Annotated in this window: 81 protein-coding genes, 1 tRNA gene and 2 pseudogenes; 36 read left to right on the forward strand and 48 right to left on the reverse strand. The window is 60.3% G+C overall.

Going from position 1 to position 85,456, the window contains the following annotated elements; all coding sequences use genetic code 11:
• A partial coding sequence (locus OA90_RS28155) for a DUF4372 domain-containing protein (RefSeq protein ID WP_156510457.1) occupies positions 1-194 on the reverse strand: 194 nt, incomplete at its 3' end.
• 160 nt (positions 195-354) lie between these two features.
• Between OA90_RS28155 and OA90_RS22920 the strand changes: the two genes are divergently transcribed.
• Positions 355-1,068, forward strand: a complete 714-nt coding sequence (locus OA90_RS22920; protein WP_068418154.1) for an FCD domain-containing protein — start codon at positions 355-357, stop codon at positions 1,066-1,068.
• Between the two features lie 218 nt (positions 1,069-1,286).
• Positions 1,287-1,829 carry an AAA family ATPase gene (locus OA90_RS22925; protein WP_068418155.1) on the forward strand — a complete coding sequence of 181 codons (543 nt, stop codon included), beginning with the start codon at positions 1,287-1,289 and terminating at the stop codon, positions 1,827-1,829.
• Positions 1,830-2,114: 285 nt separating this feature from the next.
• Here the strand turns inward: OA90_RS22925 and OA90_RS22930 are convergent, their stop codons facing one another.
• The gene (locus OA90_RS22930) at positions 2,115-2,972 is read right to left on the reverse strand and encodes an NAD-dependent epimerase/dehydratase family protein (protein ID WP_068418157.1); all 858 of its coding nucleotides are present in this window, start codon (positions 2,970-2,972) and stop codon (positions 2,115-2,117) included.
• Between the two features lie 91 nt (positions 2,973-3,063).
• On the opposite strand from OA90_RS22930, the pseudogene OA90_RS29620 reads away from it, so the two are divergent.
• A pseudogene (locus OA90_RS29620) lies at positions 3,064-3,255 on the forward strand (LysR family transcriptional regulator); the annotation flags it as partial.
• A 12-nt stretch (positions 3,256-3,267) separates the two neighbouring features.
• Complete coding sequence (locus tag OA90_RS22935; protein ID WP_244274702.1) at positions 3,268-3,954, forward strand: substrate-binding domain-containing protein; 687 nt, start codon at positions 3,268-3,270, stop codon at positions 3,952-3,954.
• A 285-nt stretch (positions 3,955-4,239) separates the two neighbouring features.
• On the opposite strand, the gene OA90_RS22940 is transcribed toward OA90_RS22935, so the two are convergent.
• Together OA90_RS22940 and OA90_RS22945 are read right to left on the reverse strand one after the other, a co-directional pair.
• Positions 4,240-6,165, reverse strand: coding sequence for a PhoX family phosphatase (locus tag OA90_RS22940; protein WP_068418164.1), 1,926 nt, complete (start codon positions 6,163-6,165; stop codon positions 4,240-4,242).
• A gap of 346 nt (positions 6,166-6,511) precedes the next feature.
• On the reverse strand, positions 6,512-7,357 hold the full coding sequence (locus OA90_RS22945; protein WP_068418167.1) for an MBL fold metallo-hydrolase: 846 nt from the start codon (positions 7,355-7,357) through the stop codon (positions 6,512-6,514).
• 428 nt (positions 7,358-7,785) lie between these two features.
• Between OA90_RS22945 and OA90_RS22950 the strand changes: the two genes are divergently transcribed.
• The 3 genes from OA90_RS22950 (at position 7,786) to OA90_RS22960 (ending at position 9,751) form a co-directional block, all read left to right on the forward strand.
• On the forward strand, positions 7,786-8,655 hold the full coding sequence (locus tag OA90_RS22950; protein WP_068418168.1) for a delta-class carbonic anhydrase: 870 nt from the start codon (positions 7,786-7,788) through the stop codon (positions 8,653-8,655).
• A 273-nt stretch (positions 8,656-8,928) separates the two neighbouring features.
• Positions 8,929-9,312 (forward strand): VOC family protein, encoded by a 384-nt coding sequence (locus OA90_RS22955; protein ID WP_068418171.1) that lies wholly within the window; start codon positions 8,929-8,931, stop codon positions 9,310-9,312.
• Positions 9,313-9,343: 31 nt separating this feature from the next.
• A complete protein-coding gene (locus tag OA90_RS22960; protein ID WP_068418173.1) occupies positions 9,344-9,751 on the forward strand; it encodes an MAPEG family protein in 408 nt (135 codons plus the stop codon).
• Between the two features lie 137 nt (positions 9,752-9,888).
• Here OA90_RS22960 and OA90_RS22965 read toward each other — a convergent pair whose 3' ends face one another.
• The 5 genes from OA90_RS22965 to cysG form a co-directional block, all read right to left on the reverse strand.
• On the reverse strand, positions 9,889-10,422 hold the full coding sequence (locus tag OA90_RS22965) for a DUF934 domain-containing protein (protein WP_068418175.1): 534 nt from the start codon (positions 10,420-10,422) through the stop codon (positions 9,889-9,891).
• A gap of 89 nt (positions 10,423-10,511) precedes the next feature.
• The gene (locus tag OA90_RS22970; RefSeq protein ID WP_068418179.1) at positions 10,512-11,273 is read right to left on the reverse strand and encodes a phosphoadenylyl-sulfate reductase; all 762 of its coding nucleotides are present in this window, start codon (positions 11,271-11,273) and stop codon (positions 10,512-10,514) included.
• A complete protein-coding gene (locus OA90_RS22975; protein WP_068418184.1) occupies positions 11,260-12,918 on the reverse strand; it encodes a nitrite/sulfite reductase in 1,659 nt (552 codons plus the stop codon). Before OA90_RS22975 ends, OA90_RS22970 begins: the two co-directional genes overlap by 14 nt.
• A gap of 75 nt (positions 12,919-12,993) precedes the next feature.
• Complete coding sequence (locus tag OA90_RS22980; RefSeq protein ID WP_068418187.1) at positions 12,994-13,293, reverse strand: DUF2849 domain-containing protein; 300 nt, start codon at positions 13,291-13,293, stop codon at positions 12,994-12,996.
• 19 nt (positions 13,294-13,312) lie between these two features.
• Complete coding sequence (cysG, locus tag OA90_RS22985) at positions 13,313-14,776, reverse strand: siroheme synthase CysG (protein ID WP_068418360.1); 1,464 nt, start codon at positions 14,774-14,776, stop codon at positions 13,313-13,315.
• 273 nt (positions 14,777-15,049) lie between these two features.
• On the opposite strand from cysG, the gene OA90_RS22990 reads away from it, so the two are divergent.
• Entirely contained in the window at positions 15,050-15,550 is a 501-nt protein-coding gene (locus OA90_RS22990) for an invasion associated locus B family protein (protein WP_068418189.1), read from the forward strand.
• A gap of 163 nt (positions 15,551-15,713) precedes the next feature.
• Here the strand turns inward: OA90_RS22990 and OA90_RS22995 are convergent, their stop codons facing one another.
• Positions 15,714-16,880 carry an acetyl-CoA acetyltransferase gene (locus tag OA90_RS22995; RefSeq protein WP_068418193.1) on the reverse strand — a complete coding sequence of 389 codons (1,167 nt, stop codon included), beginning with the start codon at positions 16,878-16,880 and terminating at the stop codon, positions 15,714-15,716.
• Between the two features lie 592 nt (positions 16,881-17,472).
• Here OA90_RS22995 and OA90_RS23000 point away from each other — a divergent pair.
• Both OA90_RS23000 and OA90_RS23005 read left to right on the forward strand, forming a co-directional pair.
• A complete protein-coding gene (locus OA90_RS23000; RefSeq protein WP_082837226.1) occupies positions 17,473-19,143 on the forward strand; it encodes an alpha-glucosidase in 1,671 nt (556 codons plus the stop codon).
• A gap of 289 nt (positions 19,144-19,432) precedes the next feature.
• Positions 19,433-20,221 carry a glycosyltransferase family 2 protein gene (locus OA90_RS23005; protein ID WP_068418196.1) on the forward strand — a complete coding sequence of 263 codons (789 nt, stop codon included), beginning with the start codon at positions 19,433-19,435 and terminating at the stop codon, positions 20,219-20,221.
• 33 nt (positions 20,222-20,254) lie between these two features.
• Here OA90_RS23005 and OA90_RS23010 read toward each other — a convergent pair whose 3' ends face one another.
• Complete coding sequence (locus OA90_RS23010) at positions 20,255-21,448, reverse strand: HD domain-containing phosphohydrolase (protein ID WP_068418199.1); 1,194 nt, start codon at positions 21,446-21,448, stop codon at positions 20,255-20,257.
• Between the two features lie 210 nt (positions 21,449-21,658).
• Here OA90_RS23010 and OA90_RS23015 point away from each other — a divergent pair, with 210 nt between their 5' ends.
• Positions 21,659-22,882, forward strand: a complete 1,224-nt coding sequence (locus OA90_RS23015) for a TIGR03862 family flavoprotein (RefSeq protein WP_068418200.1) — start codon at positions 21,659-21,661, stop codon at positions 22,880-22,882.
• Positions 22,879-23,340, forward strand: a complete 462-nt coding sequence (locus tag OA90_RS23020) for a YaiI/YqxD family protein (protein ID WP_068418203.1) — start codon at positions 22,879-22,881, stop codon at positions 23,338-23,340. Before OA90_RS23015 ends, OA90_RS23020 begins: the two co-directional genes overlap by 4 nt.
• Before the next feature lie 147 nt (positions 23,341-23,487).
• On the opposite strand, the gene OA90_RS23025 is transcribed toward OA90_RS23020, so the two are convergent.
• Positions 23,488-23,847 carry a BA14K family protein gene (locus OA90_RS23025; RefSeq protein WP_068418206.1) on the reverse strand — a complete coding sequence of 120 codons (360 nt, stop codon included), beginning with the start codon at positions 23,845-23,847 and terminating at the stop codon, positions 23,488-23,490.
• 497 nt (positions 23,848-24,344) lie between these two features.
• Between OA90_RS23025 and OA90_RS23030 the strand changes: the two genes are divergently transcribed.
• On the forward strand, positions 24,345-24,557 hold the full coding sequence (locus tag OA90_RS23030; protein ID WP_068418209.1) for a cold-shock protein: 213 nt from the start codon (positions 24,345-24,347) through the stop codon (positions 24,555-24,557).
• Between the two features lie 123 nt (positions 24,558-24,680).
• On the opposite strand, the gene choV is transcribed toward OA90_RS23030, so the two are convergent.
• The 3 genes from choV to OA90_RS23045 all read right to left on the reverse strand — a co-directional run bounded on the left by choV (position 24,681) and on the right by OA90_RS23045 (position 27,628).
• Positions 24,681-25,724: a choline ABC transporter ATP-binding protein gene (choV, locus tag OA90_RS23035; RefSeq protein ID WP_068418212.1), complete on the reverse strand. Its 1,044-nt coding sequence runs from the start codon at positions 25,722-25,724 to the stop codon at positions 24,681-24,683.
• Positions 25,724-26,563, reverse strand: a complete 840-nt coding sequence (gene choW / locus OA90_RS23040) for a choline ABC transporter permease subunit (RefSeq protein ID WP_068418215.1) — start codon at positions 26,561-26,563, stop codon at positions 25,724-25,726. The genes choV and choW overlap by 1 nt, the downstream gene beginning before the upstream one ends.
• Positions 26,564-26,683: 120 nt before the next feature.
• Positions 26,684-27,628, reverse strand: coding sequence for a choline ABC transporter substrate-binding protein (locus OA90_RS23045; protein WP_068418217.1), 945 nt, complete (start codon positions 27,626-27,628; stop codon positions 26,684-26,686).
• A 207-nt stretch (positions 27,629-27,835) separates the two neighbouring features.
• Here OA90_RS23045 and betI point away from each other — a divergent pair, with 207 nt between their 5' ends.
• The 3 genes from betI to betB are packed head-to-tail and all read left to right on the forward strand — an operon-like array spanning position 27,836 to position 31,627.
• Positions 27,836-28,438, forward strand: a complete 603-nt coding sequence (gene betI, locus OA90_RS23050) for a transcriptional regulator BetI (protein WP_068418366.1) — start codon at positions 27,836-27,838, stop codon at positions 28,436-28,438.
• A gap of 16 nt (positions 28,439-28,454) precedes the next feature.
• On the forward strand, positions 28,455-30,113 hold the full coding sequence (gene betA / locus OA90_RS23055; RefSeq protein WP_068418221.1) for a choline dehydrogenase: 1,659 nt from the start codon (positions 28,455-28,457) through the stop codon (positions 30,111-30,113).
• A 50-nt stretch (positions 30,114-30,163) separates the two neighbouring features.
• Positions 30,164-31,627, forward strand: coding sequence for a betaine-aldehyde dehydrogenase (betB, locus tag OA90_RS23060; RefSeq protein WP_068418224.1), 1,464 nt, complete (start codon positions 30,164-30,166; stop codon positions 31,625-31,627).
• A gap of 91 nt (positions 31,628-31,718) precedes the next feature.
• Here the strand turns inward: betB and OA90_RS23065 are convergent, their stop codons facing one another.
• The 10 genes from OA90_RS23065 to OA90_RS29815 form a co-directional block, all read right to left on the reverse strand.
• On the reverse strand, positions 31,719-31,934 hold the full coding sequence (locus OA90_RS23065; protein WP_068418226.1) for a hemin uptake protein HemP: 216 nt from the start codon (positions 31,932-31,934) through the stop codon (positions 31,719-31,721).
• 394 nt (positions 31,935-32,328) lie between these two features.
• Positions 32,329-32,793 (reverse strand): Rrf2 family transcriptional regulator, encoded by a 465-nt coding sequence (locus OA90_RS23070; protein WP_082837227.1) that lies wholly within the window; start codon positions 32,791-32,793, stop codon positions 32,329-32,331.
• A gap of 136 nt (positions 32,794-32,929) precedes the next feature.
• Positions 32,930-33,988, reverse strand: coding sequence for a substrate-binding domain-containing protein (locus OA90_RS23075; protein WP_068418228.1), 1,059 nt, complete (start codon positions 33,986-33,988; stop codon positions 32,930-32,932).
• A gap of 91 nt (positions 33,989-34,079) precedes the next feature.
• Entirely contained in the window at positions 34,080-35,258 is a 1,179-nt protein-coding gene (locus OA90_RS23080) for an NAD(P)/FAD-dependent oxidoreductase (RefSeq protein ID WP_068418231.1), read from the reverse strand.
• A 208-nt stretch (positions 35,259-35,466) separates the two neighbouring features.
• A complete protein-coding gene (locus tag OA90_RS23085; RefSeq protein WP_068418234.1) occupies positions 35,467-36,672 on the reverse strand; it encodes an ABC transporter substrate-binding protein in 1,206 nt (401 codons plus the stop codon).
• Positions 36,673-36,765: 93 nt separating this feature from the next.
• The gene (locus OA90_RS23090; protein WP_068418237.1) at positions 36,766-37,743 is read right to left on the reverse strand and encodes a branched-chain amino acid ABC transporter permease; all 978 of its coding nucleotides are present in this window, start codon (positions 37,741-37,743) and stop codon (positions 36,766-36,768) included.
• A 12-nt stretch (positions 37,744-37,755) separates the two neighbouring features.
• Positions 37,756-38,628: a branched-chain amino acid ABC transporter permease gene (locus tag OA90_RS23095; RefSeq protein WP_068418240.1), complete on the reverse strand. Its 873-nt coding sequence runs from the start codon at positions 38,626-38,628 to the stop codon at positions 37,756-37,758.
• A gap of 5 nt (positions 38,629-38,633) precedes the next feature.
• Complete coding sequence (locus OA90_RS23100) at positions 38,634-39,341, reverse strand: ABC transporter ATP-binding protein (protein WP_068418248.1); 708 nt, start codon at positions 39,339-39,341, stop codon at positions 38,634-38,636.
• Positions 39,338-40,108: an ABC transporter ATP-binding protein gene (locus tag OA90_RS23105; protein WP_068418255.1), complete on the reverse strand. Its 771-nt coding sequence runs from the start codon at positions 40,106-40,108 to the stop codon at positions 39,338-39,340. The genes OA90_RS23100 and OA90_RS23105 overlap by 4 nt, the downstream gene beginning before the upstream one ends.
• 65 nt (positions 40,109-40,173) lie before the next feature.
• Positions 40,174-40,299: a hypothetical protein gene (locus tag OA90_RS29815; protein WP_279625829.1), complete on the reverse strand. Its 126-nt coding sequence runs from the start codon at positions 40,297-40,299 to the stop codon at positions 40,174-40,176.
• A 515-nt stretch (positions 40,300-40,814) separates the two neighbouring features.
• Here OA90_RS29815 and OA90_RS23110 point away from each other — a divergent pair.
• Positions 40,815-42,917 carry an EAL domain-containing protein gene (locus OA90_RS23110; protein ID WP_208986263.1) on the forward strand — a complete coding sequence of 701 codons (2,103 nt, stop codon included), beginning with the start codon at positions 40,815-40,817 and terminating at the stop codon, positions 42,915-42,917.
• Here the strand turns inward: OA90_RS23110 and kynU are convergent.
• Entirely contained in the window at positions 42,910-44,130 is a 1,221-nt protein-coding gene (gene kynU, locus OA90_RS23115; protein WP_068418258.1) for a kynureninase, read from the reverse strand. The two genes, OA90_RS23110 and kynU, sit on opposite strands and share 8 nt — an antisense overlap.
• A gap of 245 nt (positions 44,131-44,375) precedes the next feature.
• Between kynU and OA90_RS23120 the strand changes: the two genes are divergently transcribed.
• Positions 44,376-45,770, forward strand: coding sequence for an L-serine ammonia-lyase (locus OA90_RS23120; RefSeq protein WP_068418260.1), 1,395 nt, complete (start codon positions 44,376-44,378; stop codon positions 45,768-45,770).
• Between the two features lie 106 nt (positions 45,771-45,876).
• Here the strand turns inward: OA90_RS23120 and OA90_RS23125 are convergent, their stop codons facing one another.
• The 8 genes from OA90_RS23125 to OA90_RS23160 form a co-directional block, all read right to left on the reverse strand.
• Positions 45,877-46,494 (reverse strand): GntR family transcriptional regulator, encoded by a 618-nt coding sequence (locus tag OA90_RS23125; RefSeq protein ID WP_068418267.1) that lies wholly within the window; start codon positions 46,492-46,494, stop codon positions 45,877-45,879.
• Positions 46,495-46,675: 181 nt separating this feature from the next.
• Positions 46,676-48,037, reverse strand: coding sequence for an FAD-dependent oxidoreductase (locus OA90_RS23130; RefSeq protein WP_068418270.1), 1,362 nt, complete (start codon positions 48,035-48,037; stop codon positions 46,676-46,678).
• 33 nt (positions 48,038-48,070) lie between these two features.
• Complete coding sequence (locus tag OA90_RS23135) at positions 48,071-49,156, reverse strand: anhydro-N-acetylmuramic acid kinase (protein WP_068418273.1); 1,086 nt, start codon at positions 49,154-49,156, stop codon at positions 48,071-48,073.
• Positions 49,153-50,505 (reverse strand): aspartate aminotransferase family protein, encoded by a 1,353-nt coding sequence (locus OA90_RS23140; protein WP_068418275.1) that lies wholly within the window; start codon positions 50,503-50,505, stop codon positions 49,153-49,155. The genes OA90_RS23135 and OA90_RS23140 overlap by 4 nt, the downstream gene beginning before the upstream one ends.
• A 159-nt stretch (positions 50,506-50,664) precedes the next feature.
• On the reverse strand, positions 50,665-51,120 hold the full coding sequence (locus OA90_RS23145) for a hypothetical protein (protein ID WP_156510605.1): 456 nt from the start codon (positions 51,118-51,120) through the stop codon (positions 50,665-50,667).
• Positions 51,117-53,306, reverse strand: a complete 2,190-nt coding sequence (locus OA90_RS23150; RefSeq protein ID WP_068418279.1) for a glycosyltransferase — start codon at positions 53,304-53,306, stop codon at positions 51,117-51,119. The genes OA90_RS23145 and OA90_RS23150 overlap by 4 nt, the downstream gene beginning before the upstream one ends.
• 47 nt (positions 53,307-53,353) lie before the next feature.
• Complete coding sequence (locus tag OA90_RS23155) at positions 53,354-55,207, reverse strand: caspase family protein (RefSeq protein ID WP_208986264.1); 1,854 nt, start codon at positions 55,205-55,207, stop codon at positions 53,354-53,356.
• A gap of 140 nt (positions 55,208-55,347) precedes the next feature.
• Positions 55,348-56,013 (reverse strand): hypothetical protein, encoded by a 666-nt coding sequence (locus OA90_RS23160; RefSeq protein WP_156510606.1) that lies wholly within the window; start codon positions 56,011-56,013, stop codon positions 55,348-55,350.
• Positions 56,014-56,056: 43 nt separating this feature from the next.
• Here OA90_RS23160 and OA90_RS28695 point away from each other — a divergent pair, with 43 nt between their 5' ends.
• From OA90_RS28695 to OA90_RS23170, 3 genes are all read left to right on the forward strand, one after another.
• A complete protein-coding gene (locus OA90_RS28695; protein WP_156510607.1) occupies positions 56,057-56,353 on the forward strand; it encodes a hypothetical protein in 297 nt (98 codons plus the stop codon).
• 298 nt (positions 56,354-56,651) lie between these two features.
• Positions 56,652-56,861 (forward strand): cold-shock protein, encoded by a 210-nt coding sequence (locus OA90_RS23165; RefSeq protein ID WP_068418285.1) that lies wholly within the window; start codon positions 56,652-56,654, stop codon positions 56,859-56,861.
• A 119-nt stretch (positions 56,862-56,980) separates the two neighbouring features.
• The gene (locus OA90_RS23170) at positions 56,981-57,238 is read left to right on the forward strand and encodes a hypothetical protein (protein WP_068418288.1); all 258 of its coding nucleotides are present in this window, start codon (positions 56,981-56,983) and stop codon (positions 57,236-57,238) included.
• A 185-nt stretch (positions 57,239-57,423) separates the two neighbouring features.
• Here OA90_RS23170 and poxB read toward each other — a convergent pair whose 3' ends face one another.
• From poxB to OA90_RS23195, 5 genes are all read right to left on the reverse strand, one after another.
• Positions 57,424-59,163 carry a ubiquinone-dependent pyruvate dehydrogenase gene (gene poxB / locus OA90_RS23175; protein WP_068418290.1) on the reverse strand — a complete coding sequence of 580 codons (1,740 nt, stop codon included), beginning with the start codon at positions 59,161-59,163 and terminating at the stop codon, positions 57,424-57,426.
• A 486-nt stretch (positions 59,164-59,649) separates the two neighbouring features.
• Positions 59,650-59,726: transfer RNA gene (locus tag OA90_RS23180), tRNA-Arg, on the reverse strand.
• A 438-nt stretch (positions 59,727-60,164) separates the two neighbouring features.
• Positions 60,165-61,637 (reverse strand): HAMP domain-containing sensor histidine kinase, encoded by a 1,473-nt coding sequence (locus tag OA90_RS23185; protein WP_068418293.1) that lies wholly within the window; start codon positions 61,635-61,637, stop codon positions 60,165-60,167.
• Between the two features lie 65 nt (positions 61,638-61,702).
• Positions 61,703-63,133 (reverse strand): FAD-dependent oxidoreductase, encoded by a 1,431-nt coding sequence (locus OA90_RS23190; RefSeq protein ID WP_068418295.1) that lies wholly within the window; start codon positions 63,131-63,133, stop codon positions 61,703-61,705.
• A gap of 35 nt (positions 63,134-63,168) precedes the next feature.
• On the reverse strand, positions 63,169-63,978 hold the full coding sequence (locus tag OA90_RS23195; protein ID WP_082837229.1) for a TVP38/TMEM64 family protein: 810 nt from the start codon (positions 63,976-63,978) through the stop codon (positions 63,169-63,171).
• A 419-nt stretch (positions 63,979-64,397) separates the two neighbouring features.
• Between OA90_RS23195 and rpmH the strand changes: the two genes are divergently transcribed.
• From rpmH to OA90_RS23240, 10 genes are all read left to right on the forward strand, one after another.
• The gene (gene rpmH, locus OA90_RS28160; RefSeq protein ID WP_082837230.1) at positions 64,398-64,532 is read left to right on the forward strand and encodes a 50S ribosomal protein L34; all 135 of its coding nucleotides are present in this window, start codon (positions 64,398-64,400) and stop codon (positions 64,530-64,532) included.
• 60 nt (positions 64,533-64,592) lie between these two features.
• Positions 64,593-64,994 (forward strand): ribonuclease P protein component, encoded by a 402-nt coding sequence (gene rnpA / locus OA90_RS23200; RefSeq protein WP_068418384.1) that lies wholly within the window; start codon positions 64,593-64,595, stop codon positions 64,992-64,994.
• A 6-nt stretch (positions 64,995-65,000) separates the two neighbouring features.
• On the forward strand, positions 65,001-66,839 hold the full coding sequence (gene yidC / locus OA90_RS23205; RefSeq protein ID WP_199823813.1) for a membrane protein insertase YidC: 1,839 nt from the start codon (positions 65,001-65,003) through the stop codon (positions 66,837-66,839).
• 141 nt (positions 66,840-66,980) lie between these two features.
• Positions 66,981-67,643, forward strand: a complete 663-nt coding sequence (locus tag OA90_RS23210; protein WP_068418387.1) for a transglycosylase domain-containing protein — start codon at positions 66,981-66,983, stop codon at positions 67,641-67,643.
• A 226-nt stretch (positions 67,644-67,869) separates the two neighbouring features.
• Positions 67,870-68,559: a CatB-related O-acetyltransferase gene (locus OA90_RS23215; RefSeq protein WP_068418298.1), complete on the forward strand. Its 690-nt coding sequence runs from the start codon at positions 67,870-67,872 to the stop codon at positions 68,557-68,559.
• Between the two features lie 9 nt (positions 68,560-68,568).
• Positions 68,569-69,216 (forward strand): ribosome biogenesis GTP-binding protein YihA/YsxC, encoded by a 648-nt coding sequence (gene yihA / locus OA90_RS23220; protein WP_068418301.1) that lies wholly within the window; start codon positions 68,569-68,571, stop codon positions 69,214-69,216.
• 97 nt (positions 69,217-69,313) lie between these two features.
• Positions 69,314-70,201 carry an acetylglutamate kinase gene (gene argB / locus OA90_RS23225; protein WP_199823814.1) on the forward strand — a complete coding sequence of 296 codons (888 nt, stop codon included), beginning with the start codon at positions 69,314-69,316 and terminating at the stop codon, positions 70,199-70,201.
• A complete protein-coding gene (locus OA90_RS23230; RefSeq protein WP_082837231.1) occupies positions 70,198-70,941 on the forward strand; it encodes a pyrimidine 5'-nucleotidase in 744 nt (247 codons plus the stop codon). Before argB ends, OA90_RS23230 begins: the two co-directional genes overlap by 4 nt.
• Before the next feature lie 21 nt (positions 70,942-70,962).
• Positions 70,963-71,862 (forward strand): DUF817 domain-containing protein, encoded by a 900-nt coding sequence (locus OA90_RS23235; protein WP_068418305.1) that lies wholly within the window; start codon positions 70,963-70,965, stop codon positions 71,860-71,862.
• 88 nt (positions 71,863-71,950) lie between these two features.
• A complete protein-coding gene (locus OA90_RS23240) occupies positions 71,951-72,814 on the forward strand; it encodes a LysR substrate-binding domain-containing protein (RefSeq protein WP_068418308.1) in 864 nt (287 codons plus the stop codon).
• A gap of 22 nt (positions 72,815-72,836) precedes the next feature.
• Here the strand turns inward: OA90_RS23240 and OA90_RS23245 are convergent, their stop codons facing one another.
• Genes OA90_RS23245 through ltnD form a run of 4 tightly spaced genes read right to left on the reverse strand, consistent with a single transcriptional unit; the run spans position 72,837 to position 76,396 of the window.
• Entirely contained in the window at positions 72,837-73,595 is a 759-nt protein-coding gene (locus tag OA90_RS23245; protein WP_068418311.1) for a TIM barrel protein, read from the reverse strand.
• Between the two features lie 7 nt (positions 73,596-73,602).
• A complete protein-coding gene (locus OA90_RS23250; protein ID WP_068418314.1) occupies positions 73,603-74,247 on the reverse strand; it encodes an aldolase in 645 nt (214 codons plus the stop codon).
• On the reverse strand, positions 74,244-75,482 hold the full coding sequence (otnK, locus tag OA90_RS23255; RefSeq protein WP_068418317.1) for a 3-oxo-tetronate kinase: 1,239 nt from the start codon (positions 75,480-75,482) through the stop codon (positions 74,244-74,246). The genes OA90_RS23250 and otnK overlap by 4 nt, the downstream gene beginning before the upstream one ends.
• A complete protein-coding gene (gene ltnD, locus OA90_RS23260; RefSeq protein ID WP_068418319.1) occupies positions 75,482-76,396 on the reverse strand; it encodes an L-threonate dehydrogenase in 915 nt (304 codons plus the stop codon). Before ltnD ends, otnK begins: the two co-directional genes overlap by 1 nt.
• Positions 76,397-76,633: 237 nt before the next feature.
• Between ltnD and OA90_RS23265 the strand changes: the two genes are divergently transcribed.
• The 5 genes and pseudogenes from OA90_RS23265 (at position 76,634) to OA90_RS23300 (ending at position 82,203) form a co-directional block, all read left to right on the forward strand.
• Entirely contained in the window at positions 76,634-77,632 is a 999-nt protein-coding gene (locus tag OA90_RS23265) for a LacI family DNA-binding transcriptional regulator (protein ID WP_082837235.1), read from the forward strand.
• A gap of 46 nt (positions 77,633-77,678) precedes the next feature.
• Positions 77,679-78,062 (forward strand): GFA family protein, encoded by a 384-nt coding sequence (locus OA90_RS23270; RefSeq protein WP_068418322.1) that lies wholly within the window; start codon positions 77,679-77,681, stop codon positions 78,060-78,062.
• Between the two features lie 94 nt (positions 78,063-78,156).
• Positions 78,157-79,295, forward strand: a protein-coding gene (locus OA90_RS23280; protein ID WP_199823815.1) for an IS3 family transposase whose coding sequence is annotated in 2 segments (ribosomal slippage) — positions 78,157-78,424 and positions 78,424-79,295 — 1,140 coding nt in all. Because the reading frame shifts where the segments join, the coding sequence is not laid out codon by codon here.
• Positions 79,296-79,835: 540 nt separating this feature from the next.
• Positions 79,836-80,708 (forward strand): annotated as a pseudogene (locus tag OA90_RS28170) (winged helix-turn-helix domain-containing protein); the annotation flags it as partial.
• A gap of 628 nt (positions 80,709-81,336) precedes the next feature.
• Positions 81,337-82,203: a DUF932 domain-containing protein gene (locus OA90_RS23300; RefSeq protein WP_068418345.1), complete on the forward strand. Its 867-nt coding sequence runs from the start codon at positions 81,337-81,339 to the stop codon at positions 82,201-82,203.
• A 569-nt stretch (positions 82,204-82,772) separates the two neighbouring features.
• Here the strand turns inward: OA90_RS23300 and queF are convergent.
• The 5 genes from queF to OA90_RS23325 all read right to left on the reverse strand — a co-directional run.
• Positions 82,773-83,237, reverse strand: coding sequence for a preQ(1) synthase (gene queF / locus OA90_RS23305; RefSeq protein ID WP_068418348.1), 465 nt, complete (start codon positions 83,235-83,237; stop codon positions 82,773-82,775).
• Between the two features lie 16 nt (positions 83,238-83,253).
• Positions 83,254-83,961: a 7-carboxy-7-deazaguanine synthase QueE gene (gene queE / locus OA90_RS23310; RefSeq protein WP_068418351.1), complete on the reverse strand. Its 708-nt coding sequence runs from the start codon at positions 83,959-83,961 to the stop codon at positions 83,254-83,256.
• The gene (gene queD / locus OA90_RS23315; RefSeq protein ID WP_068418354.1) at positions 83,958-84,311 is read right to left on the reverse strand and encodes a 6-carboxytetrahydropterin synthase QueD; all 354 of its coding nucleotides are present in this window, start codon (positions 84,309-84,311) and stop codon (positions 83,958-83,960) included. The genes queE and queD overlap by 4 nt, the downstream gene beginning before the upstream one ends.
• The gene (gene queC / locus OA90_RS23320; protein WP_068418357.1) at positions 84,311-85,012 is read right to left on the reverse strand and encodes a 7-cyano-7-deazaguanine synthase QueC; all 702 of its coding nucleotides are present in this window, start codon (positions 85,010-85,012) and stop codon (positions 84,311-84,313) included. The genes queD and queC overlap by 1 nt, the downstream gene beginning before the upstream one ends.
• Positions 85,013-85,176: 164 nt before the next feature.
• Positions 85,177-85,456: transposase (locus OA90_RS23325; RefSeq protein ID WP_199823691.1), on the reverse strand; the 280-nt coding region annotated here is incomplete at its 5' end.

An 85,456-nucleotide genomic window follows, 5' to 3' on the forward strand; every position in this document is an offset into this window, starting at 1 on the left:
CTCATCAGACCGGTCTCAATCTCCCTGAGGCTCTGCGCGCCTGCAAGCTGGCCGAACAAAAGGGCCAGAAACTGGGTCTTCGTCGTCAAACGGCGGACGCGGTGGTCCGCTTTATGCTCATCCACAAGGCGATTGAACTCGCCCCAAGGAACATGCTTCAGCACTTGATGAAAAACGCTATTGTGATGGCGCATGACATTGATCCTCTGTTCGTGTCTCAAACGCGGCCAAACGTCTGAAACCGAGTAGAATCAATGTCATGCGCTCTGTCTAGATTTTTAAACCGGACAGCAGTGGATTTTACCAGAGCATGACAGATCGCTATATTGGTCTACAAATTGGTCCGGATTACTGATGAAACATCGGAAGACATCGCATGCGCTCGCAGAGCTTCGAAACTTGCTCGACGGCTACGCGCCGGAAATGGGCGACAGGTTGCCGCCGGAACGCGAACTGGCGCGTCGCCTGACATGCAGTCGCGAAACGCTCCGCAATGCGCTGTCGATACTTGAAGATGAAAATGAGGTCTGGCGGCATGTTGGCCAAGGTACGTTTCGCGGTCCCAGGCCGGGGGCCGCGCCTTTGCGAGAAAACCTGCTCGTTCAAGCGACATCCGTCGAAGAGTTTGTGAATGCGAGATACCTGATAGAGCCTGTGATCGCTGCTGAAGCGGCACGTCGCGCATCACCTTCAGACATCATGCGATTGAATTCCTGCGTCGCTGCAGGGCGCAACGGTCGCGACAGGTTCGAATGTCAGAAGGCGGATGACGTTTTTCACCGGACAATCGCTGAGGTCGCGAAGAACCCAATTTTGTTCTCGTTCCTGACCTTCCTGTCGGATGCAAGACGTCGCTCCGCTTGGCAATCACAATGGGATCGCACTTACAGGCATCTCGGGATTGAGGAGTTTACCGGGCAACATAGCAACCAGCACCAACGCATAGTGGCAAGTATCGAAGCTGGAAATGATTCAGCAGCAGAAACTGCGATGCGTGAGCACCTGACCACGATCATTTTGGCCCTCCAGACAGCACCAGGCTCGCCCAAATTTTCGAACTTCACTTAGGCGCAACCGGGCGTTCGCTGCACCCAGTCGAATTTACAGATTGGGCTCACTCCGGCTCTTTGCGGCCGTTCAACGGTCGAGCTCTATGCTGCGCTGCGGCCCGTCATGACGGCCATTCGCCGCGGCGGCGTGGTCTGGGTATTTGCCAAGATCGTCGGAGCGGACGAAGCTGCCGCTCAATTTCTCGCCTGTTAACACTACTACCTGAGAAAAAGCTTGTGAATAATAGTACTACCAGCCGACATGTGATCCTGTCAGGTTGTTCGGGCGGAGGAAAGTCCACGCTACTGGCGGAACTGGAACGGCGGGGCTTCGAGACAGTCGAGGAGCCTGGTCGCAGTATCGTTTCCGAGGCAATGCGCGGTGGCGATAGCGCGCTTCCTTGGGTAAACCCCGGAGCTTTCGCTCGACGCGCCATCGACATGGCCTCAAAGGACCGCGATAATGCGAAGGGCATGGAGCAATGGATCTTTTTTGACCGTGGCCTTGTCGACGCGGCTGTCGCTTTGGAACATGCGACGGGTGTCGCCATATCGGACACGCCAAGACAGACGAACCGCTATCACAGGCAAGTTTTCCTGACACCGCCCTGGCCGGAAATCTTCACCAAGGACAGCGAAAGACAGCTCGGTTTTGATGCGGCCATCGAAGAATACGGAAGGCTGCTCGCCGCCTATCGACATCCTGGATATGAAGCGATCATTTTGCCCAAGACCGATGTTCATGCCCGCGCGGACTTCCTTCTGGACCGCCTCCGCTGACAATTTGGGCGCCAAGCGGCCTTGCGGCGGCGCGGAGTGCAGATCCCGATTTGGACTGGTGCACGGTCGACACAAACGGCCCATTGTTGCCGTTCATCCGACTCAATGTCGCTGCGGTGCGAGTCGAAGGAAACGTTCGCGGCAACTGCTAAACCAGGACACCCGGCAAAGTCGGCAGTGCGGGACGAAGTGAGCTTTCGTGCAGTATCGCGAACGGCAGCTTTGCTAACCGCCATGCTTGGCCGTACAGCCGGCTTAAGGAGAGGTATGCCTGACGATCTTCCATCACTTGGGCAGCATCTTGCGAAGAACGGTGTCCAGGGGCGTAACCTCGAAACCAGTTAGCAGACGCCGGAGGCGGGTGTCGGACAACTGATGGTCGGTATTCCAAAGATAGCGCATCTCATTCAATTCACGGGCAAGCTCCCAGAAAGGGGCTGTGAGGGTAAAAAGCCACCAGGGAAACCGAACGACTTTCAGCTCGTGTTCTAGAATCTTTTCAAGGCCGTTTTTGATGTCGAGTGCGGTGAGTGTGTGCCCTTTGAAAGGAACATCTTCGAATTGACCAAGTTCGGCGCGCTTCTCGGCCAGCGCGGCTGCGGCACGGGCCCAATCAGGCAAATAACACATCGCCTGACGTGTATCCGCCGGGCCGGCAGCGGTGATTTTGTTCCGCTTGATATCGCGCAGGTAGATCTGGGACATGATGCAATCATGACTATCTGGATCGATGAAGTTGCCCGCACGCAAGACGATCGTTTGTACCCCGCTGGCCGCGTATTCTCTCTCCATTGCCAAGCGTATTTCACCCTTTCGGCTGACGGGATCGGGCACCGTTGTTTCCGACCACAGCCCCGGCTGATCACCGAAGTGATAGACATTCCCGGGTAAGACAACAGTTGCCTGCGCGTCCCGTGCGGCGGAAATCACTTCTTTGGTGATCTGGGGTATGAGCGTCTTCCAGTTGTGATAGTTCGGGGGGTTGAGCCCGTTGACGATGACGTCGCAACCTTTTGCAACCTCCGTCAACACGTCCTTGCCGCGATCATACCGCCTGACCTCCCACCCGGCGGCTTCAAAAGCGCGCGAGCTGTGTCGACCCACTTTGCCGGATGTCCCTAGGACGAGTACGCGTCTTGTCATTTTCATCTCCTAAGCGTCTTGTTGGGAGACTTATCCAAGTTGTATATGAATTATAATTGCAAAAAATTTTCTATTTGATATTCATTTTTGAATGAACTTAACCTCCCATGATCTTGACTGGGCCTACATCCGATCCTTTTTGGCTGTTGCTGAAACGGGGTCCTTGACCGCTGCGGCAAAGAAAACGGGTCAAAGCCAGCCGACGCTGGGACGGCATGTCAGGGCGGCGGAAGAAGCTCTGGGAACGCAACTTTTTGTCCGCACGACGGGCGGTCTTGAGTTGACAGAGGCCGGATTGACTTTGCTGGAACCCGCGCGCGCGATGGCCGAGGCGTCAGCCCGGCTGATGACATTGTCGGCCGGCCGCGATGCGCGGCTTTCCGGAACAGTGCGGATAACCGCGAGCAACGTCGTGTCCCACTACCTGCTGCCTGACATCATCGCAGACCTGCGCCAGAGCGAGCCGGACATCGAAGTCGAACTTGTCCCATCTGACACATCAGAGAGCCTGATTTTCCGTGAGGCCGATATCGCGGTGCGCATGTATCGCCCCACACAGCTGGATATAGTGACGCGCAAGGTGTCTGATCATCCAATCGCTCTCTACGCATCGAAGGACGCATTGATCCGGCACGGAAACCCGCAGAGTTTCGAAGAGCTGGCCGCGCTGGATTTTGTCGGCTTCGACAGGTCCGACATGATTATTCGGACAATGCGAGCCCTTGGGTTTCCGGTAGACCGGCATTTCTTTGCCGTGCGGTGTGATGATCAGGCAGTATATTGGGAACTGGTCCGAAAAGGGTGCGGCGTGGGAGCAATGCAAACCATCATCGGCGACGCTGACGCAGAGGTTGAACGGCTCGATTTTCAACCCGAGCTCCCCAGTCTACCCGTCTGGCTTGCCGCTCATTCGGCTCTGCACAAGATCCCGAGAGTGAAGCTGGTATGGGACTATTTGGCGAGCCGGCTCACGCGAAAATAACCATTCCCGAAGCAACAAAGTGCTCTACGTTCCTGGACGAGCGTTTGTTGCCCATCCCGTAAATTCGGTTTTCCTGCTGCGCGCGCTCACAGCGGGGGAAGGTATCACGAGCCGGAAATTGGGTGGTGCCTTGCACAAGAAGGATCGGCCATTCCTGCGGTCCGCGGCAGAGATCACATATCGAAGCCGTTTTTGGCTTCCTATCTGATGTTCACTCGTCGTCATGCTTCTTGCGAGGCAGCCCCGGCACAGACATGGTGCCGGGGCTTTGATTTGTCGCGGACCTTAGCCCACCAGCGCGTTGTCGTTGCGTTTCACGACCACGATGGAAGAGCGGGGAAGGGAGCCTTCGCCATCTGGAAAGGTGCCGCCGGGGTGCTGGATGCCGACGAACATGGTGCGTTTGTCAGCGGACCATGTGAGACCGGTGACCTCTGACCCGTTGGGACCGGTCAGGAAACGGCGGATTTCGCCCGTGACCGGATCGCCTGCCAGCATCTGGTTGTTGCCCATTCCGAGGAAGTCGCCCTCGTTATCATCGTCACCATCCGTCTGGATCCAAAGCAGGCCGGTCGTGTCGAATTGCATCCCGTCGGGCGAGTTGAACATATTGCCCGCGTTGATGTTCGCAGTCCCGGCGTAAGGCCCTTCGGAATGAACATCCGGGTTCCCTGCCATCACGTAGAGATCCCAATCGAAGGTTGAGGCTGCATGGTCGTCGTTGTGCGGCCGCCACCGGACGATCTGGCCATATCGGTTGACCTCGCGCGGATTGGGAGCGTTGGGAACCATAGGCTCACCCGCCGCGTTGGTGCGGACGTTGCCGTCGTCGTCCAGGGCACCCCGGCGGGAGTTGTTGGTGAGGCAGCAGTAGCCTTCGACAGCTGTTGGATTTACGGCAATCCACTCCGGCCGGTCCATGGTGGTGGCGCTCACGGCGGTGCCTGCCATGCGGGTGAAGATAGCGATTTCGGCCTCGGTCATGCCGGTATCTTCGGGCGTCAGAGCGAGCCAGACACCGGTGCCATCGTCGTTGAACTTGGCCACATGCAGTTGCCCTTCACTGAGCAGCGTCGAGGTCTGACCGCCGGGGACGTAAACGTCACGGCTGACCCACTTGTACATGTACTCGCCCCGTTCGTCGTCCCCCATATAGACAACCACCTGACCGTTCGGGGCAAGGGCATAAGCCGCATTCTCGTGTTTGAAGCGGCCAAGGGCGGTGTGTTTGACCGGGGTGCCTTCCGGATCCCAAGGGTCGATTTCCACGATGTAGCCGGCGCGGTGCGGCTCATTCGGGTTCTTCGAGATATCAAAGCGTTCGTCGAAGCCGTGATAATTGTAGCGGCCCGGGTCGACTTTGGTGGAGACACCGTAACGTTTGAACCCATTGGCGTGGACCTCGTCCAGCGACAGTTCAGCAGTTGTGCCGAAATAACCGTTGAAGTTTTCTTCGCAGGTCAGGTAGGTGCCCCAGGGCGTGCGGCCCGAACCGCAGTTGTTGAATGTCCCGAGAGACTGTGTGCCGGCTGGATCGGCGGCAGTCTTGAGCAGATCGTGACCCGCAGCGGGCCCGTCGATTTGCATCGGTGTCCGGTGGTGAATGCGGCGGTTGTAGGGGCTGTCGACAACGACGTTCCAGCCGCTGTCATCCTCGGCCACTTCCATCACGGTCACACCCTGGAAGTTCTGCAGGCGGATGACGTCATCGGCAGAGTCAGGTTTGCCTTCCTGTCCCGATGGCAGGTTGATCCCGGCGTTCACATATTCCGAGTTTACAACGAGCAGTTCGGTACCGCGCAGGTTGAAAAGCTCCATCCCATCAGTGTTTTCTCCGAAAACGCGATCAGAGCCTGCTGTCGGGATGCCGGTCGCAGAATCAAAAGCAGGCGCGTCGCTGAAGAGCGGATCGCCCCAGCGGACAAGTACATCCCACTTGTATCCATCGGGCACATGAACCGTGCCATCGGTTTGCGGGGCAAGCTGGTCAAAGGCGAAGCGAGAGGCCTGCTGGGCCATAGCGGAACTGCCGTTGAACAGGCCGGTTCCCATCACCGCAGCGCCGGAGCCGAAGGCCAGAGCACCACCCAGGAATCCACGACGAGAAACCGCGCGTTCTACAACGCGGTCAAAATCTTGGATGTCTTCGCGCGGGAATTTCATCTCGTCTTCTTCGTCGAAAGACAGCGCGTCATAATTTATTCGGATCATTTCCTCTCCCCTCGTAGCGGAATGATTCAATACGCTCGGTGGCGAGCAAGCGAATATTGTCGTTATAGGGCAGGCATGTAACGGGAAGGTGTCAGTATCCGGCATATCCGCCGCGCAGCGACAAGCATACCGCAACTGTGAACGCATGTTGCATTTGCGAGACCCCGCGAAATCAATACCGGGAAAGTCCGCTCCGCAGTCATTCGTTCAATCCGCTGCAAAAGCCCGCTTCCCGGCCTTTCTGGGCATTCGATCAGTTCGCAAGGAATGGCGGCTTTGGACGTTGGTTTTCGAGCCCCGAAGGACCGACAAGCACCCGCAAGGCAACTGTCACCCGCCCCCTCCCTCACTCCTCCCAGCGAAACGCCCCCTTGTCCGCCTTCACCCGCCCCAATGAGGGCAGTGCGAAGTGGCTGCCGAGGACGAGGCAGCCGGAGTCCGAGGCGGTTTCGAGCAGGTGCCGGCGCGAGGTGACCGCCATCTGCGCATCGGCATCGAATTTGAAGTGCCAGTCGGGATGCCAGCATTGCACGGTCGAGTGCAGGGCATCTCCGGTGATCAGGGCTTCGCTGCCGCCGCATTTGATCTTCACCGAGACGTGACCCGGCGTGTGGCCGGGAGTGGGGATCAGCGTCACATGGTCGCCCAGCATGTGCCCTGCCTCGACCAGTTCCACCTGCCCCGCCTCGACCACCGGCAGAATGCTCTCCTTGTAAAGATCGCCGTTGCGGCCGCGCTGCATCTGTTCGTCCGCGGACGGCATCAGGTAGCGGGCGTTCGGAAAGGTCGGCACCCAGCGGCCATCCTCCAGACGGGTGTTCCAGCCAACATGATCGGTGTGCAGGTGGGTGCAAAGCACATAGTCGATCTCCGCCACACCGACGCCCGCGGCGGTCAGGGCCGCCATGAAGCGCGGGGTCGAGCGCTTGTGCCAGTCCGGTGTTCCGGGAACCGTCTTGTCATTTCCCACGCAACTGTCCACGAGGATGACATGGGACGGCGTTTTCAGCAGAAACCCCTGAACCGGAAGGATCAGCCGCCCGGAGCGCGGGCACACGCCACCCCTGACGCGGGCCTCGACGATTTTTGCGACATCCGGCCCTGCGCCCGGAAACAGCTCTTCCGGCGTCTGGAAGGGGGCGTGGACTTCGAGAATTCTCCACACTTCGACATCACCGACCTTGCAAAGCATTGGCAACTTCCTTTCAAGACACCTGAACACAAGGAGAGAGCCTAGCCCTTGTGGTGCTTAGCGCAAGAGTAGACCCCGGTCGCGCTGTGCTTGCCGGGGGCGCCGCCGGGGTGAGCGCTGCGTATTGCATTTGTCTGGAAGGGCGGCTGTCGGAGCCGTGCCCAGCCTCCCCCCCCCGGGAATGCCCGAACCAGCCGGGCGCTCTCCACGGGCTTTAAGGCATTGTTGACCGCGAACACTCTTTCAGCCCTCATTGCCTTGACACCGGGCACCGCCTCGGGTTCCGTGAGCTGCGCGACTGAGTGCGTCGGCGACAGGCCTGCCGTCCTTTTTTGAGTGCCATTTACGCCACAAATTATTCAAACATTACACGTACATCCGCGTTCACGAGTGCCCCCAAGGGCACGACCAACCCATGGAGATGACCGATGTTCAAATTGAAGTGCCTGCTTGTGTCGACAACACTGGTTGCCGGCCTTTCCAGCAGTCTCGCCCTGGCGGCTTCCGGTGGTTCTGAAGCCGTTTCCGACGCGGTCATCGCCGAACAACGCGCCGCACTGGCGGCGGCAACGAAGGACGGCGGATTCGGGCCGCAATCGCCCCGGGACATCGACGCTGCGGAAGGCAACAACCATCGCGCCTTCGGCGAAGCGCCTGCCTATGAAGCAATGACCCTGTGCGACATTCACTTCCACGAGAGTGCCGAGCACAAGGGCGGCGAGTTCACGACCTATGCCGGCAATGGCGACGGACATGGCTACGGCACCGGCTTCAAGTACAACGGTGACCTGAGCACCGCCGAACTTGACCCGCTGGACAGCAAGATCGGTGGCGGTGAACACGGCGACCTGGTGCCCGGCGACACGATCGAAATCCATTTCGTCTATTCGACCGCCAAGGCGGCCCCCGGGCCGACCCTGGGCACATGTCTCAGCGATGCCATCAGCAATCCGCAATTGCGCGTGGAAGCGGTGGTCGGCGTGTTGGTCAACGATCCGGAGGCGGCCGACTTTGTCGAAATGGCAAAGGTCGCCGCGATCAACGGCCTTTATCAAGCGCCGAACCTGCCGAACGATCTTGGAACTCCGGTCGTCTATGCCGGCTCCACCACCGGCCCGGGCTACAATGAAAAAGCCTCGCCGTTTCAGGTGACCTGGAGTGTCCGGCCCAAAGTGGTGAAACTCGACATCGCCTCCGTCGGCACCTGGTTGAGCGGCAACGTGTTCGAGGAAGACCACGCCCACGGCGTGCGCAATCTTCTGCTCAATCCGGACCTTCTCTCGCAGATCTCCAGATAAGGCATTTCTCGTTCACCTTGCTCCGGCCCCCGAGAACAACGCAACACGCTGTTGGTTGATGTTTTCGGGGGCCGAACACTGATGAACGGCGCTGGCGTGTCCGGGCCGGTCGAGCGCTCCGCCTCTTGCCCTTCCGCCGCCGAGCCTGCAAACCCGCGGCTCGACTATTTTTTTTTAATTTCTCTCCCCTGTCGGTTTAACCAACACTCCCGCGTCCTCTGATCACCTGGGCCTGCCCGGGCGATTTTCCAAAGACATATGAGGACGAATGACATGAGCGATGCGATGCAAAACCACGGGAGCTTCAGCTGGATGGAGCTGCACAGCGGTGACGCGGACAAGGCGAAGGCGTTTTACAAAAGCCTGCTCGGCTGGGGCACGGAAGACATGGACATGCCCGGCATGACCTATTCCGTGATCACCAATGGAGTCGGCAAGATCGGCGGGTTTCCTCCGATGGCTGCCGACACGCCGCGCTGGCTGCCTTATGTCACCGTTGACGATGTCGATGCATGTGTCGGCACGGCAAGATCCCTCGGCGCGGACATCGCCAGCGAACCGATGACGATCCCGGGCGTCGGACGGATGGCGACCATCGTCGATCCGGTCGGCGGGGTGATCGCGATGATCACCTATGAAACGCAGGCGGACACCTAAACCGCCCCCCTATCGTTTCGGAGACTTCAAGATGGAACTGATTTCCTCACTAGCGGTAACCACAGTCTTTATCGCGCTGTTCGCGCTTCTGCAGGTTCCGATGACCATGGCCGTCGGGTTCCGGCGGGCGCAAACCGGCATCCAGTTTCTGGATGCCGGCGATGAGGTGTTGCTCAAGCGCATGCGCGCTCATGGCAACTTTACAGAAACGGTGCCAATGACCCTGCTCGCCATGGCGGCCGCCGAACTGAGCGGGGCCCCCGCGTATCTGCTTTGGGCGGGTGGCGGGGCCCTGCTGTGCGGCCGGCTGCTGCACTATCGCACGCTGATCACCTCGGGCTTCGGCAACGGCCGGGCAGTCGGAATGCTGCTGACCCTGGCGCCGTTGCTTGTCTTTCCGGTCTATGTGTTCTGGCATCTGGCCGGATTGAGGAACTAGGCCCCGGATTACCCGTGCGTAAGGGACCAGCCCCCGGCTCAACACAAGCGCCGTTCCGGACCAGATCCGGGACGGCGCGAGGAGTGCGGTTCGCGAACGGTATTGGGCGGAGGAGAGAGGGCAGACGGGGAAGCCGGCTACTCCGCCGCGACGGGAATGTCGCGCAGCGAACGGCGCGCCCAGGGACGGGTGCCTTCCGGGATCTCCTCAACAGTGCCGACCGGCTGCAGGTATTTGGTGACCTCCGGCCACTCGCCCGCCTTCAGGGCCTTCAGCACCTCCGGCTTGGAGATCTCGAAGGAAGACACACCGCAGCGCATCGCGAGCGGCACCTGGTCGAGGATGTATTTACCGGTCGCGCGAATATCGCCCTTGTAGCCGGCCTGCTCACGCAGGATACGGGCCGCGGAAAAGCCGCGCCCGTCGGCGAAGCTCGGAAAGTCCACAGCGACCAGCGCCAGACGGTCGAGAAACGGCAGAACGTCCGCGCTGTCGTCTCCGGCCTCTATGAGGACGGCCGTCCGGCCGCCGCGTGCCAGATAGGTTTCCGGCTCAACCAGGAACATCGAAAGCGGCACCAGGGCATCGCCGTCCAAGGCGGCGCCGGTCTCCGGGTCCGCACGGACCCAGTCCTCCTCGACGAACGCGCCGTCCTTGAAAATCGTTGTCATTCCTTGCGTCCTCAATTCCGCTTTGTCCGTTCCGGAGGTCGTTCGCGAGACCTCTACAGGTTCATTGTCTTGCAGCGTGCCGCTGCGCCTCAGATACCGCTGCCGTCGACTTCCTTGCCGTGCGAGGGCCAGTGAATGCCGCATTCGGTCTTGTCCTGGCCGCGCCAGCGCCCGGCGCGCGGATCCTCTCCCGGTGCGACCTTGCTGGTGCAGGGCAGGCAGCCGATGGACGGATAGCCCTGGGACACCAGCGGATGCGGCGGCAAATCGTGGGTTCTGGCATAGTCGAGAATGTCTCCGGCCGTCCAGTCCGCCAGCGGGTTGACCTTCACGCGGCCTTCGTCGATCTCGAAGTAATCGAGAGCGGCGCGCGTGGCGCTCTGGTACCGCTTGCGCCCCGATATCCAGGCCTCGAACCCCTTCAGCGCGTTTGCCAGCGGAACAACCTTGCGGATGTGGCAGCAAGCGTCGGTGTCGCTCATCCAGAGCATGCCGGCAGGATCGTTGGTGGCCAGGTCATCTGCTTCGGGCTTGTGTGTCCGCACGTTGGTGAGACCGAGTGTCTCGACAAGCTGGTCGCGGTAAAGGATCGTTGCCGGGAACAGCTTCACCGTGTCGACGAACAGCACCGGCGTGGACGGATCGACTTGAGCGACCATATGCAGCAGCACCGCGGAATCCGCGCCGAAGCTGGACACCATGGCAATGCCGCCGGCGAACTGGTGCCGGATGGCGGTCAGAAGGATTTCATGCGCGCTCGCGCCCTCGAACTGGGCGTTGAGAGCAGCAACTTCCGCCTGCAGCCCGAGCTCCGGATCGACGCCAAGGCTGAATGTCTCATGCAGCGCCATAAAGTGCCTCCTTGAAAGGCTCCTCCCCGAGACGGCGATAGGCATCCAGGAAGGTTTCCTCCTTGCCGGACCGCAGACCGAGATAGGTATCGACCAGCTTTTCGACCGCATCGACCACTTCCTCGGAAGAGAAGCCACGGCCGACGATTTCACCGATGGAGGTGTTTTCATTGGCCGACCCGCCGAGCGTCACCTGATAGAATTCCTCGCCCTTCTTCTCCAGGCCGAGAATGCCGATATGGCCGACATGGTGATGGCCGCAGGCGTTGATGCAGCCGGAGATCTTGATCTTCAGCTCGCCGATCTCCGCCTGGCGTTCCGCCGCGCCGAAGCGTTCGGAAATGCGCTGCGCCACCGGAATGGACCTTGCGGTCGCCAGGGCGCAGAAATCCATGCCCGGGCAGGCGATGATGTCGGTGATGAGCCCCGCATTGCCTTCCGCGATGCCGGCAGCCACCAGCCCGTCGTAAAGGTCAGGCAGATCGTCCAGCTTCACATGTGGCAGAATCACATTCTGCTCATGGGAAATACGGATTTCATCGTGGCCGTACTGTTCGGCAAGATCGGCCATGACCTCCATCTGCGCATCGGACGCATCGCCGGGAATGCCGCCGACCGGCTTCATCGACAATGTCACGGACGTGTAACCCGGCACCCGGTGCGGATTGAGATTATGCGCGGCAAACTGCGCGAAGGCGGTATCGCTTGCGCGGCGCGCTTCGACGGCGGCGGACGTGGCCGACCCGACTTCCAGCGGCGGCGGTGCGAAATAGGCCTCGATGCGGCGGACTTCCTCCTCCGGCAGACGCAGGACGCCGAAGCGGATCTTTTCGAATTCCTGTTCGATATCCGCCTTCAGGTCTTCCAGACCGGTCTCATGCACCAGGATCTTGATGCGCGCCTTGTATTTGTTGTCCCGTCGGCCATAGCGGTTGTACACACGCAGGATCGCTTCGGAATAGGCCAGAAGGTCCTCTTCGGGAAGGAAGTCGCGCACCTGGCGTCCGATCATCGGCGTGCGGCCGAGACCGCCGCCGACATAGACGACAAAACCGGTCTCGCCGGCATCGTTGCGGGTCAGTTGCAGGCCGATGTCATGCACCTGCACCGCGGCGCGGTCATGCGGCGCGCCGGTGATGGCTATCTTGAACTTGCGCGGCAGGAACGAGAATTCCGGATGCAGCGACGACCACTGGCGCAGGATTTCGGCGTAGGGGCGCGGATCGGCAATCTCGTCGGCGGCAGCGCCGGCGAAATGGTCCGCGGTCACATTCCGAATGCAGTTGCCCGAGGTCTGGATGGCATGCATCTCGACTTCGGCCAGCTCTTCCAGGATCTTCGGCGTGTCTTCCAGTTTCGGCCAGTTGAACTGGATGTTCTGGCGCGTGGTGAAGTGGCCATAGCCCTTGTCGTAGGTACGGGCGATATGCGCGAGCTTGCGCATCTGACGGCCGTTCAGCGTGCCATAGGGAATGGCGACCCTGAGCATATAGGCATGAAGCTGCAGATAAAGACCGTTCATCAGGCGCAGCGGCTTGAACTCGTCCTCGGAAAGTTCACCGGCCAGGCGCCGGCGGACCTGATCCTTGAACTGATCGGTGCGCTGGCTGACAAAGCTCGCGTCAAATTCGTCGTAGCGGTACATCGTTGAACTCTCCTGTCGGGCGCTGCCGTGCGTGTCTTTCAGTGACCCGGGCGCTGCCCTGCTCCCGTCTCTGGTTTAAGCGGATACGGCCTGGGCGTGCTTGCCCAGATCCGGATGGGTGGTCGGCCCGGTCGCGCGGATCTTTTCGCGCAGGCGTACAGGCACAATGACGCCGTCCTCGACCGTCACGTCCATGGCGTAGACGCTGACGACTTCCTGCCTGTCTTCCGCTGCCACGCCCTGGGCCAGCGCTTCGGCCACGGCTTCCTTGCCCTCGAAGACCTTCGCAAGCGTGATGCGCTCGACCCAATCTCCGGTCCCGGCGAGCCAGACGACATCGCCGTTCAAAAGCCGGTTGGCGGTAATGACTTTCATGGCAATCACTCTCTTACATTCAGGCAGCTGCGATCCGGGCCGCCCGCTGCGGCGCCAGAGGTTCAGCCTTGTCCAGGGCGGCATGGCCGACGGCCTCGCCGATCACGATCAGAACCGGCCTGCCGACTTCCGCGCGATCCGAAAGGACCGCGAGTTCGCGAAGGGTTCCGGCGAATTGGCGTTCGTCCGGATGGGCGGCGTTTTCAATGACGGCCACAGGGGTTTCCGGCCTCAGGCCGGCGGACATCATCCGGCCGGCAACGGCTGCAGCCACGGTGCGGCCCATATAGACCGCGACGGTCGCGCCTTTCAGCGCGAGGTCCGCCCAGTCCGGCAGAGTTTCAGATTTCGCATTGTGGCCGGTCGCAAACACGAGATTGGAGGCGACACCACGCAATGTCAGCGGGATCTGGGCCGAAGCTGCCGCAGCGAAGGCCGCGGTAACGCCGGGCACGATTTCAAAGCCGATACCGCCTGCGCGGAGCGCCTCCATTTCCTCCGCCGCGCGGCCGAAGACCATAGGATCACCGGACTTGAGGCGCACCACCTTGAGGCCTTCGCCCGCAAGTCTGACGAGGAGTTCGCAGATTTCCGATTGCGGTACGGAGTGTGCGCCCTTGCGCTTGCCGACGGCGATGCGATCCGCGTCCCGGCGGCCCATGGCCACGACATCGGCGGGCACCAGCGCGTCATGGACGATCACATCGGCTTCCTGAAGCAGCCGCTGGGCACGGAGGGTCAGAAGGTCTTCCGCGCCCGGACCGGCGCCGACCAGCCAGACGAAACCGGGCTCGCCGGCCATGCTGTTGAGCAACCGCTGCGCTTCCGAGCGCGCGGCGCCGGTCTTGCCGGCATAAAGATTGGCGGCAACGGACCCGGAAAAGAACCGCGCCCAGAAATTCCGGCGCAGGGCGCCGTCCCGGATCACTTTGGTGGCGGCGTCGCGGAAACTTTCGGCAAGCCGGGCAAGTTCGCCGGTCGCGCGCGGCAGCATCGCCTCGATGCGGGCGCGAATATGACGGGAGAGAACCGGACCGACGCCGGTGGACGTGATGGCGACGGCAATCGGAGCGCGGTTGACCAGCGCACCGGTGTAAAAATCGCAAAGCTCCGGCTTGTCGACCGCGTTCACCGGCACACCCATGATCCTTGCGGCATCGACGACGGCCTTGTCGAGTTTCCAGTCCTCACGGGCGGAAAAGACAAGCGCGGCATCGGTGAGATGCGCCGGGCGGAAGCCCTCGGCGATATGTTCGGCCTCGAAGAGCTCGATTGCTTCGCGCAGGTCCGGTTCGATCGTTTTGGAGACCACGACGATCCGCGCGTTGGTTTCGCCGAGCAGGCGCACCTTGGCCGCTGCCTCGCCGCCATTGCCGACGACAAGTACTTTTCGGCCGGCAACTTTCATGAATGCCGGAAACACATCCAGCCGGGCGTCCGGCTTTTTCAGTGCTTTCGCTTTCGTTTCAAGGCTGCCAGCCATCTTCAGGGTCTCCAATCCCAGTTTGATGGACCTAATGTAGTCGGCGGCCTCCCCGGGTGCCGGGCACCGGATTTCAAAGCTTTGCGGATTAGCGGAATAGTTTTTTCCCAACGGACGGTTTGACCAATTCCAATTCCCGCTCCTCTTGCCTCATTCCACAAACTGCGAATACAAAGCGATCAGGCGTTCGGGTCTGGCTTGGCAGCAGATGGCGAATTCTTCACGACCGATTACGGTTTCACCGGACGCATGGCACAAACAAAGCGAAGACGAATGCAATTCATCAAATCGAGTATTTTTCTGTCGGTGGCTTTCGGCGTATCGATGGCGGCACAGCCGGTTCTCGCGCAGCAGGCAAACGAGGACGCTCTCTGGCAGACACGTTGCGCCGGTCCATCGAGATCAGTGGAGGCTCTCACTTGCGAGGCGAGTGAAAGCGTTCGGATGAAGGACAGCGGTCAACTGGTTTTCAAGGTCGACCTCATCTTCCCCGCCGACAAGGCGGCACCGGTTCTTCGTATGCAGGCTCCGCTCGGTTTTTATCTGCCCGGCAAGATCAGGCTTGGCGTGGACGGAAACCCGATAAGCGAACTGGAGATCGGCTTCTGCGACAAGCGAGGCTGTTTCCTGTCCACCGAAGCGACGCCGGACATAATCGCCGCCATGACAGCAGGGGCAGTGCTGCAGATCGACTTCGCGCCCGCGGCCGACCGCAGACAGACCATCGAACTGCCGCTTGCAGGTTTCGGCCGGGCGATGAACGCCGTTCAGTGAGGATTGTGCCTGCAAGGCGCCGGGGACTGAACACGACCGCTTAACGCCCCTGTCTCCCCTGATCGTGCCGCATCATCAGAAATCCTTGCAGATCGCACGACAACAAAAAGCCGGCAGAAACTGCCGGCTTTTCAACGTCAAAGGGTTCACGTGATTTCAGAAATCACTTCATCGCCTGCAGGACGGAAACATAGTTGGCGACGGCCGCGCCGCCCATGTTGAAGATGCCGCCGATTTCAGCATTTTTGACCTGAATATCGCCCGCGGTGCCGGTCAGCTGCATCGCCGTCAGGACATGCATGGAGACGCCGGTCGCACCGATCGGGTGGCCCTTGGCCTTGAGGCCGCCGGAGGGGTTCACCGGCAACTTGCCGTCCATCCCGGTCCAGCCTTCCTGAATGGCGTGGGCGCCCTCGCCTTCCTTCGTCAGACCCATGGCTTCGTATTCGATCAGTTCGGCGATGGTGAAACAGTCGTGGGTTTCGACGAAGGAAAGGTCATCCAGAGCCAGATTGGCATCGCCCAGGGCTTCGCCCCAGGCCTTGGAACAGCCTTCGAATTTCAGGATGTCGCGTTTGGACATCGGCAGAAAGTCCTGCACATGAGCCAGTCCGCGGAAGGCAACGGCCTTCTTCATGCCGAGCGCCGTTGCCGGATCGGTCAGCACAAGAGCGGCCGCACCGTCGGAGACAAGCGAACAATCCGTGCGTTTCAGGGGCCCTGCCACGAACGGGTTCTTCTCGCTTTCCGCGCGGCAGAAATCGAATCCCAGATCCTTGCGCATCTGGGCATAGGGATTGCTGACGCCGTTCTTGTGGTTCTTTGCGGCGATCCCTGCCAGTGCGTCGGACTGATCGCCGTATTTCTGGAAATAGGCGTCCGCAATCTTGCCGAAGACCCCGGCAAAGCCTGCCGGAATATCGCCTTCTTCCTTGAGGTAGGAGGCTTTCAGGAGGTTCTTGCCGATCTCCGGTCCCGGGGTCGTCGTCATCTGCTCGACGCCGACCACGAGCACGAAGCGCGCGTCGCCCGATGCGATGGCGCGTACACCCTGGTGGACGGCGGCCGAACCGGTCGCGCAGGCATTTTCAACACGCGTCGCCGGCTTGAACCGCAGCGCTGGGTTCGCCTGAAGTACGAGAGACGCGGTGAAGTCCTGCGGCGAAAAGCCTGCATTGAAATGGCCGAGCAGAATTTCGTCCACGTCTTCCGGCGCAATGCCGGCATCGTGTATGGCTTCGCTCGCCACCTTGACGATCATGCTTTCAACGGTTTCTTCCGCGTGCTTGCCGAAGGGCAGATGCGCCCAACCCACCATGGCTGCCGTCATGACATTTCCTCCAAGTTTTCAGTCTGCAATGTGGAAGCGCGCGTCCAGGCTCACGCCTCCCGAATAGTCCCAAGGATACCCGATTACAGTTCGGCCGGTATCGTCGGCCGAAAGTATGACAGCCGATTGACCGCGCAGGATCCACCTCACCTGAGATCAGCTCGACTGGACATTTCCAGCTTCCGTACCGCTTTGCAAGATCAAAGTGACCTAAACGTAATAACTTTTTATTTTCATGATATATTCCAATTATTTATTACTTCGCTTTGCTGCGCTATTTTGCATTCCGTGGCGGCGCGCGGACAGGACAGAGCCGACAGGCGCAACCGCCAGGCTGGCATTGGCTCCACTGGACCTGGCGGCAGGACAGCTGTTTGACCGTTCTCCGTTTCCATCCCTCAAAGGAAACCCGCCTTTATCGCGGATAGCTTTTTGCCGGTTGAATTATCGGTTGAGACGCTTGACCGCGGGGAGCGCCGCGTATAGCCATTCAAAGCGCTTTGAAAGTACAATTTCCGCAACAGTATTTTCTGTGTTCAATGCCTCGCAACAAGCGCGCAGATATGAGCGTCATGCGGAACGGAGACGGGTAATGTTCGAAGAAGCCGAAACAGGCCGTGAGGCTGAAATGCCTGAGAAGACGATCAAGGATCCTGACTGGTGGCGCGGCGCCGTGATCTACCAGATTTATCCGCGTTCCTTCAACGACACCGATGGAGACGGGACCGGCGACCTCAACGGTGTGACCGAACGCCTGGATTACATCACCTCGCTTGGCGTGGACGCGATCTGGCTGTCGCCCTTTTTCACCTCACCCATGGAGGACTTCGGCTACGACGTCTCGGATTATGAAGATGTCGACCCGTTGTTCGGAACGCTGGGGGATTTCGACCGCATGCTCTCCGCCGCCCATAAGCGTGGCCTGAAGGTGATCATCGACCTTGTCATCTCGCACACGTCCGACCAGCACCCCTGGTTCCGGGAGAGCCGTGCATCGAGAGACAATCCAAAGGCCGACTGGTACGTGTGGGCCGACGCCAAGGCGGACGGCACGCCGCCCACCAACTGGCTGTCCATCTTCGGTGGACCGGCGTGGGAATGGGACAGCCGCCGCAGGCAGTATTTCATGCATAATTTCCTGGCCAGTCAGCCCGATCTGAATTTCCATAACCGGGATGTGCAGGACGCGGTGCTTTCCGCCGCCCGTTTCTGGCTTGAGCGCGGCGTCGACGGCTTCCGCCTCGATACGGTGAATTTCTATTTCCATGACACGCTGCTGCGGGACAATCCGCCGCTTGATGCCAGCGAAGCGCCTTCCACCGTGGAAGCCAGCAACCCCTATGGCCACCAGGACCATCTCTACGACAAGACCCGGCCTGAGAACCTGCTCTTCCTGGAAAGGCTGCGGGCGCTGCTCGACCGCTATCCGGGGACAACCTCGGTCGGCGAGATCGGTGCGGACGGGCAGGCCGTCGAACTGACCGCGTCCTACACGGAAGCCGACAGGCGCATTCACATGGCCTACAGTTTCGACCTGCTGACGCCGCAGCGTTCGGCCGCCTATATCCGCCGCATCGTCGAGGAGATGAATGAGGGCATCGGCTCCGGCTGGGCGAGTTGGGCACTGTCCAACCACGATGTCAAACGGGTGGCCAGCCGCTGGGGCGAGGGCCTTGACCCGAAGAAATTCGCGCCTCTGGCGATCGCACTCTGCGCTTGCCTGCGCGGCACGCCCTGCCTTTATCAGGGCGAAGAGCTGGGGCTTACGCAGGCCGAGGTGCCCTTCGAGAAACTTCAGGATCCCTACGGCATCCGCTTCTGGCCGGATTACAAGGGGCGGGACGGCTGCCGCACGCCGATGCCCTGGATCAGGGACAATGCCAATGCCGGCTTTTCCGACGCGTCCCCCTGGTTGCCTGTGGCGCCTGAGCATCTGGACCTGGCCGCCTTCGAACAGGACAAGGACGAGCAGTCCGTTCTGAACCGCAATCGATCCTTTTTCGCCTGGCGGCAGAGCCAGACGGCACTCAGGAAAGGCGACATGTCCTTCCTCGACGGTCCGGGCGAAACACTGCTCTTCATCCGGTCCTATCAGGGGGAAACCGTGCTGTGCGGGTTCAATCTGGGCACCATCGCGGAAACGTTCAGTCTGAACGGCCTCGATCTGGAAAACCTGAGCGCACCAGGATTTTCCGGAACCGTGACCGGATCCGAAATTTCCCTGAACGGCCTCGATGCGGTCTTCGCGCGGGTGAAAAGCTGATTTCCAATCGTTCAAAGATGACCCGGCACGTCTGGAGCATACGGCGCTTATCCGGACTCATTTGACCGGCGTTCTTTTGTTTGCCGACACGGCGGATCGCGTGCAGTAGCGGTGTCCCGCACAAAACGCGATCCGGCGGCGTCTGCGGGCAAAGGAACCCGGTCCGCCTGTGGTCGAAAGCTGCCGGATGAACGGCTTTCAGCCACCATGTGGTTCCAAATTTACGTCTGACGCTCTAAACAGGCTTGCCGGCAGTTTCCGGCTCAGACAAACCAATGCCGGATACAAGATGACAGACCGCCTGCCTCTTTCCGTTTTCATTATCGCCAGGGATGAAGCCGACCGGATTTCCCGGCCGATTGAAAGCGTGAAAGGCTGGGTCGACGAAATCATTGTCATCGACAGCGGCTCCAGCGACGACACCGTTGCGGTCGCCGAAGGTCTCGGAGCCCGGGTCCTTCACAACGATTGGCCGGGATACGGCCCGCAAAAGCGTTTCGGCGAGGACGAGTGCCGCAACGACTGGCTGTTGAATCTGGATGCGGATGAGGAAGTCACACCTGAACTGAAGGCCGAAATACAGGCGAAGTTCGCCGATGGAAGCTACCGGGACGCCGATGGCTGGCGCATCATGATCCGGGACATCTATGCGCACGAAAGCCTGCCTGCCCCGTGGGCCTACGGCTATCACCAGATCCGCCTCTATGATCGGCAAAAGGGCCGGTTCTCCACCTCAACCGTCCATGACACGGTTCGCCCTGGCGAAGGCGCGACTATCGACAACCTCGCCGGCATAATGGCGCACCGTTCGATCCGCTCTCTGGACTTTCAGGTCGGCAAATACAATCGCTATTCCGGCATGCAGGTGGAAGACATGCGGTCACGGGGCCGCAAACTGCCGCGCTGGCGCTTGCTGAGCGAGTTTCCGGTGAGTTTTCTCAAAGCCTATTTCGGGCGGCGATACCGGAAGTACGGCTGGTGGGGGTTCATCCTCTCGGTGAACTACGCGCATGCCCGGTTCCTGAGAGTGGCGAAGGCCTTCGAGGCGGACCTTCTGGACAAGCGCACAGCAAAATAGAGCCCCTACCAAAAATTGTGAGGGGCTCTCGTCTCATGCCTCTGCGACCACAGCCTCTTCGGCGGTCTGGCGGCGTTCGACACGGATCGGCTGGCGCACGCCCGTGGTCTGGTGGAAATGCTCCAAACGCCGGATGGTCGTCAGGGTCAGCAAGTGCCCTCGGGACAGGACGAGTTCCCGGTTGCCTTCCGTCAGAGCATCGTCGATCAGGACATCGCCCGGCTTGAGAGAACGGATGTGGCACTGGGTGACAAACTTCTTCTTCTCCTCCGGCACATCGTCCATCAGCACTTCTTTCGCAAGCGCCAGAAGTTCCGGATCGTATTTGCCCTTATTGATCGTCATGGCTTCGAACGCTGCGGCATCCGGACCATTATCCGGGCTCGCATACCAGAGATCGGTCAGAAGCTTGATGATGCGGGCGACCCTCGGGATGTCCTTTCCCTTCGGTCCGTCCTGGGGGAAACCGGACCCGTCATAGCCGCGCGCGGACAGGAACAGATATTCCGAAACTTTCTCAAGCTGCGGAATGTTGGTCAGGAGATCCCGGGTCTGGGCTGGGGATCTGTTGAGAACGTCCCGCTCCTGTTCCGTCAGGCTGCGGGCGGCACGGTAGCGCGACAGAATCTCTTTCGGCAGCAACGCCTCACCGAGAGGAGACAGCATCACCGCCATTTCCAGTTCCCAGGTCTTCTTGATTCCGAGACCCTTGGCAATTTTGAGAGCCTGCTTGCGCACGGTGGACGTGCGCCGGAAGGCTTCGGGATGGAACAGCGCCATCATGTCGATCAGCAACTTGATCGACCCGGCAAGCGTGCGTTCCAGCAACGCCCGATCCTTGGCCAGATGCCGATGATGGCCAAGCGCCGTCTCCACGGCGGTTACCAGTTCCGCTTGCTTGCAGGGCTTTTGCAGGAACAGGAATACGCGGCCCTCGTGCAAGGCGTTCGTGATCGCCTCGGCCGAATTTTCACGCGTCAGCATGACCCTGGCGGCCTGTGGAACCAGAGTTTCACAGGCACGCAGAAACGAGGGACCTCCCCGGCCGGGCAGGTTATAGCATGAGAGTATTACGGCAACTCCGGTGTTCTGCCTGATAAACAGCAGCGCTTCTTCGGATTCCGCAAAGCAGACAACTTTCAGGTGGTCGCCAAACAGACGTTTGACGCCTGCCTGAACGCCATCATCAGGGTCTACAACTACAATCAAGTCCGTGGTCTTTTCCATACCCGGGCTCCTTTAATTGGCGAAGCAAAAACAGGTGGTGCACATCACCTCGCTTCGACTTTAAGAAGATAGTCCCATACGACCGATAACAAATACTTTAAAAATAACTCTAATTTTAATTTCACCACCCTAAGTCTTGGATCCACCGCTATTTTGACTTGTTCAAATTCAACGGTAGCGTTTTGCGTTAAGCCTGATTTATAAGGCCTCATGCTTGCTGTTCTGATTATCGGTGCCGGTCCGGCGGGACTGTTCGCGGCGGACTTTCTGGCCGCGCAAGGCCTTGCCGTCACAATTGCCGACCGCATGCCCTCCCCTGCCCGCAAATTCCTGATGGCCGGGCGCGGCGGCCTCAACCTTACGCACAGTGAGGAGCTGGCGGTCCTTCGCAGCCGTTACCGGCAGGCGGAGGCTTTCCTGTCGCCGATGATCGGGGACTTTCCACCCGAGGCGCTGAAGGAATGGTGCCACGGACTGGGACAGGAGACATTCACCGGCAGCAGTGGCCGGGTGTTTCCGGCATCGATGAAAGCGTCTCCCCTGTTGCGGGCATTGCTGCGCCGGCTGGAGACGAACGGCGTGCGTCTGCTGACACGGCACACGTTCACCGGGTTTTCCGATGACGGGACCGCGATCGTCCAGCCCGAGGGTGGACAGCCGGCAAACTTTCCGGCCCGTGCAATCCTGCTGGCGCTCGGCGGTGCTAGCTGGCCGAAGCTCGGGTCCGATGCTGCCTGGGTTCCCATGCTGGAAAGCCGGGGTATCGGGATAACCCGGTTCCGGCCGGCAAATTGCGGATTCCAGGTGTCCTGGAGCCCTGTGATGAAAGAACGCTTTGCGGGCACCCCGCTGAAGCGCATCGGACTGCACCATGGTGAAACAAGCGTCACCGGCGAAGCCATGGTATCCGAGAGCGGGCTGGAAGGCGGCGCGGTCTATGCCCTGTCGGCGGAGATACGCGAGACAATTGAGGCCGAAGGCTCCGCATCCCTGCAAATCGATCTTCGGCCAGCCAAGACTGCCGCGGCGCTTGCCCGCAGGCTTTCGCGGCCAAGAGGCAAACAAACGGTGTCGACCTACCTGAAGAAGACGGTGAAACTCAATCCGGTGGAACAGGCACTCTTGAGGGAAGCAGGAGCAATTCCACAGGATCCCGAGGCGCTTGCCGCGCGCATAAAGGCGGTTCCCGTGTCGTGCGAAGCGTCCTACGCGATCGGCCGGGCGATTTCCTCCGCCGGTGGCATACGCCTGGATGAAGTCGACGACAGCCTGATGCTCAGGAAGCTTGCCGGTGTCTTTGCCGCCGGCGAGATGCTGGACTGGGAAGCACCGACCGGCGGTTACCTGCTGCAGGCGTGTTTTGCCACGGGGCACCGGGCAGCGCAGGGTGTGTCAGCCTTTCTAAAGAACAGCGAGGGAGAGCCGGGGCAATGACGGTGCTTTATGTGGATGCGGACGCCTGCCCGGTGAAGGACGAAGCCGTCCGGGTGGGGGAACGGCACGGAACACCGATCAAGTTCGTCTCCAACAGCTGGATGCGCCTGCCCGAGGGAGACCTGATCGAACGGGTCGTGGTTGCCGAAGGACCGGACGAGGCCGACAACTGGATCGCCGAGCGCGCCGGAAAAGGCGACGTGGTGATCACCGCCGACGTCCCGCTGGCCGCGCGCTGCGTCAAGACCGGCGCCCTGGTGCTGTCGCACACCGGCAAGCCGTTTCGCGAGGATGCGATCGGCATGCGCCTCGCCATGCGCGACCTCAATACGCATCTGCGTGAAACCGGAGAAATCCGAGAGAGCGGTCCGGCCTTCGGCAAGGCGGACAGGTCGCGTTTTCTCAATCAGCTTGAAACGATCATGCGGGCCGCCAAGCGGATCGCCGAAGAAGGCTGACCGGGCTTCAATCCCGAAAACAGGACAAGCCGGCCGCAGGTCGTGCCGCAAACAAAAATCCCTGCAAGGCGGGGAGGAATTCGCCTTGCAGGGAGTTGCCGAGAGCCCCCTCGGGAGCCGAATGTGCCCGGCGTGAGATAAAGCCGATCAGCGGCAGAACTTGTGCTGACCGGAGTAGGCCAGAAAGTATCCGGTGTTCGGATTGAAAGACCGATACTTGCGGCTGCAGTAGTTGTACCAGGCCGGGCTCCACGGAGCCGGACGATAGACGACGACCGGAGCCGGTGCCGGACGGTAGACCGGGCCGGGATAATAGGCCGGCGGCGGGGCGTGATAACGCGGCTGTGCCAGGGCGGACCCGATGATGGCACCGGCGGCAAGTCCGCCCGCGATGCCGACACCAACCTGCCAGCCCTTGGCAGCTTCGGCGGGTGTGCTCTGTGAGGTCAGGGTTGCTCCGGCGATAAGTGCCAGTGCGGTGGTGGTGATTGCGATCTTCTTGAACATGACGGTGTCCCTTCGTGTTTGTGAGGCCCTGCTCTCCGCCTCAGTTCATGAAGGCACATTAGCCCGGCGTCGCCCGGCACTCTGTGATTGGGGTCACAAGCTGTCACTTTGCGTTTCCCGGCGTTTTTTCAGGCTCTCCCGGCACAGAAAAACCACACCGACACAGACGAATTGCCGACTTCGGCCGTTTCATCGCTTCACGGGCGAGGCATGCTAATTCGCTGAAATGAAAGTGATTTGTTTACTTTGTCATGAGCAGTCACGCCGCTTTCATATCTTTTTCTTGCCGGAAGGCGCAAGCGGACATACAGTATCGGGCATCGGCGCGAGTTGCGCCGTACGGGACATGACGTAGACCCGGTGAGACTGAACTTCGGCGGATGCTCCATTAAGCGCCGCTCTGAATTAACAAGCTTTCCGTTTCTTATTGACTGCTCGTTTATCCGCGCCTTGCCGGACACGAGTGGGGCGCTTTCAACTGACGGAAAGGTTTCTTCATGCGTGAGAACGGCACCATTAAATTCTTCAACCATGATCGCGGCTTCGGCTTCATCACACCGGATGACGGTGGCAAGGACGTGTTCGTGCACGTGACCGCTTTCGAACAGGCTGGAATCGGAACGCCGGTTGAGGGCGCGAAGATCTCCTTCGTCGCCGAAGACGACCGTCGCGGCCGCGGCAAGCAGGCTGCCCAGCTCGAGCTGCTCTGAGTTCAAGAGGCTTTCACCCGCGGCGGCCGAACAGACCCGCCGCGCGTGCACCTGATGAAAACGGGGCCGATAGGTCCCGTTTTTTGTTGCAGGCAGAGCACCGCAGCAGTCGAGCGTGCCTGGCTACAGCATACAGTCCAGCAACTCGTTCTCGCCGATGACGCCGACAATGGCGCCGTCCTTTTGTACAACCACCGGCTCCGCACTGGATTTCTTCAGCCTGGCAACCTCACGGATCGGGGTGTTGGCATCGCAGTTGAGGCCGTTTGCCAGCGAGCCGGAGAGGCTGCCCGGCGGAACCATGATGTCCCGCGCCCTGAGAACGTTCAGCGGGTTCATGTGACCGACGAAATCGGCGACATAGTCGTTGGCCGGTTTCTTGACGATTTCCTGCGGCGTACCAAGCTGGATGACCCGTCCGCCTTCCATGATCGCGATACGCGAGCCGATCTTGGCCGCTTCGTCCAGATCGTGGCTGACGAAGATGATCGTCCGGTTGAGTTCCTTCTGCAGGTCCAGAAGCTCGTCCTGCAGCTTGTCGCGGATCAGCGGGTCAAGCGCCGAGAAAGGTTCGTCCATCAGGAGGATCGGCGCGTCGGTGGCGAAGGCGCGGGCAAGGCCGACACGCTGCTGCATGCCGCCGGAGAGTTCGTGGACATATTTGTCGCCCCAGTCGGTGAGACCGACCAGCTTCAGCTGCTCATTCACCTTCGCCGCGCGCTCCTTCACGGGCACGCCGGCCAGTTCCAGACCGAAGCCGACATTCTCGGCAACCGTGCGCCACGGCAGAAGCCCGAATTGCTGGAAGACCATGGCGACGTGGCTCCGGCGCAGCTCCCGCAAGGCATTCGGGGGACAGCTTGCAGGGTTCACATAGCCCGTGCCGTCAAAGACCTGGACTTCCCCGCGGATAACCGGATTGAGGCCGTTCACCGCACGCAGAAGCGTCGACTTGCCGGAGCCGGAAAGGCCCATCAGCACGATGACCTCTCCCTGATAAATGTCGAATGTCGCGCCGGCCACACCGAGGATCTGGCCGGTTTCGGTCTGGATCTCCTGCCGGGTCTTTCCCGTATCGATCAGCGGCAGCGCCGAGGCCGGGCTGTCGCCGAAGACGATATCGACATCCTTGAAGGTGACGACGGGGGTCTCATTGGAAGTGCTCATCACTTGCCTCCCTCATTCGCGCGGAAAAACCGGTCGAGAACGATGGCAATCAGGACGATGCAGACTCCCACTTCGAACCCTTGCGCGATGTTCATCGTGTTCAGCGCGCGCAACGTCGGGACGCCAAGACCGTCGGCTCCGACAAGCGCGGCGATCACCACCATGGAGAGAGAGAGCATGATGGTCTGCGTCAGGCTCGCCATGATCTGCGGCAGGGCATAGGGCAGTTCGATCTTCCACAGAAGCTGCGAGCGGGTCGCGCCGAAAGCCTCGCCCGCCTCAAGCAGCGCCGTCGGCGTTGAGGCAACGCCAAGCTGAGTCAAGCGGATCGGTGCGGGAATGGCGAAAATCACCGTGGCAATCAGCCCCGGCACCATGCCGAGACCGAAGAGGATCAGCGCCGGAATGAGATAGACGAAGGTCGGGATGGTCTGCATCAGGTCCAGCACCGGGCGCAGCGCCGCGTAAAAGCGCGGATTGTGCGCGCCGAGCACTCCCAGGGGCACGCCGACCGCCATGCAGACGACGGAAGCCGCAAGGACCAGCGCCAGCGTCTCCGTGGTCTCTTCCCAGTAGCCCTGATTGATGATCAGCAGGAGAGAGACCGCCACGAAGACCGCGAAGGTAATTGTCCGGTGCACCGCATACCCGAGCACAACGGCAATGGCGACGACGACCAGTGGCGGCGGGGTCTGCAAAAGCCACAGGATGCCGTCGATCAGTGTCTCCAGAAAAAGCGAAATGCCGTCAAACACCCAATCGGCGTTGTCCGTGAGCCAATCGACCAGGGACCGCACCCAGGGTCCGATCGGCAACTTGTGGTCCGTCAGCCAGTTCAACCCGCAGCCCCTTCTTCTTTGCGTTAAAGACGACGGGGCACCGGCCGTAACAATCGTGCATCGGATCCGCGTTTGCTTGAACGCGGGATGCGCGCGGCCGGCGCCCTGTCAGACTCTCTTCTAGAGGCCGAGAGCGCCCTTCACGGCTGCGAAGCTGTCGCCGCCATCGAAAGTCTTGACGCCGACGAGCCAGTTCTCGAAGGTTGCCGGATGCACTTTCAGCCAGGCCGCTGCGGCCTTGTTGGGATCTTCGCCGTCGTTCAGGATCGCGCTCATGATCTCGTTTTCCATGGACAGCGAGAACTCCAGGTTCTCCAGCAGCTTGCCGACGTTCGGGCAGTCATTCACGTAGCCTGCGCGCACGTTGGTATAGACCGTCGCACCACCGTAATTCGGTCCGAAGATGTCATCACCGCCTTCAAGATAGGCCATTTCGAAGGTGGCGTTCATCGGGTGGGGTTCCCAGCCGAGGAAGACGATATCGCTGTCGCGTTTTCCGGCACGCGCAACCTGGGCAAGCATGCCCTGCTCGGAGGATTCCACCACCTCGAAGCCTTCCAGGCCGTAAAGGTTCTCGTCGATCATGCCGATGATCAGGCGGTTGCCGTCGTTGCCCGGCTCGATGCCGTAGATCTTGCCGTCCAGATCGTCCTTGAACTTGGCGATGTCCTGAAAACTCTTCAGGCCCTTGTCGTAAGTGTACTGGGGAACGGCGAGCGTGTATTTCGCGCCTTCAAGATTGGCACGGACCGTCTCGACGGAACCGTCTTCCCTATAAGCCTTGATATCGCCTTCCATGGTCGGCATCCAGTTGCCAAGAAAAACGTCGATGTCCTTGTTCTTCATGGAGGCGTAGGTCACCGGCACGGACAGAAGCTTGACCTCGGGTTCATAGCCCAGAGCTTCCAGAACAACCGAAGTGGCCGCCGTTGTCGCCGTGATGTCTGTCCAGCCAACATCGGAGAAGCGGACGGTCTTGCAGCTTTCCGGATCATTCGCGAGCGCCGTTCCGGAAAGCATGAGCCCGAGAGCAAGTCCTCCAGCGAGTTTCGCTGCCATTTTCATTGAAATACCTCCTTTGGAAAGTCGACCTGGTTTTTGGTCGCAAGATTATTGTCGCAAGTTACAGGTTCAGCGCATGGGAAATCCACCCCGTTTCTCGACCGGTAGCCTGCCTAAAAGCAATCCAAACATCCACCGGAAAAATTTGCAAGTTTTCATTGATTGATTGATCAATTAAAAATAAGACACCGGATGTATCTGGAGATCGCTATGCCCAAGATCGGAATGGAAGCGAAACGGCGGCGCAGTCTTATCGACGCTACGGTGGATGCAATTCACGAGCGTGGCTACAGCGACGTGACCATGGCACAGATCGCCAAGCGAGCCGGTGTGTCCGGCGGCCTCGTGCATCACTATTTCGGGTCGAAGGATCAGTTGCTCGCGGCGACCATGCGCCACCTGTTGACCGAACTCGGCCGCGCCATCCGCGAAAATCTCGCCGTGGCGAAAACGCCGCGCGAGCGGATCTCCGCGATCATCGCGGGCAATTTCGCCGTCGATCAGTTCCAGCCCGCCGTGATCGCCGCGTGGCTGGCCTTTTACGTTCAGTCCCGGACAACGCAAAGCAACAGCCGGCTGCTGAAGATCTATGCCGCCCGGCTGGCGTCGAACCTCACGGTCGACCTGCGCGCCTTCATGACGCGCCCCGAGGCCCGGCTCGTCGCCGAAGGTACTGCTTCGATGATCGACGGGGTTTGGATCCGCCAGGCCCTCAGCGGTGCGCAGGCAGACCGGAAGACCGCCATTGCGCTGGTCGAGGACTATGTCGAAACCCAGATAGCGGCGCACGCACGCCGCGACGCCGACCAGTGAACCGCCCGGAGCGCTCATGACCTTACAGTTCGACTTCATCATCGTCGGCGCGGGATCCGCCGGTTGCGCCATGGCCTCCAGGCTATCGGAAGATCCCCGGAACAAGGTTCTGGTGCTGGAATTCGGCGGCACCGATGCCGGACCGTTCATCCAGATGCCGGCCGCCCTGTCCTATCCCATGAACATGCCGCTTTATGACTGGGGGTTTGAAAGCGAACCGGAACCCCACCTCGGCGGAAGGCGCCTTGCAACGCCGCGCGGCAAGGTTGTCGGCGGCTCGTCCTCGATCAACGGCATGGTCTATGTGCGCGGCCACGCCTGCGATTTCGACACCTGGGAGGAGATGGGCGCCAACGGCTGGGGCTACCGGCATGTGCTGCCCTACTACAAGCGACTGGAAACAAGCCATGGCGGCCAGAGCGGCTGGCGCGGCACGGACGGTCCCTTGCATGTGACCCGCGGCACCAAGTGGAACCCGTTGTTCCACGCCTTCAAGGATGCCGGGGAACAGGCCGGATACGGCGTGACCGCGGACTACAACGGCGAGCGCCAGGAAGGTTTCGCGGACATGGAAATGACGGTCTACAAAGGCCGTCGCTGGTCCGCCGCCAATGCCTATCTGAAGCCTGCGCTCAAGCGTGGCAATCTTGACCTGATCAAGGGCGCCCTGGTGCGCAAGGTCCTCATCGAGAACGGCCGCGCAGTGGGTGTGGAGTTCGAAACCGGAGGGGAAGTCCGCGAGGCAAGGGCCGGCCGCGAAGTGATCCTGGCGGCCTCGTCCATCAATTCGCCGAAGATCCTCATGCAGTCCGGCATCGGTCCGGCGGCTCACCTCCAGGAAATGGGGATCGACGTGATCGCCAACCGGCCCGGCGTAGGCTCCAATCTGCAGGACCATCTGGAACTCTATTTACAGCAGGCCTGCACCCAGCCCATCACGCTCTACAAGCACTGGAACCTCGTTTCCAAAGCGCTGATCGGGGCGCAATGGCTGTTCTTCAAGCAGGGTCTCGGAGCGTCGAACCAGTTCGAGAGCTGCGCCTTCATCCGCTCCAGGGCGGGCGTCAGATACCCGGACATCCAGTATCATTTCCTGCCCTTCGCCGTGCGCTATGACGGGCAGGCGGCGGCGGAAGGTCATGGCTTCCAGGCCCATGTCGGGCCGATGCGATCAAAGTCGCGAGGGCAGGTCCGGCTGACGTCCGGCGACCCGCACGGCAAACCCTCGATCCTGTTCAACTACATGTCGCACGAGGAGGACTGGGAGGATTTCCGCCGCTGCATCCGCCTGACGCGGGAGGTTTTCGGCCAGGAGGCATTCGCCCCCTATCGCGGCAAGGAAATCCAGCCGGGAGATGACGTCCAGAGCGACGATGCGCTGAACGACTTCATCCGTGAACACGTGGAAAGCGCCTATCATCCCTGCGGAACCTGCAAGATGGGTTCCACGGACGATCCGATGGCCGTTGTCGATCCGGAATGCCGGGTGATCGGCGTCGAGGCCCTGCGTGTTGCCGACAGTTCCATTTTTCCGCAAATCACCAATGGCAATCTGAATGCTCCGTCGATTATGGTCGGGGAAAAGGCATCCGACCATATTCTCGGCAAGGACCCGCTGCCGGCGTCCAACCAGGAACCCTGGATCAACCCGGCGTGGGAAACCAGCCAGCGCTGAAGCCATTCACTGATATAACGCCATTCACACCGTCAAGCAGGAGCCAACACATGCGCGCCCAACCGCAAGCCTCGCACTATATCGGCGGCTCTTACCTGGAAAGCCAGGATGGAACGCCGTTCGACTCGCTCTATCCGGCCAGCGGTGAAGTGATCGCCCGGATCATGACCGCCGACGACAGCGTGATCGAGGCAGCCATCCGCACCGCGAAGGACGGCCAGAAGATCTGGGCCGCAACATCGCCGGCGGAGCGTGGCCGCGTCCTGCGCCGGACCGCGGAAATCCTGCGCGAGAAAAACCGGGAGCTGTCGGTCCTGGAAACGCTCGATACCGGCAAGCCCCTGCAGGAAACGCTGATCGCCGACGCCGCATCCGGTGCGGATTGCCTGGAATATTACGGCGGCCTTGCCGCGACGCTGACAGGCGAGCATATCGATCTCGGCGGCTCCTTCGCCTATACGAAGCGCGAGCCGCTCGGCATCTGCTTCGGCATCGGCGCCTGGAACTATCCGATCCAGATCGCCTGCTGGAAAGCGGCTCCCGCGCTGGTCTGCGGCAATGCCATGATCTTCAAACCCTCCGAGGTCACGCCGCTCAGCGCTCTGAAGCTGGCCGAAGCCCTGAGCGAGGCCGGCCTGCCGGACGGGGTCTTCAACGTTCTTCAAGGGTTCGGCGATGTGGGAGCAAGGATGGTCGCGCATCCGGACGTCGCCAAGATATCCCTGACCGGTTCCGTGCCGACCGGCGCGAAGGTCGCGGCCCTTGCGGGCGAACATCTGAAGAAAACGACGCTGGAACTGGGCGGAAAGTCGCCCCTGATCATCTTCCAGGACGCGGACATCGAAAACGCGGTGTCGGCGGCGATCAACGCCAATTTCTATTCCACCGGCCAGATCTGTTCCAATGGAACCAGGGTCTTCGTCCACGCAGACATCAAGGAACAATTCGTTGCCCGCCTTGCCGAGCGCACCCGAGGGGCGGTGCTGGGCAATCCGCTGGACGAAGCCACCAATATCGGCCCACTCGTCTCCAGACAGCAACTGGACAAGGTTCTGCACTACATGCAGGTCGGCCGTGACGATGGCGCCCGGCTCGTGTGTGGCGGCGGCGCTGCCACAGTGGATACATTTCCTGACGGTTTTTTCGTGCAGCCGACGGTTTTCGCGGATGTGAAAGACGACATGCGCATCGCCCGCGAGGAAATCTTCGGTCCGGTGCTCAGCGTCCTCGATTTCACCGATGAGGACGATGTTGTCGCGCGGGCCAACGACACGGAATTCGGTCTCGCCGCCGGCGTCTTCACCAGCGACATCCAGCGCGCGCACCGGGTGGTCGACAAGCTTCAGGCGGGCACCTGCTGGATCAACACCTACAATCTGACCCCCATCGAAATGCCCTTCGGCGGCTACAAGAAATCGGGCATCGGCCGCGAGAACGGCCATGCGGCAATCGCCTATTACAGTCAGGTGAAAAGCGTCTACGTGGAAATGGGCGGCGTCGAGGCGGCTTTCTAGAGCTGTGTGCCGTCCCGGCCCTGAGTCGGACCTGCCTCTGCCGCTTTCCAGCCCCGGCTTTGGGCCGGGGCGACGACGGCGTAAACCGTTATCACTTCGTCAGGATCAGCTTGCCCTGTTTGGTGATCGACAACCGGTAGGTTTCGTCATTGTGATGAATGTGGATCTGCCGGACCCTGCCGAACAATTCCCGAGAATCGAAATCCGTCTTGGCTTCCATGGACTGCGTTCCGGCGAGAACTCTCCGGGAGGGGCTCGAGGTACTGAGGGACAGGCGGCGCTTCTGGCTGTTTGCGGTCGGTGTCATGCGCGCAATCGCTCCTTAGGCTTTCGGTTTGCTCACTGTTTCGCCCGGTTTTCGGGGCCGTTCCGGTGAGCGGTTCGGCGTATGGAATTTAAAGGTGAGTTAAAAACTCAACTTTATACTTGACACTCATACTCAAGTTTTTCTATCAAGGCAATGCCTGATCGAAATGGAACTGGAAATCGCGTCCTCCGGTTTTGATTGAGACAGGGCCTCTGAGTGATCAGGGGCAGCAAATGCCAGGCAAGCCAACCGCCCTCTCCTCTCCCTCAGCGGCCAGCCAGCCAGGCACTTCCCACTCCCCCGACCACAGAGACACAAACGGCCACGGCCACAAAAAAAGCGCCAACCGGATGGTGGCGCTTTGAAATGTCGTCGGTGTCTTTCGCGAAAGGTCTTAAGCGTTCGCAGCCAGCGGCGGCTTGGCCGCGTCTATCTTGAGCAGGTCGCGCATGCCGAAACGGTCTTCTGACAAATCGGCGATCGACTTGGTGTCGAGCACTTCCATGAATGCTTCCAGCGCTTCGTGAAGCAGGCCGTTGAAACCGCAGGAAACGATCAGGGGGCAGTCCTTACGGCCTGAATCAAAACATTCCGCCAGAAGGAAGCTTTCCTCCGCAGCCCGAACCACTTCGCCGACGGTGATCTCTTCGGCCGGGCGAGCCAGCATAACCCCGCCATTGCGGCCGCGGATGGTCCTGATCAGATTGGAATCGACCAGCACCTTCATGATCTTGAACAGATGTGTCTCGGACATGTCGAAGCTGGCCGCAATGTCCGCGACTTTGCTCGGCTTGTCCGGATTGACTGCGCAATACATGAGCGCGCGCACGGCATAGTTGGTCTGTTGTGTCAAACGCATCTCGTAGATATGAGGCGCGCAGTGCCAAAGGTCAATGCTAAAAATTGAATGTTGGAGACCACTTTAGAAAAGTTCAATTAATTCAGCTTCTTACTTGCCATCCCATAAAGGTACTCCCTCCCGGCTCACATTGGCATTATTGCCTATTTTCGAAAGAATCGGGAATAGCAGGCAGGTTGTCCTTCAGAAAAACATCGATGCCGATGCGCTCCTGCCCGTCAATGATTTCCGCGCCGTCGCACAGGGCCTTGAGCACGCGCATGGCGCTGCGGATCTCGTGTCCGGGGTCCTGGGCGATCACCGCATCAAGCACACCGTCCCGCAAGGCGTCGCGCGTGTAAGGGGTCAGTTCGTGCCCGACGAAAACCACCTCCTGTGCCCGGCCAGTGCCCTGAAGAGCTGCGATCGTGCCCCGGTTGCCCGCGCCTATATTGTAGAGACCGGCCAGGTCCGGGTGTTCTTCCAGCAGTCCGCGCACCAGATCCGCGTTGCGGGCGTTGTCGTCGCGGCCCTCGCGAACCTTGAGCAATTGCAGATGCGGAAAGTCCGCCTCGATCACCTCCCTGCAGCCGGCGAAACGTTCGGCGTGATCGCGCAGCCCGAGAGAGCCGGCAATCAGAGCGACCTTCGCCTTCTCCTTCTGCAGGAACCGCCCCAGCAACCTGCCTGCTGTGCGCCCTGCCGCCATGTTGTCGATGCCGACGAAATGCTGACGGGTGGAAGACGGATGATCGGAGACCAGCGTCACTACCGGCACGCCGCGATCCTGGAGACGGTCAATGGCGGCCCGCACTTCCGGAAAGGCTGGTGCGACCACCGCCACGCCATCGCAGATCGCCCGTTCGATGATCGCAAGCGTCCCGGCAACCCGGTGACCGTCGAATGCGTCAATCGGCTCGACATGAACATGCATGCGCTCGCCACTCATGGTTTCGGCATGCGACAGCGCCTCACGGGTCAGATCCTCCATGAAGGCATTCGGACCGTTGGGCAGAAGAAAATGAAACCGGTAGAGGCGTTTCTTCGCGAGGCCCGCGGCGAAGACGTCAGGCTTGTAGTTCAGCGTTTCGGCCGCCTGCTTCACCTTTTCAATGGTGTTCTGGCGCACACCCGGGCGCCCGTTCAGCACCCGGTCGACCGTCGCAAGGCTCACTCCGGCCGCCTCGGCCACATCGTGTATCGTCACTCGCCGCATTCAATCCCCCGATTTTGTCAGGAGTATAGTCCCGAATGAGGTGCGGTCATCAAAAAATGCTGCAGTGCGTGATGGCCGTTACCCAGGACGTTCAGACAACCTGTCCCGCGGCATGACCGGATGACCAGGCCCACTGGAAATTGAAGCCGCCGAGATGGCCAGTGACGTCGACGGTCTCGCCGATGAAATAGAGCCCGGGAACCTTCGAACACTCCATCGTCTTTGACGACAGTTCCCTGGTATCGACACCGCCGAGCGTGACTTCCGCCGTGCGATAGCCTTCCGTGCCGACAGGCGTGAGCTGCCAGTTGTTCACCTGGTCCGCTGTCCGGCGCAACATCTTGTCGGACTGGTCCGCCAACCGGCCCCTGAGCTGGAAAGCGTTCGCGAGTTCTTCCACAAGCCGGTTCGGCAGCAAGGCGCCGAGGGCGGTTTTCAGATCCTGTCTGGGGTTCTTCTGGCGCGCAGTGCGCAACGTTTCGAAGACGTCCGTTTGCGGAGCCAGGTTGACCGAGACCGGCTTGCCCTCCTCCCAATAGGATGAAATCTGCAGGATCGACGGTCCCGAGAGCCCCCGGTGCGTGAAGAGCAGCCCCTCGCGAAATTGCGTCTTCCGGAAAGAGACGATGGCGTCCAGCGATACACCCGAAAGACGGCTGCAGAGATCCTTGTTGGTGTCGGAGAACGTCAGCGGTACTAGCGCGGCTCGCGGCGCGATCACGTTCAGGCCGAACTGCCTTGCAAGATCATAACCGAAGCCGGTGGCGCCCATCTTCGGGATGGACGGACCGCCGGTCGCCACCACCAGCGAGGAGGCCCGAAGCGGCCCCTTCGACGTTGACACGGAGAACCGCTCGTCAGGCTTTTCGACCGCCTTGATTTCTGTCTCCAGTTGCAGGGTGCCGCCTGCGGCTTCCAGCTCGGACAGCAGCATGCGGATGATGTCCCTGGCGCTGTCGTCGCAGAAGAGCTGACCGAGGGTTTTCTCGTGCCAGGCGATGCGGTGTTTTTCCACCAACGCCAGAAAATCATGCTGGGTGTAGCGCTTCAGCGCCGAAACGCAGAAGCGCGGGTTCTGCGACAGGAAATTCGCCGGAGAACAGTTCAGGTTGGTGAAATTGCAGCGGCCGCCGCCGGAAATACGGATTTTCTCCGCCGGCTTGGAGGCATGGTCGATGACCAGCACCTTGCGGCCACGCTTCGCCGCCTCAATGGCACACATCAGCCCGGCCGCGCCGCCACCGAGAATGAGAACATCCAGATCACGCATGGCGGGCTTATACACGGGGTTGAGAGATGTGGGTAAAGGAAGTTTAGGCAATGCATAGATACCTTCCCCATCCGTCATCCCAGATCTGCGTGCAGCATTGCTGCACTTGTCCGAGATGGCGTCAGGCGGTGGGCGGTGGTTCCCAAAAACAAAACCGGCGGCTCTTTCGAACCGCCGGCTTCACAAGCACATTCTTCAGTTGAAGAAATTACTTCATTTCCATGATGACTTCGTAGCCGCTAGACCCGACTTCCCAAAGGGCGTAGGTGCCCGGAACGTCGCCGTTGGCGTCGAAGTTGTGGTCACCTGCCGCGCCCTTGTAGTCGATGGCGGTACCGGCTGCGATCAGCTCCTTGGCCTTCTTCCACTCACCCGGACGGATGGCTTCGCCAGTGCCGTTGGAAACTTCCAGCATGGCAGCTGCAACGCCTTCCTTCTTGCCACCGGCTTTTTCAAGAGCCAGCGCCATCAGGAAAGCCGCATCGTAGGAGGTGGTCGCGAAGATCGCATCCGGGTCACCGCCGACGCCCTTGAAGGCTTCGTTGAACATGTCCAGCGACTCGGACTTCTCGCCAACCGGGGAAGACGCCACGAAGCTGACGAGGTTCTCTGCGCCGAGTTCGTTGATGACCGCGTCGGATTTCATGCCGTCGCCGCCAACGAACTTTTCGAAGAAGCCGTTTTCGAGAGCCTGGCGCAGGATGGTCAGGCCGGTGCCGTCGCCATAGTCGAAGATGACCAGGGTGTCGGCGCCGCCCTTGGCGAGTTCGGCAAGGTTGGATCGGTAGGACGCCTTGCCTTCCTCATGTGCGGCGAACTGGGTGATTTCACCGCCCAGCGCATCGGCATATTCAGCCTTGAAGGCGTTGGCGAGGCCGGTGCCATAGTCATTGTTGAGGTAGGCGACGGCGACCTTGCCATAGCCCTGTTCCTTCAGCGTGCGGGCCAGGGCACGGCCCTGATAATCGTCGGAAGGAACGGTGCGGAACACGGTGCCCTTGTCATCCAGCCCGGTGATTTCCGGAGACGTACCGGACGGCGTGATCATGACAATGCCGGCCGGAATGGTCACGGAACCGGCGGCAGCCAGAACCGCGCCCGAGCAATGCGGGCCGACGATGCCGGAGACACCTTCAATGTTCACGGCCTTGGTTGCGGCATCCGTGCCGTTCTGAGGGTTGCAGGCACTGTCGCCGAGCACGCCGACAAGCTTTTCGCCATCGCCGATGCCGCCTTGTTCATTGACCTGCTGTACAGCCAGCTGTGCAGCATCGACCATGGCCGGCGCCATGGCGGCGATCGGACCGGAAACGCCGCCCAGAAGACCGATCTTCACATCGGCCTGCGCAGGGACGGACGCCAGGGCTGTTGCGGCCATCAAACCGGCAGCGAGCGCGAGAATCTTGGTTTTCATAAGTCTACCTCCTCAATAAACCCGGTCTTTGCCGGGACTTTGGATTTCGGGGCCTCACATTCATAAGCCAAATGCGCGGCCTGTGGAACGGGCCTAAGTGTGGTCCGCACCGGATTTCGTTGTCCGCCTGCTCCCTCTGAGATCCCCCCTGAGAGGTTCTGGAAGCAGTCCTTCCGGCCTGAACCGCAGGACAAGCTGCAGCATGAGGCCGATCAGGAACAGGCGGATGTATTTTGCCTGGATCGCATATTCATGCGGAAGGCGGTCCGTTGCAATCTCTGAAACGGACCAGATGATCCATACAACCGCAGCGCCGAGTATCGCACCCCGGTTGTTTCCGGACCCACCCAGGATAAGCATGATCCAGACCAGGAAGGTCGCCACCATCGGATCGATGGCCTCCGGCGTTATGGAGCGGTTGAAATGGGCAAAGAGCGCCCCGCCCAGACCCATCAGCGCCGCACCGAAGATGAAGGCTTCAAGGCGGCGGAACTCGACGTCCTTGCCCATCGCCTTGGCGGCATGCTCGTTGTCGCGGATCGCACGCATCATCCGGCCCCAGGGCGCGTTGAACTGACGCTCCACAAGAACATAGGCGACGATCAGAACAGCCAGCACGATGACGAGATAGGCGATCTGCGATTCCGTATAGCCGATATCGCCCGCCGGGCGCGGTATGCCGTTGATGCCGCGGGCGCCGTTGGTCAGCACTTCCTCCGACTTGATCACCAGACGGATGATTTCCGCGACACCGATGGAGGCAATCGCCAGATAGTCGGAGCGGAACCGCAGGCATATCTTGCCGATCGGCCAGGCGACCAGCGCCGCCGCCAGCATCGCGCCGATCCAGCCGATGACGAAATGCAGATCGAACCCGCCGAGCCGGCCGTCGTCTGCCGGAGTGGACAGGACGGCGGAGGTATAGGCGCCGACCGCGAAGAAGCCGGCTATGCCCGCATTGAAAAGCCCGGCAAAGCCCCACTGGATATTGAGACCAAGGGCGAGCAGTGCGTAGATGGCGATGAAAATCGCCGTGAAGAGGGCGTAGTTTACAAGACCCAGGAGTTCCATGTCCGCGCCCCCTTACAATACCTTGCCCTTGAGCAGCCCGGTCGGGCGCACAAGCAGCATGAACAGCAATATGGCGAACGCCATGGCGGCCTTGTATTCACTCGGGATCACCAGCACCGACAGCTCTTCGGCAATGCCGACGATCAACCCTCCCAGGACGGCGCCTTCCACCCGGCCGACACCACCGAGAATGGCCGCGGCGAACATCGGCAGCAGCATGTGCCAGCCCATCATCGACTTGATTTCGGTGTTGTAGCCAAGGAAGAAGCCGGAAGCCGCGCACAGGCCGCCGGCGATCACCCAGGTCAGCATCACGACCTTCTTGTTGTCGATACCCGACAGCAGCGCCAGGTTGGGGTTGTCGGACATGGCGCGCATCGCCTTGCCCCATTTGGACCTTGTCAGGAAGAGCTGCAGACCGCCGACCAGAAAGATGAGAGCGGCGACCGTATAAAGCTCTCGGTCACGGATGCGCAGACCGAAATAGTCCTCCGGGCGGACGATGCCGCGCGAATAGGTTTCCGTGTCCACGCCCCACACAACCTGCACGACGGACCGCAGCATGAGCGCGATGCCGAGCGAGGCCATGACGGTAACGATCTTCGGCCTCTCCCGCAGATGCTCGTAAAACACCTTGTCGATGCCGACCGCGACCGCGGCCGTCACCAGGATCGCGACAGGCAGGGCCGCCAGCGGCGGCACGCCCACGCCAGTAACGCAGGCCAGCGCGACAAAGGCGCCGAAGGTCGCCAGGTCGCCATGAGCCAGATGGGCATAGCGCAGAATCGCGAAAATCAGCGTGATTCCGACCGCACCGAGCGCATAGATGGACCCGAGCACGATGCCGGGAATAACGTAGAAATTCAGAAGTTCGAAGAGATCCATGCCGCTCAGCCCCCCAGAAACATTTCGGCGACTTCACGATCGGCAAGGAGATTGGCGCCCGAGCCCTCATGCCGGTTCCGGCCCGCGGCCAGAACATAACCGCGGTCGGCAAAGGCGAGCGCCTGTTTGGCATGCTGCTCCACCAAGAGGATGGCAACGCCTGTGTCGCGCACATCCCGGCAGATCTGGAAAATCTGCTCCATGTATTTGGGAGACAGCCCGGCGGTCGGTTCGTCCAGCAGCAGGAGCTTGGGATCCAGCATCAGGGCGCGGCCCATCGCCACCATCTGGCGCTGACCGCCTGAAAGACTGCCGGCCGGCGTGCGGTAGCGCTCCTTCAGATCCGGAAACAGCGTATAGATGCGCTCATAGGCAGCCGACAGATCGCCTTTTCTCAGGAACCCGCCCATCTCCAGATTTTCGTGGATCGACATCTCCCGGAAGATATTGTCGACTTGCGGCACATAGCAGATGCCCCGCTGAACGATGCGGTTCGGCGCCCAGCGTGTGATATCGTCGCCGTCGAAAAGCATTTTACCGCCACGGATCGTCAGCAGACCGAAAACCGACTTCATGGCGGTAGACTTGCCGGCCCCGTTCGGTCCGACGATGGCGACAATCTCATCCGCGTCCACATGCAGGGATACATCCAGCAGGATGTCCGCGTCACCGTAACCGCCGGTGAGACCTTCCATCGACAGAAGCGCCTTCATGCCACGTCTCCTGTCGTTTCTCCCAGATAGGCTTCCAGCACCTGCGGATTGGAGCGCACCGTCTGAAAATCGCCTTCGATCAGCACCCGCCCTTCAGCCATGCAGATGACCGGAGCGCAGAGTTTCTCGATCATCTCCATGTCATGTTCGATAAGGATGAAGGTGTATCCGCGGTCCCGGTTCAGGATCTCGATCTTGGTTTCCAGCTTGCGCAGCAGTGTCCGGTTGACGCCCGCAGCAGGTTCATCCAGCAGCACCAGCTTTGCATCGGTCATCATCGTGCGGCCCAGTTCCAGAAGCTTCTTCTGCCCGCCTGACAGGTTGCCCGCAGGTTCGTGCGCAACATGGGTCAGTTCGAGGAAGTCCAGCGCTTCATAAGCCTGGCGCTCCACATCGCGCTCCGCCGAGCTGACCTTGCGCCAGGCGAACCAGTTGGAGAACAGGCTCTCGCCGGGCTGGGACGGCGGCACCATCATCAGATTTTCCAGCGCCGTCAGCTTGTGAAATTCATGCGGTATCTGAAAGGTGCGCACAAGGCCCTTGTGGAACAGCTGGTGACTGGCCAATCCGGTGACGTCCTCACCCAGGAACCGGATACTGCCGCTGCTCGGGTGGAAAGCACCCGCGATCAGGTTGAACAGCGTGGTTTTTCCGGCCCCGTTGGGCCCGATCAATCCGGTTATGCTGCCTTCCCCGACACGAAACGAGCAATTGTTTACCGCCCGGAATTTTCCAAAATCCATTACGAGCTGATCAAGCTCAAGCATTCAGTCTCCTCGCCGCCCCCCGTAGCGGTCTTTCTTGCAACCTTTTGGCCACGACATGCCTGTTTTCAGGCTTGGTGGAGCGGACGCGAAATGGTCCGCACCGGCGCGGCATCAAGATCTTCTAACTCCATTGACAGCGCAATCAACTCAAAATCACCGGGTTCAACTGCAGAAAGAGCAGGATTTTCCATAATTCGCAAATCCCGGGAACGGATAATCCCGTGTCACGGTGGATTTTGGCCGGGTTGCGGACCAAGGGAGGCACATCCATCCGGACAATCCGCTCCGCTGATCGACCCGCCGAGACACTGTTTCCGGAGCCTTTACGCGAACACGTGCTCCGGCGGACCTGCTGATCTTTAGATACCCTCTTAAAGCCGGACCTTATACCGAGCTCAACAAACAAGACCCTGTTTGTTGAGCTCGGCACTACATGTTCCGGTGGACAGCCACTTATTCCGGTTGCGTTCTCGACCTAGGGGAATCAATCTGGATTTTAAGTAAAATTACAGATTGATACTGGCAATTTTTACAATATATATAATATCCATTGGATAACTACCAATTTCTTCGATTCCTTTTATTTTTCTATACTCTTCTCCATTGAATTCCTCATGATATTTTACGAATATTACACTTGAAGTAACTAGAATGTTCGGCGTCAGGCCGGGAACCGGCCGGATATCGCCCCGCCAGGGCATGAATCGTGGAGGAGAAACTGCCGGACAATCCTGATCTTTCCGGAGATACGTGCCTCGAGCCGGAAGAGAACCGCGCGGCACTGTTCAACAGTATCGCCAAAGGTAAAATCGATCCGGATCTCATCGCGACGATTTACGACCGACTGGATGTTGCCGTCTGGATCTTCGATTTCGACGACAAGCGGTTTCTTTGGGCGAACCGCAAGGCCCTGGAAGTTACCGACGCAGTCAGTCTTGAAGAACTCCGCTCTCGCGATCTGTCCAAAGATATGTCTCCTGCGGTCGCAGAACGGCTGCGTCAACATCAGCAGGATTTTTGCAAACAAGATGTTAGCTTTTCAGAAATCTGGACGCTCTATCCCCGGGGAAAGCCGAAGGTCCTGCAAATAAACATGAGCGGGATCAGACTGATCGACGGCCGGATGGCCCTTCTGTGCGAAGCGCGCGAACATCACAAACAGCAACCGGAAACCCTCAGAAGCGCCGAAGCGCTGATGCATACCACCGTCATGATTTCACTGTATTCGACGGACGGTACGCCTCTTTACAGGAACACCGCAGCGCGAGCCGCCTGCAACTCACTCGATACACCGTTTCATGGCCATTTCGTCGAACCGCGGGACGCATTGGAATTCCTGGAGCTCGTCGAGCGGGACCGCACTTCGGGACGTGTCGCCCGTGTCAGGACAAGCGCCGGCCCTCGCTGGCACGAAGTGACGATCCGTTCCTCCCAGGATGCCGTTTCCGGCCAGCCGGCCTATCTCGTCAGTGAGATCGACGTCACCGAACTGCATGAAACCAAGGAACGGGCGCAATATCTGGCAAGCCATGACACGCTGACGGGTCTGTCCAACCGGACGTACCTTCAGGAGCGGCTCGCTCAGGTCCTGCAGACGGCGTCGGACAGGGACCAGATGGCGACGCTCTATCTGGTTGATCTGGATGACTTCAAGACGGTCAATGATACCCTGGGCCATGCAGCCGGTGACAGCCTGCTGCAACTCGTTGCGGAGAAGCTGAAACACGTGGCGGAGCCGGACGACATCGTCGCACGGCTGGGCGGCGACGAGTTTCTTATCTGCCATCTCGAGAAGGCAGGCCCCAAGGGGCCGGACTGGTTCGGCCGGGAACTTCTGGGAGCCTTCTCGACACCTCAACTGATCGACGGCAAGCCAAGACGCGTCGGCCTCAGTATCGGTTATACGCAATATCCTGAAGATGGTGTCAGCATCGACGACCTTATGCGTCACGCCGATCTGGCGCTCTATCATGCCAAGACCGACCCGACGGACAAATGCGTTCGGTTCCGGCAGCAGATGCGGCACCTGCGCGATGAACATCTGGCGATCAAGAAAGATCTTGAACGCGCGATCCGGGTGAACGAGTTCACGCTCGAATACCAACCGATCGCATGCACCTTGAACGACAAGGTGATTGCCGCCGAGGCCCTGGTCCGCTGGAACCACCCCGAAAAGGGCCTCATTTACCCCGATGACTTCATACCGATCGCGGAGGAAACCGGTCTTATCAACCAGATCGGTCTTTGGGTGAGCCGCAATGTGGCCCATATGCAGGCACAGCTCGCGCGGATGAACCACGACATTCCGCTTTCACTCAACGTGTCTCCGAAACAGCTGTCCGACGCGCAATTCGTGACTCATATGCAAGCCCTGCCTCGGGAGACCGGCTGCAATCCGGAAAAGATCTCACTGGAACTGACGGAAAGCGTTCTTCTTGGCGACATTCCCAATGCGTCCGAAACGCTTTCCCTGCTGAAAAGCACCGGATACCGGATTGTCATCGATGATTTCGGCGCCGGTTATTCCAACCTTGCCTATCTTCAAAACTATCCGATCGACGGGATCAAAATCGACCGGATGTTCATGGATGACATCGCCTCCGGCGGAGCCATCGTGAAGCTGATCCTCTCCCTGGCCAACGCACTCGGCGCGGAAGTGATCGCCGAAGGCGTTGAGACGATCGCACAACGGGCCTGGCTTCTGGAAAACGGCTGCCACCGTTTCCAGGGCTATCTTTACTCGAAAGCCATTCCCGAGGAGCAGCTTATGTCGATGCTGGAAGCACAGGTGGAAGCCGCTGCTATGTGACCTTGGCTCTGATTTTGAATTCCGGGCGGTCCCAGCCTTGCGTATCCAGAATGTCGGCGAGTACCGCGACCGCGTCGATAATGTCCTGACGCGACAGGTAAAGCGGCGTGAAGCCGAACCGCATCACGTCCGGTGCCCGAAAATCGCCTATCACCCCCCTTGCGATCAACGCCTGCATCACCTCGTAGCCTTCCTTGAAGCGGAACGACACCTGACTGCCCCGATCCTCCGGATTCCGCGGACTTGCCAGTTCGAGCTGCGGACATCTGGCCTCGACTTCAGCGATGAACAACTCGCTCAGGGAAATCGACTTCCGGCGAAGATCGGCCATGTCGACATCCTCGAAGACATCGAGCGCGGCATAAAGACCGGACAATGACAGGACCGCGGGTGTTCCCACCGTCATGCGGCCGATGCCCGAGACCGGACGGTAATCGAGGTCGAATGCGAAGGGCGCCTCATGGCCCATCCAGCCGGTCAGCGGCGAGGTCACCTTGTCCAGATGCTCCGGCGAGACATAGAGAAACGCCGGCGCGCCGGGTCCGCCATTGAGATACTTGTAGCCGCAGCCGACGGCGAAATCCGCCTTCGCACCTGCAAGGTTGACCGGCAGGGCTCCGGCGGAATGCGCCAGATCCCATATGGCAAGCGCACCGGCGGCATGCGCTGTCCGGGTCAGATCCTCCATGTCGTGGAGACGCCCCGTCCGATAGTCGACCTGGGTGAGCATGAGAACGGCCACCTCGCCGGTGATTGCCGCCTTGACCTCTTCCGGCGCGACCACCTTGAGTTCGTACCCCCTCGCAAGCAGATCCTTCAGCCCGGAGGCGACATAAAGGTCGGTCGGGAAGTTTCCGGTGTCCGACAGAATGACCTTGCGATCCGGACGCAGGGACAGCGCCGCTGACAGGACCTTGAAGACATTGACCGAGGTGCTGTCGCAGGCAACGACGGTGCCCGCGGGCGCGCCTATCAGCCGGCCAATGCGATCGCCAGTGCGGGCCGGCAGGTCTATCCAGCCGTGGGTATTCCAGGCGGTGATCAGGCTTTCCCCCCATTCCTGCGTCACCACCTCGGTGAGCCGCGCGGGCACATGGCGCGGCAGCACGCCAAGGGAATTTCCATCCAGATAGATGATCCCTTCCGGGATCAGGAAGGCGTCTTTTCTGGACTTCAGAATGTCCTGCACGTCGGAAGGGGGCTGCGCGGTCATCGGATACTCTTGCGGCTTGAGGCGATCCTTTACGGGAGCGGCAAGCTAACAAAGCGCCCTTTCGCAAACAACAGTTTCAGTGAGGATTTCTTCCCGCTCAGGCGAACCTCGGGAAGATCCATTTCGGACGATGTCGCAAATAACACAAAATTGCCCGTTTGAACGCCTGTGCACAAAGGACTATCTGTTAGCGTGAAAAGAGTGCTGACAAGGTCAGCTTGGAAGAGACAGGCAGCGCGGTACGAATGTTCATCAGCGTCTTCGATATATTTAAAGTCGGCATCGGCCCATCTAGCTCCCACACCGTTGGGCCCATGGTCGCGGTACAGCGCTATCTGGACCGGCTTCGCGGTCTTGCTGGTGCGGAGGCAAAGGCTGCGCGTTTGACCGTCACCCTGCACGGCTCGCTCGCCTTCACCGGAAAAGGCCACGCAACGGACAAGGCCGTCTGCCTGGGACTTCTGGGAGCGAGGCCGGACAGTCTCGATCCCGATCAGGTCGATCCTATGCTCGCCGCCCTGAACGCGGAAAAACGGCTGCAGATCCCCGGACTTCCCGAACTGGCTTTCGTTCCCGAACGGGACGTGATTTTCGACTACGGTCCTTCCTTGCCGCTGCACGCCAACGGCATGACATTTGAACTGCTCGATGCGTCCGGCGCCGCTATCGACAGCTTCGTCTATTATTCAATCGGCGGCGGCTTCGTGGTCAGCGAGGCGGAACTCACGAAGACCACCAACGAGCCGATCACCGAGCTTGCCAGGCAGGACGTGCCCTTTCCTTTCTCCTCCGCCAGCCAGATGCTTGCCATGGGCAAGGAAGCGGAGCTCTCCATCGCGGAGATGAAACTGCGGAACGAATGCGTCACGCAGCCCCGGGAAGACGTGGAAGCGGGCATCGACAAGCTCTGGTCGGCGATGGATGCCTGCATCAACCGAGGCATCACCCAGACCGGCCAGTTGCCGGGCGGGCTGAAGGTCAAACGCCGCGCCGCGGACATCTATCAGCAACTCATCCACGAAGGCCGCGGCAATCCGCGCTTCGAGCACAATGTGGTCGACTGGCTCGGCGTCTACGCCATGGCCGTCAACGAGGAAAATGCGGCAGGGGGCCGGGTCGTGACCGCCCCAACCAATGGAGCGGCCGGGGTCATCCCGGCGGTGACCCGCTATTATCTCGACCATTGCAAGGACGCTGATCAGGCCGGCATCCGCACCTTCCTGCTGACCGCCGCCGCAGTCGGCGGCATCATCAAGGCGAATGCATCGATCTCGGGCGCGGAAGTCGGCTGCCAGGGCGAGGTCGGCTCGGCGTCGGCCATGGCCGCCGCCGGGCTGTGCGCCGCGCTCGGCGGCAGCAACGAGCAGATCGAAAACGCGGCTGAAATCGCCCTTGAACATCATCTCGGCATGACCTGCGATCCGATCGGCGGCCTCGTGCAGGTGCCCTGCATCGAGCGCAACGCCCTTGGTGCAGTCAAGGCGGTGACGGCGGCCTCACTTGCGCTGCGCGGCGATGGCTCCCATTTCGTGCCGCTGGACGGCTGCATCGAGACCATGCGCCAGACCGGCATGGACATGATGGAGCAGTACAAGGAAACCTCCAAGGGCGGCCTGGCGGTGAACATCGTCGAGTGCTGAAAACGCTCCGGTGCCGCACCCCGGCCGTTTGCGCACGACAACATCGTTTGCCTTGACGGCGGCGACGGGCGGCCGTCCGGGCACCTGAAGGCTCTTCGCCGGAAGATCAGATTTGCTGAAGTCGTGTCTTGTGGGCGTGGGCAATGTGCCTGCGGGCGGCAGTTTCGGCGGCCGCGCTGTCGCCCTTGCCGATCGCATCGACAATCGCCGCATGTTCCTCGACCGCCGTCTCGCGGCGCTCCGGTGTATCCAGCGTCGTGCCGGCCATGAGGATCAGCGACAGGCGCAGATGGTCGATCTGGTCGACCAGATAGCGGTTGTGCGAGGCCAGGCACAGGCGCCGGTGGAACTCCCGGTTGGAGCGCACCAGACTGTCCTTGTCGGCGATGCGCTTGCGGTCGGCGGTCACCAGATCCTGCAGAATTTCGATTTCCGGCTCGGAGGCGTGCTTGGCGGCAAGTCCGGCAGCGGTGCCTTCCAGTACTTCGCGCATGAAATAGACTTCGTTGATCTGACCGTGATCAAGCGTCGGAATGACCATGCCGCGATTGGGCTCGTGAACGGCAAGCCCCTGCGCTTCCAGCCGCTTCAATCCCTCGCGGATCGGCGTTCTGGAAACACCGAATTCCTCGGCCAGATCCGCCTCGCGCAAGCGGTCGCCGGGTTTCAACACCCGCTCCTCGATAAGCCCGATCAACCGCCTGTAGATTTCAGATCCGTTCATACGATCTGGTTAGCGGCTGCACGGGTTTTGCGCAAGAGTGGCGGGAAGGTATGGATCTCTGTTGTTTTTCTGAGGAGACGCTGGCCCGCATTTCTTTTTGTACGGGCAGACCGGCGTCCCGTACTCTCCCTTGTGCAGGTAGACCCCCACGCCTACCCGCATTTCTGCTGTCAAATCGAACCTAATGCAGCCGCACGCCCTGACGCTTCAATTCCGCCTGCAACAGCAACATGTCCATCGCCTCCAGATCCAGTCCATGCTTGACCGACAGCGCGGCAGCTACCCCCGCCCCCTGACCGGTCACCGTGCAGCACATCATGTTGCGGGTGGCGGCGTGGCTGACCTTGTCGCCGCCGGTCGCGCGGCCGGCGACAAGCAGGTTTTTGACGCCCTTCGGCAGCATCGTGCGGTAGGGGAGCTGGAAGTAGCGGCCTGTTGTCGGCAGGATCAGGATGCCGTAGCCGTCGATGAATTCCGGGAAGATGCCGACACTGTCCTCGAAGCGGCCCTCGCCACGCACGTCCTGACCCGTCATGTCATAGGCGGCCAGGATCTTGCGGGTGTCGCGGATGCCGATGGTCATGCCGAAATTGCGGAGTTTTGCCGTGTCGCAACCGGGCTGAAAGCGTTTCAGCGCTTCCACGGCCAGCATTGCCTGACGGCGGCCCTCGATCTCGTTCCTCGTCATAGAGCCGGGATCGGTGCCGTCGCATTCGGGCAGATGCACCAGGTTGAGATAAGTGAGATCGCCGCTGTCATAGACGGCGCCCCAGGTTCCGGAAATGGTCTGCAGGGCCGCCGGAATCATCCCGGCCTGCATGGCCTGTTCGAACGGCTTGCGCAGGAAGGGCGAGAACATCGTGTCTTCCTTGCCGGTGGTTTCCACCGACCACTCGCCGCTTTCCCAGTCCTTGTAGGTCTGCGGATCCGCGTTGACGGCCTCAATGAATTTGCGCTTGTCGACACCGGTCATGGAGAACATGACGGACGCCGCCTGCATTTCTTCCACCGGGGTCTTTTTCGTCTTGGCACCCGCCCGGAAAGCCACGTCGGCATCGCCGGTGGCGTCGATCACCTTTCGTGCCAGGATTGCCTCACGGCCCGCCTTGCTTTCAGTGACGATGCCGCGAATTTCGTTACCTTCCATGATGGGCGCGGCAAAGGCCCGGTGCAGCATCGGATGAATGCCGGCTTCTTCCACCAGAGTGTCGGCGACCAGCTTGAAGCCCTCGGCGTCGATGGCGTGGCTGTCGGATTGCGGTTCCGGCGTTGCCGCGCCTGCTTCCCGGGCGCGGTCCTCGAACTCGCGGCCGACGCCTTCCGTGTCGATGGTGTTTTCGTGCCGGTACCAGGCGAACCCCTCGACACCGACCGCGGTGATATTGCCACCGAAACATCCGAAGCGCTCGACAAGGGTCACCTCGACACCGGCCCGCGCCGCCCCCAGGGCAGCCGCCAGACCGCCCGGGCCGGAACCGACCACAAGCACGTCGGTTTCGTGGATGACATCGATTTCGCGCGCGGGCTCAAGAATTCTCTTCACGCTTCCTCACAGACGTTTTCTTAAAAATCCCGGTCAGGCGACGGGGGTAAAAATCTTGCCACCGGTCACCGGGCAACTCACCCCGGTGGTTTCCGGAAAAGTCGTCGGCAACCCGGCTTTCAGCCGCGCGCCCAGAAACGCCATTGCCTGTGCTTCAAGCGCATCGCCGTCGATCTTGAAGGCATCGGCTGAAACAACCTCTCCGGAGAGCCGGTCCGCCAGCGCCCGCATCAGCACCGGGTTGAGGCGCCCGCCGCCGCAGACCAGCCAGAGCCCCGGTGTTGCCGGCAGAAGCTGTTCGGTTTTTGCTATGGCCCCGGCGGTAAACGCCAGAAGGGTCGCCGCGCCGTCCTCCAGGGAAAGCCCTTCGGCGAAGCTTCCGGAGAAACTGTAACGGTCGAGGGATTTGGGGCCTGGCTCGGTAAGGAACGGGTGGTCCAGGGCATCGTTCAGTCGCTGCTCCTCCACGTGCCCCGCCGCCGAAAGCCTGCCTCCGGCATCATAGTCCCCTGCCCCATGGCGGCGGACCCAGTCGTCCAGCAGCGCGTTTCCCGGCCCGATGTCGAAAGCAAGCAGGCGCTCAGCGTCGATATAGGTCAGGTTGGAGACGCCGCCGATATTCAGAAAACACAGCGGTTCCCTGTCCTGACCGACCAGAGACCTGGCCAGCGCCTGATGGTAGACGGGCACCAGCGGTGCGCCCTGCCCACCAGCCGCCATGTCCGCCAGCCGGACATCGCCGATCACCGGCAGGCCGAGATCGTCGGCAAGCGCCTGCGGATCGCCAAGCTGGATGGTTTCTGCCGCCACCGGGTCGTGCCAGACCGTCTGGCCGTGAAAGACGACGGCATCCGGTGAAAGGCCGTGTTTCTCAAGATAGGTGCGTATCGCGGTCGCGTGGTCCCGGGTGACAGCACGGCCAAGATCGGGCCAGCCTTCGCGCCGTGTTCCCTTTGCGGCGGCGGCCTCCAGCACCAGTCGTTTCGTTTCCGGACGGTAGGACGCCGTTTCCGCCGGGCCGAAGCGAGCGACCGTCCTTCCGTCCGTCTCGATTTCCGCAAGGTCGATGCCGTCGGCGGAGGTGCCGCTGATCGTGCCGACGACGGACCATCCGGTCATAGGCTTTTCGCCACCGCATCAAGCCCGGCCTGCGCAATGTCGAACATCTCGTTGACCTGAGCCTCGGTGATGATCAACGGCGGGCAGAAGGCCATTGCGTCACCCATGTTGCGGGAGATCAGGCCGTTCTCCTGAAAGACCGCATTGGTTTTCGCACCGAGCGCGCCCGGTGTCGCGGCAAGAGCCTGATGGGACAATTCCGCCGCCCCGATCAAGCCGATGCCACGTGTTTCAATCACCAGCGGATTCTCCGCCAGTCCGGCGAGCCGCTTCTGGAACAGCGGTGCCACAGCCTTCACATTGCCGAGCAGATCGCGCTCCTCGATGATCTTCAGGTTTTCCAGCGCGACGGCAGCCGCCACCGGATGACCGCTTCCGGTGTAGCCGTGGCCGAGCACGCCGATCTTGTGGCTTTCATCGGCGATCGGCTGGTAGACATCGTCATTGATCAACAAAGCCGAGATCGGCTGGTAGGAAGAGGAAAGCGCCTTGGACAGCGTCATCATGTCAGGCTGCAGATCGTAGGTCTGGGTGCCGAACATGTTGCCCGTACGCCCGAATCCGCAGATCACCTCGTCCGCGACAAAGAGGATGCCGTATTTTTTCAGGACCGGCTGCACCGCCTGCCAGTAGCCCTCCGGCGGCACGATCACCCCGCCGGCGCCCATCACCGGTTCGGCGAAGAAGGCAGCGATGGTGTCCGGGCCTTCGGCGAGGATCATGTCTTCAAGATCCTGAGCGCAACGTCCGGCAAAATCCGCTTCGCTTTCGCCGTCCTTCTTCATGGAGCGGTAATGCGGGCAGGTCGTATGCAGGACCTGCGGTATCGGCAGATCGAAAGACCGGTGATTGTTCGGCAGGCCGGTCAGGCTGGCGGAGGCGAGCGTGACGCCGTGATAACCCCGGACACGCGAAATGATCTTCTTTCGCTGCGGCTGTCCGAGCGCGTTGGACCGGTACCAGATCAGCTTGATCGCAGTGTCGTTGGCCTCCGAGCCCGAATTGGTGAAATAGACCTTAGACATGGGCACGGGCGCCATCTCGATCAGCTTCTCCGCCAGTTCGATCGACGGGCCGTGGGTCTTGTAGGTGAAGGTGTGATAGTAGGGCAGCTTCTCCATCTGACGGGTGGCGGTATCGACAAGACGCTTTTCGCCGAAGCCGACCGCAACGCTCCACAACCCGGACATGCCCTCGATATAGCGCTTGCCGTTGATATCCTCGACATAGATGCCATCGCCCCGGTCGATCACCAGCGCGCCGGTTTCCTCCTGACGGCGTGCGTCAGCATAGGAGTGAAGCTGAACCGCGGTATCACGGGATTCAAGGGAATTGGGGAGCTGCGCCATGAAACGCCTCATCTTGATGGCAGGAGAGAAATGTGCGGGTCAACGAAGCGAGCGAGCCGCACCGTTTCCGCTCACGCTAGCCTTGCGGAAAGCCGATGACAATCGGGATTTCACATTCTTGCACCGCCGTTCCGGGCGAGCGGGTTTCCCCGACCGGTATCAAGACAAACCGCTGTCCTCAGACCCGTTCAGGATCGCCTCGAAGTAAACCTCCGGCTCCGGTCCCACGACCGCCTCGAAATCAGGGCCCCAGTTTTTGCGAATGCGCGCGATCCGCCGCCGAAGGTAGAGCGCCCAGTTCGACGAGATCCCACTGCTCAGGATCTCGTCGGGAGCGGGCAGGGTTTCAAAAAAATGACCTTCGCTGCGAAGCAATGAAAACACTCGCGGCGGGCAGACAACCACCACCGTCTCGAACCCGCTCAGCTTGGCAAGTTTTTCAGACAGACCTGCGGACAGACGGTCCCCTGTCTCTGCGAGCGCCCAGATCAAAGCAACACTGCCGCGTTTGCGCTGTTGCGACAGCAGGAGCGCATCTGCCTTGTCTGCGGCGCCGAATATGCGAAGACTGCGCAAGGCAAATCTGAGACCGATATTTCGCAGATGTCGTATCATGATGCCGTTGCCTGGGTGGACCATGGAAGCCGGGCCTGTATCCGCAACCGACGGGCAATTTGCCCGGCCCCGTCCCAGCAGCCGGTCTTTTGTGCGCAGGCCAGGGACAGATCTTGCCGGATTTCGGCATCAAGCAGTTTTCGGAGTTGGGTTTCAATCTCGTAAGGGTCTTCGGCGGTGCTTGCCAGGTTCCAGCCGGCGCGCGCGCCATGCAGGGCTCTTGCGTCCTGATCGTCCGTTTCCGGGTTGCTGTTGGGAATGAAAAGCGTGGGCAGCGCGGCTGCGATGTTTTCGTGGAACGTGTTGTATCCCGAGGCGCAGACAGCGAAGTCGAACGCCTTCAGATAGCGGCCCAGTGGAAACAGCCGCCGCTGCAGAAAGCGCTCGTGAATATCGCCGTGACTTTTCATATGCAGCGGCGACCTGAAATCGACCGCAATCACCTGCGGATGCCTGTCGAGAAAATCGAACAGCAGTTCACGGGGAACGGACATGTTGAAATTCGCTTCCGACCCGAGTTGGACGAGACAGAGTGTTGCGGCCTCCGGCAGTTCAAGCGCGCGCCTTGCGGCGGCCCTGTCAAGGAGTTGAGCCGGCTGTGTCATAAGCACGGGATTCACGCTGGAAACACTGTCCGGATTCATCCTTGAGTATCCGAGGTCCATGGCTTCACAAAGTTCTCCAGGCTCGATGACGGCGTCGAAAAACCCTTCCCGGGCGATGCTGTCGGGCTGCGGCGTGCGCCACAGTCCCCGCCTTATCCAGGCGCGACAGCATTTGCCGTAGGATTCCAGAGCGTCGACAAATCCGCTGTAGGGCATATTACCGTCGAACAGGACCAGGGAGGGTTTGTAGTGGCTCAGGGCTTCGCGCATTTCCTGAAAGAAAAAGGCATTCCATTCATCGACATCCAGTAGCAGCCGACGGTGGAAGGGGCGGAATTCCGCCAGATACCCCATGGACCGGGCCACTTCGATTGCTTCTGAAAGCGAAAAGAAAACCACCTTCACAGCCGGACCCAGGGACTCGGCTATGGCAAGCTGCCGTGTAAGATGACCAAGGCCGACGCCGTTGGAGGTCACAGAAAGCACAACCGGCCGCTCTGATGTCCGGGGCAGTCTTCCGTTGCCCGGTGAAGAGGTCTTCGGTGCCTCGACGACCTTTTCAAACTTTTTCGCGAACTGATCCAGCCCGAAACGGGATCCGACAAGGGCGCGCGCTCTCAGGGAGGCCTCTTCCCTCAACGCCCGGTCGGATCCAAGGCGAGCGTATAGCTGCGGAGCCTCCGCAGGCCCGGCATAAAAGCAGGCCTCGGAAAACGTCTCCTGCAGATAATGCGGCACGACGCAGGGCAACCCGGTCGCCAGCGCTTCGAGCACGTTGTAGCCGAATGCTTCAACCCAGCTGTCTGAATGAAAATAGCTATAGATATCGAGGCTTTGCAAAAACTCGGATACTGGCCGGGAGGAGAACGAATAAATCTGCCAGTTCCACGGCAGTGTATCGAACGCGTCAAGAAAGTCCTGGGGAACTCCCATCATCAGATGCGTATAGTCCGGATGCTGCGGATAGCATTGCAGCGCAACCTGTGGAGAGGGCAGCTTGTCTCTGCTCGGCCGGCTGTGGCGGCCGATCTTTAACGGTGACGTCAATTCCTGAACCCGCTTTTGCGGAAAGTCCTGCGGATCGATCAGATTGTTCCAGTTGGCAGGATGGAGCGCATGTGAAAAGCCATGCCGTGCCAGATCCTCGCGCACGACGTCGCTGACCGGCAGCAACCGCAAATCATGAGCGAACCAGTCAGCGGCAAGGCCGGACCAGTGCTCGGTCCGGTAGTAGGGCCGCCCGCGCCGGTCCCGTGTCGGCTGATGCACGACACAGTAGAAGACATCCGCATCGAACCCGGCGGGCAAATGTACGGTCTTGTCCAGAAGCGAAGGATGATACAAAAGCGCCACCCTGGCTTTCGGTCTTTCGTCTTGTGGCACGATCACCGTTCCGGTTGCCTCAATTTCAGCGAGCAACGCGGAATTGGGAATCTGGCATCTGGCGAACAGGGGAGACAACAGGGGCACGACCCCTGCCCTCAGCCCTGCCTGTTTGCAGGCTCTGAGATCGTATTTGAGAGATGTGGATGTGCCGCCGGGAAAGCGCAGGTCAGCCAGATAAAGGACGTCCAGTTCCATATTCTGCCCTTGCCATGGAAATCCGCTTCAGATCCGCATGAGAGTGTTCAGGACGGCGAACCGCCGTAGAGACGCCACAGTTCGAGCCCGCGGTTGAACCGCGGACCTGGCACGCCATCCAGGGTACCGTCATAGTACCCCGCTGTTTTCATTTGCGACTGTACGGCCCTGATCGTGTCAAGCGACCAGCTGTTTGCGTCAGCCGCCAATTTTGAAAGTATCTCGCCGTTGTCCGAGGTCAGAGCCGATAAAAGCAGCTCCGAAGCCTTTTGAGGCGATTTGTCGGTGTGAAAGCCTTCATCGTAAATCGCCGCGGCGGCGAGCGCACCTTCCGCATAACCTTGCCGGGCAGCGAGCTCGAAATAGGCCACGGCGTTTTCGGGCGACTTGTTGATGCCTTCCTTGGCGAACACGCCAAGATTATAGGTCGCTCTGGCCGCCCCTTCCGACGACGCAAACTCCAGAAGTTCGACCGCGCGCGCAACGTCCCGCGTGCCCCCGGTTCCCGAATAAAGCGATACGGCCAGATTGATCGCTCCGTCCGTACTGCCGTGGCTGTAGGCTTCCTCAAACAGTGCCCTGGCCGTTGTGAGGTTTTTCGGAACGCTCTGGCCAAGTTCATAAAACAGGCCCAGGCTGACCAGCGCCCGCGTATTTCCCGCCAGCGCGGCCTGCTTGTAAAAATCTATCGCACGACCGGTGTCGCCGCCCGCAGCCAGAGCACGGGCAAGCAGGGCCTTGTAATGCGGATCTTCGGGAAATGTTCCCACGGCCCGTTCGCAAGCCCTGATGGCGGCAGCGGAGTTCTTCGCCAGACGATTGAGAGACACGCCCCGATAGACAATCGTGGAATCATTGGGATGTGTCGCGAATTGCCGGCAGAGTTCGGCAGGCGTGACGTTCGCCTCATCCCCGGGTGCAATCTGGGTGATAATTTCCTTCGCCTGTTGCAGATTGCGCCCGTTCGGAAAGCGTTCGATGTAATATTCGAGCAACGAGCCGTTTCGGGACGCCAGCGCATTCGACCAGATTTCCTCCTCCAGCGTTTCGCGGTTCTTCGGGCCCTGCGTGAGCGAGACGGCCGGGCCCGATCCGCTTTTCTCCAGCAGGGTCCGCGCTTCACCGGCAAAACGTCCTTCCGGATAGCGTTGCATATACAAGTCGATCAGTTCGGGATCCGCCTGCTGGGCCGCCAGTTTCCAAAGTCTGACCTCGACATCCAGCTCGGGCTTTTCGCCCGGCAGAAAGTAGAACTCGGGCTTGACCGAAAACTGCACGTAGGGAACCTGAGCACCACCGGTGTCCTTGCGAACATAGCGGTTCACTTCCGCCAGCACGGACAGGACTTCCTGCCCCGGGGCATGCATGTTGGCAAGAAGGGCGGAGGTGTAAGGGCTGTTTTTGCCGGCACCGTCGAAGGCGACCTTTCCGGGCTGCGTCGCGAACCCGATCAGGAAGCCGCTGACATCGGGGGGCGGGGCAAGGCCGGCCTCGATACTGTCGATGCGGTCATGAAACGGATTGTTCTGGCAGGCGTCAAGGAAGACCATCTTGAACGCGTTGCTTTTTCCAATCAGGTTCAAAAGCTTGTCGAAGTGGAGGCTTTGATCCACCAGACTGTCGACGTCGCTGATATTTGCATCGACCGGGATGAAATAGTTCTTTCCCGCCAGTTGCACCCCGTGGCCGGCATAGTAGACGAGCACGACACCGGCATTGCGGCGGAGCGTGTCTTCCGCGAATTCCTCTATTTCGCCAAGGAAACGGTCACGCGTCGCGTCCAATACCAGCCGGACATCGAAATCGAGCGTCCGCAAGGTGGTGGCGATACTCTGCGCATCGTTCCCGGCATTGGGGAGCCTTTCGGAGGTGTAGTTTGAATTGCCGATGATCAGCGCCATTCTGGTGCCGGACAACTGACCCTGAGCCGACGCATGTCCGCAACACCATGCGACAAGCCAAATCCCGCAGGCGAGACCGAACAGTCTTGCCAGAAATCGCTGAGACTCAAACCTCTCCATGATCCCGAAAAACTTTTCACTCAAATCGCAATCGCTTTCGCAAGGTTGATCTCGACCGCCTGCAGGGTGTCCACCAGAACGGCGCGTTGCTGTTGCTGAAGCTTCGCGACAACGGCGTCCTGCGATCTGACGAGACGGATTCGCTGAACTTTCCCGATCCCTCTTCGAACGATCTCCAGGCCCTGCGCGTTGCTCTTGGCCCTGCGGATATCTCTGGCCATCTGCCTTACGATCGGCAAGGCCGCCTTCGCCACGCCGCTGCCGCGACCGGCTTCGCGTGCCAGGCGCGCCTCATATCTCGCAAGAACATCCGCGAAACACCGCAAGGGTTCCTGCCCGCGCAGAATTTTCGTTTTGCATCTTTCGGATTCGCCGACTATGCGCGCCTTGGTATTCAACAAACGCTGCAGCGTCGCCCTTTCCTGAGAGGCGCTGGGCCCGCTGCCGGCATTATTTCCGGGCGTGGGCAGATTGGGACTGATCGGGTCGCTTCCCGACCCGGCCTTGGCATTGGGAGATTCGCTCCCATAGGCGGCAATGGTGATGATCCCGTCGGTTCCGCGTTCGAGCGCGCCGGACGTCTGCCCGGCGCCAACCGGCACTTCAACCGGCAGGGAAACCGAAGACGCCGGTCTCCGGCCGGAGAATTTCCAGACACCGGTCTCGACGGGATCCGCCAGCTCCAACCTGCTCCCTTTGGCGGAAGAGGTTGCCCCGGTAAGCCAGAAAATGATCAGCGACAGTAAAAAAGAAATTAGATTCAAAAATTTACGCTTCGTCAGCTCAGCCATCGTTCACCAAAAAAATATTGAAACAGGCGTGTTCTCAACTAAAGGCAATCTAGCATTCTTGCGGAGAGTTCACAAACAACCGCAAGGCTTCGACGTTATGACCGCCGTTGTCAGAACCGGGCCGGAGCACCTGACGACGACCAAGCGCAATTCGCCCGATACGGCAACTGCCATTACTTCAGGGAGACACCCGGAGATGTCGAAATTGCTGCTTTTTTCTAGATTCTCGACGTAATTTGACCCCCTTCTCAATCGCAACAGTGTGGAAAAACACGTAAACCATTTAAATGTGCACTTGTTTTTCAGCTTTCTTCGGAGTGTTTTTTATCTAAAAAGTCATCATATTTCAGAAACGTGCCTTGTTTTGGTCACGCAGCTGGCCTATGTATCTCCCATCGATATTGTTTGACGAACTTTGTGACTGCGCGGCTTGCCGCGGCCTGAACGATCTTCCCTATCAACGTCGACAAAACCGCCCGTTTCGCATGTTGCGGGGCAGGCATTCTCTCATGACCGATTGAAAGGAAATCGTTATGACCATTGGCACCGTAAAGTTCTTCAACTCCACCAAAGGCTTTGGCTTCATCCAGCCGGAAGACGGCGCAGCAGACGTGTTCGTTCACATCTCCGCTGTTGAGCGCGCTGGCATGCACTCCCTGGTCGAAGGCCAGAAAGTCAGCTTTGAAGTTGTCCAGGACCGTCGCTCCGGCAAGTCCGCTGCTGACAACCTGCAGGCAGTCTAATAAATTCATTCCCGGTCTGTGACCACGGATGTACTGGCACGGACCAACGGGATGAGATGAGAGGTCGGGAAATTTCCCGGCCTTTTTTTTGTTCTGCACTTTTGAAAGGATCGGAAGCAATGTCCACCGAGACCAATAGCGGCAAGCTCAGCCAGACCCGGCGCGAGACCGCGGAATCAAAGGCGGAAACAACCAAGCGGATCTCGCAGGAAATGCTGCGGACCGAATCCGAGCTGCGCGATGCGAAAACCATGAGGCTGCGCGCTGCGCGCCTTGCATCGCAGCCCGACCTGCCGGAGCCCAAGCCGGCCAAGGGGCGCAAAGCGAAAAAACCAGCGGCTTCCGCAGCCCCTGCGAGCAACACCGCCCGCAGTTAGAGCCTGAAGCTCTGGGGCTCCCCGTCCGACGGGTTTGTTCCGGCCCGTCTGACCGCGTTTCGAACGCGGCAAGGCAGGCTGTTCCATGCGACACGCCTTCGCCAACGAGCCGTTTCCCACCGTCAGTCTGCTTGACAGGCAAAGCTCCATCCGGACGCCGTGTGGTCGCTTAAAGGCGACGCGCTCTAGGACCGCTTCCCGCGCGGCCTCAAATTGGTGCGGGCAAGTTCCACCAGTTCATCACCGCGCCCGCTCATGATCGCCTTTATCATAAACAGGCTGAAACCCTTGGCCTGTTCAAGCTTGATCGAAGGCGGCATGGCAAGCTCCTGCTTTGCGACCTTGACGTCCAGCAATACAGGTCCGTCGTGCGCCAGTGCATCTGACACGCCGTCTTCAAGCTTGTCCGGATCTTCAACCCGGATGCCCTTGATGCCGATCGCTTCAGCCATCGCCGCGAAATTCGGATTGTCGAGATCCGTATTGGCATCGAGATATCCCGAGGCCTTCATTTCCATGGCAACAAAGCCGAGCGAGCCATTGTTGAAGACGACCAGCTTCACCGGGAGCTTGAGTTGCCGCAGTGACAGAATATCCCCCATCAGCATGGAAAAGCCACCGTCACCGCACAGGGACACCACCTGTCGGCCCGGAAAGGCTGCCTGCGCACCGATGGCCTGAGGCATGGCGTTTGCCATCGAGCCATGGTTGAAGGACCCCAGCAGACGCCGTTTGCCGTTCATCTTCAGATAACGCGCTGCCCAGACCGTGGGCGTTCCCACGTCAGCCGTGAAGATTGCATCGTCTTCGGCGTGTTCGCTCAGGAGGCGCGTCAGATGCTGCGGATGAATGAAACGGTCGGATTTATCGGGAAATGCCAGGTCATCCAGACCCTTGCGGGCTGAAGCATAGTGGTCTCTGGCGCTCTGGAGAAAATGCCTGTCTTCCTTGCGCTTCAGGCGCGGCAGGAGCGCGGCAATGGTCGAGCGAAGATCCCCGACCAGCCCGATATCGACCGCCCGGCGTCGTCCGATTGCTTCCGGACGGATATCGATCTGGGCCACTTTCGCCTTCTCGGGATAAAACGGGCGATAGGGAAAATCCGTACCGAGCATGAGCAGCGTGTCGCAGTTCTCCATGGCATGGTAGCCGGAGGAAAATCCGATCAGCCCGGTCATGCCGACATCGAAGGGATTGTCCCATTCGATATGCTCCTTGCCGCGAAGCGCATGAACGACGGGAGCGCCGAGGGCATCCGCCAGCGCGACGACTTCGTCATGTGCGCCGGCCGTGCCGCTTCCGCACAACAGGGTGATCGCTTCCGAGCCGTTCAAAAGGTCGGCGAGCCGATCGATATCGGCGAAGGCCGGGGTGATTTGCGGTGGTTGAGCGAAGGAGATCGGGGCGGGCTTCGCCGGAGCCGGCTCAAGAGACGTATTGCCCGGAAGCACGATCACGGAAACGCCGCGACGTTCCACGGCGGTGCGAATGGCCGTTTCCATGACGCGCGGCAACTGTGCCGGATCTGTGATCAACTCAACATAGTGGCTGCACTCGCGGAAGAGCTCCTGAGGATGCGTTTCCTGAAAGTAATGCGTGCCGATTTCGGTCGAGGGAATGTGCGAAGCAATCGCCAGAACCGGGACCTGGTTGCGCTGGCAATCGTAGAGCCCGTTGATCAGATGCAGATTTCCCGGTCCGCAGCTTCCCGCGCAGACGGCAATTCTGCCGGTCACCGCCGCCTCGGCGCCGGCCGCGAATGCGCCCGTTTCTTCATGGCGGACATGCATGAATTCTATCTTGCCCTGCCGGAGGAGACTGTCATTGATGCCGTTCAGGCTGTCGCCGGTTACACCCCAAATCCTCGTGACACCGATTTCAGCAAGAAGTTCGGCGATGTAATCTGCACAGCTTGTCGTGGTCAATTCACGGCTCCATTCAATTCGGCTGACTGCTCAAGGCCGCGCAACGCGACACGGAAAATCAGGAAGCACCCGACTTCCCCAGACGTCAGAAAAGCGGGCGACCGGATGCGTTCGAATAAATTCGTAGCATAGGGGTTCTGGGCTTGCTTTGAAAAAGTGGAAGGCACCCTCGCCTGAAAGGTGCCCTCGACGCTGTCGCCCTTCAGCCATGTCGGCTGACAACGGCATGGCCTTCTCGTTGCCAAACGGACTCCGCAATCCTTCGAAACCGCCGATTTGCGTGTATCCAAAGAAGATCAAAGTACAGCGTTATCGCCAGTCAGAGACACGGCATGATGAAAATCGACGGCGGCATCAGGATCTGGAATTTCTCGAAATAAAGAGAGCCGTGCAGAACCGGCAAAAAGCCTCTCACACCGGAGAAAGTGTAAACTGTCTCTCTGGTATCAAATGTAAACCATGTGACGAGAATGGACCAAAGAGAAATGGCGCACCGGAGAGGATTCGAACCCCTGACCCCCAGATTCGTAGTCTGGTGCTCTATCCAGCTGAGCTACCGGTGCGTATAGAGGCAAAGATCTTGTCATCGGGTCCTGAAGGGCCCCGGGATGACCGGTCTTGGCGCTGCGGGGACGTGCCCCGGACAGGGCGCTTACGTACTTCGGTCCGGCAGGGAATGCAAGCGACTTTTCGAACTTTTTTCATGGAACGGTCACAAAGCTTCGCAGGTTGACGGATTTCCGCAAGTTCGGCCGCCGCCGGCGGGAGGGGGTTTGAATTCAGCGGATTTTTTTCGCTTCATCGGGCCTGTCGCAAACCTGTTGGCCTTGCCGATCCCTCACATAGAACGCGGTCGCTTCCCGCAATAACTCAACTCAACATGCCGGGCGTCGGTCCCTCTCCTTCCTGTGCCTCTCTGGACACCTGTTGCAACCCCGCATCCCTTCCGGTGAGAGGCTGCCAGATCCAGGTGCTCTCTCAAGCCCACGCACGGCTTGCCCTCAGGTGCTCCGATCCGGCACCTCGAGGCGGAAACAGGTGCCCGGGCCGGTGTCGTCGAAGCGGATGCAGCCACCGTGGGCTTTCAAGAGCTCCGCAACGATGGCAAGACCCAGGCCGACGCCGCCGTGCTTGGAGCCGCTGTGAAAGGCCTTGAAGAGGGCCTTGCGGGTGTTTTCGGGTATACCCGGCCCGGTATCGATCACGGCGATGGAGACGCAGGAGCCGGTGCGCTCGGCTTCCAGGGTGATCCGCCTGACCAGCGTCGCATCCTTTTCCGCTTCCAGCGCCTGCAGCGCGTTGCGGCAAAGGTTTAGAAGGATCCTGAAAATCTGTTCCGGATCAGCGTCGATCTCGATCCCCTCCGGAACCTTGTTGTCGAAGGTCACCAACTCGTGGTCCACCAGCCCCAGAACGTCGGCGACATCGTCGCCCACCCGGCGCAGGGTCAGGAGACGGCGCTGGGGTGCGCGTTCCTGGGCCTTGCCGTAGGACATGACGGCCTGGGTGTAGCTGACGGCCCGGTCGAGGGTTGCCAGAATCTTGGGGGCAAGCCGGCTGACCGTCGGGTCCGGCACGTGCTCCAGACGCTCCAGAAAGAGCTGCGCCGAAGCGAGAAGATTGCGCAGGTCGTGATTGATCTTGGAAACGGCAAGCCCCAGGTCGGCCAGCCGCTGCTTCTGGTGCAGGGCCCTCGAGAGGGCCTCCTCCATGCCGGCGAGGCGGATTTCCGCATCTCCCAGCTCGTCCCGGCGGCCTGACACGTGCATGATGCGCGAGGCGTCCTCCGGGCTTTCGGCGAAGCGCTCCATGGAGCGGGTCAGCCGGCGCAGTGGACGGATGAACAATGCCCTCAGGGCGATATAAACCAGGCTGGCGGTGATGATCGAGATCACCAGCGACAGGGCCAGGATTCGGCCCGAGAACGCCAGCATGTCCTTTTGCAGCAGCGCGACCGGCAGAACCACGTCTACCCGCTCCGTATGGCCCATCTGTCCGGCGCCGATGACCCGCATCACGCCGCCACCGCCATACGTGAGAATGGCAAAGCTGTTCTGCACCGACGACCAGGGAGAGACATTGGCCATATCGATGACAAAATCGACCTCGTCCGGGACGTTGCTCATGGCGATCAGACTGCGGCGGCTGCCCTGATCAAGCGAAATGGCGAGAGCGCCGGTGGTGCGCAGCAATTCTTCCTGGAGCCTGGGGGCAATCGTGTTGGTTTCCGCGAGAACAGACGCTGCGACACCTGCCGTGGTGAGGCGTTCCATCAGCCAGGTGTTGCGGAAGTTGGCGATCGAGGGCACGTAGATGCAGATTTCGGCCACCATCACGAAGACGACGGTCAGGAGCAGCAGCTTGCCGGAGAGACCGCCGAGCCTGTAATGGCCGAAGCTGTCGCCCGTCTGCTGACACCCTGCGTCACCCTCCGGCGGGACAACCGCTCCATGCGGCGCGCCCTCATGCTTCATGTCGCTATGTCCCAAGGTTCCCGACGCCAGATAATGTCTTTATACGCGACCCAATGTGCAACCGATCATCCGAACTTGCGCAGAAATGCGATTGCACGGCGCACCCAAACATTTTTGGGCGCTTCAGCATAGTATGAAATTGCGGCGCGGCGCACCAGTTCCCCGAGTGTCGGATACGGTGCAACAAATCCTGCAAGGTCTTTCATGGTCATCTTTTTCGACAAAGCCAGCGAAAGGAGATTGACGATCTCGCCCGCCTGCGCGCCAACGATATCGGCCCCCAGCAGCCTGCCTCCGGGGCCGGCAATCAGCTTCAGCCTGCCCGTCGTCTCGCCCTCGGACTGTGCCCGGTCGTTGCCTGAATAATCCGCGACAAGCACCTTGGCCTTGTCGCCGTATGTCTCCCGGGCAGCCACTTCGGAAAGACCGACGTGGCCAAGTTCCGGAGAAGTGTAGGTGACCCAGGGCACCATGTCGTCGTTCATCGTCACCGGCAGGCGGAACAGGATGGACCGGATGACCAGCCCGGCCTGATGGCCGGCGACATGGGTGAACTGCAGTCCGCCAGCGACATCGCCGATGGCATAGATCTTCCGGTTCGCGGTGCGCAGTCCCTTGTCGACACTGATACCTTTCCGGTCGAATACGACCCCGGCGGCTTCCAGTCCCAGACCTGTGACATTCGGCGCACGTCCGGCCGCCACCAGCAGGTGACTGGCGGAGACCTCAATCGCTTTCCCGTCTTTCGTCTTTGCCGTCACGAGAATGCCGCCTTCGGTCTTTCCGACCTTCTCTACAGCGGTATTCTCCAGGATCTCGACGCCTTCGGCTTTCAGCGAATCCAGAACGAGCGCGGCCAGCTCCGGGTCATCCTTTGCCAGCGCTTTCTGCGCTTCGAAGACCGTCACCCTTGCGCCGAGACGGCGATGCGCCTGAGCCATTTCAAGTCCGATCGGACCGCCACCGACAATCGCCAGATGCCCGGGCACCTCGCGCAGATCGAAAAGGGTTTCATTGGTGAGCCAGGGCACCTCGTCCAGTCCCGGGACAGGCGGCACCATGGCCGAGGAGCCGGTGGCGATGACGAAGCGGCGTGCCCTGACCTCATACGCTCCGGCGATCAGCATGTCCGGCGCCGTGAAGGACGCGGTTTCGCGCAACACGGTGACGCCGAGCCCTTCGAAGCGTTCCTGCGAATCGTGCGGTTCGATGGTGGCGATCACCTGACGGACATGATCGTTCGCACGGGAGAAGTCGACTGTCCTGCCTGTCGCCGAAATTCCGAACCTGCTGTTTTTCTCTTCCGCGGCGGCCGCCTTGGCGGCGGCCAGCAGGGCCTTTGAGGGAACACAGCCATAGTTCAGGCAATCCCCGCCCATCAGGCCCTTTTCGATCAGAACCACCTCGACGCCGAAAGCCGCAGCCGCGGCGGCAACGGATAGTCCGGCGGAACCGGCGCCGATCACACAAATATCCGGGGTCAGCAGGTGTGCCATCTGCGGCTCCAATCTGGGGTATGAACTGCGGAAGATCAGCGGGACCGCAGCTTCTTCAGGATTACGGGAACAAGACTGACAATGCCGAGCGCGAAAAAAGCAGCCAGAAGCTGGGGCGTGACCAGGGCGGACAATTCGATCCGGCAGCTACCGGCCGCAGCACAGCCGGGATCCGCCGCCTCCTGCGCCGCAATGACGCTGTCCAGACCGGAACCGATGAAGGTGAAGGCGAAGGTTCCGGGAATGATGCCGGCGAAGGTTGCGAGCGCATAGGACGGCAGCGGCATGGCGAATATGGCCGGGGCGATGTTCACCAGCCAGAACGGAAAGACCGGCGTCAGCCGCAAGAACAGCAGGTAATTGAACGCATCGTTGCGAAACCCGTCCGCGAGCCGGGACAAAAACGGTCCGGCGCGACGGGTCAGGACATCGCCCAGGGAGGTTCGGGCGACCAGAAAGACAGCGCAGGCGCCAAGGGTCGCGCTGAAAACCGTGGCGAAACCGCCGAGGATCCAGCCGAACAGAAACCCACCGGCGATGGTCAGCAGGGACGCGCCGGGAAAAGAAAGTGCAACCGCCAAGGCATACGTTGCCGCATAGACCACGAGAGCCAGTGCGATATTGGCCTCCACATAGCCGGCCAGTTCCTGCCGCCGCATGATGAGATTCGACAGCGTCAGCTGCTTGTGCAGCCCGAGCGCAAAAGCAAGTCCCATCAGGCCCACAAGGACGATCAGCGGCAGCCATGTGCGGATGCGGGCGGAAATCGAGCGCTTGCGCGGTTCGCTGGCTGTTACCTCTGTTTCCTTCGGCACGGTCACTGCGCTCGCCTTGTCACCCGGCATTTACGGTCCCGTTTTTCTTTCATTCGCCCGTTTTCACCTGTTCGGGGTATGTGAAATATTATCCAGACTGGCAGATGTATCTTAATTTCTGTAAAAAGAACCATGCTTCACCGATAAGTGACGTTCGGCCGACTTAAGTTCACCCCGGCGTGATCCGGCCGCCGCCGTTACACAGCACGGCCCTCGCCGAGCAGCCGACCGCCAACCGGCGTGCGTTTGCGTTTCCCGGGCGCACAGGAATTGAGAGATTCTTTGCCCGCAAAGTTGACTTGAAGCGTCATGGCCCTTATAAGCGCGCTCGACCGGGACATGCATTCGGACCCAAGGCTGAGAAAAGCCGCGCTTCATGCGCTTCGAGTGCTTCCTCCAAAGAATTAAAATGAACAAGGGCCGCGCATTAATCCGCGTGGGGAAGAACAATGAAGCGTACGTATCAACCGAGCCGTCTTGTCCGCAAGCGTCGCCACGGCTTTCGCGCACGTATGGCAACCAAGAACGGTCGTCAGGTGCTTGCTCGTCGCCGTGCCAAGGGCCGTAACAGCCTGAGCGCCTAACCGGCGTTGAGCCCGCAGCGCGCCGGGTTGGCGGCGTCTGCCAACAACCAGCTGCTGCTCATGGACACTTTGAAAAAGCGCTCCGAATTCCTGGCGGTCGCCAAAGGCGGCCGGCTGGGTCGGCGCGCTTTTGTCGTTCAGGGGCTGAAACGCGATGCGGATGGCCCAGCGCGCGTGGGGTATACGGTCACCAAAAAGACCGGCAATTCCGTCGTGCGCAGCCGCATAAAACGCCGCCTCAGAGCCGCCGTCGCGGAACTCGGACCGGGAGATAAACCGCTAAATGCGGATTTTGTCCTGATCGCACGGGACAGCGCGCTCACTCTTCCCTTTCAAAAACTCGTCGCAGACCTTAAGTCTGGCCTGAGCCAGGTGCTTGACCCTGCCACGCCGCGCGGACGGGAAAAGCCGCGCCGGACGAACCGGCAGGATCAAACGAACTTGCGCAGGAAACAGGGGTAACTCCAGTTGATTTCTGAAAACCGAAACACGATTCTAGCAATCGTCTTGTCCCTGATCGTACTGCTCGGGTGGCAGTATTTCATCGCCGGGCCGAAACTGGAGCGCCAGCAAGCGCAGGCCGAACTTCAGGCACAGCAGAATGCCGCCGCAAGCGGCCAGACACAGACCGACAGCGGCAATCCGAACGCGCCGAGGCCAACAACCGCGCCCGGCACGGATGCTTCGGCCCCCGCACCGGCGGCAGCTGGCCAATCAGCCTTTGCAAGCCGGGAGCAGGCCCTTTCGGCCACCAAGCGCATCACCATCGATACGCCGCATCTGGAAGGCTCGGTCAATCTGACTGGCGGCCGTCTCGACGATCTCCGGCTGAAGGAATACCACGAGACGGTCGTGAAAAGCAGCCCGACCATCGTGCTGTTCTCCCCCTCGGGCAGCCCCAATCCCTATTACGCCGACTATGGCTGGGTGGCGGATCCCGACGCCGGCCTCTCCCTTCCCGGCCCCGATACGGAATGGTCCATCGAGGGTCAGGCGACACTCACCCCGACGACACCGCTGACCCTGACCTGGGACAACGGCGCCGGCGTCCTTTTCAAGCGCGTCTATTCGGTCGACGACAACTACATGTTCACCGTCGAACAGTCGGTCGAGAACACCACGGCCGCGGCGCTCACGCTTTATCCCTACGGCCTCATCGCCCGCCGCAACATTCCCGAGACCACCGGTATCTGGATCCTGCATGAGGGTCTGCTCGGGGTCTTCGGCGAGGAAGGGCTCGAGGAGGTCGATTATTCCGATCTTGAAGAGGAAGGCACGATCCGTCCTCCCAAGGTGGACCAGGGCTGGCTCGGCATGACCGACAAGTACTGGGCGTCAACGCTTATCCCGTTCCCGGGCCAGGAATTTCAGCCGGGCTTCAGTTATTCGGCCAAAACCGGCAACTTCCAGGCGGATTATCTCGGCAACGCCGTTTCGGTGCCGGCGAGCGGAACTGCCGAAACGAGCTCCTACCTGTTTGCGGGCGCCAAGGAAACCAAGCTTCTGGACGGATATGAGGAAGCCCTCAACATCAAGCGCTTCGAGCTGCTGATCGACTGGGGCTGGTTCTATTTCCTCACAAAGCCGATGTTTTTCGCCATCGACTGGTTCTTCCACCTGACCGGCAACTTCGGTGTCGCGATCCTTCTCGTCACGGTGCTCGTCAAGCTGATCTTCTTCCCGCTTGCCAACAAGTCCTACGTCTCCATGAGCAAGATGAAGCTCGTGCAGCCGCAGATGACGGAGATCCGCGAGAAATACGGGGACGACAAGCAGAAACAGCAACAGGCGTTGATGGAGCTCTACAAGAAAGAGAAGATCAACCCACTGGCCGGCTGTCTGCCGATCGTGATCCAGATTCCGGTGTTCTTCGCGCTCTACAAGGTGCTGTTCGTCACCATCGAAATGCGCCACGCGCCGTTCTTCGGATGGATCCAGGATCTCTCCGCGCCGGATCCGACGACCATCTTCAACCTGTTCGGTCTGATCCCCTGGGATCCGCCGCAGATGCTGATGCTGGGCGTGTGGCCGCTGATCATGGGCATCACCATGTTCATCCAGATGAAGATGAACCCGGCGCCGCCGGACCCCACCCAGCAGATGATCTTCACCTGGATGCCGGTGGTCTTCACCTTCATGCTGGCCTCGTTCCCGGCCGGTCTGGTGATCTACTGGGCCTGGAACAACAGCCTGTCGGTGACCCAGCAATACGTCATCATGCGCCGTCAGGGCGTCAAGGTGGAGCTTTGGGACAACCTGTCCCGCATGTTCAAGCGCAAGAAGCCGGCAGCCGACGACAAGAGCTGAGGCGGCCGGTAAAAACCCTCATAAAACAAAGGTCCCGCCGCAAGGTGGGGCCTTTTTCATGACGGCCGACGCCCTTGGCGGGCCATCATGACATTGCCGCTTTTCGCGCGTCATCTGGCGACCACGTTCCGTGGAGCTTTCATGAGTCGACTTTTCAAATTCCTTGGTGCCGTGTTTCTGCTGCTTGTCGCAGCGGGCCTGATCTATGGGGTTTCCGGCTATTTCGACGCCCTTTCAGACGCGGACGGGCTGGCCCTGCGCGCCGATGCGCTGGTGGCCGAGGGCCGCGGCGGGAAAGATCTCGGCGAAGACCGGCTGGAGACACTCCTCATGGTTCAGGATCCGGCCTTTCATCAGCATGCGGGTGTGGATGTCACAACACCGGGGGCCGGCGTCACGACTGTTACGCAATCCCTGGCAAAACGCGTGGGTTTCCGGGAATTCAAACCGGGTATCGGCAAGATCCGTCAGACCGGCTACGCTATCGGCCTGGAACGGAAACTCACAAAAGACCAGATCATGGCCCTGTGGCTGGATACGCTTGAAATGGGCCGGGGACCGGATGGCTGGATGAAAGGTTTCTTCGTGGCGAGCCAGGCCATTTACCAGCGGCCGCCCGCCGAATTGACCGAAAGGGAGTTCCTGTCGCTCGTGGCTGTCCTGATCGCGCCGGGAACTTACGACCTGAGACGGGAAGACGCGCAACTTCAAGAGCGCATCGCGCGCGTCGAAAAGCTGGTTTCAGGCGAATGCACGCCCAGCGGCAATGGCGACGTCTGGCTGGAAGGTTGCCGGAGCGAATAGGCTTGCGGCTCTTCCCGCCTTGACCCGGTGGCCAGGCGGATGTAAGGAATTTGCCCTGTCAGTGCCGAGTGAAGCGGCGCTTGTTGTGACATTCCAAAGGATGCCCTGACCGATGACCTGTTAAAGCAAGACCTGATCCGCAAGGCGAAGCCGCTCACCGGCAGGTCGACCGCGTATTGAACGCGTTTTCAGTCTTCCCTTGTTTCTTGCTTTTTGAGGAGGTCCCATGCACGGCCCGTCCCCCGATATCCTTCATCCGTTCAACGGCGAACCGCACACTGTTTTCCTGAAGAACGTCATAACCCGCCCGACCATCGAGGTCGGCGACTTCACCTATTACAACGATGAGGCTCACGCCGCCGAGTTCGAGAGCCGGAATGTGCGCTATCACTTCGACTTCGTCGGCGACCGGCTGAAGATCGGCAGGTTCTGCGCGCTGGCGCAGGACACGACTTTCATCATGAATGGTGCGAACCACGCCATGACCGGGTTCTCGACCTTTCCGTTCAATATTTTTGCCGATGAATGGCGTGAAGGGTTCGACCCCGCCACGATTTCCGATCACCTGCGCGGCGATACGATCGTGGGACATGACGTCTGGTTCGGGACCGGCGCCACGGTGATGCCGGGCGTCACCATCTGTTCCGGCGCGATTATCGGCGCGAACGCGGTGGTCGGCTCCGACGTTCCTCCCTATGCGATCGTCGTCGGCAATCCGGGCCGGGTAATGCGGCTTCGCTTCGATGAAGACACCATCGAGCGTCTCCTGGAAATTGCCTGGTGGAACTGGCCCCTGAAAAAGATCACCCGCAACCTTTCCGCCATACGAGGCGCGGATATCGATGTTCTGGAAGCGGCGGCGGCCGGATACGACAGTGGGCACAGCAGGCTCGACGCCGCCGGGCAAGCAGGGTAGAAGGCGCTCATGAGCGATGATCAAACCTATTCTCCGGAAGACCTGGAAGCGGGCCGGCTCCTGTTCGCCCGCCCCTGGGAGTTCCTGACCAGCGTCACCGACATGGCCAACCTGCCGGAAGCGGCGGACACCGAGATCGCCTTTGCGGGCCGCTCGAATGTCGGCAAGTCCAGCCTGATCAACGCGCTGACCGGGCGCAAGGGCCTGGCGCGGACTTCCTCGACGCCCGGGCGCACGCAGATGCTCAACTTCTTCGTCGCGCCGGATACGCCGCTGACCATCGTCGACATGCCGGGCTACGGCTATGCGCAGGCGCCGAAGGACCTGGTCGATGCCTGGACGCGTCTTGTGTTTTCCTATCTGCGCGGCCGGCCGAACCTGCGCCGGGTTATCCTGCTGATCGACAGCCGGCACGGGATCAAGGCGAACGACCTGGAGACGATGGCGCTGCTCGACAAGGCGGCCGTCGTCTATCAGGTGGTGCTGACCAAGGCCGACAAGATCAAGCCGCCCCAGTTGGCGCGGCTGATCACGGAAACAAGGGCGCTTCTGGCCAAACGGATTGCCGCCCATCCGGAAATCATCGCCACCTCCTCGGAGAAGAACAAGGGTGTCGACGAGCTTCGGGCCGAGCTCTACCTGCTGGCGACCCAGTAAGGCGTTCCCCGGCAGCCGATTGTGAAGACCCGTCAAACCGGCTATAGCAGGTCTCTTTCGCGAGACGTTTCTCAGCCACGCAGAGTATCTGAAGTCCATGATCACGCCTGAAATGACCAGCCGCGCCCATATCATCGCCCATGCCCTGCCCTACATGCAGCGCTACGACAACAAGACGGTCGTGGTGAAATACGGCGGCCACGCCATGGGGGATCTTGAACTCGGTCAGGCGTTCGCCCGGGACATCACGCTGTTGCGTCAGTCCGGCGTCAATCCCGTGGTGGTGCATGGCGGCGGGCCGCAAATCGGCAAGATGCTGCAGCGGCTCAATATCGTCAGCGAATTCAAGGGCGGCCTCCGGGTCACCGACAAGGCCACCGTCGAAGTCGTGGAAATGGTGCTTGCCGGATCGATCAACAAGGAAATCGTCCAGATGATCAATGCCGAGGGCGGCCGGGCGGTCGGCCTGTGCGGCAAGGACGGCAACCTGGTCACCGCGCGCAAGCTGCAGCGCCGGATCGTCGATCCGGACAGCAATATCGAGAGCGTCGTCGATCTCGGCTTTGTCGGCGAACCCGAAACCGTCGACCCGACCGTCCTCAGGTTGGTTCTCAAGGAAGACATCATTCCGGTGGTGGCGCCCGTCGCACCGGGGAGCGATGGCGAGACCTACAATATCAACGCCGATACCTGCGCAGGGGCAATCGCCGGTGCGCTCAACGCAACGCGCCTGCTGTTCCTGACTGACGTTCCCGGCGTTCTGGACAAGGACGGCAATCTCATCAAGCAGCTCACCGTGGCACGGGCCCGCGAGCTGATGGCAGACGGCACGATTTCCGGTGGCATGATCCCCAAGGTGGAGACCTGCATCGAAGCGCTCGATCAGGGTGTGGAAGGGGTTGTCATCCTCAACGGCAAGGTGTCGCATGCGGTTCTTCTGGAACTGTTCACCGATGGCGGTGCGGGAACCCTGATACGCCCGTGACCGGAAAACGTCCCCTGCCCCACGAGGGCCCGCAAGCGCACAGGCGCGACCTCCGGATCTTCAAGGGCGTCGAAGCCTGGGTTTTTGATCTGGACAACACGCTCTATCCGCATGACGCCGACCTGTTTTCCCAGATCGACGAGCAGATCGCGCGCTATGTCGAAAAAACCCTGAACCTGCCCCGCGAAGAAGCAATGGTGCGCCAAAAGGCGCTGTATCACGAGTTCGGCACAACGCTGAGCGGGCTGATGAGGCGGCACGAAATCGATCCGGACGAATATCTGCGCTTCGTGCATGACATCGACTATTCGGGTCTCGCGCCGAACCCGGAGCTGGGGGCGGCCATCGAGGCACTGCCGGGCAAGAAGTTCATCTTCACCAACGGCGACCGACCGCACGCGGAACGCACCGCTGCGGCCCTTGGCATCTCCGATCATTTCGAGGACATTTTCGGCATTGTCGAAGCGGACCTGATCCCCAAGCCCAACCGGGAAACCTACGACAGATTTCTGGCGAGAACCGGCATTTCCTCCGCACGCTCGGCCATGTTCGAGGACCTTTCGAAGAACCTTGTCGTGCCGCATCAGCTTGGAATGTGCACGACGCTGATCGTTCCGCAGGTTGCCGGTGAGGTGTTCAGGGAAACCTGGGACGTTGAAGGCGAGCCTTACCCCCATGTCGATTTCGTCACCGACGACCTGACCGGCTTTCTCAAGGCCGTGCTGGGCTCACTGAATTAATCGAAGCCGGGAGAACAGCTGATGTTTCCCTCCGATCTCACGCGGCAGCTTCAGGAACCGCCTCCACCCGGCTCCCGCACCGAACGGTTCATCCACTGGCTGTTGCCCCGGTTAAAGGCATATCTGGGAACCGGCTGGTTCAGTATCGCCCTTACCGAGTTTCTCGCCTTCGGCCTGAAGCAGGCCTATGCGTGCATATTCGGTGGCGTTTTGCTGGCGGCAATCCTGTTGACCCGCTTCGTCTATCCTGGCGATACACTGCTGACCCGCTACGACTTTCTGTTCCTGTTTGCGGTAGCCGTCCAGGTGGCCATGCTGGCCACGCGGCTGGAAACCATCGGTGAGGCGAAAATCATTCTTATCTTCCATGTGGTGGGCACCGCCATGGAGATCTTCAAGACCGCTGCCGGTTCCTGGGTGTATCCGGAAGAGAGTTTTTTCCGGATCGGCGGCGTGCCGCTCTTCACCGGCTTCATGTATGCTTCCGTGGGCAGCTATCTTGCCAGGGTCTCGCGGATCTTTCATTTCGCCTACAGCCACTATCCCCCTCTCTGGACGACCTACCTGTTCTCACTGGCGATCTATGTGAATTTTTTCGCGCATCACTTCGTCATCGACATCCGTATCGGCCTGTTTGTGTTGCTCTTCCTGCTCTACGGCAGAACCTGGGTGCATTATTCGGTCTACCAGTACCGTCACAAGATGCCGCTCGTGCTCGGCTTCTTCCTGGTAGCGCTGTTCATCTGGATCGCGGAAAACATAGGGACCTTCGCACGAGCCTGGCAATATCCCGATCAGGCTCAGGAATGGTCCCTTGTCTCGCTCGCCAAGCTGAACGCATGGGTGCTGCTGATGATCATCTCGTTCGTGCTCGTCTCCCTGGTCAACCGGCCTCGAGAAGAACCCGGCACAGACAGGTAGGCCGGGGCTCAGGTCAACGCACCTCCGGCTCGACACGTACCGCGCTATCCATTATTGAACTAAGTTCAACAATCAGGAAGCGGTGCAAATGGCATCCCTGCGCGCACTTCATGCCTTTTCCCTGCTGGCCCGCCACGGCCGGGCGGCGCTGGCGGCTGAAAAGCTGGGGGTTTCGCCCTCGGCCCTGTCCCATCTGATGCGCAAGCTGGAGAGCGAGCTGGGCGCGACGCTGGTCAACCGCGACGGCCGTGGCCTGAGCCTGACGGAGGAAGGCCAGCGGCTTGCGCTGAGCATGGGCGATGCCTTCGACCGGATAGAAGAGGCGGTCGACAGTTTCAGGCGGCGCGGGCGGACGGAACTCAGGATCAGCACGGTATCGACCTTCGCCACACGCTGGCTGATCCCCCGCCTGCCACAGTTTCAGACCATCCAGCCGGATGTGGAACTGCTGCTGTCTGCTTCGACGCGCATGATCGACCTCGACCGCGAAAACTACGATTGCGTCATCCGCCTCGGCACCGGCAACTGGCCGGGCGTGGAAAGCCGTCTTCTGTGGCGGGAACATCTGGCCGTCGCCCTCGCACCAGGTCTCCTGAGCGGCAAGGACCCTGCCGATCCTTCCATACTGAACGAATTCCGCCTGCTTCACAGCGCTTCGCGGCGCAATGACTGGAACGTCTGGCAGGAAAAAGCCGGTCTGGACCATGGCGACACGACATCCGGCATGGTCCTGCAGAGCCGCGATCTGGCCATCCAGGCGGCCATCGCCGGCATGGGCGCCATCGTCATCGACCGGCGCTTCGTCTCACAGGAGCTTGACGCCGGACATCTCGTCATGCCGGACTGGCCCCGTGTCGAACTGGACACCGGCTACTGGTTCGTCCGCTCTCCGACACGCACACTCACCCGCCCGGTGGCCGCGTTCCGGGACTGGCTGCTGACAACGGTTTGAGGCGTGGATCTCTTGGCCGCAATCAGGCCGAAGCCAACCAGCCCAGTGTCGCTTCCGTCTTCTCCACCGGCTTGTATTCCGCGCCCAGGGGGTGGCTCCAGCCCAGGGCGGCGATCTCCGCGAACACCGTCTTGTAATCGACCTCGCCATGATCCGGAGCACCACGATCCGGAACCGAGGCGAATTGTATATGGCCGACGAGCGGCAGACATTTCCTCAGCCTGCCGAGCACGTCCCCTTCGGTTCTGCCGACGTGATAACAATCGAACATCAGCTTGAGATTGGCTTTTCCCACCTCGGCAATGATTTCGCCGGCCTGCTGCGTATCCGAAAGAAAATATCCCGGCGCGTCATAAGGGTTCAGCGGCTCGATCAGGATGGTGATACCGTCCGCCGCAGCCGTGTCACAGGCATAACGCAGATTTTTCACAAAAGTCGACAACGCCTCCTTGCCTTCCGCAAATCCGGCCATGACGTGAATGTTCGGCGTGTCAATGGCACGGGCATAGGCGATGGCTTCGTCAATCGCGGCGCGGGCCTCGGTTTCCCGACCGGGGATGGCGCAAAGGCCGTTGTCGCCGTTGGATATGTTTCCGCGCCGGGTGTTCAGGCCCAGCATGCGCAGACCTGTCTGCTTCAGGGCAGCCCTGACTTCATCTGCCGGAACATCATAGGGCCAATGACATTCAACAGCATCGAAACCGGCATCTTTGGCCGCAACGATCGCGTCGGGCAGTGGGAGCTCGTTCCAGAGGAAACCAAGATTTGCGGAAAATTCCATCGGCTGTTCAGTCCCACTCGATGTTGAATTGGGTGACGAGAGCCCTGACCTGCTCATCTGACAGCCGGCGCGGCTGCTGGCCTCTCGTCAGCATCGCAAGCCGGGCCGTATCCTCGAGCTCCTCGATGGCATTGCAGGCTGCTTCGACATCCTTGCCGGCGACCACCGGACCATGGTTCGCCAGCATCACGGCGGAGCGTTTCCCGGCAAGACCACGCACCGCATCGCCCATCGCGGGATCGCCCGGCAGGAAGAAGGGCAGCAGTTTCACCTTGCCGAGCTTCATGATGCCGTAAGGCGTCAACGGCGGAAGGAAGTTGTCGTCATCGATATCCGGCATCAGGGACAGGGCGACAGAGTGGCAGGAGTGGAGGTGAACAACGGCACCGGCTGTCGAGCGGGTCTCATAGAACGCGCTGTGCAGGGGCATCTCCTTGGTCGGCTTGTCCCCGTCGATCAGGATACCCTTGCTGTCGAAGCGGCTGAGGCGTCCCGGATCGAGGCGGCCAAAGGAGCTTCCGGTCGGAGAGACCAGCAAACCGCCGTCCCCGGTGCGCGCGGAGATGTTTCCCGTGCTGCCATGGGTGAGGCCCCGGTCGAAAAGCGACTTCGCCAGAACGCATATCTGTTCGCGCAGACCCGCTTCCGTCATGACTTGCCTGCCAGAACCCTGTCGGCCTTCTCAAAGAAGTCCTCGGCCCCGAAGTTTCCGGACTTCAACGCCACCACAAGGTCGCGCCGTGCCCGCAGAGCCGGGACGCCGGGATCGATTTCCGGCCCGATCTCCAGCGTCGTCAGGCCCAGCCCTTCCACGACAGCTCCCGATGTCTCGCCACCGGCCGAAATGACGCGGGTCGCGCCACCGGCAACGGCCAGCGCCGCGACCCGGGCAAAGAAGGTTTCCAGCGCCTCGGATGACCGCTCCCGCCCGTATGTCTCCTGAACCGTGGCGACAGCCTCCGGATCGGCAGAACTGAACACCAAGGGCAGGCCATCGGTCTCGACAAGCCATGCGGCGATCTCTTCGGGCGTCAGGCGTGCCTCGATAACATCTGCCGCAACGATCTCGCGCGCGGGATGCCGCCCGGCGTGATGCGCGACCTGGCCTCTTGTGGCGAGGGAGCACGAGCCGGACAGGGCGACCGATTTTCCGGATTGCCCGCTCCAAGGCACCTGGGATGCCACGGCACCGAAATTGGCGGGCAATCCCAAGGCAACACCGGAACCGCCGGTGACCAGCGGTAACCCCTTGGCCGCGCGGCCGATCTCGAACAGGTCTTCATCCCGGATGGCATCCACGACGATATGCCGGTGACCCGCGCGATGCAGATCCTCAAGCGACCGGGAAATATCCCCGGCCCCTGCGAACACCGTCGCAGCCGGGATATGGCCCACCGTGTAGCGTGTCTGCGGGGCGAGCCAGCGGCGCAGATCGGGATCCGTCATGGGGGTCAACGGATGGTTCTGCATGCCCGACTCGTTCAGCAAACGGTCTTTCACGAACAGGTAGCCCTGATAGACGGACCTGCCCGTGCCGGGAAACGCCGGGCAGACGATCACCTTGTGAGCGTCAAGCGCTTCGGCCAGCGCATCCGCAACCGGGCCGATATTACCTTCGGGCGTGGAATCGAAGGTCGAGCAGTATTTGAAAAAGAACTGTTCGCACCCCTGCGCCCTCAGCCACTCCAGGGCCTGCAGCGACTGGGCCACGGCGTCGGCCGGAGCGATCGAGCGGGATTTGAGGGCAACCACACCGGCCTCGACATCATCCCCTGCAGGAACGTCGGGCACGCCGGTATATTGCACCGTACGCATGCCCCCCTTCGCCAGCGTGTTGGCCAGATCGCTGGATCCCGTGAAATCGTCGCCGATACATCCCAACCGCATCATGCTTCTCCCGGCAGGGTGAGACCTGCATTACGGGCATAGACCTTGGCCACCGCCGCATCGTCCTCGCCGCCCAACCCCATTCCGGCCGCCGCCAGGTATTGCTGCAGCGCTGCCGCCGTGATCGGGGCGCTGAAACTTGCCGACCTCGCAATGTCCAGAACAATGCCGAGGTCCTTGGGCCAGATGTTGATCTGACTGTGCGGAGTGTAGTCGCCCGCCACGATATGCGGCGCGCGGTTTTCAAGCATCCAGCTTGTCCCGGCGCATTGGCTGATGACCTCGACGAATTTGTCCGGCGCAACCCCCTGTGTCATGCCGAAAGTCAGGGCCTCCGCCATGGTCGCGATATGAACGCCCGCCAGCAGCTGATTGACTGCCTTCATGGCGCTGCCGGCGCCGGCTTCATCGCCAAGTTCGAAAACTGTTTCCGCGATGCTGTCCAGGACCGGGCGCAGGGCCGCAAAGGCCTCGGGTGTTCCGGCGCCCATGATCGTCAGCTCGCCTTGCGAGGCCTTTGTCGACCCGCCTGAAATGGGCGCATCGAGATAATGCACGCCGTGGCCTGCGCAGCGGGCGGCCATGTCTCTGGCGAAGACAGGCGGCACGGTGGCACAGCACAGCACGGAGGCGCCGGCCTTCAGTCTGGGCACGATGCCGTTCTCGCCAAAGAGGACAGCTTCGGCCTGGGCCGCATTGAGCACGGTCACAATCACCGCATCCAGTCTGTCCGCGGCCTCTTCCAGAGCGCCCGTCTGTCCGCCCTCACCTGCGAACCGCCGCATCTGTTCCCGGTTGATGTCCACGCCCCAGACCGGGTGTCCGCCGCGCAGGGCGGATGTTGCGATCCCGTAGCCCATGGATCCGAGGCCAAAGGCGGCAACGTTCCGGGTGGGGTTTGTCTTGTCAGTCATTTCAGTTTCCTTTGACCCGGTCTGGCAGCTGACCGGCCCGGCAGCCAAAGCGCCAACCCGGGAAGAACAGAACGGGTATCGAGCTTGATATCGAGACCGGTATCGATACCAGTGGCATTATAATCCGGTCTCTGTCAATGTTCATGAGGTTTGCTTTCAACGCTCGGAGAGCTTACTTCATTTGGAATGACGAATGCGCTCAGCGCCCGGAACCATTGCCCGATCGATGCCAAGGCCATGAAAAAAAGAAAAACCCTGAGCGATGTTGCTGCCGCGGCGGGGGTCAGCAAAATGACCGCATCACGCGCCTTGCGGGGAGCCGGTGACGTCTCCAAATCGAGCCAGGAAAAAGTCGGCCGGGCGGCGAAGGAACTCGGATATGTCGGCAATCACCTGGCGATGTCGCTGGCCAGCCAGCGATCCGACCTGATCGGCGTGGTTGTTCCAAGCCTCATGAACATCGTATTTGCCGAAGTGCTTTCGGGCATTGCCGAAGGCCTGGAAGGCAGCGGCATGCAGCCGGTTTTCGGTGTTACCGATTACGATCCGGACAGGGAGTACGAGATCATCCGCAACATGCTCTCCTGGAATCCCGCCGGTCTGATCATTACCGGGCTCGATCAGCCGGGCGACACGCTGCGGCTGCTGGAGAATGCGGATATTCCCGTGGTTCAGATCATGGATGTGGACGGCACGCCGGTCGATGCTTGCGTCGGGCTGTCCCAAAAGGCTGCCGGTGAGGCGATGGCCGATGCCATGATCGCGAAAGGCTGCCGCCGGTTCGGGTATGTCGGCAGCGACCTCGACAAGGACACCCGCGCCCGAAAACGCTTCGCGGGGTTTGAAGCCGCGCTTTCGGCGAAAGGCCTCGCGCTTGTGGCCGTGCAGACAGGCAACGGCGTTTCCTCCGTCAAGGCGGGCCGCGAACTGACGGCGCAAATCCTGCAGGACAATCCCGAACTGGATTGCATCTACTACTCGAATGACGACATCGCGGTCGGAGGTGCATTTCACTGTATCGCCGCCGGCATCGACGTGCCGGGGAAACTCGTTCTCGCCGGATTTAACGGGCTCGATCTTGTCGAGAGCCTGCCGGTCAAAATAGCCACGTCCCGCACGCCGCGACGGGAGATCGGAAAAGCCGCCGCCGAAATCGTATTGACCTCCGACCGCGACCAATCAGGAACCGCCGGAAAGAGAACCGAATTCCGGCCCGAAATTGCAACCGGGTTCTAACTGTTGCGGGTAAGGCCTCATAAATGAAGATGGGTGGAAAGTGACCATGATTACAGGAAGATGCGAGTGCGGCAGCGTGGCCTTCGAGGTGGACACGGTCCGGGACACGGTGACAGTCTGCCATTGCAGCCAGTGCCGGCGCACGAGCGGCCATCTGTGGGCCAGCACGGTCGCGCCCGCAGCCACGCTCCGCTTTACCTGCGACGATGGCCTGACATGGTACCGCTCCTCCGATTTCGCGGAACGGGGGTTCTGCAAGGCCTGTGGCTCCAGCCTCTTCTACCGGATGGACGGCGATGACAAAATCGCCATCGCGGCCGGCTGCCTGGACACGGAGGACAGCCTGACCACCGGCAAGCATATCTTTGTCAAGGACAAGGCCGGCTATTACGAGATCGGCGACGACGCACCGCAGTTCAAAAAGCTCTGAACCGCGCGAAAGAGCTGGCTCGGAAAATCTACACAGCCAGGATAAGTGGAATTTCTGCCTGACTTCGGCTTAGATGCCGGGAACAGGAGAGACCATGACGAGACGCCCGCGCCGGAACCACAGCCCGGCTTTCAAGGCAAAAGTTGCCCTCGCCGCCATCCGAGGCGATCAGACACTGGTGGAGTTATCCCAGCAGTTCGACGTGCACGCCAACCAGATCAAGCATTGGAAAGACCAGCTCCTTGAGGGGGCGACAGGCGTTTTCGGCGATGAAGCGAAGACGGAACCGGCGGGGCCAACCGTCGATGTCAAAACGCTGCACGCCAAGATCGGGGAGTTGACGCTGGAGAATGATTTTTTAGCCGGAGCGCTCGGCAAGGCGGGATTGCTGGGCGGAAAGAAATGATCGACCGCGAGCATAAGCTATCCGTCGTGCGCCAGGCGAAGCTTCTCGGCTTCAGCCGTAGCAGTGTCTACTATTCGCCGCGTCCAGTATCCGATGGCGATCTGGCTCTGATGCACCGGATCGACGAACTGCATCTCGACTATCCCTTTGCCGGAAGTCGAATGTTGCAAGGGCTCTTGAATGGAGAAGGGCTGGAGACTGGGCGGCTGCACGTCGCCACGCTGATGAAGAAGATGGGCATCGATGCGATCTATCGCCGCCCGAACACCTCGAAACCAGCGCCAGGGCACAAAATCTATCCCTACCTCCTGCGCAAGCTTTCGGTCACCCGGCCCAACCAGGTGTGGGCAATGGACATAACCTACGTTCCGATGGCTCGCGGTTTTGTCTATCTCTTTGCCGTTGTGGACTGGTTCAGCCGGAGGGTTCTGTCGTGGAGGCTGTCGATCACGATGGAGGCAGCCTTCTGCATCGAGGCAGTCGAGGAGGCACTGGCTCGCTATGGCAAGCCAGAAATATTCAACACTGACCAAGGTTCGCAGTTCACTTCCATCAACTTTACGGCGGTGCTGAAGAAAGCTGAGATAGCCATCTCGATGGACGGCAAGGGTGCGTGGCGGGACAACGTATTCGTCGAACGGCTCTGGCGTTCGATCAAATACGAGGAAGTCTACCTCCACGCTTACAAGACCGTGTCCGAGGCCCGCGCTGGCATCAGCCGCTATCTGACCTTTTACAATAGCCGACGCCCACATTCATCCCTTGACCGGCAGACGCCGGATCAGGCCTACTTCAACGCGCTGACGCCGATGATGGTGGCGGCATAATCGAGGCGGAAATCCACTTAGCAAAACGCCCGAAAATGTTCAGACAAACCGAGCCAGCTCTCTCCAAGCAACGCGGCTTTGCCGAACGATTCAAATGCCTTAACTGGGTCTTGGGGCACACCCGTACCATTCAAATAGCAAAGTCCCAACTTGAACTCTGCGTCAGCCTTAACCTGGCTTGGGCTCTTTAGGAACGGTCTAGAAAAGAGCTCGCGCTCGGGCTGGAGCTCGGGCGTCGGCGGCTGTATCTTGGCAAGATCTATCGGATTATCCGGACGTAGGCCGGAGGCCGCGCTGCTTGAGGACAAACTTGCGGTGTCGCCTCCGTAGATCGACGGCGAAGCCTTGGGCATTCCATCCTCAGATATTGATTTTTGGCTCTTCGCACTTTGGGAACTACCTGATGCCTCCAAGACGTCAGGTTGCTTACGCTTTTTCAATTTGCTCCCGGCATTATACCAAGCGACGAATTTGACGACTCTTTTGGATTCCCAAAGTTTCGCGAATATGATTCCTGATGGGGAACATGAGGAGTTTGCCATGTCCGCCCCTATCCGTCTTCGAGATGACTTTGATGCTCCAACCCTTCGTCATCTAGCCCGTGGCTCGGTGAATGCCGATCAAACACGGCGCCTTTTGGCGCTTGCAGTGATCTATGACGGCGGCTTGCGCAGCGATGCGGGTGCGGTCGGCGGCGTGACGGTCCAGGTGATCCGCGACTGGGTCTTGCGTTTCAATGCAAAAGGCCCCGAGGGATTGATTGACCTTAAGAAAGCCGGTCGGCGCAAGAAGCTTGATGACAGCCAGCGCRCTCTGTTGATCGATCGTGTTGCACGGGGCCCGTATCCTTCGGTGGACGGCGTTGTGCGTTGGCGCCTGAAGGATCTTGCGGCCTGGATATTGTCTGAATTTGGCATTGCCGTAGATGAGCGAACCGTTTCGCGGGAACTGAAGAGCGCAGGCTACCGGCGTTTGACCGCCCGGCCACAGCATCCGGCGCAAAACGAATTTGCCATTGAGGCGTTCAAAAAAACTTCCCCAACGAGCTGGCCGAACTCCGCGGACGACTTGAAGACGGCACGCCGATAGAAATCTGGTTCCAGGACGAGGTGCAATACGCTGGCAATGCAATGGCACCTTGAGGAAATATCCTCACAGGTTGCGCCCGGTGCCCATGGCGTGGTCATCCTTGATCAGGCCGGATGGCACACGTCAAACAAGCTCGCCATCCCGGACAACATCACACTCTTGCCTTTGCCACCCCGATCTCCCGAACTCAATCCTGTCGAAAACCTATGGCAGTACATGCGAGAAAACTGGCTCTCAAACCGGGTCTTCAAGGACTACGACCAGATCGTCGACCTGTGCTGCCGGGCCTGGAACACGCTCATCGATCAGCCTCGTTCTCTGGTGTATTGGTCATTATTTTCCCTATGCGCTGGCCTTCTCTTGAGGAAAGGCGAGAATAGTTATTCTGGAAGGAAGGTGCTGAGACGCCTTACAGCCAATTTATTATTTGTGCAATGTGACAAAAATAGAGATTATAGTTCGATTTTATCTTCCAAGTGCGTCGTGTGAGCTTCAGGTCTCAAAATCTTGATTTGGTGTAGGGCGCGCCCATCGGGACCACGCTCTCTTCCGGCCGCAGAGCGGCCTCCACCGAGCCAAAGACGATTTCTGCCGGAACTTTCTAACGCCGGCAGCAGTCTCAGGGAGCCATCCACCGGCGAGAGAGTCCAGCGGCCGAAACCACCTTTGTCTCGGCCCATTCGGGGAACGATCGTTCGCGCTGGATCTGCTTTGCAGATATCTGCCTGGCTTCGCCAGTCATTGGTTTGTTGAAGGGGCTCCGCCCCCGACCGGTCAAGGATGAACCGCTGCGCGGCCGGAACGGCGGCCTCCCAACGCTCCGCGGCTCTCGCCTTGTGCGCACGGGGACGCCCCTCCGCCTTTCCGTTCCCTGACCGCCCTCCCCCGTTTCCGACGACGCGGAAAATGAAACGAGCCAACCCGGCCAAGTTCAGGAAACAGGAGCAAACCAATGAACTCAGTATATGTCCGCACCGCACGCTTTGATTCCGCCCGCGCCCTCAGCGAAGACGAAATGTGCCGGAGTGCCCCGTCGATCTTCGCGGCCTCAGCCCATGAGAGCCGTTCCGAACGGTTCCAGCCGATCCCTACCATCGAAGTTCTGCGTGCCCTGACAGACGAAGGGTTCATGCCGGTTGGTGTGAAGCAAGGCCGTACCCGCGATGCCAGCAAGAAGGACTTCACCAAGCACCTGATCCGGCTTCGCCGTCTCGACCACGATGGCAAGTTTTGTGTTGGTGATACCGTTTGCGAAATCCTGCTCAAGAACGCAAATGACGGAACGTCCGCTTTCGACATCATGGCCGGGTTGTTCCGCACCCGGTGCCTAAATTCCCTTGTCGCCCAGACCTCCACCCTCGAAAGCGTGAAGGTTCGTCACAGTGGAGACGTGCGACACAAGGTGATTGACGGCACGTTCCGCGTGTTGAAGGAAGCGGAAAAGGCCCTTGCCGCGCCAGCCGATTGGAGCGGTCTGATCCTCGACCGTAACGAAAAGCAGGTGTTTGCGGAGGCTGCGCACATTGCCCGCTTCGGAGACAGCGAAGGGGAAACCACGACCCGCATTCAGCCGAGCCAGCTTTTGAACGCCCGCCGCACGGGCGACCGGGAAAACGACCTCTGGACAACGCGCAACGTGGTTCAGGAAAACGCAATCCGGGGTGGCTTGCAGGCACGGTTCCGCGATGAACAGGGACGCCTTCGCCGCTCCAGCTCCCGAGCGGTCAAGGGCATCTATCAGGACGTGAAACTGAACAAGGCCCTTTGGACGCTTTCTGAGAAGATGGCGGAACTGAAAGGCTTGAGAGCCGCAGCCTAACGCGCAAAGCACTGGCGGCAAGAACTCTGCCGCCAGTCTGCATACTTCAAATTTCAGGATCTGCGCTGCTGGACCGGACCGGCCCTGACTGGCCGGGCCGATCCTCGGCAGGGGCTTTGCCTCTACGGCGCGCGGCTCAGAGCTGGGCTTTTCTCCTGATAAGGGACTCCCCTCCCCAAAAACAGCTTGCCAGTTGGCAAGTTTTTGATCGTCCAAATGACAAGCTCCATAGCAGATAAAATTTCCTGGTACCTGGGCCCGGATCAGGCCCAAGAGAGGTCGAAACGGGCAGGAGGGAGAGAGGCTGCTTGCAGATGAGTAAATTGCCTGGTGGCATTCACATGTAGACGAAGCTCGACGGTAGGCTTCTGCACCTGAGTAGCGCTCTATGCGTTTTGTGACCAATGTCTGCTTCGCGTCCCCATATCGGACGTTCGCAGGTTTTAGGCCCGATCTGCAAAGCCGCCGTTCGTTGCACTACGTGCGAAGGTCTATAGAAGGGGCGGATTGCAGACATCCGCTGCGATGTGCGCTTATGTCCACTATATGCAGGCCAGTTTTTGCCGCTCTCAGCCGCGGCCTCGGTAAGGTGGCACGCCTTGATCGGGAATCCACACGCCATCGGGCATTGGTCCGGTCTGCCAGAACACATCAATCGGGATGCCCCCGCGCGGATACCAGTAGCCGCCGATCCGCAACCATTGGGGGTCGAGAAAGTCAGCCAGACGGCGCGCAATAGAGATCGTGCAATCCTCGTGGAACGCGCCGTGGTTGCGGAACGATGTCAGGAACAGCTTGAGCGATTTTGACTCGACCAGCCAAGAACCGGGAACATAGTCGATCACTAGATGAGCAAAATCCGGTTGTCCGGTCATCGGGCAGAGCGAGGTGAACTCCGGCGCGGTGAAGCGCACGTTATAGGCCACATCGGCCTGCGGGTTCGGCACGCGCTCAAGCTCCGCCGCTTCCGGACTTTCCGGGATGCGGGTCTCGCCGCCGAGCTGTTTGAGGTTGCTGTATATGTCTTCGGACATGAGAGTCTCCATCAGGTCAGACGCCGCGCTTGTTGCCCCAGATCAGGACGTGAAGCTGCGGCAGGATACGGGGGGCGAACCAGCCATCGGCCATCGCCTTCTCAGTCAGCCAGCCCAGCCGCTCGGCCAGTACATGCAGATCAACCGGGGTTGCGGGGTCGACCTCGGGGTTGCCGGGCTGCAGATAGAGCGGCAGATCGCTGTGCTGGCTGTGGATCTCTCGGGCCCATTGGTAGTCGATCTCGTCGAAGATCACGATCTTCATCACCTGCTGGCGTGCGCCGGTGCCCATAGTGCGGCAGGAGCTGAATGCCTCCCAATCCACCAATTCGCCGCTTGAGGGCGGTTTCGGCGAAAGCACCAGCGTGTCGAGATCCGAAAACCATGGTCGCGCCACCGAGCCTTGGGTTTCGCAGGCAAAACGGTAACCCGCCGCCTGGCCCTTGGCGATCAGCGGACCGAAATTCTGAATCGCCGGATTGCCCCCGGACAGCGACACGGTCAGAGGCCGCCCGCCCGAGAGCTTGCCTACCTTAGCCCAGACGGTATCGATCTCCATCGGCGCCCAGCTATGGCGATACTGACTCTCCACCGCATGCGGACTGTCGCACCAACTGCACCGATAGTCGCAGCCGCCGGCGCGGACAAAGACGGTGGGTTCGCCGATCAGCGCGCCTTCGCCTTGAATGGTAGGGCCGAATATTTCGGCGATGCGCAGGGTCATGGCCGGTATTCCGCCCATGTCTTAGGGGTTTCGCTGACCAGCACAGCACTGGTCTCGGGCCAGCGTGCGGCGCACCAGTCATGGAAATGTTTCGCCATGTTTTCAGCCGTCGAGGGGACCTCCAGCACATCGTTCAGATGCCGATGGTCGAAGGTAGCGTCGATATAGGTCTTGAGCGGCTTCAGGTCGTGGTAGTCGCGCACAAAACCCTCGGTGTTGAGGGTTTCCGAGGCCAGTTCGACCACCACGATATAGTTGTGCCCATGCAACCACGCGCATTGGTGGTCGTCGGGAAGGTGGCTCAACTGGTGGCTGGCCGAGAAGTGGAATTCCTTGCGAATACGAAACATCAGCTTTCTCTCCGCGTGGCGAGCGCCGTAGTCCAATAGTCCGGGTCGACATAGGCCGTCGGATCGCTGACCTCGGCAAGATGGAAGGCCTCGCGCCGCTCCACACAGGTGCCGCAGCGCCCGCAATGGAGCTCGCCGCCTTTGTAGCAGGACCATGTCTCGGCAAAGGGCGTGCCATGCCGCGCGCCTTGGCGGACGATCTCGGCCTTGCTCTGTTCGACAAAGGGCGTGTGCAGCCGAACAGCGGCATAGCCCTCCAGTGCCGCCTGCTGCATGGCGTCGAAGGCGCAGGTGAAGCCGGGGCGGCAGTCGGGGTAGATAAAGTGATCGCCGCCATGCACTGCGGTGGCCACGGCCTCATCTCCTTGCGCCGCCGCGATGCCAAAGCCGATCGACAGCATGATCGCATTGCGGTTCGGCACCACGGTGACCTTCATCGTTTCTTCAGCGTAATGCCCGTCGGGCACATCGATATCGTCGGTTAGCGCCGAGCCGGAGAGCGCCGCACCGATGCCGCGCATGTCGATCAGGTGGAACTGAACGCCAAGCCGCTTAGCGGCAGCTTCGGCGAAGTCGACCTCCTTGCGGTGGCGCTGGCCGTAGTCGAAGGAGACAAGCCGGGTGAGCTGATGCTCACTGGCGGTGATATGCGCAAGCGACACGGAATCGAGTCCGCCTGAGCAGATGACAAGTGTTTTCATTTTGGGGCCCTTGTTTTGATGTCCGGGTAGGCTGCGACCGGATGGCGGGGCTTATTGCAGAATTCACACAGATTGCAAGCGGCGCCGGCTCTGCCGCGTGATGTGCGTGGCTCGGTCTCTCAATGGCGAGAGAACAGTTACTGATTAATACCAAACGACAAAATTCAGGACCGATGCGCCCAGTCACGCATTCCGATTGACATGATTTTCCATGGCTGATCGATGAGCGTGTTCCAGGCCCGGCAGCACAGGTCGACGATCTGGTCGTAGTCCTTGAAGACCCGGTTTGAGAGCCAGTTTTCTCGCATGTACTGCCATAGGTTTTCGACAGGATTGAGTTCGGGAGATCGGGGTGGCAAAGGCAAGAGTGTGATGTTGTCCGGGATGGCGAGCTTGTTTGACGTGTGCCATCCGGCCTGATCAAGGATGACCACGCCATGGGCA

Source organism: Labrenzia sp. OB1, assembly GCF_001624695.1.
In the GTDB taxonomy this organism is placed as follows: domain Bacteria; phylum Pseudomonadota; class Alphaproteobacteria; order Rhizobiales; family Stappiaceae; genus Roseibium.

Excerpts from the sequence above, each read along its gene's own strand:
- OA90_RS23020 (WP_068418203.1), top strand. The coding sequence starts at position 22,879 with ATGACGGTGCTTTATGTGGATGCGGACGCCTGCCCGGTGAAGGACGAA.
- OA90_RS23000 (WP_082837226.1), top strand. The coding sequence starts at position 17,473 with ATGTTCGAAGAAGCCGAAACAGGCCGTGAGGCTGAAATGCCTGAGAAG.
- OA90_RS23185 (WP_068418293.1), bottom strand. The coding sequence starts at position 61,637 with ATGAAGCATGAGGGCGCGCCGCATGGAGCGGTTGTCCCGCCGGAGGGT.
- betB (WP_068418224.1), top strand. The coding sequence starts at position 30,164 with ATGCGCGCCCAACCGCAAGCCTCGCACTATATCGGCGGCTCTTACCTG.
- OA90_RS22995 (WP_068418193.1), bottom strand. The coding sequence starts at position 16,880 with ATGACGGCAGCCATGGTGGGTTGGGCGCATCTGCCCTTCGGCAAGCAC.
- OA90_RS29815 (WP_279625829.1), bottom strand. The coding sequence starts at position 40,299 with ATGGAAAATCCTGCTCTTTCTGCAGTTGAACCCGGTGATTTTGAGTTG.
- OA90_RS22945 (WP_068418167.1), bottom strand. The coding sequence starts at position 7,357 with ATGCTTTGCAAGGTCGGTGATGTCGAAGTGTGGAGAATTCTCGAAGTC.
- rpmH (WP_082837230.1), top strand. The coding sequence starts at position 64,398 with ATGAAGCGTACGTATCAACCGAGCCGTCTTGTCCGCAAGCGTCGCCAC.
- cysG (WP_068418360.1), bottom strand. The coding sequence starts at position 14,776 with ATGGCTGGCAGCCTTGAAACGAAAGCGAAAGCACTGAAAAAGCCGGAC.
- OA90_RS22955 (WP_068418171.1), top strand. The coding sequence starts at position 8,929 with ATGAGCGATGCGATGCAAAACCACGGGAGCTTCAGCTGGATGGAGCTG.
- OA90_RS23120 (WP_068418260.1), top strand. The coding sequence starts at position 44,376 with ATGTTCATCAGCGTCTTCGATATATTTAAAGTCGGCATCGGCCCATCT.
- OA90_RS22970 (WP_068418179.1), bottom strand. The coding sequence starts at position 11,273 with ATGGCGCTGCATGAGACATTCAGCCTTGGCGTCGATCCGGAGCTCGGG.
- OA90_RS22930 (WP_068418157.1), bottom strand. The coding sequence starts at position 2,972 with ATGACAAGACGCGTACTCGTCCTAGGGACATCCGGCAAAGTGGGTCGA.
- OA90_RS23065 (WP_068418226.1), bottom strand. The coding sequence starts at position 31,934 with ATGACACCGACCGCAAACAGCCAGAAGCGCCGCCTGTCCCTCAGTACC.
- queD (WP_068418354.1), bottom strand. The coding sequence starts at position 84,311 with ATGTTTCGTATTCGCAAGGAATTCCACTTCTCGGCCAGCCACCAGTTG.
- OA90_RS22920 (WP_068418154.1), top strand. The coding sequence starts at position 355 with ATGAAACATCGGAAGACATCGCATGCGCTCGCAGAGCTTCGAAACTTG.
- rnpA (WP_068418384.1), top strand. The coding sequence starts at position 64,593 with ATGGACACTTTGAAAAAGCGCTCCGAATTCCTGGCGGTCGCCAAAGGC.
- OA90_RS23075 (WP_068418228.1), bottom strand. The coding sequence starts at position 33,988 with ATGCGGCGAGTGACGATACACGATGTGGCCGAGGCGGCCGGAGTGAGC.
- OA90_RS23030 (WP_068418209.1), top strand. The coding sequence starts at position 24,345 with ATGCGTGAGAACGGCACCATTAAATTCTTCAACCATGATCGCGGCTTC.
- OA90_RS23270 (WP_068418322.1), top strand. The coding sequence starts at position 77,679 with ATGATTACAGGAAGATGCGAGTGCGGCAGCGTGGCCTTCGAGGTGGAC.
- OA90_RS23210 (WP_068418387.1), top strand. The coding sequence starts at position 66,981 with ATGAGTCGACTTTTCAAATTCCTTGGTGCCGTGTTTCTGCTGCTTGTC.
- OA90_RS22965 (WP_068418175.1), bottom strand. The coding sequence starts at position 10,422 with ATGACAACGATTTTCAAGGACGGCGCGTTCGTCGAGGAGGACTGGGTC.
- OA90_RS23125 (WP_068418267.1), bottom strand. The coding sequence starts at position 46,494 with ATGAACGGATCTGAAATCTACAGGCGGTTGATCGGGCTTATCGAGGAG.
- OA90_RS22940 (WP_068418164.1), bottom strand. The coding sequence starts at position 6,165 with ATGATCCGAATAAATTATGACGCGCTGTCTTTCGACGAAGAAGACGAG.
- choV (WP_068418212.1), bottom strand. The coding sequence starts at position 25,724 with ATGAGCACTTCCAATGAGACCCCCGTCGTCACCTTCAAGGATGTCGAT.
- OA90_RS23250 (WP_068418314.1), bottom strand. The coding sequence starts at position 74,247 with ATGACGGAAGCGGGTCTGCGCGAACAGATATGCGTTCTGGCGAAGTCG.
- queF (WP_068418348.1), bottom strand. The coding sequence starts at position 83,237 with ATGTCCGAAGACATATACAGCAACCTCAAACAGCTCGGCGGCGAGACC.
- OA90_RS23105 (WP_068418255.1), bottom strand. The coding sequence starts at position 40,108 with ATGCTTGAGCTTGATCAGCTCGTAATGGATTTTGGAAAATTCCGGGCG.
- queC (WP_068418357.1), bottom strand. The coding sequence starts at position 85,012 with ATGAAAACACTTGTCATCTGCTCAGGCGGACTCGATTCCGTGTCGCTT.
- OA90_RS23190 (WP_068418295.1), bottom strand. The coding sequence starts at position 63,133 with ATGGCACACCTGCTGACCCCGGATATTTGTGTGATCGGCGCCGGTTCC.
- OA90_RS23145 (WP_156510605.1), bottom strand. The coding sequence starts at position 51,120 with ATGATACGACATCTGCGAAATATCGGTCTCAGATTTGCCTTGCGCAGT.
- OA90_RS23135 (WP_068418273.1), bottom strand. The coding sequence starts at position 49,156 with ATGACCGGATGGTCCGTCGTCGGCACGATCAGCGGCACCTCCGCCGAC.
- OA90_RS23090 (WP_068418237.1), bottom strand. The coding sequence starts at position 37,743 with ATGGAACTCCTGGGTCTTGTAAACTACGCCCTCTTCACGGCGATTTTC.
- OA90_RS23140 (WP_068418275.1), bottom strand. The coding sequence starts at position 50,505 with ATGGCGCAGCTCCCCAATTCCCTTGAATCCCGTGATACCGCGGTTCAG.
- OA90_RS23150 (WP_068418279.1), bottom strand. The coding sequence starts at position 53,306 with ATGGAACTGGACGTCCTTTATCTGGCTGACCTGCGCTTTCCCGGCGGC.
- OA90_RS23025 (WP_068418206.1), bottom strand. The coding sequence starts at position 23,847 with ATGTTCAAGAAGATCGCAATCACCACCACCGCACTGGCACTTATCGCC.
- betA (WP_068418221.1), top strand. The coding sequence starts at position 28,455 with ATGACCTTACAGTTCGACTTCATCATCGTCGGCGCGGGATCCGCCGGT.
- OA90_RS23170 (WP_068418288.1), top strand. The coding sequence starts at position 56,981 with ATGTCCACCGAGACCAATAGCGGCAAGCTCAGCCAGACCCGGCGCGAG.
- OA90_RS23005 (WP_068418196.1), top strand. The coding sequence starts at position 19,433 with ATGACAGACCGCCTGCCTCTTTCCGTTTTCATTATCGCCAGGGATGAA.
- betI (WP_068418366.1), top strand. The coding sequence starts at position 27,836 with ATGCCCAAGATCGGAATGGAAGCGAAACGGCGGCGCAGTCTTATCGAC.
- OA90_RS23235 (WP_068418305.1), top strand. The coding sequence starts at position 70,963 with ATGTTTCCCTCCGATCTCACGCGGCAGCTTCAGGAACCGCCTCCACCC.
- OA90_RS22950 (WP_068418168.1), top strand. The coding sequence starts at position 7,786 with ATGTTCAAATTGAAGTGCCTGCTTGTGTCGACAACACTGGTTGCCGGC.
- OA90_RS22990 (WP_068418189.1), top strand. The coding sequence starts at position 15,050 with ATGCAATTCATCAAATCGAGTATTTTTCTGTCGGTGGCTTTCGGCGTA.
- yihA (WP_068418301.1), top strand. The coding sequence starts at position 68,569 with ATGAGCGATGATCAAACCTATTCTCCGGAAGACCTGGAAGCGGGCCGG.
- OA90_RS23010 (WP_068418199.1), bottom strand. The coding sequence starts at position 21,448 with ATGGAAAAGACCACGGACTTGATTGTAGTTGTAGACCCTGATGATGGC.
- OA90_RS23215 (WP_068418298.1), top strand. The coding sequence starts at position 67,870 with ATGCACGGCCCGTCCCCCGATATCCTTCATCCGTTCAACGGCGAACCG.
- ltnD (WP_068418319.1), bottom strand. The coding sequence starts at position 76,396 with ATGACTGACAAGACAAACCCCACCCGGAACGTTGCCGCCTTTGGCCTC.
- kynU (WP_068418258.1), bottom strand. The coding sequence starts at position 44,130 with ATGACCGCGCAGCCCCCTTCCGACGTGCAGGACATTCTGAAGTCCAGA.
- OA90_RS23245 (WP_068418311.1), bottom strand. The coding sequence starts at position 73,595 with ATGGAATTTTCCGCAAATCTTGGTTTCCTCTGGAACGAGCTCCCACTG.
- OA90_RS23165 (WP_068418285.1), top strand. The coding sequence starts at position 56,652 with ATGACCATTGGCACCGTAAAGTTCTTCAACTCCACCAAAGGCTTTGGC.
- OA90_RS23155 (WP_208986264.1), bottom strand. The coding sequence starts at position 55,207 with ATGGCGCTGATCATCGGCAATTCAAACTACACCTCCGAAAGGCTCCCC.
- OA90_RS23045 (WP_068418217.1), bottom strand. The coding sequence starts at position 27,628 with ATGAAAATGGCAGCGAAACTCGCTGGAGGACTTGCTCTCGGGCTCATG.
- OA90_RS23085 (WP_068418234.1), bottom strand. The coding sequence starts at position 36,672 with ATGAAAACCAAGATTCTCGCGCTCGCTGCCGGTTTGATGGCCGCAACA.
- OA90_RS22960 (WP_068418173.1), top strand. The coding sequence starts at position 9,344 with ATGGAACTGATTTCCTCACTAGCGGTAACCACAGTCTTTATCGCGCTG.
- OA90_RS23265 (WP_082837235.1), top strand. The coding sequence starts at position 76,634 with ATGAAAAAAAGAAAAACCCTGAGCGATGTTGCTGCCGCGGCGGGGGTC.
- OA90_RS23100 (WP_068418248.1), bottom strand. The coding sequence starts at position 39,341 with ATGAAGGCGCTTCTGTCGATGGAAGGTCTCACCGGCGGTTACGGTGAC.
- OA90_RS22975 (WP_068418184.1), bottom strand. The coding sequence starts at position 12,918 with ATGTACCGCTACGACGAATTTGACGCGAGCTTTGTCAGCCAGCGCACC.
- OA90_RS23070 (WP_082837227.1), bottom strand. The coding sequence starts at position 32,793 with ATGCGTTTGACACAACAGACCAACTATGCCGTGCGCGCGCTCATGTAT.
- otnK (WP_068418317.1), bottom strand. The coding sequence starts at position 75,482 with ATGCGGTTGGGATGTATCGGCGACGATTTCACGGGATCCAGCGATCTG.
- OA90_RS23015 (WP_068418200.1), top strand. The coding sequence starts at position 21,659 with ATGCTTGCTGTTCTGATTATCGGTGCCGGTCCGGCGGGACTGTTCGCG.
- OA90_RS23240 (WP_068418308.1), top strand. The coding sequence starts at position 71,951 with ATGGCATCCCTGCGCGCACTTCATGCCTTTTCCCTGCTGGCCCGCCAC.
- OA90_RS23300 (WP_068418345.1), top strand. The coding sequence starts at position 81,337 with ATGAACTCAGTATATGTCCGCACCGCACGCTTTGATTCCGCCCGCGCC.
- OA90_RS23195 (WP_082837229.1), bottom strand. The coding sequence starts at position 63,978 with ATGCCGGGTGACAAGGCGAGCGCAGTGACCGTGCCGAAGGAAACAGAG.
- queE (WP_068418351.1), bottom strand. The coding sequence starts at position 83,961 with ATGACCCTGCGCATCGCCGAAATATTCGGCCCTACCATTCAAGGCGAA.
- OA90_RS22980 (WP_068418187.1), bottom strand. The coding sequence starts at position 13,293 with ATGAAAGTCATTACCGCCAACCGGCTTTTGAACGGCGATGTCGTCTGG.
- OA90_RS23095 (WP_068418240.1), bottom strand. The coding sequence starts at position 38,628 with ATGGATCTCTTCGAACTTCTGAATTTCTACGTTATTCCCGGCATCGTG.
- OA90_RS23080 (WP_068418231.1), bottom strand. The coding sequence starts at position 35,258 with ATGCGTGATCTGGATGTTCTCATTCTCGGTGGCGGCGCGGCCGGGCTG.
- argB (WP_199823814.1), top strand. The coding sequence starts at position 69,314 with ATGATCACGCCTGAAATGACCAGCCGCGCCCATATCATCGCCCATGCC.
- OA90_RS28695 (WP_156510607.1), top strand. The coding sequence starts at position 56,057 with ATGATCAGCGACAGTAAAAAAGAAATTAGATTCAAAAATTTACGCTTC.